The sequence below is a fragment of the Psychrobacter sp. AH5 genome (assembly GCF_040371085.1).
Classification (GTDB): Bacteria; Pseudomonadota; Gammaproteobacteria; order Pseudomonadales; family Moraxellaceae; genus Psychrobacter.
In genome coordinates this window covers 1,326,444-1,441,786 of sequence record NZ_JAMBMT010000001.1, presented here as the reverse complement: position 1 = coordinate 1,441,786, position 115,343 = coordinate 1,326,444, and the positions used below count along the sequence as shown (strand labels likewise).

At 43.9% G+C, this 115,343-nt stretch carries 101 protein-coding genes and 1 pseudogene (2 of these 102 cut by a window edge); 46 read left to right on the top strand and 56 right to left on the bottom strand.

Translation table 11 applies throughout. The annotated features are described in order from the left end of the window. The 3 genes from M0N77_RS06035 to M0N77_RS06025 form a co-directional block, all read right to left on the bottom strand. Positions 1-48: the start of a hypothetical protein gene (locus M0N77_RS06035; RefSeq protein ID WP_353104344.1), read on the bottom strand. Its footprint begins 117 nt before the window's first position; only the first 48 of its 165 coding nucleotides appear in the window; it begins with the start codon at positions 46-48; its stop codon lies beyond the left edge, outside the window. Between the two features lie 48 nt (positions 49-96). Continuing rightward, positions 97-1,116 carry an LLM class flavin-dependent oxidoreductase gene (locus M0N77_RS06030; protein WP_353104343.1) on the bottom strand — a complete coding sequence of 340 codons (1,020 nt, stop codon included), beginning with the start codon at positions 1,114-1,116 and terminating at the stop codon, positions 97-99. A 344-nt stretch (positions 1,117-1,460) separates the two neighbouring features. Continuing rightward, positions 1,461-2,390, bottom strand: coding sequence for a LysR substrate-binding domain-containing protein (locus M0N77_RS06025; protein ID WP_353104342.1), 930 nt, complete (start codon positions 2,388-2,390; stop codon positions 1,461-1,463). A gap of 308 nt (positions 2,391-2,698) precedes the next feature. Between M0N77_RS06025 and M0N77_RS06020 the strand changes: the two genes are divergently transcribed. From M0N77_RS06020 to M0N77_RS06000, 5 genes are all read left to right on the top strand, one after another. Then, entirely contained in the window at positions 2,699-4,366 is a 1,668-nt protein-coding gene (locus M0N77_RS06020) for an MFS transporter (RefSeq protein WP_353104341.1), read from the top strand. 51 nt (positions 4,367-4,417) lie between these two features. Continuing rightward, positions 4,418-5,293 (top strand): peptide chain release factor N(5)-glutamine methyltransferase, encoded by an 876-nt coding sequence (gene prmC, locus M0N77_RS06015; RefSeq protein ID WP_353104340.1) that lies wholly within the window; start codon positions 4,418-4,420, stop codon positions 5,291-5,293. A gap of 45 nt (positions 5,294-5,338) precedes the next feature. Beyond that, entirely contained in the window at positions 5,339-6,124 is a 786-nt protein-coding gene (locus M0N77_RS06010; RefSeq protein WP_353104339.1) for a HesA/MoeB/ThiF family protein, read from the top strand. A gap of 126 nt (positions 6,125-6,250) precedes the next feature. Then, the gene (locus M0N77_RS06005; protein ID WP_353104338.1) at positions 6,251-7,579 is read left to right on the top strand and encodes an AarF/ABC1/UbiB kinase family protein; all 1,329 of its coding nucleotides are present in this window, start codon (positions 6,251-6,253) and stop codon (positions 7,577-7,579) included. 90 nt (positions 7,580-7,669) lie between these two features. Continuing rightward, on the top strand, positions 7,670-8,920 hold the full coding sequence (locus tag M0N77_RS06000; protein ID WP_353104337.1) for a YbfB/YjiJ family MFS transporter: 1,251 nt from the start codon (positions 7,670-7,672) through the stop codon (positions 8,918-8,920). A 148-nt stretch (positions 8,921-9,068) separates the two neighbouring features. Here the strand turns inward: M0N77_RS06000 and M0N77_RS05995 are convergent, their stop codons facing one another. Then, positions 9,069-9,590, bottom strand: a complete 522-nt coding sequence (locus M0N77_RS05995) for an Lrp/AsnC family transcriptional regulator (protein ID WP_353104336.1) — start codon at positions 9,588-9,590, stop codon at positions 9,069-9,071. A gap of 243 nt (positions 9,591-9,833) precedes the next feature. Between M0N77_RS05995 and leuA the strand changes: the two genes are divergently transcribed. Both leuA and M0N77_RS05985 read left to right on the top strand, forming a co-directional pair. Next, positions 9,834-11,594 (top strand): 2-isopropylmalate synthase, encoded by a 1,761-nt coding sequence (gene leuA, locus M0N77_RS05990; RefSeq protein ID WP_353104335.1) that lies wholly within the window; start codon positions 9,834-9,836, stop codon positions 11,592-11,594. A gap of 252 nt (positions 11,595-11,846) precedes the next feature. Beyond that, positions 11,847-12,461: a hypothetical protein gene (locus M0N77_RS05985; RefSeq protein WP_353104334.1), complete on the top strand. Its 615-nt coding sequence runs from the start codon at positions 11,847-11,849 to the stop codon at positions 12,459-12,461. A 152-nt stretch (positions 12,462-12,613) separates the two neighbouring features. Here M0N77_RS05985 and accC read toward each other — a convergent pair whose 3' ends face one another. The 8 genes from accC to M0N77_RS05950 all read right to left on the bottom strand — a co-directional run bounded on the left by accC (position 12,614) and on the right by M0N77_RS05950 (position 18,578). Continuing rightward, positions 12,614-13,975: an acetyl-CoA carboxylase biotin carboxylase subunit gene (gene accC / locus M0N77_RS05980; RefSeq protein WP_353104333.1), complete on the bottom strand. Its 1,362-nt coding sequence runs from the start codon at positions 13,973-13,975 to the stop codon at positions 12,614-12,616. Between the two features lie 48 nt (positions 13,976-14,023). Next, positions 14,024-14,452, bottom strand: coding sequence for an acetyl-CoA carboxylase biotin carboxyl carrier protein (accB, locus tag M0N77_RS05975; RefSeq protein WP_353104332.1), 429 nt, complete (start codon positions 14,450-14,452; stop codon positions 14,024-14,026). Between the two features lie 339 nt (positions 14,453-14,791). Beyond that, on the bottom strand, positions 14,792-16,159 hold the full coding sequence (locus M0N77_RS05970) for an MATE family efflux transporter (protein WP_353104331.1): 1,368 nt from the start codon (positions 16,157-16,159) through the stop codon (positions 14,792-14,794). A gap of 103 nt (positions 16,160-16,262) precedes the next feature. After that, a complete protein-coding gene (locus M0N77_RS05965) occupies positions 16,263-16,964 on the bottom strand; it encodes an RNA-guided endonuclease TnpB family protein (RefSeq protein WP_353104330.1) in 702 nt (233 codons plus the stop codon). After that, positions 16,951-17,355: an RNA-guided endonuclease InsQ/TnpB family protein gene (locus M0N77_RS05960; protein WP_371834220.1), complete on the bottom strand. Its 405-nt coding sequence runs from the start codon at positions 17,353-17,355 to the stop codon at positions 16,951-16,953. The genes M0N77_RS05965 and M0N77_RS05960 overlap by 14 nt, the downstream gene beginning before the upstream one ends. Beyond that, positions 17,310-17,417 carry a helix-turn-helix domain-containing protein gene (locus M0N77_RS13195; RefSeq protein ID WP_371834190.1) on the bottom strand — a complete coding sequence of 36 codons (108 nt, stop codon included), beginning with the start codon at positions 17,415-17,417 and terminating at the stop codon, positions 17,310-17,312. Before M0N77_RS13195 ends, M0N77_RS05960 begins: the two co-directional genes overlap by 46 nt. Continuing rightward, complete coding sequence (gene tnpA, locus M0N77_RS05955) at positions 17,417-17,812, bottom strand: IS200/IS605 family transposase (protein WP_353104328.1); 396 nt, start codon at positions 17,810-17,812, stop codon at positions 17,417-17,419. The genes M0N77_RS13195 and tnpA overlap by 1 nt, the downstream gene beginning before the upstream one ends. 292 nt (positions 17,813-18,104) lie before the next feature. Continuing rightward, positions 18,105-18,578 (bottom strand): EVE domain-containing protein, encoded by a 474-nt coding sequence (locus M0N77_RS05950; RefSeq protein ID WP_353104327.1) that lies wholly within the window; start codon positions 18,576-18,578, stop codon positions 18,105-18,107. Between the two features lie 169 nt (positions 18,579-18,747). Between M0N77_RS05950 and hemW the strand changes: the two genes are divergently transcribed. After that, positions 18,748-20,091, top strand: coding sequence for a radical SAM family heme chaperone HemW (gene hemW, locus M0N77_RS05945; RefSeq protein ID WP_353104326.1), 1,344 nt, complete (start codon positions 18,748-18,750; stop codon positions 20,089-20,091). A gap of 91 nt (positions 20,092-20,182) precedes the next feature. Here the strand turns inward: hemW and M0N77_RS05940 are convergent, their stop codons facing one another. Further along, a complete protein-coding gene (locus M0N77_RS05940) occupies positions 20,183-20,323 on the bottom strand; it encodes an entericidin A/B family lipoprotein (protein WP_353104325.1) in 141 nt (46 codons plus the stop codon). 369 nt (positions 20,324-20,692) lie between these two features. Between M0N77_RS05940 and M0N77_RS05935 the strand changes: the two genes are divergently transcribed. Then, a complete protein-coding gene (locus M0N77_RS05935) occupies positions 20,693-21,241 on the top strand; it encodes a tRNA (cytidine(34)-2'-O)-methyltransferase (protein WP_353104324.1) in 549 nt (182 codons plus the stop codon). Between the two features lie 45 nt (positions 21,242-21,286). On the opposite strand, the gene M0N77_RS05930 is transcribed toward M0N77_RS05935, so the two are convergent. From M0N77_RS05930 to tusD, 5 genes are all read right to left on the bottom strand, one after another. Then, on the bottom strand, positions 21,287-21,628 hold the full coding sequence (locus tag M0N77_RS05930; RefSeq protein ID WP_353104323.1) for a TusE/DsrC/DsvC family sulfur relay protein: 342 nt from the start codon (positions 21,626-21,628) through the stop codon (positions 21,287-21,289). Next, the gene (locus M0N77_RS05925; protein ID WP_353104322.1) at positions 21,625-21,954 is read right to left on the bottom strand and encodes a hypothetical protein; all 330 of its coding nucleotides are present in this window, start codon (positions 21,952-21,954) and stop codon (positions 21,625-21,627) included. The genes M0N77_RS05930 and M0N77_RS05925 overlap by 4 nt, the downstream gene beginning before the upstream one ends. A 56-nt stretch (positions 21,955-22,010) precedes the next feature. Then, positions 22,011-22,712 (bottom strand): IS1 family transposase, encoded by a 702-nt coding sequence (locus tag M0N77_RS05920; protein ID WP_353104321.1) that lies wholly within the window; start codon positions 22,710-22,712, stop codon positions 22,011-22,013. A 168-nt stretch (positions 22,713-22,880) separates the two neighbouring features. Continuing rightward, a complete protein-coding gene (locus tag M0N77_RS05915) occupies positions 22,881-23,204 on the bottom strand; it encodes a hypothetical protein (RefSeq protein WP_353104320.1) in 324 nt (107 codons plus the stop codon). Between the two features lie 9 nt (positions 23,205-23,213). Then, the gene (gene tusD, locus M0N77_RS05910) at positions 23,214-23,633 is read right to left on the bottom strand and encodes a sulfurtransferase complex subunit TusD (RefSeq protein WP_353104319.1); all 420 of its coding nucleotides are present in this window, start codon (positions 23,631-23,633) and stop codon (positions 23,214-23,216) included. Positions 23,634-23,866: 233 nt separating this feature from the next. Between tusD and glnE the strand changes: the two genes are divergently transcribed. The 13 genes from glnE (at position 23,867) to M0N77_RS05845 (ending at position 37,274) form a co-directional block, all read left to right on the top strand. Further along, a complete protein-coding gene (glnE, locus tag M0N77_RS05905; protein WP_353104318.1) occupies positions 23,867-26,740 on the top strand; it encodes a bifunctional [glutamate--ammonia ligase]-adenylyl-L-tyrosine phosphorylase/[glutamate--ammonia-ligase] adenylyltransferase in 2,874 nt (957 codons plus the stop codon). Positions 26,741-26,945: 205 nt separating this feature from the next. Then, positions 26,946-27,875, top strand: coding sequence for a branched-chain amino acid transaminase (locus M0N77_RS05900; RefSeq protein ID WP_353104317.1), 930 nt, complete (start codon positions 26,946-26,948; stop codon positions 27,873-27,875). A 101-nt stretch (positions 27,876-27,976) separates the two neighbouring features. Further along, positions 27,977-29,035 carry a dTDP-glucose 4,6-dehydratase gene (rfbB, locus tag M0N77_RS05895; protein WP_353104316.1) on the top strand — a complete coding sequence of 353 codons (1,059 nt, stop codon included), beginning with the start codon at positions 27,977-27,979 and terminating at the stop codon, positions 29,033-29,035. Next, complete coding sequence (gene rfbA / locus M0N77_RS05890; RefSeq protein WP_353104315.1) at positions 29,036-29,908, top strand: glucose-1-phosphate thymidylyltransferase RfbA; 873 nt, start codon at positions 29,036-29,038, stop codon at positions 29,906-29,908. Positions 29,909-29,913: 5 nt separating this feature from the next. Beyond that, positions 29,914-30,993 carry a DegT/DnrJ/EryC1/StrS family aminotransferase gene (locus M0N77_RS05885; RefSeq protein WP_353104314.1) on the top strand — a complete coding sequence of 360 codons (1,080 nt, stop codon included), beginning with the start codon at positions 29,914-29,916 and terminating at the stop codon, positions 30,991-30,993. Continuing rightward, positions 30,990-31,694 carry a WbqC family protein gene (locus M0N77_RS05880; protein ID WP_353104313.1) on the top strand — a complete coding sequence of 235 codons (705 nt, stop codon included), beginning with the start codon at positions 30,990-30,992 and terminating at the stop codon, positions 31,692-31,694. The genes M0N77_RS05885 and M0N77_RS05880 overlap by 4 nt, the downstream gene beginning before the upstream one ends. A gap of 27 nt (positions 31,695-31,721) precedes the next feature. Further along, positions 31,722-32,714 (top strand): hypothetical protein, encoded by a 993-nt coding sequence (locus M0N77_RS05875; protein ID WP_353104312.1) that lies wholly within the window; start codon positions 31,722-31,724, stop codon positions 32,712-32,714. Then, complete coding sequence (locus tag M0N77_RS05870) at positions 32,698-33,261, top strand: GNAT family protein (protein WP_353104311.1); 564 nt, start codon at positions 32,698-32,700, stop codon at positions 33,259-33,261. The genes M0N77_RS05875 and M0N77_RS05870 overlap by 17 nt, the downstream gene beginning before the upstream one ends. 53 nt (positions 33,262-33,314) lie before the next feature. Then, entirely contained in the window at positions 33,315-33,716 is a 402-nt protein-coding gene (locus M0N77_RS05865; RefSeq protein ID WP_353104310.1) for an FdtA/QdtA family cupin domain-containing protein, read from the top strand. After that, positions 33,713-34,174 carry an acyltransferase gene (locus M0N77_RS05860; protein WP_353104309.1) on the top strand — a complete coding sequence of 154 codons (462 nt, stop codon included), beginning with the start codon at positions 33,713-33,715 and terminating at the stop codon, positions 34,172-34,174. Before M0N77_RS05865 ends, M0N77_RS05860 begins: the two co-directional genes overlap by 4 nt. Beyond that, positions 34,171-35,286 carry a DegT/DnrJ/EryC1/StrS family aminotransferase gene (locus tag M0N77_RS05855; protein ID WP_353104308.1) on the top strand — a complete coding sequence of 372 codons (1,116 nt, stop codon included), beginning with the start codon at positions 34,171-34,173 and terminating at the stop codon, positions 35,284-35,286. Before M0N77_RS05860 ends, M0N77_RS05855 begins: the two co-directional genes overlap by 4 nt. A gap of 6 nt (positions 35,287-35,292) precedes the next feature. Further along, entirely contained in the window at positions 35,293-36,324 is a 1,032-nt protein-coding gene (locus M0N77_RS05850; RefSeq protein ID WP_353104307.1) for a glycosyltransferase, read from the top strand. 68 nt (positions 36,325-36,392) lie between these two features. Beyond that, positions 36,393-37,274, top strand: a complete 882-nt coding sequence (locus M0N77_RS05845; RefSeq protein ID WP_353104306.1) for a glycosyltransferase — start codon at positions 36,393-36,395, stop codon at positions 37,272-37,274. A 90-nt stretch (positions 37,275-37,364) separates the two neighbouring features. Here M0N77_RS05845 and M0N77_RS05840 read toward each other — a convergent pair whose 3' ends face one another. The 7 genes from M0N77_RS05840 to aspS all read right to left on the bottom strand — a co-directional run bounded on the left by M0N77_RS05840 (position 37,365) and on the right by aspS (position 44,467). Further along, positions 37,365-38,006, bottom strand: coding sequence for a YrbL family protein (locus tag M0N77_RS05840; protein ID WP_353104305.1), 642 nt, complete (start codon positions 38,004-38,006; stop codon positions 37,365-37,367). Between the two features lie 48 nt (positions 38,007-38,054). Next, complete coding sequence (locus M0N77_RS05835) at positions 38,055-38,831, bottom strand: glycosyltransferase family 25 protein (protein WP_353104304.1); 777 nt, start codon at positions 38,829-38,831, stop codon at positions 38,055-38,057. Between the two features lie 7 nt (positions 38,832-38,838). Next, on the bottom strand, positions 38,839-39,603 hold the full coding sequence (locus M0N77_RS05830; protein WP_353104303.1) for a glycosyltransferase family 25 protein: 765 nt from the start codon (positions 39,601-39,603) through the stop codon (positions 38,839-38,841). A 90-nt stretch (positions 39,604-39,693) separates the two neighbouring features. Continuing rightward, positions 39,694-40,692, bottom strand: a complete 999-nt coding sequence (locus M0N77_RS05825; protein WP_353104302.1) for a Stealth CR1 domain-containing protein — start codon at positions 40,690-40,692, stop codon at positions 39,694-39,696. A 44-nt stretch (positions 40,693-40,736) separates the two neighbouring features. Further along, a complete protein-coding gene (locus tag M0N77_RS05820) occupies positions 40,737-41,531 on the bottom strand; it encodes a glycosyltransferase (RefSeq protein WP_353104301.1) in 795 nt (264 codons plus the stop codon). A gap of 115 nt (positions 41,532-41,646) precedes the next feature. Next, positions 41,647-42,567 carry a lysophospholipid acyltransferase family protein gene (locus tag M0N77_RS05815; protein ID WP_353104300.1) on the bottom strand — a complete coding sequence of 307 codons (921 nt, stop codon included), beginning with the start codon at positions 42,565-42,567 and terminating at the stop codon, positions 41,647-41,649. Between the two features lie 40 nt (positions 42,568-42,607). Continuing rightward, the gene (gene aspS / locus M0N77_RS05810; protein WP_353105584.1) at positions 42,608-44,467 is read right to left on the bottom strand and encodes an aspartate--tRNA ligase; all 1,860 of its coding nucleotides are present in this window, start codon (positions 44,465-44,467) and stop codon (positions 42,608-42,610) included. Between the two features lie 499 nt (positions 44,468-44,966). Here aspS and sohB point away from each other — a divergent pair, with 499 nt between their 5' ends. From sohB to M0N77_RS05785, 5 genes are all read left to right on the top strand, one after another. Further along, on the top strand, positions 44,967-45,944 hold the full coding sequence (gene sohB, locus M0N77_RS05805; RefSeq protein WP_353104299.1) for a protease SohB: 978 nt from the start codon (positions 44,967-44,969) through the stop codon (positions 45,942-45,944). 282 nt (positions 45,945-46,226) lie between these two features. Next, positions 46,227-47,471, top strand: coding sequence for an acyl-CoA dehydrogenase family protein (locus M0N77_RS05800; protein WP_353105583.1), 1,245 nt, complete (start codon positions 46,227-46,229; stop codon positions 47,469-47,471). 207 nt (positions 47,472-47,678) lie between these two features. Beyond that, positions 47,679-48,944, top strand: coding sequence for a phosphotransferase family protein (locus tag M0N77_RS05795; protein ID WP_353105582.1), 1,266 nt, complete (start codon positions 47,679-47,681; stop codon positions 48,942-48,944). A gap of 40 nt (positions 48,945-48,984) precedes the next feature. Continuing rightward, entirely contained in the window at positions 48,985-49,764 is a 780-nt protein-coding gene (locus tag M0N77_RS05790) for a histidine phosphatase family protein (protein WP_353104298.1), read from the top strand. A 270-nt stretch (positions 49,765-50,034) separates the two neighbouring features. Next, on the top strand, positions 50,035-50,904 hold the full coding sequence (locus tag M0N77_RS05785) for an SDR family oxidoreductase (protein ID WP_353104297.1): 870 nt from the start codon (positions 50,035-50,037) through the stop codon (positions 50,902-50,904). 82 nt (positions 50,905-50,986) lie between these two features. Here the strand turns inward: M0N77_RS05785 and M0N77_RS05780 are convergent, their stop codons facing one another. The 4 genes from M0N77_RS05780 to M0N77_RS05765 form a co-directional block, all read right to left on the bottom strand. Then, positions 50,987-52,675: an AMP-binding protein gene (locus M0N77_RS05780; protein WP_353104296.1), complete on the bottom strand. Its 1,689-nt coding sequence runs from the start codon at positions 52,673-52,675 to the stop codon at positions 50,987-50,989. 198 nt (positions 52,676-52,873) lie between these two features. Beyond that, the gene (locus tag M0N77_RS05775; protein ID WP_353104295.1) at positions 52,874-54,574 is read right to left on the bottom strand and encodes an AMP-binding protein; all 1,701 of its coding nucleotides are present in this window, start codon (positions 54,572-54,574) and stop codon (positions 52,874-52,876) included. A gap of 575 nt (positions 54,575-55,149) precedes the next feature. Continuing rightward, positions 55,150-56,847 (bottom strand): AMP-binding protein, encoded by a 1,698-nt coding sequence (locus M0N77_RS05770; RefSeq protein ID WP_353104294.1) that lies wholly within the window; start codon positions 56,845-56,847, stop codon positions 55,150-55,152. Between the two features lie 361 nt (positions 56,848-57,208). Further along, positions 57,209-57,757 carry a thioesterase family protein gene (locus M0N77_RS05765; protein WP_353104293.1) on the bottom strand — a complete coding sequence of 183 codons (549 nt, stop codon included), beginning with the start codon at positions 57,755-57,757 and terminating at the stop codon, positions 57,209-57,211. Positions 57,758-58,038: 281 nt separating this feature from the next. On the opposite strand from M0N77_RS05765, the gene xthA reads away from it, so the two are divergent. From xthA to M0N77_RS05750, 3 genes are all read left to right on the top strand, one after another. Further along, on the top strand, positions 58,039-58,860 hold the full coding sequence (gene xthA / locus M0N77_RS05760) for an exodeoxyribonuclease III (protein ID WP_353104292.1): 822 nt from the start codon (positions 58,039-58,041) through the stop codon (positions 58,858-58,860). A gap of 119 nt (positions 58,861-58,979) precedes the next feature. Then, positions 58,980-60,224 carry a bifunctional glutamate N-acetyltransferase/amino-acid acetyltransferase ArgJ gene (gene argJ / locus M0N77_RS05755; RefSeq protein ID WP_353104291.1) on the top strand — a complete coding sequence of 415 codons (1,245 nt, stop codon included), beginning with the start codon at positions 58,980-58,982 and terminating at the stop codon, positions 60,222-60,224. 252 nt (positions 60,225-60,476) lie between these two features. Further along, positions 60,477-60,875, top strand: coding sequence for a DUF4377 domain-containing protein (locus M0N77_RS05750; RefSeq protein ID WP_353104290.1), 399 nt, complete (start codon positions 60,477-60,479; stop codon positions 60,873-60,875). Between the two features lie 114 nt (positions 60,876-60,989). On the opposite strand, the gene M0N77_RS05745 is transcribed toward M0N77_RS05750, so the two are convergent. Next, entirely contained in the window at positions 60,990-62,423 is a 1,434-nt protein-coding gene (locus M0N77_RS05745) for an L-serine ammonia-lyase (RefSeq protein WP_353104289.1), read from the bottom strand. Between the two features lie 416 nt (positions 62,424-62,839). Between M0N77_RS05745 and M0N77_RS05740 the strand changes: the two genes are divergently transcribed. Next, the gene (locus tag M0N77_RS05740) at positions 62,840-64,234 is read left to right on the top strand and encodes a solute carrier family 23 protein (protein WP_353104288.1); all 1,395 of its coding nucleotides are present in this window, start codon (positions 62,840-62,842) and stop codon (positions 64,232-64,234) included. Positions 64,235-64,243: 9 nt separating this feature from the next. Here M0N77_RS05740 and M0N77_RS05735 read toward each other — a convergent pair. Then, a pseudogene (locus tag M0N77_RS05735) lies at positions 64,244-64,984 on the bottom strand (IS5 family transposase). A gap of 169 nt (positions 64,985-65,153) precedes the next feature. After that, positions 65,154-66,083, bottom strand: a complete 930-nt coding sequence (locus M0N77_RS05730) for a DMT family transporter (protein ID WP_353104287.1) — start codon at positions 66,081-66,083, stop codon at positions 65,154-65,156. A 327-nt stretch (positions 66,084-66,410) separates the two neighbouring features. Between M0N77_RS05730 and M0N77_RS05725 the strand changes: the two genes are divergently transcribed. Further along, positions 66,411-67,355, top strand: coding sequence for a WG repeat-containing protein (locus M0N77_RS05725; RefSeq protein WP_353104286.1), 945 nt, complete (start codon positions 66,411-66,413; stop codon positions 67,353-67,355). A 109-nt stretch (positions 67,356-67,464) separates the two neighbouring features. Here M0N77_RS05725 and M0N77_RS05720 read toward each other — a convergent pair whose 3' ends face one another. Beyond that, complete coding sequence (locus tag M0N77_RS05720) at positions 67,465-68,355, bottom strand: alpha/beta hydrolase (protein WP_353105581.1); 891 nt, start codon at positions 68,353-68,355, stop codon at positions 67,465-67,467. A 235-nt stretch (positions 68,356-68,590) separates the two neighbouring features. Beyond that, positions 68,591-68,755 carry a rubredoxin gene (locus tag M0N77_RS05715; protein ID WP_025646921.1) on the bottom strand — a complete coding sequence of 55 codons (165 nt, stop codon included), beginning with the start codon at positions 68,753-68,755 and terminating at the stop codon, positions 68,591-68,593. A 329-nt stretch (positions 68,756-69,084) separates the two neighbouring features. Between M0N77_RS05715 and M0N77_RS05710 the strand changes: the two genes are divergently transcribed. After that, on the top strand, positions 69,085-69,654 hold the full coding sequence (locus M0N77_RS05710) for an adenine phosphoribosyltransferase (RefSeq protein ID WP_353104285.1): 570 nt from the start codon (positions 69,085-69,087) through the stop codon (positions 69,652-69,654). Between the two features lie 126 nt (positions 69,655-69,780). Here the strand turns inward: M0N77_RS05710 and M0N77_RS05705 are convergent, their stop codons facing one another. Both M0N77_RS05705 and M0N77_RS05700 read right to left on the bottom strand, forming a co-directional pair. Continuing rightward, the gene (locus tag M0N77_RS05705) at positions 69,781-70,227 is read right to left on the bottom strand and encodes a hypothetical protein (RefSeq protein ID WP_353104284.1); all 447 of its coding nucleotides are present in this window, start codon (positions 70,225-70,227) and stop codon (positions 69,781-69,783) included. A gap of 139 nt (positions 70,228-70,366) precedes the next feature. Next, positions 70,367-71,305 carry a transaldolase gene (locus M0N77_RS05700; RefSeq protein WP_353104283.1) on the bottom strand — a complete coding sequence of 313 codons (939 nt, stop codon included), beginning with the start codon at positions 71,303-71,305 and terminating at the stop codon, positions 70,367-70,369. Positions 71,306-71,720: 415 nt separating this feature from the next. On the opposite strand from M0N77_RS05700, the gene pheA reads away from it, so the two are divergent. From pheA to M0N77_RS05670, 6 genes are all read left to right on the top strand, one after another. After that, positions 71,721-72,902 (top strand): prephenate dehydratase, encoded by a 1,182-nt coding sequence (gene pheA, locus M0N77_RS05695; RefSeq protein ID WP_353104282.1) that lies wholly within the window; start codon positions 71,721-71,723, stop codon positions 72,900-72,902. A gap of 56 nt (positions 72,903-72,958) precedes the next feature. Then, positions 72,959-74,086, top strand: coding sequence for a histidinol-phosphate transaminase (gene hisC / locus M0N77_RS05690; protein WP_353104281.1), 1,128 nt, complete (start codon positions 72,959-72,961; stop codon positions 74,084-74,086). A gap of 82 nt (positions 74,087-74,168) precedes the next feature. After that, on the top strand, positions 74,169-76,559 hold the full coding sequence (locus tag M0N77_RS05685) for a bifunctional prephenate dehydrogenase/3-phosphoshikimate 1-carboxyvinyltransferase (protein WP_353104280.1): 2,391 nt from the start codon (positions 74,169-74,171) through the stop codon (positions 76,557-76,559). Positions 76,560-76,728: 169 nt separating this feature from the next. Then, positions 76,729-77,685 (top strand): EamA family transporter RarD, encoded by a 957-nt coding sequence (rarD, locus tag M0N77_RS05680; RefSeq protein WP_353105580.1) that lies wholly within the window; start codon positions 76,729-76,731, stop codon positions 77,683-77,685. A gap of 161 nt (positions 77,686-77,846) precedes the next feature. After that, positions 77,847-78,254: a dihydroneopterin aldolase gene (gene folB / locus M0N77_RS05675; protein WP_353104279.1), complete on the top strand. Its 408-nt coding sequence runs from the start codon at positions 77,847-77,849 to the stop codon at positions 78,252-78,254. Then, complete coding sequence (locus tag M0N77_RS05670; protein WP_353104278.1) at positions 78,244-78,789, top strand: 2-amino-4-hydroxy-6-hydroxymethyldihydropteridine diphosphokinase; 546 nt, start codon at positions 78,244-78,246, stop codon at positions 78,787-78,789. The genes folB and M0N77_RS05670 overlap by 11 nt, the downstream gene beginning before the upstream one ends. 43 nt (positions 78,790-78,832) lie before the next feature. Here the strand turns inward: M0N77_RS05670 and M0N77_RS05665 are convergent, their stop codons facing one another. After that, on the bottom strand, positions 78,833-79,567 hold the full coding sequence (locus tag M0N77_RS05665; protein WP_353104277.1) for a glucose 1-dehydrogenase: 735 nt from the start codon (positions 79,565-79,567) through the stop codon (positions 78,833-78,835). A 210-nt stretch (positions 79,568-79,777) separates the two neighbouring features. Here M0N77_RS05665 and M0N77_RS05660 point away from each other — a divergent pair, with 210 nt between their 5' ends. Next, positions 79,778-80,335 (top strand): DUF924 family protein, encoded by a 558-nt coding sequence (locus M0N77_RS05660; protein ID WP_353104276.1) that lies wholly within the window; start codon positions 79,778-79,780, stop codon positions 80,333-80,335. 42 nt (positions 80,336-80,377) lie between these two features. On the opposite strand, the gene cysE is transcribed toward M0N77_RS05660, so the two are convergent. The 10 genes from cysE to M0N77_RS05610 all read right to left on the bottom strand — a co-directional run bounded on the left by cysE (position 80,378) and on the right by M0N77_RS05610 (position 93,938). Next, positions 80,378-81,337 carry a serine O-acetyltransferase gene (gene cysE / locus M0N77_RS05655; protein ID WP_353104275.1) on the bottom strand — a complete coding sequence of 320 codons (960 nt, stop codon included), beginning with the start codon at positions 81,335-81,337 and terminating at the stop codon, positions 80,378-80,380. A 207-nt stretch (positions 81,338-81,544) separates the two neighbouring features. Beyond that, positions 81,545-81,988: a YtoQ family protein gene (locus M0N77_RS05650; RefSeq protein ID WP_353104274.1), complete on the bottom strand. Its 444-nt coding sequence runs from the start codon at positions 81,986-81,988 to the stop codon at positions 81,545-81,547. Positions 81,989-82,118: 130 nt separating this feature from the next. Then, positions 82,119-82,967 (bottom strand): RNA methyltransferase, encoded by an 849-nt coding sequence (locus M0N77_RS05645; protein ID WP_371834219.1) that lies wholly within the window; start codon positions 82,965-82,967, stop codon positions 82,119-82,121. Between the two features lie 113 nt (positions 82,968-83,080). Further along, on the bottom strand, positions 83,081-83,500 hold the full coding sequence (locus M0N77_RS05640; RefSeq protein ID WP_353104273.1) for an Hpt domain-containing protein: 420 nt from the start codon (positions 83,498-83,500) through the stop codon (positions 83,081-83,083). 93 nt (positions 83,501-83,593) lie between these two features. Then, on the bottom strand, positions 83,594-87,283 hold the full coding sequence (gene dnaE, locus M0N77_RS05635) for a DNA polymerase III subunit alpha (protein WP_353104272.1): 3,690 nt from the start codon (positions 87,281-87,283) through the stop codon (positions 83,594-83,596). A 360-nt stretch (positions 87,284-87,643) separates the two neighbouring features. Beyond that, the gene (gene glcF / locus M0N77_RS05630) at positions 87,644-88,855 is read right to left on the bottom strand and encodes a glycolate oxidase subunit GlcF (RefSeq protein WP_353104271.1); all 1,212 of its coding nucleotides are present in this window, start codon (positions 88,853-88,855) and stop codon (positions 87,644-87,646) included. A 76-nt stretch (positions 88,856-88,931) separates the two neighbouring features. Beyond that, on the bottom strand, positions 88,932-89,990 hold the full coding sequence (glcE, locus tag M0N77_RS05625) for a glycolate oxidase subunit GlcE (protein WP_353104270.1): 1,059 nt from the start codon (positions 89,988-89,990) through the stop codon (positions 88,932-88,934). Continuing rightward, positions 89,987-91,468, bottom strand: a complete 1,482-nt coding sequence (locus M0N77_RS05620; protein ID WP_353104269.1) for an FAD-linked oxidase C-terminal domain-containing protein — start codon at positions 91,466-91,468, stop codon at positions 89,987-89,989. The genes glcE and M0N77_RS05620 overlap by 4 nt, the downstream gene beginning before the upstream one ends. Positions 91,469-91,521: 53 nt before the next feature. After that, the gene (gene ggt / locus M0N77_RS05615) at positions 91,522-93,504 is read right to left on the bottom strand and encodes a gamma-glutamyltransferase (RefSeq protein ID WP_353104268.1); all 1,983 of its coding nucleotides are present in this window, start codon (positions 93,502-93,504) and stop codon (positions 91,522-91,524) included. A gap of 143 nt (positions 93,505-93,647) precedes the next feature. Further along, positions 93,648-93,938, bottom strand: coding sequence for a hypothetical protein (locus M0N77_RS05610; protein ID WP_353104267.1), 291 nt, complete (start codon positions 93,936-93,938; stop codon positions 93,648-93,650). Positions 93,939-94,140: 202 nt separating this feature from the next. Here M0N77_RS05610 and M0N77_RS05605 point away from each other — a divergent pair, with 202 nt between their 5' ends. Both M0N77_RS05605 and M0N77_RS05600 read left to right on the top strand, forming a co-directional pair. Then, positions 94,141-96,324, top strand: a complete 2,184-nt coding sequence (locus tag M0N77_RS05605) for a hypothetical protein (protein WP_353104266.1) — start codon at positions 94,141-94,143, stop codon at positions 96,322-96,324. Positions 96,325-96,421: 97 nt separating this feature from the next. Beyond that, a complete protein-coding gene (locus M0N77_RS05600; protein WP_353104265.1) occupies positions 96,422-98,191 on the top strand; it encodes a hypothetical protein in 1,770 nt (589 codons plus the stop codon). Between the two features lie 114 nt (positions 98,192-98,305). Here the strand turns inward: M0N77_RS05600 and hutI are convergent, their stop codons facing one another. The 4 genes from hutI to hutU form a co-directional block, all read right to left on the bottom strand. Beyond that, the gene (gene hutI, locus M0N77_RS05595) at positions 98,306-99,610 is read right to left on the bottom strand and encodes an imidazolonepropionase (RefSeq protein ID WP_353104264.1); all 1,305 of its coding nucleotides are present in this window, start codon (positions 99,608-99,610) and stop codon (positions 98,306-98,308) included. A 355-nt stretch (positions 99,611-99,965) separates the two neighbouring features. Continuing rightward, positions 99,966-101,021: a formimidoylglutamase gene (hutG, locus tag M0N77_RS05590; RefSeq protein WP_353104263.1), complete on the bottom strand. Its 1,056-nt coding sequence runs from the start codon at positions 101,019-101,021 to the stop codon at positions 99,966-99,968. A gap of 22 nt (positions 101,022-101,043) precedes the next feature. Then, entirely contained in the window at positions 101,044-102,621 is a 1,578-nt protein-coding gene (gene hutH / locus M0N77_RS05585; RefSeq protein WP_353104262.1) for a histidine ammonia-lyase, read from the bottom strand. A 77-nt stretch (positions 102,622-102,698) separates the two neighbouring features. After that, positions 102,699-104,411 (bottom strand): urocanate hydratase, encoded by a 1,713-nt coding sequence (gene hutU / locus M0N77_RS05580; protein ID WP_353104261.1) that lies wholly within the window; start codon positions 104,409-104,411, stop codon positions 102,699-102,701. Positions 104,412-104,586: 175 nt separating this feature from the next. On the opposite strand from hutU, the gene M0N77_RS05575 reads away from it, so the two are divergent. From M0N77_RS05575 to M0N77_RS05565, 3 genes are all read left to right on the top strand, one after another. Continuing rightward, a complete protein-coding gene (locus tag M0N77_RS05575) occupies positions 104,587-105,396 on the top strand; it encodes a UTRA domain-containing protein (RefSeq protein WP_353104260.1) in 810 nt (269 codons plus the stop codon). Positions 105,397-105,521: 125 nt separating this feature from the next. Beyond that, complete coding sequence (locus tag M0N77_RS05570; RefSeq protein ID WP_353104259.1) at positions 105,522-106,046, top strand: heme-binding protein; 525 nt, start codon at positions 105,522-105,524, stop codon at positions 106,044-106,046. 346 nt (positions 106,047-106,392) lie between these two features. After that, complete coding sequence (locus tag M0N77_RS05565) at positions 106,393-108,180, top strand: potassium/proton antiporter (RefSeq protein ID WP_353104258.1); 1,788 nt, start codon at positions 106,393-106,395, stop codon at positions 108,178-108,180. 46 nt (positions 108,181-108,226) lie between these two features. Here the strand turns inward: M0N77_RS05565 and M0N77_RS05560 are convergent, their stop codons facing one another. From M0N77_RS05560 to M0N77_RS05540, 5 genes are all read right to left on the bottom strand, one after another. After that, positions 108,227-108,850, bottom strand: a complete 624-nt coding sequence (locus M0N77_RS05560; protein WP_353104257.1) for a CDP-alcohol phosphatidyltransferase family protein — start codon at positions 108,848-108,850, stop codon at positions 108,227-108,229. Positions 108,851-108,878: 28 nt separating this feature from the next. After that, the gene (locus M0N77_RS05555) at positions 108,879-109,568 is read right to left on the bottom strand and encodes an ATP-binding cassette domain-containing protein (RefSeq protein ID WP_353104256.1); all 690 of its coding nucleotides are present in this window, start codon (positions 109,566-109,568) and stop codon (positions 108,879-108,881) included. Positions 109,569-109,838: 270 nt separating this feature from the next. Next, on the bottom strand, positions 109,839-111,626 hold the full coding sequence (locus M0N77_RS05550; protein WP_353104255.1) for an ABC transporter permease subunit: 1,788 nt from the start codon (positions 111,624-111,626) through the stop codon (positions 109,839-109,841). Continuing rightward, complete coding sequence (locus M0N77_RS05545; protein WP_353104254.1) at positions 111,623-112,939, bottom strand: ABC transporter substrate-binding protein; 1,317 nt, start codon at positions 112,937-112,939, stop codon at positions 111,623-111,625. Before M0N77_RS05545 ends, M0N77_RS05550 begins: the two co-directional genes overlap by 4 nt. A gap of 136 nt (positions 112,940-113,075) precedes the next feature. Further along, positions 113,076-113,999: a LysR substrate-binding domain-containing protein gene (locus M0N77_RS05540; protein ID WP_353104253.1), complete on the bottom strand. Its 924-nt coding sequence runs from the start codon at positions 113,997-113,999 to the stop codon at positions 113,076-113,078. 347 nt (positions 114,000-114,346) lie between these two features. Here M0N77_RS05540 and M0N77_RS05535 point away from each other — a divergent pair, with 347 nt between their 5' ends. Continuing rightward, positions 114,347-115,343, top strand: the 5' portion of a protein-coding gene (locus M0N77_RS05535) for a zinc-binding dehydrogenase (RefSeq protein ID WP_353104252.1). It continues 131 nt past the right edge of the window; only the first 997 of its 1,128 coding nucleotides appear in the window; it begins with the start codon at positions 114,347-114,349; the stop codon falls past the right edge of the window.

The following is a 115,343-nucleotide window of genomic DNA, read 5'->3' as shown; positions in this document are numbered from 1 at the left end:
TGAAGTACCAATAAATAATGAGGCACCCATAACGTTAGTAACTTCCATACTCAATTCCCTTTTATTATTATCAAAGAATATCTTCTTATGTAATAATTATGCAGGGGCGCTAGTAGATTGTAAAGTAAACAAATTTAGATAAGCTGTTAATTCTAGTGAACGCAAGCGCGCTGCTTGATCATAAATGTTAGCAGTGACAATCAATTCATCGGGCTGGTATTTATCAATAAAGGCGGCAAGCTTTGGCTGAACCGTCTCGACAGACCCTACAAACGAGACTGATAACGCTGCATCAACCATCGCTTTTTCCGCAGGGCTCCAAATAGTATTCATATCGGCGACAGGCTTTGGCATTTGTCCCTTTTCACCGCGGCGCAGCCTTACAAAGCTCTGCTGAGCGGAGCTAAAGTGATAGTTTGCCGTTTCATCATCATCAGCAAGTAATAAATTCGCAGCTAACATCACGTAAGGCTTATCTAAATAAGCCGACGGTTTGAACTGCTCACGGTAAGCAGTGATGGCTTGACCAAGCATCTGCGGGGCAAAATGAGAAGCGAACACATAAGGTAGACCCAAATGTGCAGCTAGGGTCGCCCCAAATAATGATGAGCCTAATATCCAAATGGGAATGTTTGATTTGGCGCCTGGGAATGCCTGTACAGGACTATTATCAGTATCATTGCCCAAAAAATACATCAGTTCTTGTACATCTTGCGGAAAGCGCTCAGCATCTTTCATTTGCCGACGTAGCGCCTGAAAAGTCGCTCCATCTGTACCAGGGGCGCGGCCCAAGCCCAAATCAATACGGTCGCCATAGAGTGCTTGCAAGGTACCAAATTGCTCAGCGATGACCAGCGGAGCATGGTTAGGTAACATCACACCGCCTGCACCAATACGGATGCGCTTGGTTTGACTACCAATATGCGATAGTAGCACCGAGGTCGCTGCACTAGCGATACCGGGCATATTGTGGTGCTCTGCCATCCAATAACGGTTGAAGCCGGCTGCCTCTGCTTGTTGTGCGGTCTCAACAGTCTGGGCGATACCTTCAGCGATGGTGTTACCCTCAGGAACGGGCGCTAGGTCTAAAAATGACAAAGGGATTGTATTACTCATGATTCACCTATTGTTATGATGCCGTGTCTCAACGACATTATTATATTTGTATTCAATTATAGTTATAGAAGGCACTAGTTTGACGTGACTGCCTACTGATTGTTCAATAATTAGTATGATGGGGCAGTTATAGTGAATATCAAGGTCAGAGTATGAGGTAATAACAAATCTTAATAATGTGATGGTTGTACAGGAGTGAAATACAGTTTTTAGGAGAAATAATAGTATAAAAAGCAAGCGGCACCGCTATCTGCTGATAACGATGCCGTTGAATTTTTATAGATAAAAGTGCTCATTAGCTATGCGTAGAGTAGTTACTATTTAACAAGCTACTATTTAAAAAGCTACTCACTAAACTGCTTTTGACAGAGCTCCATAAAAGCACGACCATATTGGCGAATTTCTGCATCATCACGTACCGCCATCCAACTAGTAAAACGCCCGAAATGATCGACTGGAATAGCTGTCAAATTGTGATAATGACTCGGCTCAAAGGCCATCTCAGCGATAATACCGACGCCTAGACCGAGTCCAACATAGGTACTAATCACATCAGCATCGAGCGCTGATAGTACAATATCAGGCTCAAGCCCTGCCTCACTAAAGGCTTTGTCAATGGTACCGCGGCCAGTAAAGCCGCCATGGTAGGTGACGATAGGGTAGCTGGCAAGCGTCGGCAAATCGATAGTGTCTAAGCCTGCAAGCTCGTGGTCTTTGGGCACAATAATACGGTGCGTCCAATCATAATAGCGATAGCAGCGTAGATAGTCATTGTGTAATAAAGATTCGGTAGCAATACCAATATCTGCCTGACCACGAATGACCATCTGCGCAATAGTTTCAGGGTCCGCTTGCTGTAAGATTAGGTTGACCTTGGGAAAGCGATCTTTGAACTCCTTAACCACATGCGGTAGCACGTAACGCGCTTGGGTGTGGGTGGTGGCAATGGTCAAAGTACCTGTACTAGGATTATTAAAATCAAGGCTCAAATTCTCAATAGTACGAATCTCAGCAAAAATAGCTTCAATGTGCGGCAATAGGGCAGTACCCATCGCTGTTAGACCGGTTAAGCGCTTACCTTGGCGGACAAAAACCTCCGTCTTTAGCTGGTTTTCAAGCGCGGCAATGTGTTTAGATAAGCTTGATTGACTAGTATGTAGCACGGTTGCCGCTTGGCTTAAATTATAGCCATTGATAACGGTGTGCCACACAGTTTCTAGCTGCTTGAGCTGAATTTGCAGGTGTCGCTGATTCACCACTACATCGATTGCCATAACTTATTCCTCAAATAAAAAGCTTAACGGGCGTAAGCGCCTAGTGTAAAACAAAGCTATTATTCTTGTATATACTAGATAGCTATCTATTTATACTATTTTGGAATATGAAAGGTTTTGTGGGTGTAATTTTCACAGCTAGGGTTCAGTAAGCTTAAACTACATTGAGTTACGGCTGTGATAGATAAAAAACAGCTTGCGCTTAGACAAACAGATTAATGCAAATATATCACTATAAAGTCTAGTCATAGTAAGCGTTCTCAAGTACCATAATTCAATTTTATTTATCCTTGTTGTGGTGAGCTGTTATGTCCGCTGTCAAATCTATACCGCCTGAGCCTCCTGTCGCCAAAAAGTCATTGAGTGAAAGCCTTAAGGCTTATCTTGATCGCCGGGCGATTATTATGTTGTTTTTGGGTTTTGTAGCTGGGATACCTATCTTGCTTATTTTCTCAAGTCTTTCATTATGGCTACGAGAAGCAGGTATTGATCGTAGCGTGGTGACGATGTTTAGCTGGGCTGCTCTAGGGTACGCTTTTAAGTTTATTTGGGCGCCGCTTATCGATGCGGTACCGCTGCCGATATTGACTAAGTTATTGGGCCGTAGGCGTAGCTGGATACTGGTGTCGCAGCTGATGATTATTGCTGCTATTTGTATTATGGCAAGTGTCAATCCTGCTAATCAAGGTAGCCTAGTATTGATGGCAGTGGGAGCAGTGTTATTAGGCTTTTCATCAGCGACGCAAGATATTGTCATTGACGCTTATCGCATTGAGCTGGCACCGCCAAGCTTACAGGCGGTACTGTCCGCGATGTACGTCACCGGCTATCGACTAGGGATGATTGTTGCGGGTGCAGGCGCTCTGTACTTAGCGGATTATTTTGGCTCCACAGAAGCTTTTTATAGCTATGAGGCTTGGCGTAATACTTATTGGATTATGGCTGGAGTGATGAGCGTTGGCGTTATTACTACGCTAATTATCCATGAGCCTATCAGCCAGCAAGTGCTAGTTGAGCGTGAGACTTCTGATTATGCGCGTCTGGTTATGGTATTTGCCATCTCGGTGATAGGCTTTGTACTAGTCTTTGCCAATGCAGGCGCTGTGCTTCCTGAAACCGAAGGCGTGTTCTCAGGGTTTTTAGTTGAAGTGGTACGTATGACCGCGAGTTTGACGGCGGCTATCGCTATAGGTTACGGTTTGGTAAAAGCCAATTTAGTCGCGCCAGAGTTTGCTCGCACCACTTGGGTGGAGCCGATTGCTGATTTTTTTCGGCGCTATGGTATGAAGGCTTTATTATTACTAGCTTTGATCGGTCTTTACCGTATCTCTGATATTGTCGCTGGGGTCATCTCCAACGTCTTTTATCAAGATATGCAGTTTACCAAGGTCGATATCGCCAATGCGGTCAAGTTAGTTGGCGTTATTATGGCGATTGGGGGAGGCTTTTTAGGTGGTATACTCGCGCAAAAAATGCGTATTATGCGCGCGATGATGGTCGGCGCTATCCTTGCTTGCGTGACCAACCTGCTCTTTATACTCTTGACTTATCATCCGGGTAGTTTGCCTTATATGTATTTGGCTGTCATCTTGGATAATCTTGCGGCCGGTCTTGCCAGTGCCGTATTTATTGCTTTTTTATCCGCGCTGACCTCCATTCGCTTCACGGCAGTGCAGTACTCAATATTTTCATCGCTTATGACGTTATTACCCAAAGTAATAGGCGGTTATTCCGGCACCATCGTTGATAGTACCAGTTATCCGTTCTTCTTTATGTTCACCTTTGCCGCCGGTATTCCTATTTTAGCGCTCATTTATTTGGTCGATAAGCATATTGTTATTGGCGATAATGATGATATTTATGGGGGCGATGATGATAGCGGGGATAACAGCGATAATGGCAAAGAAGGTGTTGATTTGATAAAGGCCAATCCTAATCTAACTCAGACCAATGAGCCGCCACGCGCAGCAGAATAAAGCCGCTATCACAGTTAGTCAATGAGTATAAACAGTAAATAAGAGTAAACTATGAGCGCGCCGCAAGTAGAGAAAAAAACTATAAAGCAGATCAAAAATGACGCCTTGCAGCTATCTAAAGCGCTAGCTGTACCGACATTTTGGCTGACTGATTGGCTATTATACGTTATCGATAAGCCTGCGCTATCTTTATTGACTGAGGAGAATTATCCGCTTACCGATAGCGAGCTTGCGCAGTTTAACGCTGGTATTGAACAGATGCAGCAAGGGACGCCGCTTGCTTATTTGACCGGAAGCCAAGCATTCTGGTCGCTTGATTTTAGGGTTAATAAGCATACTTTAATACCCAGACCGGATACCGAGATTTTGGTTGAGCAAGCGCTTGATTGGATAAAGGCGCAAGCACCTGATAATTCACCAAAACGCCTCCTTGATTTGGGTACGGGTACAGGCTGTATTGCTATTAGTTTGGCTCATGAGCTAAAACCGTCAAACTGGCAAGTGGTCGCCGTTGATCTGTCTACCGAGGCGCTAAAGGTTGCGCGTCATAATGCTGCGGCTAATAACACTACCGTTGAATTTATAAAGAGTAGCTGGTACGAGCAGCTATCGCGCGAGGCAGATAAGCGCTTTGATATTATCGTCTCCAATCCGCCTTATATCGATGAAAGTGATAAGCACTTGCAAGGGTTAAAAGCTGAGCCTATCAGCGCTTTGAGTGCAGCTAATAAAGGCTTAGCCGATATTGAACATATCGTCGAGCAAGCGCCTAATTATTTGCAAGGGGCTGGATTATTAGCGATTGAGCATGGCTTTGAGCAAGGCGCAGCGGTTAGAGATTTGTTTAATAAAGCAGGCTTTGAGTCGGTGGCGACAGTGCAAGATTATGGCGGTAATGATAGGGTCACTCTTGGTCAGCTTAGCTAATTATTTTTTTATGCTTTTTATTAACATCTTACTTTGGTAATAAATATGACTCAGGCAACAGATAATCCGTTCTTAACCGATGATGAGTTGATGCGTTATGCCCGGCAAGTCTTGCTTGAGGGCTGGGATATCGAAGCTCAATTGCGGCTAAAGTCTTCGCGTATAGTGATGATTGGGGCGGGGGGTCTTGGTTGCCCGGCGTCTGAGACTTTGGTTCGAGCAGGACTTGGACAAGTACATCTGATTGATGATGATGAGATTGAAGCGAGTAATTTGCAGCGTCAAAGCTTATTCATGCCAAGTGATATTGGTAGAGCCAAAGCGCTAACGGCTGCAAAGATGCTTAACCAGATTAACCCTCTTATAAAAGCGAGAGGGTCAGTGGCACGGCTAACCTTAGACAATGCCTATGAGCTATTAGAGCTAGCCGCTGGCAAACCTGATTTATTATTAGACTGTACTGATAATTTTGCGACTCGTGATATTATTAATCGTATTAGCGTGCGTTATCAGATTCCACTGCTTAGCGCCTCAGCAATTGCTATGCAAGGGCAGCTTGCGCTGTTTGAACCGCAGTTGCACTCAGGCTGTTATCATTGTGTGTTCGGCGGTATGGACGCGGCAGTAGACGAGCGCACTTGTGCCAACTCAGGGGTGCTAGCCAGCACTACCGCTATCATGGGTAATTTGCAGGCTAACGCAGCGCTACAGTATTTAGGTGTTGGTAATAATCCGCTGACAGGCAAGCTATTATTGTGGGATGGCAGCCGTATGCAGCAGCGTTTGATGGGTTATCGTCAGGACGCGCAGTGCTCTGTGTGTGCCTTATAGCTTCATTACTTAATGGTTTAATTTTAAACTCCAAATTCGTTTAAATCGCTTATTATTTTTAGTGATTTATAATTAAGTCTAAAACCTACTCGCTATTTATACTTTTTATCAAAACAGTTGTCATTTATGAAATTACATCGTCCGCATTTATTAAAGCATAGTCTCAATGTCGCTAACCGCATTCGTCAAACCGCTAGTGTAGCAGGCTTGTCAGCGCTGAGGGTAGCAAAGGGTGAAAAGCCCGATGCTTATTTGTTAAAAGAAACCTTTGAGCAATTAGGCACCACTTATATCAAGATTGGGCAATTTATCGCCAGTACGCCGTCGTTATTTCCACGCGATTATGTCGAGGCTTTTCAAGGCTTTTTGGATCAAACTACGCCGATCTCTTATAGTTATATCGAGCAAGTACTACAAGAGGAGCTAGCGATTAATGGTCAGACGCTAACTGATATCTTTGCAGATATAGAACAGCAGCCGCTAGCCTCGGCTTCTATTGCTCAGGTACATGTAGCGCGTTTGCACAGCGGCGATGAGGTGGTGCTTAAGGTACAAAAGCCTGGCGTTGAGATTATTATGCAGACTGATTTGGGCGTGCTGCATGGCGTCACTAAGCTGCTTGAGCTACTGATGCCTTCGATGAAGTTTGCTAGCATCGCGCCTATTATTGATGAGATTCGTCTGCGGATGCTCGCTGAGACAGACTTTATCGCCGAGGCTAGCAATATCCGAGACTTTCAGCAGTTTTTAGCGGTATCCGGCAACACGCGAGTCGTTGCGCCTGAGGTTTATGATAAGCTGACCACCAAGCGGGTGCTGACTATGAGCCGTCTGCATGGAGTTTCGATGATTGATGAAACCGCTATGCGTCAGTACTGTAGTGACCCCGCGCAGGTGATGGCAGATACGCTAAATACTTGGTTTGCAAGCCTGATGCTATGCAACAGCTTCCATGCTGATTTGCACGCTGGTAATTTGATGCTATTGACCGATGGACGCATCGGCTTTTTGGACTTTGGTATCGTCGGTAAGCTAAAAGCTGAAAGCTGGCGCGCTTGTATGGGTATGATGCAGGCTTTGCAAGATAATGATTATCAGGCTATGGCGCGCCATATGATCGATATGGAGATGACTAAAGGCGAGAGTGATGTCGATGTGGCGACGCTTACAACTGACTTGCAGCGTATGATGCAGACTATTATGGCCGAAGATATGGCTTTTACTAGCGGCGTACCGTTCAATAGTAAAGAGCAAGCCGATGAGCTCAACAAGATGATGCTTGAGATCGTCGATGTCGGTAAGCGTCACGGTATTCATTTCCCGCGCGATTTTGCTTTACTCACTAAGCAGCTGTTATATTTTGATCGCTTTATGCGCGCGCTAGCGCCGGATATGGATATGTTTAGCGATCAGCGGGTAGCGATATTAGGACAGCCTGAAGCTATTAGCCAATAGTAAAATAAAACCAAGGATGGTGGATTGTGAGTATAAATTGGCGCAGAGAGGTGCTGCGGTGATAACAGCCGTTACGATAGGGAATTCGTTATGGCAAAGGTAGCGCCGCATTCCCTAATCCCTACTATTACCAATCAGACGCTTATTGCTTGGATAGGGCTGTATTGCCTAGCAGTAGTAATGGGCTATGGGCGTTTTTTATTTACCGCCACCTTGCCTGATATTATGAGTGAGCTGTCGCTGTCAACCACTATCGCCGGCTGGCTGGCATCTATCAATTATATGGGCTACTTTATCGGCTCATTGATAGCGATGTTTGTACCGCATCGTCTGACGTGGCGAGCTTTAATGCTTGGTACGCTGCTGAGTATCGTCACCACTTTATTGTTGTTTATACCTAATATGCCGCTGAGTTTGTGGTATATCATCCGTCTGTTAGCGGGTATCGCTAGTGGCATAGGGATGATACTAGGCTCCTCCTACGTTATTCAAAATTTTAGTATCAATAAGCGCTCCTTGCTATCGACTGTCCATTACGCTGGTATCGGGGTCGGTATTAGCGCCTCCGCTATCTTGACTTGGTGGCTGCTTAGCCTTGATCTACATTTTGATAGTATTTGGTTAGTAGCAGGGCTGAGTAGTCTGCCACTGTTATTATTGCTCTATGCTATTCGACCTAACTCCGAAATATCAGCAGCTGATAAGGCAAAAAAGCAGCCCTCTATCAAACAGACCTATGTCAATTTTAAGCACTCGCTGTATGAGGCGCTTATCGGCCAAACCAAAGCCATCTCACTATTGTCGCTGAGCTATGTATTGGCAGGATTTGGTTATATTACCTCAGCGACTTTTTTACCCGTGATGGCGGTGCAGCAGTTGCCTACCCAGACTCATGCCGGCTTGCTTATTTGGCTGGTGGTTGGGGTGTTTGCCATGCTATCGAATCCGTTATGGGGCGCGCTTGCCAAGCGTATTGGCGAGATAAAAACCTTGATGGGTCTGACCTTGCTGCAAGCGCTTGGAATGTTCGTGCCTTTATGGTTTGAGGGCGCGGTTGGCTTGTATGTCAATGCCGCTATTTTGGGCGCAACCTTTGTTGGTATTGTATCGATGACGTTAAATATCATCAAAAATATGAATCCTGCGTATTCTAATTTATTGATAGGACTTGCCACGTTAGCCTACGCGGTTGGGCAATTTTTAGGGCCATTAGTAACCGTGGCTTTAGCTGGCGCTAAGGACAACTTTGATGCCGGATTACTAGTCGCAGGAGTAGGCCTGATCCTTAGTCTTATATTGATAGTATTATTTAAACGGCAGCTTCTTGTCCGCTCAGGCTAGATACTTTATAAAGTAGATACACAGTATTATAGCGCGAGACTGGTACAAATATTTTTTGCGTGCTGTGTCTACGTTGGCTGTGTCTACGCTGACAGAGGCTGCAAAATATGAATACTAGCTTTACAACATCTCTCTTTTATTAAACGGACTAAACAATACTACGGCTAAATATCTCACGTAACTCAAAACTAGTATGGACTTGCGCCACGCCTTCGATGCGGTTGAGACGGTGCAATAAAAACTCTTCGTAATGCGCCATATCACGTACCCGTACCTTTATCAAATAATCCTCACTGCGACCAGTGACGATACTACAGCTAATCACCTCATTGAAACTTTGTACTTTTCGCTCAAACTGCTCGAAACGCTCAGCGGTATGACGATCCATACTTACCGCAATAAAAACAGCTAGGGGATAGCCTAATTTTTGTGCGTCCGTTTGCGTATGATATCCGGTGATGATACCGCTATCTTCTAAACGCTTAACCCTACGCGCACAAGGCGTCGCCGATAGATTGACGCGCTCAGCAAGCTCGGTAATACTGATACGCGCATCGGTTTGCAATAGCTGTAATAGTCGTCTGTCGGTCTCATCGAGAGTATAATCTAATGAGTTGCTTTGGAGCGGATTAGTAGAGGCTTGGTTGGTTTGTATAATAGTATTAGACATGCTTTGTCCAAAATTTAGGGAATTAATACAATTATAAAGACAAGAACGTGATTATTCACTAATAATCATAATAAAAACCTTAAAATAAGCGGCTTTTCACCTATCAAACTTTGTTATTATAATGACATCAACTTTAGTTTTCTTCTATGATAAGGCTAAGGTAATAATAAAGGTAGGTTTTATCTATTTTTTATATAAGCTACTCAAATTCATCAAAACCTTGTAGACCATTAAGGATTTATTATGTCTGAATCGATCACACGCACTGCCAAAATCACTCCTAAGCATGCTGCTTTTGACTTTCGCAAATATCGTCCTTTTGCTTTTGCGCCGCAATTAACGGATCGTACTTGGCCGAGTAAAACCATTGAAAAAGCACCGATGTGGGCAAGTGTCGATCTGCGTGATGGTAATCAGGCGCTGATTGATCCGATGACTATTGAACAAAAAATGCGCTTTTTTAAGACTTTAGTAGGCGTAGGGTTTAAAGATATTGAGATTGGCTTTCCTTCAGCGGCGCAAGTGGAGTTTGATTTTGCTCGCAAACTTATCGAAGAAAACCACGTACCAGAAGATGTGACCTTGCAAGTATTGGTACAGGCTCGTGAGCATCTAATTGCTCGTACCTTTGAGTCTTTAAAAGGTGCTAAACGCGCTATTGTCCATGTTTATAACTCAACTTGCCGTATTCAGCGCGAAAAAGTCTATGGTAAAAATAAAGACGAGATTAAAGCCATTGCTGTTGCTGGCGCACAATTATTAGTCGACTATGCGGCAAAATATCCAGAGACGGAATGGGTGTTTCAGTACTCACCCGAAAGCTTTAGTCAGACTGAAACTGACTACGCGGTAGAAGTTTGTGACGCGGTATGCGCGGTTTGGCAACCACAAAACGGCCAAGAGGTTATCTTTAACTTGCCAGCGACAGTTGAAGCGTCTATGCCCAATGTCTTTGCTGATCAAGTCGAGTACTTTTGCCGTAATCTCGCCCAGCGTGAGCATGTGATTGTCAGCCTCCATACCCATAATGATAGAGGCTGCGCAGTAGCGGCCGCTGAGCTTGGGGTATTGGCAGGCGCGGATCGTATTGAAGGCACGCTACTTGGTAATGGTGAGCGCACCGGTAATATGGATATCATGGTCATGGCGATGAATCTATTTAGCCAAGGCATCGATCCTGAGCTTGATTTTAGTAATATGAGCGAGATTGTACAAGTGGCAACCGAATGCACAAATCTGCCAGTGCATCCGCGTCATCCGTATGTCGGCGAGTTGGTCTTCACCGCCTTTAGTGGCTCGCATCAAGATGCCATTAAAAAGTCGCTTGATTATAACGAAAAGCATGTCGATGAGACCGAAAACTTCTGGGATGTGGCTTATCTGCCGATAGATCCGGCGCACATTGGTCGTAGCTATCAAGACGTGGTGCGTATCAATAGTCAGTCGGGTAAAGGCGGCGTGGCTTACATTTTACAGCGTAATTATGGCTTTAACTTGCCGCGCTGGATGCAAATTGACTTTAGCGGCGTGGTACAAAAACAAGCTGAAAATGCTGCTCGCGAGTTGCAAAACGATGAGATCTTACAGACCTTTGAGAAGACTTATTTGCAACAAGGCGATTTTGATTTGCTCGATTATACGGTAAATAATAAAGGCGGCGAGGTGTTCTTTGATGGGCAAGTGCAGATGAATGATGAAGTCATCACTATCAAAGGCAAAGGTAATGGACCGTTATCCTCCTTTATCGATGGTCTTGCACATCATACTGGCAAATCTTTACATATTATTAATTACGCAGAGCATGCCATTAGCGCTCAGCGTAGCGATGAAGAGGATGATAACGATAATAAGACTAATGCTAACGCTGCCGCTTATATTCAGCTCAATGTTGATGGCGAAGTTTACTCGGGTATTGGTACTTGTAGCAGTACCGTCTCAGCGATGCTAAAGGGTGCATTATCTGCTTTTGCTCAAGCTTCCGCACCAGTCACTACAGCGGCTTAGTGTTAGTAAAAAGCCACTAATAAAAACGTCATTACAAACTGTCTTAGCAGTGAGTGATGACGTTTTTTTAGTTAAAAAGGCTACCCGTTAGGGTATGAGTTTGCTTAACTGATAAAAATAAGGCCTAAGCTTGCCGTCATGCATCGTCGTGCAAAGCTTAGGGTAGGGGTGGAACGCATAATGTTACTTGTCTTTTGCCTGACAAAGATTTACGCTGGGATAGATAATAAACAAAATTAAAAAAGGTTGATTATGGAACCCCTCTCATTTGCGTCATTTACCTTAGCAGGTATTTTATCTACTTTTCCGGCTGCTGGCGAACAAGTTAGCCAAGCGGTTATTACCACTCACATTAGCCCTGCTATCGCTGGCCAATGGGAGATTGAGCTTGATAATAGCACTGATGCTACCTTTGAGCGTACTATATCCAATGTTCAGCGAAGCGAAGAGGCAGATATAAGTATAGATAATTTAGGCGGCATTGTTGCTCAAAGTGAGCAGCGTATTGTTAGAGCTAAACCTAGTGTAGATAAACCAGCGAGCGATGTAACTATGGATCTGTCCGCTGCTAATGCTAAGCAGTGCCGTGAGATTTATCACTTTGGCGCTGATAATGAGATGTGGTCTGTAAGTGATAAAGAATGGACCTATGGGCGTTATATCGTCACTCATCTAGAAGAAGGACTGCCTATTATTGCACTAAAAACTATTTATGATAATAATGAAAAAGATTGCTCAGGTAATCAAGTCGATCAAAGTGGCGAGTCTTTTATTGCCTTTCTGAATCATAAGGGTAATCAGATGCAGTGGTGCGCTGATCCCGAAGGTAAAGAGTGCTTTATGACTTTTAAAAAAGTGCTGCCCTAATAAGTTTTATTAATAAGTTTCATTGTTGATATCGTAGGGTGTCATCTATTTTTTCAAGGGCAAGTTATCTATTTGTTCAAAGACGATAAAGTAAAAAAGCCGCTGTCTCAGTAGACAGCGGCTTTTCATTGTTAAACTTTTGGCTTATACGGCTACGAGACTTTTTCTTTCTTATTAGCCTCTAATAACTCTCTTTCTAGGTAATGAATGTTTTGCGCTTCTTCCACAAAGCTCTCATCAGCTAAGATAACATCCCGATGTAGTGGAATATTGGTCTTGATGCCTTCAATGATCAATTCATCTAGAGCCTGCAAAGTCTTTGCAATGGCTTGCTTACGAGTTTGACCATGACAGATCAGCTTGCCAACCATAGAGTCATAGTAGCTTGGAATCTCATAACCAGGATACAGATGCGAGTCAAAGCGTATGCCTGCACCGCTTGGGCTATATAGCTGCGTGATCGTACCAGGAGAGGGCGCGAAGGTTCTAGGATCTTCAGCATTAATCCGGCATTCGATAGCATGCCCCTGAACTTCAATCTCGCTTTGGCGATAAGACAGACCGTAGCCTGCGGCAATTTTTAGCTGCTCAACCACGATGTCGATACCAGTGATCATCTCGGTAATGGTATGTTCAACCTGCACTCGCGTGTTCATCTCAATAAAGAAAAATTCATTATTTTCAAATAAGAACTCAAAAGTACCCGCACCGCGATATTTCACTAATTTGCAGGCTTTCACACAAGCTTCTAAGATAGGCTGGCGCACATCATCTGGGATATCTGGAGCAGGCGCTTCTTCTAGCACTTTTTGATGGCGGCGCTGTAGTGAGCAGTCACGATCAAACAGATGAATAGCATTACCATTGCCATCGCCTAGCACTTGTATCTCAACGTGACGAGGGTTTTGCAAAAAGCGTTCCATGTAGACGGTATCATCACCGAACCACAGCTCCGCTTCTTGTCTTGCCGCTTGCACTTGGCCTACTAATTCATCAAAGCGCTCAACGACTCGCATACCGCGGCCACCGCCACCGGAGGCCGCTTTGATGATAAGCGGGAAACCAATATTGCGAGCTTGCTCTTCAGCGTTGGTGATAGTTACCGCGCCAACAGAGCCAGGTACCGTTGGTACGCCTGCTTTTTTCATAGCATTAATGGCAGAGACTTTATTACCCATTAAGCGAATGTGATCGGCGTTAGGGCCTACAAAGGTCAGCCCTGCTTCTTCAATACGTTCAGCAAATTCAGCATTTTCGGCCAAAAAGCCATAACCAGGATGGATAGCATCCGCGCCCGAGATCTCAGCTGCCGTTAAGATGGTATCGATATTCAAATAGCTTTCAGTAGCACTTGGATTGCCGATACATATCGCTTCGTCAACGAAGCGTAAATGCATAAGATTAGCATCAGCGGTGGAGTAGACGCCTACTGTTTCTATGCCGAGCGCTTTACAGGCACGGACAATACGTAGGGCAATCTCACCTCTATTGGCGATAAGCAGTTTTTTTATCATGGGGTCATCCTTGTCAAAGTCGTTCTAAGAGTAGGGTACATGCCGTCTTTAAGCCTTATAGCGAATAACGGGCTGACCGAACTGCACAACTTCAGAGTTATTGACCAAGATCTCAGCGATAACCCCGCTTTGCGTGGCTTCTAGAGGATTCATGATTTTCATAGCTTCGATGATACCCAACGTATCACCCGCTTGTACTTGCTGACCGACTTTGACAAAAGGAGGATCATTAGGGCTAGCGGCAGCATAAAACACCCCAACCATAGGAGAGGTCTCAACGCTGCCCGCTTTGGCCGCAGGTTTAGCGCTAGCGGTAGCCGGAGCGACACCAGCAGCTGGTGCTGCCATCATGGTCGGAGCAGGAGCTTCATAGTGACGAGTCAAACTAATATGCTCATCATCAGAGCTGACTTCTAGATTGACTAGCTCGTTTTCTTCCATGAGGGCGATTAGCGTGCGAATTTTTTCGATATCCATTTTTATAAAGACCTTATGCTTAAGTTCAAAAAAGTTAAATTCAATAAAGTAGCATGCACAGAAGATGAAGCTGTGTTAACTCCAAATCCTATGATTAACAGTGTAACAAAGTATTCAATAATTAATGACTCATGATACCTATCTTCGCAGCAATGAGCAATCAATGTACAGTTGTTAACTGAATTTTTTTACATTTTATTGACTTAATAGACAGCGTTAGCAATAAATTGCTGATGATTTATCTTAATATAAGCTATTTAGTCGTACTGCTACGGTTTATTATGGCAAGGTCATTTTAAAGCTTTAAGACTTATTATGGCAAATAATGAATAAAGATGATTAGCTCCACTGCAGCGCCAAGCGTTTTTGTTGATAACGCAAACGTATAGTCAGCAAAATAGAGGCTAAAAATAAACCAGCAATTAGCGCCATCCAAAATCCTTGAGCGCCAGTATCAGTATAACGTACCAAATAAATCCCTAAAGGTAGCGCCACGATCCAATAACAAAACAGCGTCACCCACATCGGTATAGTGGTATCTTGCATGCCGCGTAGGATACCGGCGACATTGACCTGCCAGCCATCGAACAGCTGATAGGCAAGAGCAAAGATAAGCAGGTGCATAGCTTGCGCTCGTACCTCTAAATTATCAGTAAACGCGGCGGCCACTTGCGGGCGAAAAAACCATATGCCAAGCATACAAGTAATAGCAATCAATATAGTCCAAATAAGACCAGTCACTTGTACATGACGCAGCGCTAATAAGTTTCTCTCGCCATAGCGATTGGACACCATAATGGTCAGCGCCATAGCGACCGATATCGGTATCATAAATAGCTGGCCGGTGACCGAAAGCGCTACCTGATGCGAGGCGGTAGCGATCTCACCTAATGGGCTGATGACTAGTGCTCCTAAACTAAAAAGACTGGCCTCAAAAAAGATAGAGACACCAATAGGAATACCTAGCCTTAGCAGCTTAGTGATTTGTACCCGATTGGGCGCACTAAAACCAAGGAAAAAACGCGTACTGGCAAATTGCTGACGTTTAGTAAAAGCGGTATAAGCTGCCAATAACAGTACTGTAATCCATAGCACTATAGCAGTCGCTACCCCGCAGCCTGCACCGCCCATCTCCGGCATCCCAAACAGCCCATGAATAAAAATATAGTTCAATGGAATATCGGCGAGTAAACCAATAATACTGATGACAGTCACAGGCTCAGGTCGGCCTAAAGCCTCGCAATAACTACGCAGCACCGCATAAACAGCCATCGCCGGAAAGCCAAAAGACACGCCATGCAAATACTGCGCGGCGATAGGTTGGATATTTTCAGGGACGCCCATCACTGGCAATATACTGGGCATAAGATTGACAATTATAAAACCAATAATACCGATGACCCCAGCTGTCCAAAGCGATTGCTGAGTGATATGCGGTACTTGCTCGTTTTTATTTTGACCTACGGCTTCACCAATCAGCGGCGTAGTAGCGATCAAAATGCCAGTCGCTAATAAAAACAACGGCAGCCAAATGCCAGAGCCGACAGCGACAGCTGCCAAATCAAGTGCTGAGACGCGTCCGGCCATGATGGCATCAACTACACCTAAGGCAGCTTGGCAAAACTGAGTGATTAAGATAGGGAGCGCGAGTACACCTAAACGTAAGCTGTAACTCTTAAAATCTATAAACGATATTGGGGAAACCATAGTTAGCAACTGCATGAACTACCCGCTACCTAAAGAGGTAGGGGTTTCTTAGGTAATACCTTTACTTGATACGATGCTTTGTATCAGCGGTTAGGTAAATGGACTAAGCTAACCCCGCCGCACCGACGGTTTTGATTGATGCCAGCTTCAACCCCTCATTGAGGATGTTTATGCTAGCGTTGATGTCTCTATTGTTATTTTGTTGGCAACTAGGACAAGTCCAAGACCTTACTGACAGAGATAGCTTATCTTTTATCAGTAAGTGACCGCATCCTGAGCAGGTTTTAGAAGATGGATACCATCTATCTATTTTAATCAGCGCTTTGCCGTACCATTCTGCTTTATAAGCCAGCATCGTGGTAAAGGTTGACCATGAGCTATCTGATATGGCTTTGGCAAGCTTACGGTTCTTGACCATGCCCTTGACGTTCAAGTCCTCAATTGCAATCACATCGTGGTTTTTGATGAGATTGAATGAGAGTTTATGCAGAAAGTCTTTGCGGCAGTTAGTTATCCTCTCATAGACTTTGGCAACCTTGAGCTTTTGCTTTTGATAGTTCTTACTATCAGACAGCTTACGTTGTTCAGTATTGGCAATTTCTCGCCTTCTGGCTAGTGTTTTTTGCTCTCGCGCAAGCTTGTCTTGTAGCTTTGATAGAAACTTAGGGTTAGCAGCTTTACTACCATCTGATAAGACGATGAAGTCTGTTAATCCTAAATCAACACCAATGTTTGAGCCAGTTTTGGGTAGTTCATCAATTATTGTTTCTACCAATAAGCTGACATAGTATTTACCTGATGGCATCCGGCTTACGGCTTACTGTGGCGTTCTTTATCAACCCATTTATACTGCTTGGAAAACTAGCTTTAACACGACCAATCTTGGGTAGTTTAACGCTATTACTGGTTGTAGACACGCTGCCCTTTTGGTTGTTGGTGGTGTAGCTATCACGATGACCCTTTTTCTTGAATTTAGGGAAGCCCGCGCCTTTGAAAAACTTACTATAGGCGGCCCTTAGGTTTTGCTGAACATTGGCTAGTGCTAAGCTATCTACCTCTTTAAGCCATTCGAACTCTTTTTTGTATTGCGCAGGGGTGTTTTTAAGCTCGACCTTATGCTCGTTGTAATACTCAATCTTATCAGCAAGCATCATATTCCAGATAAAGCGCGTGCAGCCGGCGGCTTGGCAAAAAATTCTTTCTGCTCATCATTAGGATACAATCTTACTTTATAGGCTTTTAGGAGTTGCTTTGTCATTATTGACCCTGATCAATAACATACTGTTTGATAACATCTAAAGGCGCTCCGCCTGTAGTGATTAAGCAAAAAGATTGTGACCAAAACTTGGACTTCCAAAGTTTTTCTTTGATTTTGGGATAGTCTTTTTTAAGTAAGCGAGAACTAGCCGATTTATAAGCATTAATGAACTTGCTGATTTCCGTTTTAGGGTGAGCCTTGAATAAAACATGAATATGGTCTTTATCATGATTCCACTCTATTAGCTCAATCTTATAGCTATCACCAATGCGCTCAAATATTGACTTGGCGGCATCTGACACTTCATCGTCAAACACCTCACGACGATACTTGGTAACCATGACAAGGTGATAGTTTAGCAAAAAGACTGAATGGGAATTAGTGTCTAGTATCATAGCAATGTATAGCTTCAAGTGATTAAGACTGATTATGACTTAGTGCAACATCGAAATCAATAAGTATCGCATTCATCCCACCACCTATAGAGGTGGGGGAATTCTGCGGTAACTAGTTAAAATAAAAATAACCCATCAATCCAAGCGATGAATTGATGGGTCAAAAAAGAAGAATAAATAAGCGTCAAACTTACTATAACGCTCATACCGCCTCATTATAGCGCTAACTGGCTCAAATGATAAGGTTTTAGGAAAATCTAAAGTTATGATTTAACAATTGACTAAAGCAAAGCTATAGCAGCTCTAAAATCTCAGCCATCTCCATAATAGCTTGCCAATGCTTAGGTTGTAGTGGAATCACGGTTAATTGCTCGCAGCCTTTTTTGAGTAGTAGCGAATCCTCTAACGCCGGTATAAACTTAAGCTGAGACAAGGGCAAGATATCTTTAAAAGCCTGCTCAAAGCTTAAGTCAACCATATACCAACGAGGCGTCTCGATAGTTGCTAGCGGATCATAATGTTTGTGCTCTGGGTGAAATTGACTCGGATCAGGATAGCCGGCTTTTACCACCCTCATAATACCAGCGACGCCTGAGGGCTTAGCGCTTGAGTGATAAAAGATAACTTGATCACCAACGCGCATCTCATCACGCATAAAGTTACGAGCACGGTAATTACGTACCCCGTCCCAACACTCTACTCCTAAGCGCTGCAAATCGGTTATGCCAAAATATTTGGGGTTAGATTTCATTAGCCAATAAGCCATAAATGATCCTAATTTTCTGTTTTAATATATAGGAGTTAACTTTGCCTAAAATACTGAGTTATTAGTAGGCCTATTTATTAAAGGTTTTGTTATCAAGCCTCTTTTATTTACGCGCTATAGTGGTTATCCTAACGAGCTTTACAGTTGCCATTTAACCTTAAGTCTAATTATGTCAGAAATGAAAGCTAATGCTTGTTATAACCACCCTACAAATGGCTTGAGCAATGACTCAAATCATAGCCAAAGCCCTAAAATCGGTGAGCTTGAGGTTACCAGTATTCCGCTAGCGCTCTATATCCATATCCCTTGGTGTATAAAAAAGTGCCCTTATTGCGATTTTAACTCGCATGAGCTGCCAGAGCATAGCTCCATATCTATGTATGATGAGTATGTCGATGCGCTACTGGCTGATGCCAAGCTGCAGCAGCCTTTAGCGCAGGGGCGTAAACTCGTCTCGATATTCATCGGTGGCGGTACGCCATCCTTGTTGCCGATTATTCACTATCAACGCCTCTTTCACGGTCTGCGTCAGTGTTTTGACTTTTGCGATGATATTGAGATCACCATGGAGGCCAATCCAGGCACGCTTGAGCACGCGCCCTTTCGCGAGTATCTACAGGTAGGCATTAACCGCTTGTCTATTGGCGTGCAAAGCTTTAGTGCTGATAAGCTCAAAACCCTTGGGCGTATTCATGACCCAAAGCAAGCGCTAACGGCTATTCAGGCGGCGCGTGAAGCGGGTTTTAGTAGAGTCAATGTCGACTTAATGCACGGTCTGCCGCAGCAAAGCCTCGTCGAGGCGCTACACGATATTCAGTTAGCGCATGATACTGGCGCTACCCATATCTCTTGGTATCAGCTGACTATCGAGCCAAACACCGTATTTTATCGCGAACAGCCTATCTTGCCTGATGAGGATAATTTAGCTGACATTGAAGAGGCAGGGCAGGCTTTGCTACAAAGCTTGGGTTATCAAAATTATGAAGTATCGGCTTGGGTAGGCAGGCTGGATAAGCCTTGTCGGCATAACCTCAATTATTGGCAATTTGGCGATTATTTAGCGATTGGCGCCGGCGCTCATGGCAAAGTGAGTATTAACCCGGCTAAACTTGCTAAAAAACACGTAGATTTATTTGACCAATCATCGATCGAGTCCGGTATTTATCGCTTTAGTAAGTCGCGTCTACCTAGAGATTATATTAATTATAAAGATTACGTTGACTACAAAGGCTTGAGAGATAACACTGAGCGCGTTATAGCTCCTAAAATGGTAGGTTGGCAGCCGATTGCTGGTGATGAGATGGTCAGTGAGTTTATGCTTAATGCATTAAGGCTACATGACGGGGTTACTTGGCAGTTGTTTGAGACCCGCACTGGTCTAAACTACAGCGCTATTGCCAAGCCGATAGAAAAATTAATTACCCAAAAGTTGCTTGTGGCGAATGCAGAAAAACTACAGACTACTAAGCTTGGTCAGCGCTATCTAAATCAGATATTACGAGAGTTTCTATAACTTAGTACCTCAAAAATAAATAAGTAGATGCAACTAAAAAAGACTTACCAAATTAATGATAAGTCTTTGAATAAAAATCTAAAAATGCTGCTTAGATTTTTTGCTTTACGTCAGTAGCGGTGTTGCTAACAGCATCACCAGCACTTGAGACGTCTTGGCCAAGACCTTTAAAAGTGTTGCAACCAGTCAATACAAACATAGCAGTCAAAGATGCGATTACTAATTTTTTCATAATTATTTCCTCAAAATGGATGGGTTATTTAAAATAATTTAAATGGCTTTAGGCGTTAAAACCATATTAATGTTAATCAAGATAAATAATAACAAAAGGCTAAAACCACCTATCAACATCAGGAAAAACAATAATTAACTTAGCTACAAGTTATCGATATTGCCTTGCTATCCGATAAAGCCATCATAGTAAAAGTTAAAATCTATGCAAAGTATCAAAGTGTAATTATTAGCCATAAACTGTAACTTTTGATTACCAACGAGTTAAATGGCTTTACCTTATTGAGAGCTAATAAAGAGCTATTTTAGCGCTAATTACCCTCCATTAATATTTAAGTAAACTACAAAACTGCCTTTTTATGGACCTTCTATGACTATTCATATCGTACTCGTAGCTCCCAAAATGCCCAGCAACACAGGTAACATTATTCGTCTTTGTGCCAATAGTGGCGCGCAACTACATTTAGTCAGACCCTTAGGCTTTGAGCTTGATAATAAAAAACTGCGCCGAGCGGGTTTGGATTACCATGAATATGCGCATTTGCAAGTGCATGAAGACTGGGCGGCCGCTAAACAAGCTTTAGGCGCGGCTGATTGTCACATTATTACTGCTTTGACCACTAAGCTTAGCCGTCCCTTATACGATTATGATTTTGCTAAGCTGTCAAAACAGAAGGTTTTACCGAATGTCGCCTTGGTGTTTGGCTCAGAAACCTCAGGTTTAGCCGATAACATCCGCGCGGATATTGGCGCTGATAATTGGCTGAGATTACCGATGTTACCGGACTCGCGCAGCCTAAACCTAGCCAATAGTGTAGCGATATGTCTATATGAGGTATGGCGTCAGCAGGGCTTTTATGGTGATACAGGTCAAAGTATCGGTTATGATACTTTGAGTGTGTATAATCCAAAAGAATAATGGCGGTAGTTGAAAACGCAGCCTAAAGCTGCGCTTAACTAATCTTTATAAGCAATTAGGCGGCTTTGGTAAGCCTGCTAGCCGATTGACATGGCGCGCGACTAAACCGGTATTGAAGAGCTGCTGCAGTTTTTGATTACTTATATTCTGTTCAGGCAAAGTTTTTTGTAGCCATTTAATCAGCGGGCGGGTAGCCGGCGCATGATTGAATTTGTCAAAGAATTCTCGTACTTGCAGCAATACTTGTAAATGCTCATCAGTTAATTCGACTGCCAAAGTATCTGCTAGCTGCTGAGCAATAACCGGTGTCCAAAGACTGTGATCGCAAAGATGACCATCTTGATCTAAAGTGAGAGTCGCCAAAGTAACAAAATCATCATTATTCATAAGCTAATCGTCACTACTTTATCAAATTGACTGTCCTGCGTGAGCTTGACCCACTCAACGTCGCTCATGACTTTATCAATTTTGGTCTCAAGCTTGAGTTTTGCGGCAGTAGTCTCGCCAAGCTGTGAGATATCATCTGCTAAAGCATAAATAGCGCTTATCCCTACTATCTCGTTCTCATTTAAATAAGCTTTTAGCCAATCGATAAAAGCCACTGTGCTGCCTAATAACAATAGACTGTCTCCTCTACGCCAAGTGAGAGCAAGCTGATCGGTACTGCGTCGCAGGTTATCCATAGTGCTATGCAATTGATATAAAGTGGCCATAAAATTATCCGTAGAGCTTTAAAATGGTTGGTGGTGTTCTAAAAAGTATGCTGGCATCAGACGTAGCCATAATTGACATAAAAGAACACCAGATCGAATACTTTAAAGTGATTATCAAGCTTTTTTGAGAAGCAACAAGTCTTTCTAACCGCTCGACGCAATCGGTGTCTAAGACGGCAGTTATTGCCTTCAATCCCTATCGTATGCTGTTTGCCAATTCGTTTGTTATCACTTTTAAAGGCGGTTATAAAACTGTCCCAGTTGTCCATACTAATAGAGCCATAGCTGACTGTAAGCTGCTTTAAACGTATTCTTAACTTCTTAGCCGTTTTTAGGTCACGTTTGCCCCAGACATAAGCGACAATCTCATTAGTAGCACGGTCATAAGCGTAGATGAGCCAGACTTTACGCTTCTTGCGATACACGTAAGTCCAGAACTCATCAACCTCTAAGCGTTCATAATAGTGCTTCTTAGGTACAATCTTGTAAATGGATGAGCCTATGGTGCTAAGCACTTTTCCGATGCTAACCTTGGCTATAACGGCTATGTCTCTAACACCACAACCTCGGACAGTCATCAGTCGTATGAGATCTTCTATTCTAGAGTGACAGCCGTTATAGGTTACTGCATGATCGCCAATAAACTGACGTTTGCAGTCCTTACATTGGTAGTTCTGCTTGCCATAGCTTTTTATGCCATTTTTCTTTAGACTAAGACTGTGACAGTCGGGGCAATTGATCTGTATTTGTGTCTTCATAACCTCAAATATATCATCTTGCTTCGGCTGTCACCCTTCCTTTATTACCCCAGCATACTTTTTGATACACCACCAAATGGTTTATTAGAGTAATCAATTTTTATATAAAAGGGACTAAATAAAAGGTGTCAAATAAAAAAGCACCTTTAAAAGCACCTTAAAAGTACATTAAAAAGTCAGTATCTGCTCAAAATCATTAGCGTCAATAACCTCAGGAACTAGTGTTAATTGAGTAGCCAAATCATTGGGTAACATACCTGTGAGCCAGCCACTAAAGACATCATCTGGCAGCCAAGCGGCAGGCATATCATATAGCTCTAACGATTGAATCATGCCATGCAAACGTGATTTGGGCTGCATCAATAAGCCAAACACTGGCGCGTCCAGATACAGCTGCACTTCATGGCCAAAAGTTGCCAACGTCAAAGCTAAGGCGCAGCCTTCATAGCTTGCCATCTCAGTCGGAGTGCGCAGTTGAATCAACAGTTTCATGATAAATCCTTAAAATGAGATTAGGCGACTATGGGTTTGTAGCATCATAGCCAGCTCACTTAGTCCGACTAATTCAAAGCCACTGGCTAAGTTATCACCGCTTAACTGATGACGAGCACTGTTATCACTATCACTGACGCCGCGGCTAAGCGCGGTGCTGACGCATATAGGTAAAGTGATATTATGCTCAGCAGCTAGCGTTTGCCAGGCTTGGGTTAAGTCAAGCTGATCGGCTGATTGCCAGCGCAAGCGATTTGCCAAAGGCGCGGCATCTGCATAAAAGAACAGCTGCAAGTTTGGCTGATGACTATTATCAGCCTTAGTCTTATCAGCTTCATCATTGAGTAAAGCTTGCGCGTAACGCAGGGCCAAATGAGCTAGCGGATGGCTAGGATCTTTAGTGATTAGCAAAGTAGTCTTGGTAGTCATAAATTAAGTATCACAAAGTTAGGCAAGTTATAAAAGCGGCGTTATAAAAGTAAGATTGGCTTTGTTTCTAAGATTCTAAATAATGTCTTATTTACCGACTATATTATCATCGTTATTTATAAGCAGAAAAAGTATCAATAATATGGTTATGGCAGTTTCGCTGAGGTTTTCAAGCTTTATTGAAGTATGCGTTATGCTAACATAAAGCCAATCTATGCCAAGGGGTTTTTACTATGTTATCTGCGTCATCTGCCGTATCATCGGCAACGCCCAATACTACTGGCTATCAGCCTAGCGCTGAGCAGCTACAAGCTTTGCAAATGGCTAGTGAGTTTGCCTATCAGATATGGCAGAGTCGGACAATATCGTGTCAGACTTTTTTACGTAGTTATCCTTTGGATCAAACGTTGACGCGTCAACAAATCGACGATCTTATTCAAGATTATACGCTAGATGATAATTATCAAACTGCCGATGAGCCCAACGTTATGAGCGGCCTGCGCGCTTTGCGTAATTTACTAATGATGCGCTGGATTTGGCAAGATGCTCTTAGTGCTATTACGCTTGAGCAGCTAACTGATGAGCTGTCTGAGTTTGCCGACGGCTGCATCTTATTCGCTAAAGAGTATACTTATGAGCAGCTGATTGTTAAGTATGGCAAACCTACTTTCATGGATGAAAAAAGCGCGCTGCAAGTAGATGATATGGCGATTATGGCGATGGGAAAATTAGGCGCTCATGAGCTTAATTTATCTAGCGATATTGATTTAGTGTTTATTCATCAAGCTCGCGGTATGACCGATGGCGATAAGGCTAAAGGCACGCGTAGTATCGATAACAAGCGCTTTATGACGCGCCTTGGTCAAGGCATTATCAGGCTATTGGATAATAATACTGCCGATGGTTTTGTGTTTCGAGTTGATATGCGCTTGCGTCCTTGGGGCGATGGTAGCGATTTGGCTATTCATCTCTCAGCACTACAAAAGTACTTTGCCAATCATGGCCGTGCTTGGGAGCGATTTGCTTGGCTCAAAGCAAGGGTAGTAGGGCAAGTAGAGCTCCGTTTTTATAATCAGCTACAAGCGTTAGTTAAGCCTTTTGTGTTTCGCTATTATGTGGATTATAGCGCCTTTGCTGCGCTTAGAGAGATGAAGTCTTTGATCCAAAACCAAGTGGCTCAGCGTGAGGATTTGGATAATATTAAGCTTGGCGCAGGCGGTATTCGTGATATCGAATTCATCGTACAAGCCTTTCAGCTTATCTATGGCGGCCGTCATCCCCAGCTGCAAGTCAAATCTTGCTTGCAGGCTATGCAAGCATTATGCGAGCTTGAATATCTAGATCCGGCTACTTATCAGCAACTACAAGCCGCTTACCGGTTTTTACGTCGGCTTGAGCATGGCATTCAAGCCATTAATGATCAGCAAACTCAGCGATTACCTCAGGATAACTACTGGCGACACAACTTAGCAATTACTCTAGGCTTTGAGGATTGGGCAGGGTTATTAGCAACGCTAAATGCGCACCGCGATAACGTCAATGTACCCTTTGAGCGCATGGTCACTGAACGGCAAATGCCTACCAAAGATGATACGCTACCTGAGCCTGATAACCTTGATGAACAACTAGCGAAGCTTAATACCATATTGAGCGAGGACAATCGTGCTCATCTACAAGCTTTTTGGGAGTCTAAAATGATTGCCAATCTCAGTGCTGAGGCACGCGAGCGTTTAGATGATGCTTATCCGGTCATCGTTCATGCGCTACTTGCTCACCAAGAGCAGCTGCAACTAGCCAATACCGCTTTGCCGCGTCTGATTAATCTGCTAGAGGCGATTTGCCGCCGCTCCATCTATTTGGTAATGATCGCTGAAAACCCTAACGCCACCGTTGAGCTGATCCCTATGCTCTCGGCGAGCCCATGGATTGCTAATGAGCTGGCGCGTTATCCGGTACTGCTCGATACTTTTTTGCAGCAGCGCTATCGTCATCTGCCGGACAAGCTTGAGCTACGAGATATCCTGCGTCAGCGCTTGCTCCGCGTTGAGCCAAGCGATGAAGAAGAACTACTAAGCGTACTTAGATTATTCAAAAAAAATCAAGTATTAGCGGTAGCTGCTAGTGATGTGTTGGCAGAGCGGCCAATTATGAAAGTCTCAGACTCGCTGACTTACATTGCCGCGGTGGTACTAGAGGCGGCACTTGAGCGCGCTTTTGCAGAATTGGTCAAACGTTACGGTTATCCTATCGGCAAAGATGGTGATCCGGTGACAGAAGCGGACTGCGGGTTTGCTATTATCGGCTACGGTAAGCTTGGCGGTCTTGAGCTGTCTTATTCCTCCGATCTAGATCTAGTGTTTTTACATCAGATTAAAGAGCAGGGTATGACCACGGGCAGCAAGTCGGTGAGTGGTATGAAGTTTGCCGCGCGCTTGGCACAAAAGCTGATGACTTATCTCAACACCCAAACTCGTGATGGCCGCGCCTATGAAATTGATATGCGCCTGCGCCCCTCTGGTAATGCGGGCATGATGATTGTCTCTTGCCATGCGTTTGAGACTTATCAGCGTGATAAAGCTTGGGCATGGGAGCACCAAGCGCTAGTTCGGGCTAGAGCGATTTGCGGCGATAGGCGCGTAACCGCAAGATTTGTAGATATTCGCCGCGAAGTGTTGTCGCTACCCCGTACCCTTGATGAGGTGCGCTTGGAGGTGACCCGTATGCGCTTAAAGATGCAGCGGCATTTAGGCAGTAGTCGCACCGCGCAGCGCGAGGGCAAGTTTGATCTAAAACAAGACGCCGGCGGCATTGTCGATATTGAATTCTTAGCGCAGTTTGCCGTCTTAGCTTACGCGCATGATTATCCAAGCCTTACCAAATGGAGCGATAATGTACGCATCTTTGAGGAGATGGCCAAGCTTGGTATTTGGGAAGAAAAAGTCTGCCAAGACTTGACCGATGCGTATCTGCGCATACGTGCGGCGACTCATCAGCTTGCACTAGCTGAACAATCTGTCTTAGTGGATGAAACGCTATGGATTGAGACCCGTACGCTGGTACAAAATCAATGGCAGCATTTGATGGGCGTAGTCGATATCGATGAATGATAAATAAAAGCTAGATCATATTTATATAAAGACTTGGCTATACTCAGGAATAAAAGCTATCAGTAAGGAAAATAAAATAATTTATTTGCGGCGGCTGCCAGTGCTATAATCAGCTCAATTTGAACGATTAAATTTAGAATTTACTTGTTAACTCACTACCCAACTCAATAAAAAGTTAGACAATAGCTAACCTAAGGACAATTGCATGAATATGGCTACACAAGACGGCAAGCTTTGGATGAACGGCACCATAATTAACCAGCCTGATGCCAAAATCCATGTTTTAACTCACAGTTTGCACTATGGCATAGCGGTGTTCGAGGGAGTTCGAGCTTATCAAACCGATGATAAGCGTACCGCTGTTTTTCGTCTAAAAGAGCACACTGAGCGTCTGTTAGGATCAGCAAAAATATTCCAATTAGAAGTCCCGTTCGATCAGGCCACACTTGAGCAAGCGCATAAAGATGTAGTCAAACAAAACAATTTAGCTGAGGCTTATATTCGTCCGCTGATATGGGTAGGCGCTGAAAAACTAGGACTCTCGGCACATACCAATAGCGTTAATGCTATGGTTGCCGCTTGGCACTGGGGTGCTTATCTGGGCGAGGAAGGTATCCAAAACGGTATCCGCGTTAAGACCTCCTCTTACACTCATCATTTGCCGAACGTCACTATGTGTAAGGCCAAAGCCTCAAGCAATTATCCAGTATCAATTATGGCCAATCGTGAAGTGACGCGTAACGGCTACGATGAAGCGATTATGATGGACTCACAAGGCTACGTTTGCCAAGGCTCAGGCGAGAACTTATTTTTAGTCAAAAACGGCGAGCTGCACACACCAGATCTAGCGGGCGGCGCGCTTGACGGTATTACCCGTCGTACTATTATTCAGTTCGCAGCCGATCTTGGCATCAAAGTTACTGAGCGCCGTATCACTCGTGATGAGTTCTACCTTGCTGATGAGATCTTTATGACAGGGACTGCTGCTGAGGTCACGCCGATCCGTGAGTATGATGATCGCGTCATTGGTAACGGCGGGCGCGGTGAGATCACTGAAAAGCTGCAAACTTTATACTTTGATGTCGTGCACGGGCGCAATGAGCAGTATATGGATTGGTTAAGTTTTATTGATTAATTTTTGTCAAACAAAGTCCATACCTGTTATCATATTTAAGAAATACAGAAGCTAAGGCCTTTATAGGTTCTTAGCTTTTTATTAGGCAAGAGTATATTTATATGAGAATACTAGTTACCGGTGGCGCAGGATTTATTGGTTCTGCCTTAATACGGCATATTATAAAGAACACTACTGATAATGTTTTAAATATCGATAAGCTTACTTATGCGGGTAACTTAGAGTCGCTTAGCGAGGTTTCTGAAAGTTCTAGATATAGCTTTCGACAGATTGATATCTGCGATAAGGAGGCTCTAGAGCAGTCTTTTGCAGACTTCAATCCCGATATCGTCATGCATCTAGCAGCAGAATCGCATGTAGACCGATCCATTGATGGACCGGCTGAGTTCATTAGTACCAATATTGTTGGGACTTATAACCTGTTAGAAGTGGCTCGTCACTATTGGCAAGATTTAAATGACAAAGACAAAGGGAAATTCAAGTTTCACCATATCTCTACAGACGAAGTTTATGGTGATCTAGAGAATACAACAGATCTGTTTACTGAATCTACTGCCTATGCGCCAAGTTCTCCTTACTCAGCGTCTAAAGCTAGCTCTGACCATCTAGTAAGGGCGTGGCATCGTACTTATGGTTTGCCAATAGTTATTACCAATTGCTCAAATAACTATGGTCCTTATCATTTTCCAGAAAAGCTTATTCCTTTAGTCATTCTCAATGCTTTGGAGGGTAAACCGTTACCTATTTATGGTAAAGGGGATCAAATACGAGACTGGCTATTTGTAGAAGACCATGCAAGAGCGCTGTACAAAGTAGTGACAGTAGGTAAAATAGGCGAAACTTACAATATCGGTGGTCATAATGAAAAACAAAATATTGAAGTGGTAAAAACTATTTGTCAGATATTAGATGAACTAAAGCCACAAGCTAATAACGAACTCTACGACTCATTAATTACTTATGTAAAAGATCGTCCAGGTCATGACATGCGTTATGCTATAGACGCTAGTAAAATAAAAAATGAGTTAGGTTGGGTTCCAAAAGAGACATTTGAGAGTGGTATTCGTAAAACAGTTGAGTGGTATTTGTATAATTTAGAATGGTGCCGTCGAGTTCAAGATGGCAGCTATCAACGCGAAAGATTAGGAGTAGGACAATAAATGAATACCAAAGGCATTATATTAGCAGGTGGTTCTGGCACTCGGCTCTATCCTATCACTAAAGGCGTTTCCAAGCAGCTATTACCTATCTATGATAAACCAATGATTTATTATCCTTTATCAGTGCTAATGCTGGCAGGTATTCGTGAAGTGCTTATCATTAGTACGCCTGATGATATCGATGGTTTTAAACGTTTATTAGGTGATGGTACAGAGCTTGGTATTGATATTAGTTATGCCGTACAGCCTAGTCCTGATGGCCTTGCTCAAGCCTTTATCATCGGTGAAGACTTTATTGGCGATAGTAATGTCTGTCTAGTACTTGGCGATAATATATTTTACGGTCAAGGATTTACTCCATTATTACAGCAAGCGGTCAATCGTCAAAAAGGTGCCACGGTTTTTGGCTATCAAGTCAAAGATCCAGAGCGTTTTGGAGTGGTAGCATTTAATGAGAATAAACGTGCCATTTCTATAGAAGAAAAGCCTAATAAGCCCAAGTCTAATTATGCTGTCACTGGTCTTTATTTCTATGACAACGATGTGATTGAGATCGCTAAGCAAGTAAAACCTTCTGAGCGAGGCGAGCTTGAGATTACGACTGTCAATCAGCTGTATATGGAGCGTGGTGATCTAAGCGTAGAGTTGTTAGGTCGCGGTTTTGCTTGGCTTGACACAGGTACTCATGAAAGCTTGCTTGAAGCTGGGATGTTTGTAGAGACCATTGAAAAGCGTCAAGGTTATAAAATCGCTTGTTTGGAAGAGATTGCCTACAATAATGGCTGGCTGACGAAGCAGCAGCTGTTAGATATCGGGAAGTCCATGAGTAAGAATATTTATGGTCAGTATCTGATAGGTTTAATACAAGAGTAATACTCATGATTCCGGTTACTAAAGCTTATTTGCCTAATAAAGAAAAATATCAACTCTATGTTGAGCGTATATTCGAGAGTGGTTGGCTGACTAATAATGGCAGTCTGTTACAAGAGTTAGAGCGAAGGCTGGCAGAGTATTTAGGAGTAAAAAACATCATTCTAGTCGCTAATGGCTCGTTTGCTTTACAGGTGGCTTACAAGGCTTTAGAGTTAGATGGTGAGGTTATTACAACGCCATTTAGTTTCGCGGCAACGACTAGTACTTTAGCTTGGGAGGGATTGACCCCTGTTTTTGCCGATATAGATCCAAACAGCTTTAATATAGATCCAACTCAAATAGAAAGATGGATAACAGCAAAAACTTGTGCCATTGTGCCAGTTCATGTCTTTGGTAACCCTTGCGATGTTGAAAAAATTCAAAGTATCGCTGATAAACATAATTTGAAAGTAATCTATGATGCTGCTCACGCTTTTGGATCGGAGTATAAAGGCCAAAGTGTACTTAACTTTGGTGATATCAGTACCCTTAGTTTCCATGCGACCAAATTGTTTCACACCATTGAAGGTGGCGCTGTCATTACTAATGATGATGAACTGGCTAAGAAAATTAGATTGATGATTAATTTTGGTATCACTGGTCCTACAACTGTTGAATCACTAGGAACGAATGCTAAGATGAACGAATTTCAAGCAGCAATGGGATTGTGTGTACTAGATGAGATAGAGACAATTAGAAGACAACGTGAAGAGATATGGCAAGCTTATAAGAAGAGCCTCAATCACTTAGTGCAGATACAGCAGTGGAACGAATATGGTGAAAACAATGCAGCCTATGCACCAGTACTTTTTAGTAATGAAGAACAGCTGCTCATAATTGAAGCTAAACTTAAAGAAAGCGGTATAGTACCAAGACGATATTTCTATCCAAGTTTAGATACGTTAAGCTATTTGAATGGTGAGCAGTTTTGCAAACAATCAAGAGATATTGCTAGTCGTGTTTTATGTTTACCTATATATCCAAATCTAGATTTTAAGAGTATTGAAAAGATTTTAAGCATTATAAAAAGTGATGAAAAAAAATGAAACTTGCAATAATGCAGCCTTATTTCATGCCTTATATTGGCTACTTTCAGCTTGTTAATACTGTAGATAAGTTTATATTCTATGATGATGTGACCTTTATTAAACAGGGATGGATCAATAGGAACCAAATCCTCATTAATAATCAAGCAAAAATGTTTAGTATCCCATTAGCTAATGCGAGTTCTCATACTTTAATCAAAGATGTTTTGATAAGTGATAATAGATATGAGAAATGGAAAAAGTCTTTCCTAAGTTCAATTATGTTTAGCTATAAAAAGGCTAAGAATTACGAAGCTGTTCGAGAGTTAATTGAGAATATCTTATTAGATCCACCAAAAAATATTTCTGATCTAGCAATTAAAAGTGTGATTGAGGTGTCGAACTATCTAGATATTCAAACAAAATTTGAAATTTGTAGTAAATATTACAGCAATACTCATTTATCAGGACAAGATAGAGTACTAGATATCTGCCAACAAGAAAATGCAAGTACCTATATAAATCCGATAAATGGTAGAGCGCTTTATAATACAGCAGATTTTTCTGAAAAAGATATAGAGCTTTCTTTTATTAGCGCTAATAAAAAGGTGTATAAGCAATTTTCAAATGAGTTTATACCCTTTTTATCTATAATTGATGTACTTATGTTTAATAATAAGGATGAGGTATTAATTATGCTTAACAATTTTGAGCTAGTCTAACAGTAGAATAAAATATAGGTTTATAATATGTTAGATAATCAAATAGAAATTGGCGGATACTTCGAGTTTTGCTTACCAAATTACGAGCAGTTTCCTTACCCACAAGCATTAAACTATATTTCAGCACGTTCAGCTTTTTTTGATCTACTAAATCAGAATAATATCAAAAAAATATGGATGCCAAAGTTTATCTGCGATGCTATGATTGATCCATTGTTGATATTAGACATTGAAATTCAATACTATGATATAAATGAAGAGTTCTATCCAGTTTTACCAAATCATTTGAAAGAAGATGAATATCTTCTTTATGTCAATTATTTTGGACTATGCACCGCCATTCAGCAAAAATTAATAAATATTTATCCTAACGATCAGATAATTTTTGATCATTCCCAAGCCTTCTTTGTCAAACCCTTTGACTGTTTTGCCACTATTTATTCCCTTAGGAAGTTCTTACCTGTAGCTGAAGGAGGGTTATTAATTAGTAAAGCGTTAACTAAGCCTAACTATATAGCTAGAAACGTAGAAATGATGATTCAACAATATCATCATTGTTTTGTTAGACGTTTGTCAAGTGCATCTGAGGCTTATGATATATTCAAAAATAATGAAATGCTGTTAAATGATTGTATCCCTAAAAAAATTTCAGGAATGACTAAAGAGATAATGGAATGTCTCAATTACTCAAGTATCCAAATGCAACGATTAGATAATTTTAAGTTTCTACATTCACAGTTGGCCGATATAAATCATTTAAATATAGATATCGCAGATATAGAGTCGCCATTGACTTATCCACTACTATTGAAAAGTAGTATTTCTAAAGAGCTAATTGGAAATAATATATATACACCTACTTATTGGCTTGATAGTTTACAAAGATTAGACGTTGATAGTTTCGAATATAAGCTTGTTACAGGCATTACTCACATCGTCTGTGACCAACGATATTCTCAAAAACAGATGCAGTTTCAAGTAGATAAAATTAAGGAATACTTCAATGAACATAGAAGGTAAAGTAGTTACGCTACGTGCAATAGAGATGAAAGATTTAGATCTATTAGCAGAATGGTCAAACTCTCCTGAAATTTGGCATCATCTGGGTGGATGGCATTTTCCTTATTCTAAATTAAGCACTGAAACATATATTAGAAATATAGATAATAACAATAATGAGTACCAAAACTTTGCCATAGAAGCTAATGATATAGGACTAATTGGAACCATAAGCTTATCAGATATAGATTGGAAAAATAGAGATGCGTATCACGGTATTATGCTTGGTAATATTGAAACTAGAGGAAAGGGTTACGCTTTAGATGCTGCAATGACCATAATGAGATTTGCTTTTAAAGAACTAGGTTTGAATCGTTTGAGTGCTTATATTTTAGGCTATAATGATAGATCTATCGGACTTTATACTAAAAAATGTGGTTGGGAAATAGAAGGTAAAAAATTAGAATCGATCTATCGAAATGGTAAATTTCATGATCAGGTTTTAATAGGAATTACTCATAAGCAGTACGACAGCTTTATGGAAAAAACAAATTACTGGGATATTTAAAAAATTAGTATTTGAAATTATCTTATAAATTGATTTTTGATGGAAAAATAATAATGAGTTTAATTCAATGGGTTCACTTTCCGCCATTAGGTGATGCTCGTGGTTCTCTAGTAGCGTTAGAGGGAGAAAAGACTGTCCCTTTTGCTATCAAGCGTGTTTACTATATTTTTGGTACTCAACCAAAAGTTGCTCGTGGGTTCCACGCGCATCGTGATCTCAAGCAAGTAGCGGTGTGCGTGACAGGGAGCTGTCGTATGATCCTTGATGATGGCAGTACCCGTGAGGAGTTTTTATTAGATTCTCCTACCAAGGGTGTGTTGATAAAAGACTTAGTCTGGCGAGAGATGCATGATTTTAGTGAAGACTGTGTACTTCTAGTGTTGGCTAGTGAACATTATGATGAGACTGATTATATTCGCGATTATGAACAGTTTTTGAAGGAAACAAAATCATGAGTTTTATACATAGTCTATCTGATGTTGCTGCTTGTGAAATTGGGAAAGGAACAAGAGTTTGGCAGTTTGTGGTTATTCTAGAAGGCGCTATAATTGGTGAAAACTGTAATATCTGCGCTAATAGTTTGATTGAAGGCGATGTGATTATTGGTAATAATGTGATCGTAAAGTCAGGGGTTTATATTTGGAATGGTACTCGTATAGAAGACGACGTGTTTTTGGGCCCCAATGCTACTTTAACAAATGACTTAATGCCTCGTTCTAAAAACTTCCCAGAGGTTTTTTTAGGAATAACTTTAAAAAAAGGTGCAAGTATTGGGGCGAATGCAACTTTATTACCAGGAATCACAATTGGCAAAAGTGCCATGGTTGGTGCTGGTTCAGTAGTCACCAAAGATGTGCCAGATCATGCTGTAGTTATCGGTAATCCTGCAAAAATTATTAGGTATATAAAATGATTCCATTTTTAGATCTGAAAGCAATTAATGCTCAATATCGTGATGAGCTTGTCGTAGCTGCTACCCGAGTAATTGATTCAGGTTGGTACATTAATGGTGATGAGCTTGAAGCATTTGAAAAAGAGTTCACTAACTATTGTGGTGCCAAGCACGCTATAGGAGTTGCGAATGGTTTGGATGCATTGATACTAACGTTACGAGCTTGGAAAGAACTGGGGAAACTCCAAAAAGGTAACGAAGTCATTGTGCCCTCTAATACTTATATTGCTAGCATTTTAGCGATTAGCGCTAATGATCTAACACCTATATTAGTCGAACCTGATCTTGATACTTATAATATCGACCCTAAAAATATTGAATCAGCGATAACTAAAAAAACTAAGGTGATATTGCCAGTCCATCTTTATGGTCAGCTAGCAGATATGCCAGCTATTATGGACATTGCTCAGCGTCACAATTTGCTAGTGCTAGAAGATGCTGCACAGGCACACGGTGCTATACTAGAGGACAGAAAAGCAGGGAATTGGGGCGATGCCGCTGGGTTTAGCTTTTATCCTGGTAAAAATCTAGGCGCTCTTGGTGATGCTGGGGCCGTTACTACTAATGATACCGAACTGGCTGAGACACTACGCGCACTACGTAACTATGGTTCGTACGAAAAGTATAGAAATATCATGCAAGGTATAAATAGTCGTTTGGATGAAATCCAAGCCGCTATGCTTAGCGTAAAGCTTGGTCATTTAGAGACGGAAATAGCTCATCGCCGTGAAGTCGCTGACTTATATCTTAAAGGTATAAACCATCCAAGTATTATTTTGCCGACTTGTAAATCTAGGGACGCTCATGTTTGGCATGTATTTGTTATTCGCTGTGAAAAAAGAGAGGCACTACAAAAGCATTTGGCAAATCAAGGTGTTCAAACCTTGATTCATTATCCAATACCGCCGCATAAGCAGCAGGCTTATAAAGAGTGGAATGATCTAAGCTATCCCGTATCTGAAATGATTCATCAGCAAGCCCTAAGCTTGCCAATAGGACCAACTATCACTGAGCAAGAAATCGCTGATGTGATTAAGGCTTTAAATAATTTCGACAACAAAAATTTAGGTTAGTATTCAATGAGTAGGTCTTCAACTATAAATGTAACATCTGAATCAATAGAGTATGTAACTGCTCCTAAAGCATTAAAATCAGAAGCTGAAATTATGGCTTCTTGGGATAATAAAAATGAAATAGTAGTTAGTATCTGTTGTTTGACCTTCAACCATGCAAAGTTTATAGAAGATGCTATAAATGGATTCCTAATACAAGAAACTAATTTTGCTTTTGAAGTGTTAATCCATGACGATGCTTCAACTGATAACACTGCCCAGATTATCAAAAAATATGTAGAACAGTATCCCAATATAATACATCCGATTTACCAGTCGCAAAATACTTATAGCAAAGGTTATGGTACTTTTCTATTTAATGCTTTACGGGTACGAGGAAAGTATACAGCTCTGTGCGAAGGCGATGACTTTTGGTTTGATAAGAGCAAACTGCAGACCCAAGTCGATTTTTTGGAAGAAAACCCTGAAGTGGTAATGTGTGGTCATGATGTTATAAGAATCGATGCAAAAAATAAAGTTATTTTAGATTCAGAGCTAAGGCTTTCAAAGAATAAGAGATATTCTCAAAATAAAATAGCCATGGGTTTTAACCTACCTTCCAAATCAGCAGTATGGCGTTCAGATTTGCCCTGCCTAGGACCAAAAATGCCATTTAGTGATACTTTTTTATTTGGTTACTACGGCAATTTTGGTAAAGCTTATAACTTTAAGAAAGCAATGGCAGCTTACCGAATACACGATGGTGGTATCTGGTCAGGAATTTCTGAGGATAGGCAATTGGTACAGTCCTATGAAGTCCGCAAAAGCTTAGCCTGTTATTCAATTCCAAGATATAAGTCTATTGCTCAATTTAGTTTGCTATTATTTTTATTAGAGCATAAAGAAAGATTAAATATAACTAAATCTGAGATAAAGACTACCAAAGCTTCTATAGTTAAGCACATAAATTTATCTAGTTTTTTATATCTTTTTAACTATAGCACTAGCAAGTTTTTACGGACACTCAAAAGAAAAGTTGTTAGTAAAAAAATAGGTTAGTCTAAGTATTTAATTTATGACCATACTATAAAATATTATTTTCACATTAAATTAACAAACTAAATTATATGAAAAAAACAAGCCCATTAGTCTCAGTTGTTATTCCTTGCTATAACCATCAAGATTTTATTCAAGACTCCATTCAAAGTGTCATTGATCAAACGTACCAAAATATTGAGTTGATTATTATAGATGATGGTTCTAAAGATAACTCTGTTGAAAAGATACAAGAAATGATTAGTTCCTGTCAAAAAAGGTTTGTCAGGTTTGAGTTTAGAACGAGGCCCAATAAAGGTTTAAGTGCTACGCTTAACGAAGCTATAGAGTGGTGCGAAGGTGAGTATCTAGGTTTATTAGCCTCTGATGATATTATTTTTAAAGATAAAACTAGTATTCAAGTGGATTTTTTAGAAGAACGTCCAAAAATTACGGCTGTTTTTGGAGGTATAAAATTACTTAGTAAAGATAATAACGAGATAAGAACCGTTATGAAGAAGTCGGGATTTTATGATTTTAAAACCATCATTATGAATAAAATAGACTTTCCTACAGCGACACAAATGATAAGACTAAGTGCGATAAAAGAAGTAGGAGGATTTGATCCTACAATTATTCTAGAAGATTGGTACATGTGGTTAAAATTGAGTCAAATTGGTCAGCTATATTATATGGATGAAGTATTTGCTTGTTATAGACGTCATGATAATAATCTATCAAATAATTTTGAAAAAATGGCTCAAGGCCGTATAGACGTTTTAAATTGTTTCAAAGACTCTCCACTTTATGATAAAGCCATGAAAAATATATTATGGTCTAATGTACGTAGAGAGTATGAAAATAATAAGGAGGGTCGGATGAGTAAGCTTGCGGATATGTTTAGAATGCAGCCCTTTACAACAGCTAATATGCTATTAAATAATAGTATAAAAAAGCTAAGAAACAAAAATTGAATTAACGATGCTAATTAAGTGTCTTAAAAATAGCAATCGTAACTTATAGCTTAGATAGCTGCATAAGTTTCTGAATGGGTTTTTAAAAGATTAAGCTCTATGTTGATTATGAAAACCTATCTGCTCTTTAATCTTTCGCTCCACTTTTTTGACATTACGAGTGTTAATTGTTTTGCTCATAGCTCTAAAAGGAATGATCAGTTTTTCACCGATCCCATCTACTAACACAAATTCAGGATAGCCTTGACGTTGTTCAGTATACATGATTCCACCGACATTCACTTCACCGAATACCACGTGATGATAGCAACAATCATTAAAAAATTGATCTAAGGCCTTTTTCTGTTTTTTACCAAACATTTTATAAGCGACTAGATGATCCAAGGTGAGGGAGGAACCAGTAGGGCTAATTATCTTTTCAGTAACCAATCCTAAACCTTTGTCAGTTGCGACAAAACCATATACCGTTTCGATAGGAAAAATAAACTTTTTTGCGCTATAGCTGTTTTTACAAAGCTGTAAATATTGTAATAGCTCCCTGCGGAACTGACGATAGATGCCTTGTGAACGCTGTGAACGCCAACGATTCTGTGTAGCTCTTCCACCATCAGGAGTAGCGTTTTCAGGTCTCATCAGCTTAATCACTTTATCTAAACTATCCGGATGAGCATAGACGAGCTTTTGAGTACCCTGACCCAATAGCTCTAAATCTTCAGTTATAAGTATGCTCATATTACCTCTGTTAGCCCACAGTCATATTTTTAATGATTGAATTGATATTTAATTAAAAGGAATTTGCTTTGCGAATAGAGATTCCTTTGTTTGCGAAACCATTCTACGGGTTTCTCTACTTATTTTTGCTAAACCACCTTTTTTCTCTGAACGCATACGCTTTCTACGATCCTCCTCAAGTGAGCTAGGAAGGATAAGCGCTTCTTTATCAGCATTGATAATAATATCTTGGATACAAAGCGCAGGTACCATCTGGTAGACGGGTTCAGAGCTTTGAGTGATAAAGTTTTTAAAAACGATTTCATCGATAGGCAGTAACGGTTTGTTGAAGGTATAGTCTAATAATAGTTTGATACCTTTTAAAGATAATATGTAGCCTCCTGCTCCTAAATGCTTACCTTTGAGTTGAGTAATACAACGCTTGCTTGATAAGATATCTTGGCTTTTAGACGCCAAAAAGACTTTATTATATACCGTTTCAATCTTTATAATATTCCATTCAGGTTTTATCCATTCAGAACTATTAAGTAAATATTTAGCGTCTTGGCCTAAATAAACATCGTCCTCAAATATAGTTATGTAAGGTATGTTTTCGTTGATCATTTTTTGCCATATAGCGACATGACTCATCATACAAGCGAGCTCTATAGGAGATAAACCACTTGAATCAAAATTATATGGCAAGCCTTTGATGTAAGACGAGACAGTCTCAGGCGTCAAAGCATCAAAAAACTCAAAAGCCACATTGTGTTTACCAAACTCTTTTTTAATGTGCTCTCTACGCTCGGTCGCAGATGTTAGGCTAATAACTATATTTTTTATCATAATTGCACTACTTATTAAAGTATAAGTTTTTGATGGCGGCAGTTTTATCTTGCAACATTCTTTTTTGTTTTTTAGCTTTGTAAGTGAAATCCCTGTTTTCTTTATCCTTGCGCTTGATGTTTTGTGCCGCCTCTGTGCCTAATATGTCACTGTCTAAGCCTAACGGTTTGACCAAAGGCGGCCAGATTCCCAAACCTTTACCGTTACCACTTAGCCATCTTTGAAAAAAGATATCGACTGGCATAGTAATGGGTTTAGCCTGTTCCACGAAATCTTTGGCACCTTGACGCGACCATATTAAGCCCAATCCGCGAATAGGAAAATAATAGGCATGCCACAAACTGTGATCATTAAAAGTGGTGATCTCTTTGGCCAGCTTTTTTTTCTTAGCGGCGATATTGATGAGATACCAGTCTAGATTTTGCTTATTAGCCAAAAAGTCTAAAGTATCTTCCATAATAGCTTTAAAATCGGCAGATATTTTCATATCGTCTTCTAGTACAATTAAGAAGTCTGCATCTGTCTGTAGAAACTTCTGGGCGCATTTATAATGACTGAGATAGCAACCAATCTCAGAGCTTAATAGACTACGGCCTAAGTTTTTTCTGGTTTGCTGATCGTCATAACCCTCAAAGCTAGATAACGCTTTTCCTCGACCATCATAGGCTGAGACTCTCTCAAACTCCCAATTGATTTGCTGCAGCTGATGGGTAGCACTCTGCAAACGCTGATGACTGCCATCTAAATTGATTAAGTAAGTTATCGTTTTCATAGTTTATATCTTTTAATAACATCAAGGTGATTTAACAATAGTCTTTTAAACCAGATAGCTAAAGAGCTTTTTGAATTTTGTAAGTATTAGCTATTCTCTAACATTGACTAAAGAAGACGGCAAATGTGATGAGAGCTTCTCAGTCATGGCGCTTTGTACTTGCTTAAAGCTAGTAGCATCAAGCTGATCCATGCTTTGTATACAGCCATATTTCATTGAGGTATTATCTAGATTTTTAATAAAATCGCTAACGCTTTTCTCATTTTTTAGATAGTTTAGATTGAGATTAGGCTTTAAAATGGCTTCACCCTTTTTTATTTTTAAATGATTCATCAACGATACCGGATCAAATTGTGAGATGTCTCTAAACCGGTGCTTGATTTGATTGTTTAGATAATCGGGATGAGCTAAAAAATAACTTTTTATGACGCTTTTATCAATGATATGAGGATAGTGATGAATCTCAAAAAACTTACTAGACTTATAGACTTCAGCGCCTAACATCTGCGAAACGACATATTTAGGTTGCAAAGTGGTATTAAAAGCTTTATTCATAAGCTGTCGGTAGTGTAGCTTAGCTTTTAGGGGTGCACTTTTTCGCCAGTGACCACGAATTATGATGTTATTTTGATCCAAAAAGTCACTTATACTGGCAGGCTGGTTAAAGAAAAAATCATCGTCTAGGGTAATAAAATAGTCCGAAAGATCTGAGATATTCCATAGCATAGTCTCAATAGTCAGGCTATTAAAAGTAGGCAAAAACTGCTCATAACCCAAAAAAATCTCTTGATGATCGACAATACGGATTTTATCAGCGCTACAGACACCTTGATTGACAAATTCGTCAATGAATTTAGGTTTTTGTTGATCGGTTATGATATAGATATGCCGACAAAAGGGCACGTATTTGAGTATAGAGGCCACATTATAATATATCTCGTCGTTGCTAGCGAAGCGGGTAGCGCTAATAGCGCCCGAAGCAACGTCTTCTTGCGCTAGATAAGGCGCTCTTTTTTGTTTAAGAAGCGGATCATCGCCATCGACCCAAGTGATCACTAAGTCTATATTTTCTTTGTTAGGGTCGTGCATAAATTTGCCTATAATTTTTGGTTGACTACTTATAGATGACGTCTTTATCGCCAATACTCCTCAAGCCAAGGAGTAGGCTTGACATGGCGATACCATTTGCCGCCGCCACCTTTGATTGCTTCTGGCGGATTGATCTCACCATGAAAGATAACGATTTTTGCGCCATCGGGCAGCTTTGGCGCTAGCACAAAATTAAAGGGCGGCTTGGCCATACATTGATATTTAAAGCTGACGCACCACGATTTGTCCCAGTACTCTAAGTGATGATGCTCGCGCAGATAGTTGGATAAATAGGCTTGCTCATGCCGTACCTGGATGCGAATAGTCTCAAAGTTGCGCTCAAAGTTCGCTAGCAGATCAGGATAAGTATTTTGACCCACTTTAAAGCGATAGACAGAGCTATTGCCAATCATGCGCCATGGTTTTTTCCAGTCGCGGATAATGACTACGCTGTCTTCAAACTTAGCCTGATAAGTAAAAAAACCATCTATATTATCAACAATAACGATATCGATATCCAAAAATAAAGCTGTACCTTTGAGATCGTAGAGCTCAGGCTTGAAAGTGGTGAGTTTTTTCCAACCACGCTCAGGCCCAGCCGGCAAGTCCATCTCAGGGATAGGGTAGCACTGCACCGCAGCATTTATACCTTCACTATCGTCAGTCAAGCAGACCATCTGAAAATCTAGGGTTAGATGCCGTGTGACCATATTGTAGAGACGATTGACGTACTCGCTACCGTACTTTTTGCCCCATTTCATACAGATAATATAGCGCTGCTCATTGGTAGAGGTGTTCAGCTGCGTATTAGAAGTATTATTGCTAGTATCGGTGGTCATAAGTTACTCTTATTAATAGGATAAAACAACTCGCTGGTTAGTAACTATTTAGCCTGTCAGATAAGTGGTCTTATAGCAGAGTCTGTCTCATTAACACCAGCTTGTAGGGCCACGTTTAAGAATTAGTATCACACAGTCTGCTAATAAAGTCTTGCAAGTCAGAGTCACTGGCGCGATAAGGATTGCCTATGACAGGTAAGTGCTTAAAGCGGCGATAACCCCACATATAATGATTAAAGTGCGGTTCTATCATCATTTGCATCGCTTTGTTTAAAGCAGCAGCAGCGATGGAGGTATCCCGGTTATACAGCGCGGGGTCATCAAGCTTATAGCAATAAATATCAAAGCCTTTATTATCCTCACGGCGAATACAAGACACCCCAACCAGAGCACATTTTGTTTTGTTAGCTAGCTTAGAGGCTAAGGTGCTGGTCAAAGTCTCAACGCCAAAGAAGGGCACGACTACGCCGCCTGAAGTATCGGGAACATGATCGGGCAATATAATGCTAAAGCCGCCTTGCTTTAGTGTCTTAAATACCGCTTTGACACCGCTACCATCGGTAGGCACTAAAGTGGCGTTAAGACGCTGACGTCCTTGAAGTACAAACTCATCAATTCGTTTACCTTTGACGGGCTTATACATGATGGTAGGCGCGCCGAATTGATTGAGCCAGGCATTCATGATCTCCCAAGTACCAAGGTGGGGGACGATAGCGAGCATGCCATTGGGATTGGCTAAGCCTTCTAACAGGATCTGTTTATTGTGAACGTCACGTATCTGTTTGATGCTCCATTCAGGCGGCATTGCCCAGCTTTTTATAGACTCAACACTACTCAGACTTTGATTTCGTATAATTTGGCTTATGAGTTGTTGTTTGTGATTTTTGCTTATATTTGGTTCAATCAGACGCATGTTAATACGAATGGTACGCTTGATACTCAAGTTAGGTAGCCACATCATAATCCGCGCAACAAAACGTGCCAGCATCTGTAGCACAGACAGTGGCACGTATTTGAAAACCTGATAGGGATTCATTATGAATCACCGCACATAAAATAAGTCATCATCACATGAATTATTGAGCGGGTTTATTGGTATCAGCTTGAGCTTTTTCGCGTAGGCGAATACCTAAATCACGTAACTGTTTAGAGTCAACTGGAGCAGGCGCTTGCGTTAACGGATCTTCAGCGGTTTTGGTTTTTGGGAAAGCGATGACGTCACGGATAGAGCTTGCACCCACCATCAGCATAATCAGGCGATCCAAACCGAAGGCGAGACCACCATGCGGCGGCGCACCGAATTTTAGCGCGTCAAGCAAGAAGCTAAACTTGTCCTCAGCTTCTTGCTCATCGATACCTAATGCTTCAAAGACTGCTTGCTGCATCTCTAAAGTATTGATACGCAGGCTACCACCGCCGATCTCAGTGCCGTTTAGTACCATATCATAAGCGATAGACAGAGCATTGGCCGGATTGGTCTTTAGCTCATCGACCGAGCCTTTTGGCTTAGTGAATGGATGGTGCATAGAGGTCCACTTGCCATCGTCAGTCTCTTCAAACATCGGGAAGTCAGTGACCCAAAGCGGCGCCCACTGGCAAGTCGCCATATCCATATCAAGGCCGATCTTCTGACGTAACGCGCCCATCGCATCGTTGACGACACTGGCTTTGTCCGCGCCAAAGAAGATAATATCGCCATCTTTTGCTTCAGTGCGCTCGATTAGGCTAGCTAGCACCTCATCGCTCATGTTTTTGATGATAGGCGACTGTAAGCCTGATTCTTTATCCACGCCATTATTAATGTTGCTTGCGTCATTGACTTTGATGTAAGCCAAACCGCGTGCGCCATAAATACCGACAAACTTAGTATATTCATCGATTTGCTTACGGCTAAGAGAGCTACCATTAGGGATACGTAGCGCGGCGACGCGGCCTTTTGGATCGTTAGCAGGGCCGGCAAAGACTTTGAAGTCGACGTCTTTCATCAAGTCAGCAACGTCTTGTAGCTTTAATGGAATACGTAGATCAGGCTTGTCAGAAGCGTAATCACGCATAGCCTCTTCGTAAGTCATCCGCGGGAAGTCAGCCAACTCAATATCCATCATGGTTTTGAACAGATGCTTGATTAGACCTTCGTTGATAGTCATGATCTCTTCTTCGTTTAAAAAAGAAGTCTCGATATCAACTTGGGTAAATTCAGGCTGGCGATCAGCACGCAAGTCTTCATCACGAAAGCACTTAGCGATTTGATAATAGCGATCAAAGCCTGACACCATAAGTAGCTGCTTAAATAGCTGCGGCGACTGCGGTAGCGCAAAGAAGTTGCCCGGACGGGTACGTGAAGGCACTAGATAATCACGCGCACCTTCTGGCGTGGCACGAGTCAAGATAGGCGTTTCGACATCCAAAAAGCCATGGTCATCAAGATAGCGGCGAATAGCAGAAGTCGCTTTGGCACGGAACACCATGCGCTCTTGCATCTCTGGACGACGCATATCGAGATAGCGATACTTAAGGCGCAGATCCTCTGAGACGGTCATGTTTTCATCATTGAGCGGGAAAGGCGGCGTTTCAGACTTGGCCAATACTTCAATCTGTTTACCTAATAACTCAACTTGACCACTAGTCATGTTTTTATTTTCGGTGCCCTCATAACGACGACGCACACGGCCGGTGATTTTGAGCACATATTCAGGACGCGCCGCATCAGCAGTGGCAAAAGCTTCGGGGGTATCTGGATCAACGACCACCTGCAAAATACCAGCACGATCACGCATATCTAAAAAGATAACACCGCCATGGTCACGGCGACGATGCACCCAGCCGACAATAGTAATGGTTTGCTCTAATAGCTTCTCAGTCACAGCACCGCAGTATTCATCACGATAACCGCTGTGTACGGCTTGATCTTTTTGCGTTATAGTGCTCGGTTTCATAGCGTTGTCAGTCATCATACTGTCTGTCATAAGATTAGTTATCCAGTTATCTGCCCAATTCAAAGAATAATACTGCTTTTATCGCAATATTTAATGTCATCAATACAGTCATTCGCAAAAAAAACAGCCATTTGCCGCGATTGAGACTATTAGTCTTCACGTAGGCTGCATAAAATTCGATTCAAACGCATATTATGCCTAAAGTACTTTTGTTATACAACACTGCTTAGTAATAAGCGCTTTGATGAGCCGGCAATTTGAGACAGAGTTTAGAGTAACTAATGCATCTAATCTTTGATTCTAAAATCTGTACTGATAAATGTATCCGCAACATATAGCTATAATATTTTTATTATAGTCTCGCTATACGCTTGAAAATAAAGCTCAGCGCGCGCATATCAGCTAAACTCTAAAATTAATATCAAATTCTAATTTATCTTTACTCATGCAAAAATCATTGAGTTAACCTCTTTGCATTCAACCCTAAGGAATACCCTTTATGTTATTTCATCCGCCCAAAAACCCTGTCGAGCTCAAAGTTATGCACTTGAATAAAGTTCAAGAGCAGCGCCGTGAAGACTTGATGGAAGCAACACAAGGTAAAGCCGCGCTTAAGCAACTAAAAAAGAGTATGGCCAAAAAAGCTAAGAAGGCACTAAAAGTAAAATCGAAAAACAAGAATAAAGATAGCCATAACTCGCAAGTGTTTGTTTTAGATTTCGATGGTGATATAAAAGCCAGCGCGGTTAAGCATCTGCGTGAAGAGATTAGCACTATTGTCAGCACTGCTAATAAAGGCGATGAGGTCATCATTCGTTTAGAGTCTGGCGGCGGTATGGTGCACAGCTATGGCCTAGCTGCGGCGCAATTGGTACGTCTAAAAGAGGCAGGTCTCAAGCTTACGGTTTGTGTCGACAAAATAGCCGCAAGCGGTGGCTATATGATGGCCTGCGTCGCCGATAACATTATTGCTGCGCCCTTTGCGGTGATTGGCTCAATTGGTGTGGTCTCGCAATTGCCAAACTTTCATAAACTACTGAAAAAAAATGATGTCGATTACGAGATGTTTACCGCCGGCGACTACAAACGTACGGTGACCGTATTTGGCGAAAACGATGATGAAGATCGCGCTAAGTATCAAGAAGAGCTTGAGCAAACCCATGATTTGTTTAAGCATTTTGTTAATACTTACCGCTCGCAGCTTGATTTGGATAAAGTCGCTAACGGCGAGCACTGGTATGGCGAAGACGCGATCAAGCTAAAGCTAGTTGATAAATTGCAAACCTCGGACAGTTATATCTTAGCGCTAATGGAGGACAATGAAGTCTACGCTTTGCACTCTCGTCAAAAGCCTACGCTTGCCGAAAAACTTGGCTTATCACAAGCGGCTGAAGCGACATTGACTATGGCGGTGGATAAATTACCAGAGGCGCTAATGCGTTTTGATCTTAATAGTCGTTTAAATATTTTGAAATAAGGGGCTAAAGTAGCTTATTGAATTTAGTCTATTGGCTATCCAGAGCTTGCTAATTTGGCAGATTTTTAAACGTAGTCGTTATAAAACTCTTAGTGTATATATTTTGTAAAAGGCGTGTCCTAAACAGTCGCGCCTTTTTTGCTGTTTAATCCTAACAGCTATGTTATAAATAGGGCAGGATTAGAACAGTACACGAACGTACACCGTAAAACCCTATTAGCCCTTGAAAGCTAATAAACAATGATGAGAGGGAAGTCAATTATGTCTAGCGATAATAGCTTAATGTTTAGCGCCACTGAGCACGGTCAAGAGATGCACGCCAAGGTTAAAGAGTTTATAGCCACAAAAATTGAACCGATAGAGACTGAGTTTTGGCAGGAGTGTCATCGCTTAAACCCCGATGGTAATTGGGAGAATTGGCAGTGGCCTGCCGCTTATGACGAGCTGCGTCAGCAAGCGCGCGAGGCTGGACTTTGGAATTTATTTCTTCCTGATGACAAATTAGGTGCAGGCTTATCAGTCACGGACTACGCGCCGATTGCCGAATTGACTGGCCGTAGTATTCTAGCGCCGCATATCTTTAATTGTAACGCTCCTGATAGTGGCAATATGGAGCTGTTATGGCGTTATGGTTCTGAGGCGCAGCAAGGTAAATGGCTCACGCCGCTGCTTGAGGGCAAGACCCGTTCAGTATTTTGTATGACTGAGCCGGATGTCGCTTCAAGCGATGCGACCAATATGCAAGCGACTGCGGTTATCGATGGCGATGAGATCGTGATTAATGGCAGCAAATGGTGGTCATCAGGCCTAGGTGATCCGGCGGTTAACATTTTAATTGTCATGGCTTATACCCCTGATGAGAGCAAGGGTCGTCATCAGCAGCACTCTATGGTGTTAGTTCCTGCCGATACCAAAGGCGTAAAGATTGAGCGGATGCTCAAAGTGTTTGGTGATTATGACGCGCCGCATGGTCACGGTGAAGTCAGTTTTGATGAGGTACGCGTGCCAGTCGATAGCTTTATCGGCGGGCCAGGCATGGGCTTTGAGATTGCGCAGGGCCGTTTAGGGCCGGGGCGTATTCACCACTGTATGCGCTGTATTGGCGCCGCTGAGAAGTCACTTGAGCTGGCGATTCATCGCGGTATGGAGCGGGTCGCTTTTGGTAAGCCAATTTTGCAACTAGGCGGTAATTTAGAGCGTATTGCGGATGCTCGTATCAAGATCGATCAAGCGCGCCTATTAACGCTATACGCAGCGCAAAAGATGGACTCTCAAGGCACCAAAGCGGCATTGACGGAGATCTCAGCGATCAAAGTCGTTGCGCCAACCGTACTACAAGAAGTGGCTGATATGGCCATTCAGATTTATGGCGGTATGGGGGTATGCCAAGATACCATGTTGCCAGGATTTTATGCACAGGGCCGAGTACTGCGCCTAGCCGATGGTCCAGATGAGGTGCATAAAACTATGATTGCCAAATTAGAGCTAAAGCGCCAAGGTTATAGCCGTTCTAAATCTAACAAGTAATATTTATGAGTTTGAGTAGGGAGGTTTATTATTCACTATCAAGTAATTGGTAGTGAATTTTTACCTAATAGCCTAAGCATTTATTGTGTAATAAATAACTAAAAACTCATGACTTAAATAATCTTTTGTTCTGCAACTTAGGCTTATAAGCCATTAAACCTCAAGGAATTTAGTATGGAAACTAACACTCAAAATAGTGAAGACAAGATGGATAATAGCGCAAATAAACAGACTGTAACTGATGTGTTAGACAAAGGGATATTGGATAAAGGCGGAGAGGTGCGTGAAGGCGAGGAGCTTGACAGCGCTGCCGTCAGCGCTTGGCTCAAAGCGCAAGGCGTTGATGTTAAGGGCGAGCCCATAGTGACTCAATTCTCCGGTGGCGCGTCTAACTGGACTTATCGCTTACAGTATGACAATCAAGATCTTATTTTGCGCCGTCCGCCCAAGGGCACTAAAGCGAAGTCCGCTCACGATATGGTGCGCGAATATACGGTGCAAAAAGCGCTCAAAGACGCTTATCCGTATGTGCCAAAGATGATTGCGCTTTGTACCGATGAGGCGGTCATTGGCGCAGATTTTTATATTATGGAGCGTATGCAAGGGATTATTCCCCGTGCAAGCTTACCCAAAGCGCTTGATTTTGATGTTAAACAAACGCGCGCGTTATGCACTAATGTCATCGATGCTCTTATTGAGCTGCATCAAGTCGATTATACTCAGTATCCGGATTTGGTGGCGCTGGGTCGCGGTGAAGGTTACTGCGAGCGTCAAGTCACCGGTTGGGACAAGCGTTATGTCAAAGCAAAAACCCCAAATGTTCCAAGCTTTGGCATAGTGCGTCAATGGCTGGCTAAGCACACACCAAAAGATAGCAAAACTTGTCTTATTCATAACGACTGGCGTTTTGACAATGTCATTTTGGCTGCCAATAATCCTACTGAAGTCATCGGCGTGCTCGATTGGGAGATGGCGACGCTTGGTGATCCTTTAATGGATCTAGGCAGCGCGCTAGCTTATTGGATTGAGGAGGATGACAATATCATCATGCAGCAGTCGCGCCGTCAGCCGACTCATCTAAAAGGCATGATGACGCGCGACGAAGTGGTTCGTTATTATTTAGATAAGACTGGGCTTGAGATTGATAACTGGACTTTTTATGAAGTGTTTGGCTTATTTCGCTTAGCCGGTATCGTCCAGCAAATCTATTATCGCTATTATAATAAGCAAACTAAAAACCCAGCCTTCAAGAACTTTTGGCTGATCGTGCATGTGTTAAATGCCAAATGTCTAAAACTTATCGCTCAGTATGAAGGTGAGGCGTTATTTATGACGCACGTGCAGCCGCGCCTAAAAGAGCGAGGCATGGATAAAGCCGCTATAGAGCAGTTGCCAGAGCCGGTACAAAAGCTGGTCAAAAGTATTTTGCCCAAAGGCTATTTTGAGTCAAGCTCCAAGTCCGCTGATGACTAATTAATCTGCTCAAAACATGACAATAAACAGGCGATAATTAATGATTACTATTCTTTTGGCTCGGCATGGACAAGCCTCTTTTGGTAGAAAAAACTACGATCAATTATCAAAGTTAGGCGTCACACAAGCGCGAATGCTTGGTGAGCATTATGCCAATACTGAGCGCCGTATCGATGCGGTGTTTAGTGGGGGCTTAGTGCGTCAACAGGATTCTGCCCGTCATTTTATTGATAGCTATCAGGCGGCTTTAGAGAATAATAAAGCGACTAAGCTTGCCACGACTTTATCTGGTCTTAACGATGATAATTTGATCGCTGAATTTAATGAGTTTAACCACCAAGATGTCTTGACCAAATCCAACCCAGCCTTTGCTAGCCAAGCCGCTATCGCAGCTGAGATTGGCAAAGCTGAAGTACCTAAGCTGCGGTTGGCTCAGCTATTTGATGAGGCGATGCAGCGCTGGCATGGCGGCGACTATGATGATGATTATATCGAAAGCTGGACTGAGTTTAACGCGCGTACGCAGCAAGCACTCGCGCAAATACGTCATAAAGCCAGCTTATTAAATACCGCTGCTAAAGAGACGAGGTCTGATGACACTGACACGACGGTATTAGTGTTTACCTCAGGTGGCGTGATAGCGGCGATCACCGCGCAGTTATTTAAGCAAGATAGCCAAATGGCCTATCAGCTTAATAAACGCCTGATAAACACTGGAGTAACCGCTATTACCTTACAAAGACAAGATTTAAGGCTACTATCGTTAAATGAATATAGCCACTTATTCTCTGCAGGCGAGCGCTTTGTGACTTGGCGTTAAAAAAGCTATGATTAAAGACAATTTTTAGTACAAGCTATCTAAAATATCTTTGCTATATTATGATGTTAATTTTTAAACACTTAATTTTTAATTTTAACGATACATAGTCGATTCTAAATAAGATAGATACATTGTATTTCAGCGCGGAACTGGTATAAATTTTACTTGCGTGCTGTGTCTACGCTGACAGAGGCTGCGCAAAATTCATCCCAGTTCCGCTGTATCGTTTTTATACTAAATTCACTATAGTATTGATGAGACGAGAGTGCTATGCAGAATAAACTAATAAGCCTAGTAACCCAAACCGCTAAGCAAAGTCGCGCGCAAGCTATCAGCGCTGTACAACCCGCGCGCTATTTAAAGCGCTTAACCAAAGCGCAAGTAGGTCAAGGCAAAACCGTGCTAGTAACCGGCGCAAGCTCCGGTCTTGGTGAGGTTATGGCGCGATTATTTGCCAAGCTTGGTTATAATCTAGCGATTTGTGCGCGCCGTAGTGAGCGCTTAGCGCAGCTCAAAGCTGACCTTACTAAGAGCTATCCTGATATTCGAGTAGAGTATAAAGTCTTAGATGTCAGCGACTATGATGCTATCTTTAAGGTCTTTAATGAGTTTGCTGCCGACTTTGGGCATATCGACCGCGTAGTAGTCAATGCAGGCGTAGGCGACAGTCGCCGTATCGGCAAAGGCCGTTTTGAGACCAATCGCCGTACCGCCGAGATTAATTTTGTCTCAGCACTCGCGCAGTGTGAAGCGGCGATGAAGATCTTTCGCGAGCAAAACGACGGGCATTTGGTGGTGATCTCTAGCATGTCAGCGATGCGTGGCTTGCCTGGGCACATGACTACTTATGGCGCTGCCAAAGCGGGTATCGCTTATCTGGCTGAAGGCATTCGCGCTGATATGCTGCTGAGTAACCTGCCTATTAAAGTCAGCACTATTTATCCTGGTTACATCCGTACTGAGATCAATAAAGATGCCAAACCCTTACCGTTCGAGGTGGATGCAGATACCGGCACCAAAGCTATCGTCGCGGCTATAGAGGCGGGAGTTGATGAAGCTTGCGTCCCAAGTCTGCCTTGGTCGATAGTTGGTCAAGCGATGAAACGTCTACCTCTACAGCTCGTTAGTAAGATTAGTTAAAGCCAGCTTGTATAACAAAAGCCCTCAAAATATTGAGGGCTTTTTAGTAATGACGCTGTGTAGATATAGCATTAATGAGCGACTAGGCATGATCTGCTTTATGCTTTTCACGTAGCTGTTGACGTAACACTTTACCGACATTACTTTTTGGCAAGTCATCAACGAACTCAATCTGACTAGGGCATTTATAACGAGTTAGATTCTGCTGCGCAAAGTCTTTAACTCTCTGTTTTGTAAGTGTCTCATTGTCACGTATCACATATATTTTTACCGCTTCACCTTGACTATCGTCCGCCACCCCAATGACTGCACAGTCTGAGATACCTTCACAATCAAGCATGACGGACTCAACCTCATTAGGAAAAACGTTAAACCCTGAGACCAAAATCATATCTTTTTTTCGATCGAGTAGGGTGAAGTAGCCTTGCTCATTCATCTTGCCAATATCACCGGTACGAAAATAACCGTCGGCGGTAAAGTCCTTACTACTGTCTTTGTTAAGATAGCCGGGCGTTACATTGGGGCCTTTTATGCAGATCTCGCCGGCCTCATTAACTGCGGCGCGCTCGCCACTTTCATCGATAATGATGATATCAATACTAGGCAAAGGAATACCAATCGTACCATTAAACTCGGTATTGGTGAGAAGGTTACAGGTGCCGACCGCTACGCACTCAGTCATACCCCAGCCTTCAATCATCGGGCAGCCCGTCACTTGTAACCAACGCGCGGCGGTCTGTTCAGTCGCCGCCATGCCGCCAGCTTGCGACATATGTAAGTTGCTAAAATCAAGCTTACTAAAATCGGGGTGATCGAGTAAGCCTTTAAATAAAGTATTAACCGCTGGCAACACATGAAAAGGTTGTTTGGATAACGCTTTGATAAAGCCTGGAATATCACGCGGATTAGGTATCAGGATAAAGGCATTACCAGAGCGCACACCTACTAAGCTGAGCATAAAAGCAAAGATATGATAGAGCGGTAAGGCCAAAACCATATTTATTTGCTCATCACCCACTTGCGAGATAATAGGTTCTGACCAAGTCTCAGATTGAAGGCCGGCGGCAACGATATTACGTTGGGTGAGAATAGCGCCTTTTGATAGCCCAGTAGTACCACCGGTATATTGTAAGAATGCGGTTTGATCTAGAGCTGCATGAGCTTTTTTTACGGTGAGTTTTTTGCCTTTTTTAAGGACATCGGGGAAGTTAGTAACGCTATGCTTAGCACTATTAAGGTTATAATCAGGGATTAGTTTTTTGACATGCTGTATTAGCGTATTGACGATTATACCTTTAACACCCATCATATCGCCTATTTTTGAGATAACGATAGCTTCAACATCGGTATTATCAACCACTTCTTCAAGCGCTTTTGCAAAGTTATCGACTAAGAATATAGCTTTGGCACCCGAGTCATTGAGTTGATGGCGTAGCTCACGGCCAGTATAAAGTGGGTTGACTGGAGTACACACGTAACCGGCTCGTAAGATACCAAGCATCGTTGGCAGATACTGCGGAATGTTTGGCATCATCAGCGCAACTACGCTACCTTGTGCCAAATCTTGAGCTTGCAGCCAAGCAGCGATGGCTTTTGAGGCTTTATCGATATCATCATAGCTGTGTTTGACGCCCATACAGATACTAAAAGTTTGCTTAGCAAAACTTGCGAAACTCTCTTCATAGAGCTCTATCAAGCTTGAGTACTGCTCGGGGTCAATGGTTGCAGGAACCGTTGCAGGATACTGAGCGAGCCAAGGTTTATCTATCATTAGTAATGTCCTTATTATCTGATAAATGGTGGAGAGGAGTTGTTTTTGCTTTAGCTGTTTAGCATCGCCGATAAATCCTTATATCTTAAAATGTCAGCATGTGGCTAAAATTCTATACTATTTTTACTATTATAAAAATCCCTCTATATGACTATAGAGGGCTGTTTAAGTTACTGAAAATATAGATAATTAAAACAATTACAGCAGCTGCGGGTTATCGGACAAATGCTTTTCACGTAGTTTTTGGCGTAGAACTTTACCGACATTGGACTTTGGCAGCTCAGTCACAAATTCAACATAGCAAGGGCACTTATAACCGGTCAAATTATCCAAGGCAAACTCTTTGATATCCTCCTTGCTAACTGCATTGTTGGCAGGAACGACATAAATCTTGACCGCTTCGCCTTGACGCTCATCAGGAACGCCGATGACCGCACAATCAATGATAGCTGCACAGTCTAGCATTACTGATTCAATCTCGTTAGGAAACACATTAAAACCTGAGACTAAAACCATGTCTTTTTTGCGATCAAGTAGAGTAAAGTAGCCTTTTTCATCCATGCTAGCGATATCTCCTGTACGAAAATAGCCTTCAGTGGTGAAAACGTCTTTATTATCACTATTATGATAGCCCATAGTGACATTGGGCCCTTTAAAGCACATCTCGCCTGCTTGATGTACGCCCAAACGCTTGCCGCTATCATCAACGACAATGATATCAACGCTAGGCACAGGAATGCCAATAGTACCATTGAACTCACGATTGGTAATCACATTGGCCGTTCCTCCAGCAACGCCTTCGGTCATGCCCCAACCTTCAACCATTGGACAACCGGTCACCTCTAGCCATTTTTGCGCGGTTTGTTCAGTGGCCGCCATACCGCCAGCTTGAGTGATACGTAGTGAGCTAAAGTCCAAATCCTTAAAGTTTGGCTGAGCCAATAAGCCTTTGAATAAGGTGTTGACCGCAGGGAAGATATGAAACGGCTGCTTCGATAAAGTCTTGACAAAGCCTGGCATATCGCGAGGGTTTGGCACTAAGATGAAGGTATAGCCTGAGCGCATGCCTAATAAGCTGAGCATAAAGGCAAAAATATGATAGAGAGGCAAAGCCATCACCATATTGATATAGACCTCATTGATCTCTGAGGTAATAGGCGAATACCAAGCCTCCGACTGTAGTGCAGCGGCGACCACGTTACGCTGCGATAGGATGGCGCCTTTGGATAAACCTGTGGTGCCACCGGTGTACTGTAAGATAGCTTTTTGATCCAAGCTCATCTTGGGCTTGTTAAAAGGCAGCTCTTTGCCTTTTTTGAGCACATCAGGAAACTTTGTGACCTCGTGCTTGGGATCGTTAAGCTTGTACTTAGGAACTAGGCGTTTGACTTGGCGAATAATAGTATTTACCAAGATGCCTTTTAGCCCCATCATATCGCCCATCTTTGATAATACAATGCGATTGATAGCCGTCTCATCAACGACTTGCTCAAGCGCTTGCGCGAAATTATCGACGACAAAGATAATCTTGGCACCTGAGTCGTTAAGCTGATGACGCAGCTCACGGCCAGTGTATAGCGGGTTGATAGGAGTGCAAACGTAGCCTGCACGTAAAATACCTATCATGGTTGGCAGATATTGGGGCACATTAGGCATCATGAGCGCCACAATACTGCCTTTAGGCAAGCCTTGCGCTTGTAGCCAAGAGGCAATAGCTAGCGAGGTTTTGTCAATGTCATCATAAGTGTGAGTCACTCCCATACAAATACTCATAGGATGCATACGAAAGCGATCAAAACACTCCTCATATAAATCTACTATGTTGCCGTACTTATCTGGATTGATCGACTTAGGTACATTGGTGGGATACTGATCAAGCCAAGGTTTATTCACTGTCATATCTAGCGTCCTTAAATCCAATATAAGGGTTTATAAGCAAGTAGTCACATCCTTGTCAGCACAATTTATGATCTGGGCAAAATAATAACTATCGTCAAATCTGCCAAATCATACCATGCTGAGTGCTATCCTCAATATTAGCTGACTGCCAACCTATTGAAACCTTTGTAAAAAGCATGATTGCTAGCAAAAGCTGTCCAATTATTTCTCTATAAATAGCCACTAACCATTAATTAATAGCCACTAAAATTTATCTTAGTGTTTATAGAGTTAGGCTCAGAGTTTTATAGAAAGATAACTGACTTAGCTATTAGCAACCTGCCAAAATAATCTGCCGATACACTAACACAACCTTAACTTTTGGTAATAATTGCTTACGAGGACTTTAGAGTACAGATATAAATTTGATAAATAATTCATATTATGATGGAAGATCGACTAGATAAGCGGCAGTATGGACAGATAAGCTGATAAATAAAGCGAATAATGCAGTTAATAGGGGCAGGTTATACTCATAAAAAAAGCCCTTTACAACGATAAAGGGCCTTTATAGAGTCATCATTTTGTCAGTGATGTTACATAACAGGATTATCTTCTAAATGCTTCTCACGTAGTTTTTGGCGTAGTACTTTGCCAACATTGGATTTGGGTAGCTCATCTACAAACTCGATATAACGTGGACACTTATAACCGGTCAAATTATCCAAAGCAAACTCCTTGACAGTGTCTTTGGTGACATTATCATCTTTTCGGATAACGTACATCTTGATAGATTCGCCTTGATATTTATCAGGAACGCCAATCACCGCGCAATCAATAATGCCATCATAATCGAGCATAACCGCTTCAAGCTCATTGGGATAAACGTTGAAGCCTGAGACCAAAATCATATCTTTTTTGCGATCGAGTAGTCTGATATAGCCTTTCTCATCCATGCTGACGATATCGCCGGTCTTAAAATAGCCGTCGTCTGTGAACTCTTGCGTATTATCGCGATTAAAATATCCTGAGGTGATATTAGGCCCTTTGATACACATCTCGCCTGCTTGATTGAAAGCTACGCGCTGACCCTCTTCATCGATAATAATAATATCAATACCGGGTACTGGCAAACCTATAGTACCGTTAAACTTGCGATCAGTAACGACATTAGCCGTGCCAGCAGCCACCGATTCAGTCATGCCCCAACCTTCAATCATCGGACAGCCGGTTACCTCTAACCAGCGCTCGGCGGTTTGTTCAGTAGCTGCCATACCGCCTGCTTGAGATATCTTCAATGAGCTAAAATCCAAGTTTTTAAAATTAGGATTATCCAGCAAACCTTTAAATAAAGTATTTACCGCTGGGAAGATATGGAACGGCTGCTTGGATAGAGTTTTAATGAACCCTGGAATGTCACGCGGGTTTGGTACCAAAATAAAGGTATAGCCTGAGCGCATGCCTAATAAGTTGAGCATAAAAGCGAAGATATGATACAGCGGTAGCGCCATAACCATATTGATATAAACCTCGTCCATCTCAGCGGTGATAGGGCGAGTCCAAGCCTCAGACTGAAGAGCGGCAGCGACTACGTTGCGCTGAGATAAAATAGCGCCTTTGGATAAGCCTGTGGTACCACCGGTATACTGCAAAAAGGCTTTTTGTTCCAAATCCATTTTTGGCTTTTGCAAAGGCAGGTTTTTGCCTTGTTTAAGTACCTCTGGAAACTTAGTTACTGTACGCTTAGGATCGTTGAGTTTGTACTTGGGAACCAAGCGCTTGACCTGACGAATAATAGTATTGACCAAAATACCTTTTAGACCCATCATATCGCCCATTTTGGAGAGGACGATATGCTTGATAGCCGTCTCATCAACCACTTGCTCAAGCGCTTGAGCGAAATTATCTACCAAAAATATCGCTTTGGCACCCGAATCATTGAGCTGATGGCGTAGCTCACGGCCTGTATATAAAGGGTTGACTGGCGTGCAGATATAGCCTGCGCGCAAAATACCTATCATCGTTGGAAGATACTGAGGAACGTTTGGCATCATCAGCGCTATCACACTGCCTTTGGGCAAACCTTGAGCTTGTAACCAAGCTGCAACCGCTTGTGAGGCATTATCAACGTCGCCATAAGTATGAGTCACGCCCATACAAACGCTCATAGGATGCAGACGATAACGACTAAAGCTCTCTTCATAAAGCTCTATAATGCTTGAGTAATTATCAGGATAAATAGTCTTAGGTACACCAACGGGATAACTAGCATGCCAAGGTTTATCGGTAGTCATTTTCTGCGTCCTTGAGTTTTTGATAGTGGTAATCGAGCAATTCCATTTACACTTTATACAGCTAACCAGCTTAGCAGTGATTTAGTCATTTATCCGCTATTATTCGATGACGTAAGCGTTTATCTTTTTTTACTAAGCACTTTAACGAGCTGAGATTAGCTGATTTTTAGGCCAAGCTGGCAGGCAATAATTTTATAGATAGGGGTTAAATAATAGGTAAAAAAATATAAAAAGTATAGAGATAAATCTGCATTAAAAAATCTTATCCGTTCAAATACTTACCGCAATAATTCTTAATAAACTAGTGTTTATTTTTGAGATAAATATTTAGTATCAGTATTGATAAAAATCATTATTATTTTTATAAATCAGGACCCTGCTGATCAATAGCTTGCTTAATCACTTGATGTAGATCTTTGGGTACTCGTACCGGTTTCATAGGAGCTGTTGGTGTATTCTTGCTATTCTTGTCATTTTGAGTAGGATTAAGTTGATTTTGCACACAAGCGATGACGATCTTTGCACTACTTAATAAGGTGTCATTGTCGTTTGTGGCTTGCGGCGCGGACGGCTTACGATGAATGCTTTGATAAAAGATAATGCTGGCAGGCTTGAGCTCGACCTTATCGATGCGTACGTTTATCCTTTCATCTAATAAGATAGCTTTTCGGTACTGTAGCTGCGCTTGAGAGACTACAAAGTGCTGTATTTGCCCGTCATCTGTCTGCAAAAAATAACCACTAAGATTAAGCTTAGTAAACCAGTCACGGCGACAATTCTCAAAAAAAACCAAATGATTAGCATGATAAACAATACCGCCAGCGTCAGTATGATTGATATAAATAGCATAATCAGTAGTAAATAACGGGGTAGTCTGTAGGGTTGTCGAACTGGTAGATTGGGTAGTCATAACTTTACTCGATTATAGGTTATAGATAGATAGTATGGCTGCTAGATAAGTAGCACGGTGTGGCATTATTTTTATAGTGAGTTGTTTATAAAATCTCTTTATGCTTTAGTCCTACTAACGGCCATGAATGATGAAGGTTAAGCTTGACACTTTAGCGTAAGAATTGGCATCGAGCAACAGCTAGAGCGCGGTAACTCTGTTATTATTACCCTCTTAATAAAAAGTATGATTTTGTATTTATAAAGTCGTCAGGTTGATTCAATCTATTAACAGGATAGTGTATGTATCGTTTCGTAAGTTTTAATATCAATGGTATACGTGCTCGTCAGCATCAGTTAGAGGCGGTGCGTGATATTATTGATCCCGATGTCATGGGCCTACAAGAGACCAAAGTTCATGATGAGCAGTTTCCGCTAAAACAGGTCGAATCTCTAGGCTATCACGTCGAATATTTCGGTCAAAAAGCTCATTATGGCGTTGCGCTGCTCTCAAAAGTCGCTCCTATCTTTGTACAAAAAGGCTTTCCGGGTGAGGATGATGAGGCACAAAAGCGCTTTATACATGCCCGCTACCTTTTGGCAGATCGTGAGATTGATGTGCTCAATGGCTATTTTCCGCAGGGCGAGAGTCAAGATCATCCGACAAAATACCCGATGAAAAGAGCTTATTATGCCGATTTGATGACTTATATTGATGGATTAATAGCAGAGGGTCGCACGCTAGTAGTAATGGGTGATATGAATATCGCGCCAGAGGATATCGATGTCGGAATTGGTGAAGCCAATGCCAAACGCTGGCTGAAAAATAGAAAAACCTCTTTTTTACCTGAGGAGCGTGAATGGTATGCCGATCTTATGTCACGTGACTTGACCGATACTTATCGTTTGCATTATCCAGATAGTGAAGAGTTTTATAGCTGGTTTGACTACCGTAGTCGCGGTTTTAATGACGATCCTAAGCGCGGCCTGCGTATTGACCATATCTTATGTACGCCAGACTTGGTAGAGCACTGTGTCGATGCAGGCATTAGCTATGAGCTACGCGCAATGGAAAAACCATCCGATCATACGCCTATTTGGTCGGCTTTTAAATTAAGTGAATAGACTCAGAGCATTAAAATTAAAGCACTAAAATTAAGTCAGTAGAATTAACAAAAGTTTTGATAAAGATAATCAGTTAAAAATAAATAAGTCAATAAATCAAAGTAAATAAAGGAGCTATTATGGCGGTTGGAAATACAGCAATACCAGAGACAATATATGCAATCGATGGCATCACTCTTAGCGCAACAGCGGCTGGTGTACGCTATAAAGATCGCGATGATCTAGTCGTGATTGAGATTGCAGCAGAGGCGACAACCGCGATTGTCACGACCAAAAACGCCTTTTGTGCCGCGCCAGTACGAGTATTGCGCGAGCACTTTGCCAAGGCCAGTCCGCGCTACTTAGTCATCAACACCGGTAACGCTAATGCTGGAACGGGTAGCGATGGTATACGCCGTGCTAGCGATATTTGCGCCGCTCTAGCAGATAAGGCTCAGGTCGATGCCAACACAGTATTGCCTTTTTCTACCGGAGTGATTGGTGAGCCGTTAAATAGCGCCGCAATCATCAATGGTTTAGAGAACGCTTTGGCGCAGCTGAGTGCTGATAATTGGTTAGCGGCTGCCAATGGTATTCGCACAACCGATACTCTGCCTAAATTAGCTAGCCAAAAAGTAGAGATTGATAGTGCTAACCAACATCAACAGGCTACTAGCTATCATATTACTGGGATATCCAAAGGCTCAGGCATGATACGCCCGAATATGGCAACCATGCTTGGGTTTGTGGCCACTGATGCCAATATTAGCGCTGATTTATTGCAAGAGATGCTAGTGGCTATCAATGAGAAGTCCTTTAACCGTATTACCGTTGATGGTGACACCTCAACCAATGATTGCTGTACGTTAATCGCAACGGGCAAAGCTAGCTCGGAGATTATCGATAGCACCGAGCATCCTCATTATCAGCCGCTATTGACTGCTCTAACCCAAGTATTCGTGCGCTTAGCGCAATTGATCGTCCGTGATGGCGAAGGGGCAACTAAGTTTATGACCGTCAAAGTTAGCGGCGGCCTTAACACTGAAGAATGCTGCGATGTGGCCTACGTTGTAGCGCACTCACCGCTAGTTAAGACGGCGTTTTTTGCCAGCGATGCCAACTGGGGACGCATACTTGCCGCAGTCGGTTATGCTGGTGTACCTGATTTGGATACTGAACAAATCGATGTGTACTTGGATGAGGTGATGATCTGCCAAAACGGCGGTGTAGCAGCGGATTATACCGAGGCGGCAGGCAAGGAAGTTATGAGTCGTCCTGAGATTACTATTCATATTGATCTTGCTCGTGGCTCAGCTAGTGATACGGTTTATACTTGTGATCTATCCTATGATTACGTCAAGATAAATGCCGATTACCGTAGTTAACTCAACTACCTGTTAACTCAACTGGCTGTTAATTTGATTGGCTAGGCGGTTGACAAAAGTTGCAAAGCTTGACGTTAAGTTACAAAGCAGTCATAGTGCTAAAGCGCCTATCCGCTCTATAATTATTTTGATTTAAAAAAACTATAGTCAACCCAGTTAGTATTTAGAAACCATAACCGATCAAGCTATAAGCTTGATGATTAGTTTCCTAAAAATATTAATGTTTTACCGTTATTAATTGAGGATTTAATTATGAAAAAATTAGCAATAGCAGCTTTAGTAACCACTTTTGCCTTGGCAGGTTGTTCTACGATGAATCTTGATGACAAACGCACTATGGTCGTCGAAGGCCAAGCTCAAGACGTCAAAGTCGTTAATATCTCAAGCTTTGAGGTGGAGCTAGCACCGCGTAAAGCGGTTTGTGATGTGATGGCTTCTAACGGCACAATGATTCAGTCAGAGTGCATCCAATATCGTCAAACTTATCAGAAGAACTTCAATACACTCAATGGTAATATCCAAGGCTTTACTTATGAGCCAGGCTATCGCTATGTGCTAGATTTGCGTCAAGAAGCCGTTGCTGATGAAGCTTCAGGTATGGTTAAGCCAGTATGGTATTTGAATAAAGTCATCTCAAAAAATGCTGAATAGTGTGGTTAAATAAATAATACTACTTTAGCTTATAAGAGAGCCTCTAATTTATTAGAGGCTTTTTTTGGTTTTGTCATTAAGCTTTTAACAAAGGTATTAAAGTTGTTATAAACCTTAACACTGACTGTATTTTACGCTGACGCCTTGGCTGGCGGTAGGAATGCGATTGTCGGCAATGACGGCTAGACCGCCGCGGGAGGTCTCTTTATAGCTATCAAGCATATCAGCGCCCGTTTGTTTCATGGTTTCGACCACTTTATCAAAGGAGACAAAATGCTGTCCATCACCGCGGCAGGCAAGACGGGCAGCGTTGACAGCTTTTACCGCGCCCATAGCATTACGCTCGATACAAGGCACTTGAACGAGGCCGCCGATAGGATCGCAGGTCAAACCTAAGTTATGCTCAATACCAATCTCAGCGGCATTTAGGCATTTAGCAGGGTCGCCACCGATTATCTCTGCCAAAGCCGATGCCGCCATTGCGCAAGCGGAGCCCACTTCTCCTTGACAGCCGACCTCCGCGCCTGAGATCGAAGCATTTTCTTTAATTAAGCTACCAATAGCCGTGGCATTTAATAAAAACTTGCGCGCGCCGTCTATACTATAGTCCGCTAAAAAATCACGATAATAATGCATGACGGCTGGGATAATACCCGCCGCGCCATTGGTTGGTGCGGTGACCACATTACCGCCATTAGCGTTCTCCTCATTGACCGCTAAAGCATACAAGTCTATCCAGTCCATTGCCGCAAGCTTATCTGTTTTGGCAATTGGCCGATCTTTTTCAGCGCATAGCTGCAAGTAGAGAGCTTGAGCACGGCGTTTGACATCTAAGCCTCCAGGTAATATGCCGCTACTTTGACAGCCACGCGTCACGCAGTCTTGCATCGAGTCCCAAATAGCATCTAAGTAGGCAAAAACCTCTGCTTTATCACGGTAATGACATTCGTTCGCCAATACCAACTCGCTGATACTTAAGCCGTTTTTTTGGCAACGCTCAAGCAGCTCATCAGCACTATTAAACGGATAGGGGATAGCATCAATAGTTGGCGCAGCGTGATCATCATCAGGGTTGGTAGCGTCTTCTTCATTAATCACAAAGCCGCCGCCTACTGAATAGTAAGTTTGACGATAAATCACCTCATCGGCTAAGCACGCGCTAATTGTCATCGCATTAGGATGATAGGGTAGTACCGTATCGCTATACCAATGAATATCGTATTCAGTATTAAAATCAACGCTGTGCTCGCCTGCGATATTAAGGCGCTTATCTGAGAATATAGGTAGCAGATACTGGCTAGTTAGGCGGGTATCTATCGTGCTAGGCGCATGACCTAATAAGCCTAATAAGATAGCGGTATCAGTGGCATGACCTTTACCAGTGGCGGCAAGTGAACCAAAGAGCTCAATCTCTATCGCTTTAACAGCGCTTAGCTCAGTGTGCTTACGTAATGAGCGCAAAAATAAGTTAGCGGCTACCATCGGACCAACGGTATGTGAGCTTGAAGGGCCAATACCAATTTTGAATAAATCAAAAACACTAATCATAATAAGACCATCCATAGTTAAGATAAATGATGATATCAGTGGTCAGCTTGGCGCTATAACCTTATCATCATAAAAGTAAAAAATAATCGTTTAAATCTAGAATTGAGAGCTTTAATTGAACCTAAAGTTGAATGAGTGAGCTTTGGACACTACTGATGGGTAGCTCCAATTTTGTATGCACTTACATAAGTCGCCTAAGTCAATTTATAGACAGGTGAGTCTTTAGAACAAAAGAAGATTGGCTTTTTTTTGCCGTAAAATTCCGTTATGATGCTGAGCGAATATACCTATGTAACATTCTGTAAATGATAATTTTAGCTGATTATGGGGCTTTAGTACAAATTTAGTAGAACATATCTAGCAAAATACAGCCAGTACTATATAACCACACCGTTTAGACCAAACAGGAATCACGCATGTCACCGTCATCAGAGCACTCTTCATCCACTCCACCTAAGCTGAACGCCTTAGAGTCTGCGGGCATCGACGCTATCAGTCTGCCTCATAACCCAGACTTTGATAACGGTAAGTGGTTTCCTACATGGCGACCTTTTACCGGGGATTTGGATCGTAATCCGGTTGGTATTAATGAATACTTACCACCATCAAAGAGCATTTTATTAGGTATTCAACATACTTTTGCTATGTTTGGTGCGACGGTACTAGCGCCATTATTGATGGGCTTTGATCCCAATTTAGCTATTTTAATGTCGGGTATCTGCACGATTATGTTCTTCATAATTACCGGCGGACGTATGCCAAGTTATCTAGGTTCTAGCTTTGCCTTTATCGGCCCAGTTATTGCGGTGACCGCTTATGCCGGTACTGGTTTTAATGCCAGCTTAGATGTGGCTTTAGGCGGTATTATGGCTTGCGGTATCATCTACGCCTTGGTAGGGCTGTTAGTGATGAAGACCGGTACTGGCTGGATAGAGCGCTTGATGCCGCCTATTGTTACTGGTGCTATTGTGATGATTATCGGTCTAAATTTAGCGCCGGTGACCATTCAGGGCGTCTCTGCCAATCAGTTCGATGCTTGGATGGCCGCCTTTACCGTACTACTTATAAGCGCAGTCGCGGTATTTACCCGTGGTATGCTGCGCCGCTTATTGTTGTTGGTCGGTTTGATATTGTCTTATATCGTTTATTATATCGTCAGCAATATCATGGGCTACGGGGTTGCTATTGATTTTAGTAGTGTCGAGGCCGCTGCTTGGTTTGGTTTACCGAGCATCCACACGCCGCGTTTTGAGATGAGCGCTATTGTCCTTATTGCGCCTGTAGCCTTTATTTTGGTTGCCGAAAATTTAGGCCATTTTAAAGCGGTAGAGGGCATGACCAAAGCGCGAGTCACCCCTTATATGGGACGCGCCTTTTTTGCTGATGGTTTAGCTACCACTTTTTCAGCAGGTTTTGGCGGTACTGGGGTCACAACTTACGCTGAGAATATCGGCGTGATGGCCGTCACTAAAGTCTATAGCACCACCATCTTTGTGATTGCGGGGATAGTAGCGGTGCTATTAGGACTCTCGCCAAAATTTGGCGCGATTATCCAAACGATTCCAGTCGCTTTATTGGGCGGCGCATCCATCGTGGTCTTCGGTCTAATTGCTATTGCTGGCGCGAAGATTTGGATAGATAGTAAAGTTGATTTTAGTAAGAATAGCAACTTAATTATCGCAGCTGTTACCGTCATTATGGGGACGGGTAATTTTAGTTTGCATCTAGGCGGTTTTGATCTAGGCGGTATCGGTACGGCTACTTTGACCGCTATTGTCCTTAATGCCTTATTTAATCGTCAAAAAGACTAGGGCGTGTCTTCAATTCATCTTACAATGAACGATAGTACACGCCAGATAAAGCATTGACTTAAAATTACGCGCTAACTTCTCATAGCGAGTGGCGATACTACGAAAGTGTTTAAGCCTTGCAAACATATTTTCAACAAGATGACGCAGTTTGTACAAATAGCTATCAAACTCTGGATTAGGCTGTTTGGCATTTTTCCTTTTAGGAACGACAGGTATCATATTATGGCTTCGAGCTTTGTCTCTGATAGACTCTGAGTCATAGCCTTTATCAGCGATAAAGTAATCTGCCTGCCCAATCATTTCAATCAATTCACCTGCAACTTGACTGTCGTGGACTTCACCCCCAGTGATTTTAAAATGGAGCGGATATCCATCGGCATCACAGGATAGGTGTATCTTTGTAGTTGCTCCGCCACGGCTTTGTCCAATTGCTCGCTCTTCACCACGCCGAGCTCCACTTGCATGCTGATGACAGCGAACATAGCTTCCGTCTGTGAATACCCATTCCGTATCAACTTCTGCTCAAAGCCAAAAAAAAATCCGCCCATAAGCCAGTTTTCGACCAGCGGTTGAAACGACTATAGGCTGTTTTCCACGAACATAATTCTTCAGGTATGTCACGCCAAGGCGTAGTTTCCACAGTATGGCTTCCATGATCTCTCGGCTGTTTTGAGTTTGATAGCAGCCGTACTTTATCATCGTCGATTGCAATTGATCCCAAAGCGTATCTGTTAATGCTTTTCTTGCCATAACTTGTATTTCTCGCATCGTCTCAATAGATGCGGTATTGTAACTATTATTTAGGGCTTATCCAATTGAATACACGCCCTAGTAATATTAGCTAAGGTTTTATAGAGTGTTAGCATAAAAAAAGAGCGAGCTATATCTGATAGCTCGCCTCTTTTATGTTTGGTTTGCTCTAGTATTTATTTTTATAAAAGCGTGCAAAAAACCGATAACGGCGCAGTGCTCGCGGTTTTGGCTTTAAAGAGCCCAAATATATCGCTAGCATAGTCAAAATAGCGCCCATCCATTGCAAAGTATTAATAGGCTTATCAAGCCAAGTATAATCAATCACTAAAGCGGCAACCGGTTCGGTCAATAATAACAGACCGGTCAAAGCCAAGGAGAGCTTAGGAATAGAGTAGGCAATCAGGCCCCAAGCCAAGCACTGCATCACCGCACCATAAATCAATATCCAGACAATCTCTGACCAGCTGCTAGGCAGGATATGACCTTTATCTAGTATAAGCATCGGCACTATCATAGCCAATACGCCGCCGATACTGACCAGCTGCATGAGCACAAAAATAGGCGTCGGCTCCGTGTCATGGGTCTTACGAATAAAGGTCATCGACGCTGCGAGCATGCCGCCTGAGACGATACCGGTGACAAAGCCCCAGGTTGCGGCAGAGTTTTGGGCAAACTCAGGACTACCTATCATCGCCACCCCTAGCATCGCTAAGCATAAGCTAATCAGCTGCAAAATTGACTGGCGCTCACTAAAGTACAAAAAGCCAATCGCCGCCAAAAAGAAAATCTGCAAGCTATTGAGTAGCGTTGAGATACCAGGGCCGACAGCGTAGATACTCTCATGCCAAAGCGCTAAATCTAAGCCTAAAAACACTCCCGACAACAGGCCATAAACGATAGCCCGTTTGGAGCTAGGTAGACGCTGACCGGCCACTTTAGCCAAAAAGGTGAAGATAATACCGGAGATAGCCAGTCGCCAAAAAGACATAGCCCAGCCGCCGATATCGACATGCGCGACAATCAGGCTTCCTAAACCAAAAATGATACAGCCTATGACTAAGCCAATGGTAGCGGTACGAGTAGAGGTATTAGCCATAAATTATCTCTTTGACTTATCAATAAACAAGCTTAAATAACTGCTTACAAGATAGAGCTTTAAAAGCGGTTAAATATTAAAAAAAGTACCAGTCTAAACCTTTTAGCCATAAAGCTAAATGGCTATACTCGCTATTTGTACATTTGCCAGTCTATAATATGCCGTCCATCCCTCCCAAAACTACCGATATCCAAATTGCCTATGCTTGTTTTTAGCTTAAACTCTATTTTTTTATCAAATGACTCACCCGTAGGTCAGCTAATTTTAGCTAAAACGCCTTCCTCTAGCTATTCTGCTCTCAAGCGGCTGTTGCTAATAGGCATAGTTGTGGTCAGCTCGATGTTGATGGCCGCTACTGTACAAGCAGCAAGCTGTAAAGTACCTAAGAGCTATTATAAGCATGTTACTTGCACCTCGAGCAAAGCTTACTTTTTGGCGACTAAAGATTTTGGCGCGCCAGTGGCTTTAATTGACCAACAAGGCAAAAAAGTGGTTGATCTACTGCGCTATCAGCAGGTGGATGCTAATAAGATTGCAGGCGGGCTGATGCCAGTACAGCGCAATAGCAAAGTCGGTTATATCGATATGCAAGGCCGAGAAGTCGTGCCTATTCTTTATGATAGGCTAAATGAAGCCTCTGGTTGGGCGCGAGCCGCCATTGATGGGCGTATAGTAGTTAAAAGAGGGGGCAGCTATGGGGTTATCAGTACGGATAATAAGACCATTGTACCGTTCTCCTCTTCTATAACGACTATCGAGGATTATAAAGCTGGTAGGGCACGGGTTAGTAAAGGCAATTCTGTTAGCTGGTTTGATAAAAAAGGCAACGCTATCGCTGAGCCGAGTACAGCTAATAAAGCCACTAATAACGCTAATAAAGCTGTCAATAACAGCGCCGCTTTAGCAGCCAAATCGGATGAGCAGTCCTTAGCAGGTGCAGCATTTACGACTTTGCAAGCCGATAAGCGTGATGGTAAATGGGGCTTTGTTGATGATCGTAATGTCACTATGATTACTTACGCTTTTGATGAGGTGCGCCCCTTTTCTGAGGGTTTAGCTGGCGTGCTCATTGATGGTAAATGGGGCTTTATTACCTTAGGCGGCGAGCTGGTGATTCCTTTTAGTTTTGATAATGCTAGCGTAGCAAGCAGTGGTCTCTATCAAGGAGTCTCCTCTTTTGTGTTTAATCAAGGCAAAGCCTGGGTAGGTAGTTTAGAGAATGGAGCCAAAATGTGTATCGATACCCAAGGCAGCAGCGTCAGCTGTGAGTGATGCACGATGTTTGACGTTAAAAAGATAACTCTTTAGAAAATAAAAGCGCTGCATAATCAAGTTATGCAGCGCTTTTTTGTATGCGTTAGTTTAACCACTAAAAACACTATTATCCCAAAAGATGATTGCGAATCAAATCGACCATATAAGGCTGATAATAAGCCGGAATATCGTGACCCATACCTTCGATCAGATGAAACTTGGCATTAGGAATAGTCTTGGCAACCACCTTACCTTGAGAGGCTGGCAGTAGGCCGTCCTCGCTACCATGCATGACAATGGTTGGTGCTTTGACTTTTTTGCTAAAGCGGGCGATAGAGCCAGATGCCAAGATAGCATTGAGCTGCTGCAAGGTGCCTAACGGATGAAAGCTACGCTGATAACGCAGCTCTGCCACTTCACGCACCGCACGAATATCAATGTGCCCAGGCGTGCCAACGGTCTTAATAAACCAGACACTATGACGGACAATGTCACGCTCAGAGTGACTCTCTGGACGATTGATAAGGGTATAGAGCTGCTTAGGTTTTGGCGGCTTTAAAAAAGGACGATTGGTAGTAGTAAACATCAATGCCATACGCTTGACTAAGCTTGGATAGCGAGCGGCGACGATTTGCGCGATCATCCCGCCCATAGAAGCGCCGATCAAATGGGTGCTACCTAGACGCAAGGCTTTGATCAAACGCACCGTATCCTCTGCCATATCGGTAAGTTTATAAGCCACCTGTTCGCCTTTATTTGACAAGCCGGTTTGCAGACGGAACATCATCTTTAGCTGATTAACTCGCGGCAGACCTTCAATCTGCACCTTGGAGGAGAGACCGATATCCCTATTATCAAAACGAATGACAAAAAAGCCTGCTTCAATGAGCCTTTTGATAAAGCTGTTAGGCCAAAAAATCATCTGTGAGCCTAAACCCATTATCATCAGTAGCGGCGGATGGTTAGGATTGCCGCCCGCTTCTACGCACAGCTCAATACCATCACCAATATCGATCATCGCCTGAAAAAGATCCTTACTAAGATCTGAGGGTGACCAGTTGTGTTCACCGAATTTTTGCCATTCAGCCGTAGGGTAGTTGATAGTTTTTTTAGCTACATCAGCATTAGTATTATCAGCATGGTTATGGTTTGCATCGATATGATTAGTACTAATATCAGTATCAGGGTTAGAAGATTTTGAAGTCGTCATACGGTTTCCTATTTAGAGAGTCTCAGTTTAGAGCCTACTAGGCCTAAAACTCTGCCATCTCAAAGTCGAGCTTACCTACGCCGCATTCAGGACAAATCCAGTCATCAGGCACATCTTCCCAGCGGGTGCCAGGAGCGATGCCTTCTTCAGGGCAGCCAAGCTCTTCATCATAGATCCAGCCACAGACGATACATTCATAACGTTTCATATTTAATCCTATCTATTATTGCCAATATTATCATCATTACTAAGATGGTATTATCAAGAAAAAACGCGCGTAGTGTAGCATATATCGCATGCTCGCTAGTTTAAGTTTACACTTGTATATTGAGACAAGTATGCCTTTATCAAGAGTATATCGCTACGTTTAATCGTGAAGCACTCGTCATTTTAAGCAGCAACCGCCACCATAATAGCGATTGTGTTATTATAGCGCCCGATTATTAGTCACTTTTATAAGAGGTCAATACTTTTTATAAGAAGTGCTTTTTTGATGATAGTTACTATTGCTATAGACGCAACCCGTTAAGGATTATTATGAGCGCCACCAAAGCGACACCATCAGCTTGCCCTTTATCTGATACCGCTAACACTTTGAATACTGACCATCCGTTTTGGCAAATCATACGTACTGTCCCTAATTTTCCTAAAGCCGGTATCGATTTTTATGATATTACGCCGTTACTGCGTAGTCATGTCGATGAGGTTATCGATGCCTTGCTAGCCGCCTTACCGGCAGGGCTAATAGACGATGTAGACTGCTTAGGAGCGGTTGAGGCGCGCGGCTTTGTGTTTGCAAGCCTGCTAGCAGGTCGCCTAGGTAAAGGTATGATTTTGCTTCGTAAACCTGGTAAGCTGCCACCGCCCGTAGCCAATAAAGCTTATGCGCTGGAGTATGGTAAAGATACTTTGGAGATGCAAAATAATTTGCCTCCTGAGCGCGTACTGTTGGTCGATGATATCTTAGCCACAGGCGGTACTTTGACCACCGCCTATGAGCTATGTAAATCGGCTGAACATACGGTGGTAGGCGCTTTGGTGTTATTAGATTTAGTGGATTTACATGGCGAGTTTCCAGTGCCGGTTTATACCGTTTTAAAAGCCTAAACCGCTATCACTCTAGCTGCAAATACAAAAAAGCGCTCTATTTTGAGCGCTTTTCTTGGCGATAAGGCTGAGTAATAAAGCTTTATATCCTAAATTTTAGCATTTTATATTTTGTGCCTTATGGTATTACAAGTCCAAAGGTAGGGAGGATAAGCCTGCGTATTCTGTCCCTTTTGAGAGCACATAGCGCTTATTGGTTTCGCCGTCAGTCAAAAAGCCGCCAAAAGTCTGCGAGACGGCGCTAAATAAGATAATACTGACCGCGCTAAGCGCTTCTTCTGCCAACACTTCAGTGCGCAACAGCTCTTTGGCTTTGGCAACGCTGATAACCGCGCAGCTTTCATTCTCACTTAAGCGTGGATTGCTATCCTCATTATAGTTTTTGTAGCAAAAAGCAATGGAGATATACTCATCAGATCCCGCTAACTGTGCCAAATAAGCTTTATTTATGGATTCTACCGCCTCTATACATTGTACAGCAGGCTGTTTTTTTAGGGGCTTTAAGCGCTTACTATGCACAATACTAATAAAATTTTCTTGTTTCGGCTTTTTTGAGGTTCTAGACTTTAACATTAATGATCCTTTTTTTAGTCAAAGAGAGGTAACAGAAGATAGGGATTTTGGCTAATACTAAAAGCCCCTCACTAAAAATCCCTTTTGTATTAGATAAGTGGCTCTTATATTATAATACGCCACATAAAAATATTTTCAACTAACGCATGGCGGCCAAAGCCTGCGCTAACTCATCACGCGCACTGATAAAGCCATCGATACCTTTTGGCAATAAGTCTTGGGTGACTTTGTCTTGCTGGTAGGCGGCGCTGAACTGCTCTTGCGTCAAGCTGACTTTGCTCATAGTTTGCAAATCCATAGATAAAGTCGGCGAGAGCTGGCGCGTTACCTTTGTATCCATTGCTGCCAATTCATCAATCAGATTGGGGGCAATAGTCAATAAATCACAACCTGCCAAAGCTAATATCTGTTCGGTTGAGCGAAAGCTTGCGCCCATGACCTGAGTTTTATAACCGTTTTGTTTGTAATACTGATAAATGAGTTTAACCGATTGTACGCCCATATCATCGGTAGCTGGCACGTTTTGGCGGTTTTGTTGACGTTTTTGCCAATCTAAGATGCGCCCTACAAAAGGCGATATCAAGGTAACACCAGCATCAGCACAAGCAATGGCTTGATGCTGACCAAACAGCAGGGTCAAATTACAATGAATGTTTTGGGTTTCTAGATAACGCGCAGCTTCAATTCCTTGCCAAGTGGCTGCCATCTTAATCAGTACACGCTCCGAATCCACCCCCGCCTTTTGATAAGCTTCAATAAACTCTAAAGCCTTGTCAATAGTCGCCCCAGTATCATAAGATAAGCGGGCATCAACCTCAGTCGATACCCGCCCCTCAATCAGCTGTAAAATATCACAACCGATCTGAATAGTTAGCGCGTCGATGACCGCATCTACATTACCCTGATGTTGGCTCATGGTTTCCGCTAGCATCGATTGATTATCAGGATGGATCAACGCCTTGGTAATCAGGCTGGGATTGGTAGTGGCATCGATAGGTTTTAGGCGCTCAATAGCGGCCAAATCGCCGGTATCAGCGACTATAGTGGTCATGGTGCGAAGCTGTTGTAATGCGCTCATCAAATATCCTTATAACTATACTAATTTTGGCAATAGTGATTTTTATGACTAGTGGTTTTTGGGGTGATAATAACTATCGGTGAAGTTGTTGGGCTGTTTTTAGACAGCGATTAGCTTGATTTAGACTTTAACATAGATTTGCTTACAGATTTACCGCTAGTGGCCTTTATTGCTGGCATAACCCTATTATAGCGGGATAACTAAAAGATATAAGGCTATTTAATTTATTTCAGCCATTTATGCATGGGCACTGTCAGGAGTTTTTGTTATAGTAGGGGCGGTCAGCTAGTGGCTAGTTATTTTTGCTAATTGTATTTAGTATTAGCTATAAAAGATAATAGCAGAGCAGAATAATAGTTGTTCAATATAACCATTTTTAATAAAAAGTTCATAGCGCTAAAAAAGGATAAAGGGTATGAGTGAGCAATCAGCAGAGCAAAAACGACAAGATTCAAAATCAGCAAACCCTGATATTAGCGACAACTCTAACGATAAAGAGAGGTTGAATCAATTGCGTCAAGATATTGATAGCATTGATACGCAGATTCATACGCTAATTAATAATCGCGCTAAGCTGGCTCAACAAGTGGCGGTAGTCAAAAAACAGCATGTCGCTGATAGTGGCAATTCCTCTGATAGCAATCCTATTTTTTATCGTCCTGAGCGTGAAGCACAAGTACTAAAAGCGGTTATGGCACGTAACGAAGGGCCTATAAGCGATGAAAAAATGGCGCGGCTGTTTCGTGAGATTATGTCGGTTTGCTTGGATTTAGAAGCGCCGCAGCGTATTGCTTTTTTAGGCCCAGTCGGTACTTTTACTCATGCTGCTGCGCTCAAACACTTCGGTAAAGCCGCTGACACTGTGCCACTGACGACGATTACCGATGTGTTTCGAGAAGTCGAAGCAGGTACGGCGATGTATGGCGTGGTGCCAGTAGAGAACTCTTCTGAGGGCGTGGTCAACCATACTTTGGATGGTTTTTTATCGTCATCGCTAAAGATCATCGGCGAGGTTGAGCTGCCCATTCATCAAAACTTCTTGGTGGCTGAGCATACCAAAGTCGATAGTATTAGCCGTATTTATTCGCATCAGCAGTCACTAGCTCAGTGTCGTCATTGGCTCGATGTCAATTATCCTAACGTCGAGCGTGTGGCTGTCTCAAGCAATGGCGAGGCCGCTCGTCGCTTGAAGAATGAATGGCACTCAGCGGCTATCGCAGGCGACGTGGCCGTGGCTGAATACGACTTGCATAAGCTCTACTCAAACATCGAAGACAATCCTAGCAATACTACCCGTTTCCTGATTATCGGTCACGAGGCTATCGCGCCATCAGGCCAAGATAAGACCTCGATTGTAGTCTCTGCTCATGATAAAGCCGGAGCCTTGATCGAAATTCTCAAGCCATTATCGTATCATGGCGTTTCTATGACTAGTATTGAAACTCGCCCTGAGCGTCCAAATAAGTGGGCTTACGTGTTCTTTATTGATATGGATGGCCATATTGATAGCCCTAATGTCAGTGCCGCTATTGCTGATATTCGTCCATTGGTCAAAGATGTGCGTATTTTGGGGTCTTACCCAAAAGCGGTGCTTTAAGTTAAAAAATTACGGTTTAGATTTAAATAAATTTACTTCTCTGATAAGGATAAATCATGCCATCCTCTAAAGCTTCTCAAGCTAAAAGTCTTAATGCATTGACGCCAGCCTACGATAGTATATTAGAGCTAGCCCCTTATCAGACGGGCAAGCCTGTCGAAGAGTTGACCCGTGAATACGGGGTGTTTGATGTGGTGAAGCTGGCGAGTAATGAGAACCCTATGGGCTGCTCGCCCAAAGTCACTTTGGCCATTACCGAGCAGCTAGGGGAGTTGGCGCGATATCCTGATGGCAATGGCTATTATCTTAAGCAAGCCTTGTCTGACTTTACCAATATAAGCATCGACTGTATTACTTTGGGTAATGGCTCCAATGACTTACTCGATATCTTGGCGCGCAGCTTTGTCGGTAGTAAGGATGCTATTGTTTATAGCCAATATGGCTTTGTGGTGTATTCAATGTTAGCGAAGATGCAAGGCGCGACGGGTATTGAAGTGCCCGCCCAGCGCTTTGGCCACGATCTAAAAGCAATGCGCCAAGCGGTTGCAGATAATGCCAATACCAAGATAGTGTTTATTGCCAATCCCAATAATCCAACCGGCACTTTATTACAGAGCGCCGAGCTATATGATTTTGTCGCTAGTGTGCCAAGCTCAGTACTAGTGGTATTAGACGAAGCCTATATCGAGTACAGCCCTGAGAGCAATAATCGAGCGCTCTTAGATGAGTTTGATAATGTAGTCATCGTGCGCACCTTCTCCAAAGCTTATGGTCTAGCGGGGTTACGGGTGGGCTACGCGCTAAGCTCGCCTGCGGTAGCAGATCTACTTAATCGTATTCGCCAGCCGTTTAATGTTAGCCGCGTCGGACTAGCAGCAGCGGCGGCAGCGCTAGCGGATCAAAGCTTTATTAGCGAGGTGCGCCAAACCAATGCCGGACAGATGCGCTGGTTAGAGAAGCAGTTTGACGCGTTAGGACTGGCGTTTATCAAATCATCCGCCAACTTTATCATGGTACAGATAGAAGAGGCGGCTGTTATCAATCAGGCGTTATTAGAGCAGGGGGTGATTGTACGCCCGCTAATAGGCTATGGCTTAGAGGATTGGCTGCGAGTCACTGTAGGCGTAGCAGAAGAAAATACGCGCTTGATTGATACGCTAAAGTCAATCTTAAACGCTGAATAAATGTTATTGCTATTTAAGGCTAATAACTTTTATAGTGAATGAGCATTAATCGTAAAATTTTAGATAAAATAATAAGAAATAAATGAGCCCTTCAAATTATAAAAATCCTTTAACTTCTAAGCCGCTATTTGAGCAAGTCTGCATCATAGGGCTTGGGCTCATTGGTGCCAGTCTGGCGCAAGCGATAAAAAATAATAGCCTAAGCAAACGCTTGGTTGCTGTCGATAGACATCAGCCCAGTATCGAAGCCGCTATTGAACAAGGCTTGCTAGATGCAGGTGCTGACGCGCTTAGCCAAGTTGTCAGCGGCTCTGATTTGATCGTTATTGCTATTCCCGTGCAGGCGGCAGAAGCGGTATTTACTGACATCAAAGCCGCCATGCAAAATGGTCAAATCAGTAATGACTGTATTATCACCGATGTTTGTAGTACTAAAGTCAATATCATTGCCGCCGCCAAACAGGTCTTTACAGATTTGCCTAATGGCATTACTAATGGTCTGCCTAACGGATTAGTGCCGGCCCATCCCATTGCTGGCGGCGAGAATTCAGGCTATCATGCGCGCCGCAGTGATTTATTTATCAATCATAGGGTTATTATTTGTCCGCTTGCTAGCACAGAAGATAGAGCCCTTCGTAAGGTCCGAGCACTTTGGGAGTCAGTAGGGGCAAGCGTGATATCGATGGAGGCTCAGCATCATGACTCAGTGCTCGCGCACACTAGTCATTTGCCGCATCTGCTTGCTTATAATCTAGTTGATCAGCTGGCCAGTCATGATGATAATCTAAACATGTTTCGCTATGCTGCTGGCGGCTTTCGGGACTTTACCCGTATTGCTGCCAGCGACCCAAAGATGTGGCATGATATATTTTTTGCCAATCAAAGCGCGATAATTGATGCGCTGGATGAATACAGCGATTATCTACAAAATATACGTCAGCTTATCATTGATAAAGATTCAACCGCCCTAATGGGACTTTTGGGCCGAGCGCAAGCCGCGCGGCGACATTTTGGTCATATGCTAGCCAGCACCCCTTATACGGATACCTCTGCTATGTCAGCTTCTTATATTATCTCCCCTAATACCAATAACGCTATTAACGGCACCATTACTATCCCCGGTGATAAGTCAATCTCGCATCGTAGCATCATGTTCGGGAGTCTTGCCGAGGGCGTCACGCACGTGACAGGGTTTTTGGAAGGAGAGGACGCTTTAGCGACTTTGCAAGCCTTTAGAGACATGGGAGTCACCATTGAAGGGCCAGATAACGGTAAGCTGACCATTCATGGCGTCGGTATGCATGGGCTAAAACCTAGCAAAACCCCTATCTATATGGGTAACTCAGGTACTAGCATGCGCCTGCTGGCAGGTATCTTAGCGGCGCAAGAGTTTGATAGTGTATTGACCGGCGATACTAGCCTTAATAAGCGCCCGATGGAGCGTATCGCTGCACCGCTACGTGAGATGGGCGCAGTCATTCAAAGCACTGGCACTAGTGGCACCTCGCCACTTAGCATCACCGGTCGCGAAAAAGTCGGCAAACCGCTACAAGGCATCGATTATGATATGCCGGTGGCTTCAGCACAGATCAAATCCTGCTTATTATTAGCCGGTCTTTGGGCTGAGGGTACCACGAGCGTGACTCAGCCAGAGGTCAGCCGTGATCATACCGAACGCATGCTCTCCGCCTTTGGTTATGAGGTGAGCGTCGAGGGTAATCGCATTAGCGTTGAGGGCGGTGGTAAGCTGACTGCTGGTGATATAGCCGTACCTGCCGATATCTCCTCAGCGGCGTTTTTTATGGTGGCCGCAGCCATCAGCCAAGGCAGCGAGCTGACCTTAACCCAAGTAGGCATTAACCCGACGCGTACCGGTGTCATCGATATCCTTAAGCTGATGCAAGCAGATATTACCCTAACGAATAAGACTTACGTTGGCGAAGAGCCGGTTGCTGATATTACTATTCGCTCATCAAACTTAGTCGGTATCAAGATTCCAGAGTCGCTAGTGCCGCTAGCTATTGATGAGTTCCCTGTACTGTTTATTGCCGCGGCCTGCGCAAAAGGGCGTACGACGCTTACCGGGGCTAAAGAGCTACGCGTCAAAGAGTCTGATCGTATTGCGGTAATGGCAGATGGCTTACAAACCTTAGGTATCGATTGTACGGTGACCGAAGATGGTCTGATTATTGAAGGTCAAGGTACTCACAATCAGCCAACAAAGGTCATTGGCAGTCAGACTCATAATGATGAGCCGGTTTTTTCGGGCGGTCATATTACCTCGCATCATGATCATCGTATCGCGATGAGCTTTGCGGTCGCAAGTCTGCGCGCCTCAGAGCAGATCGTCATCGAAGGGGTAGAGACCGTCAATACTAGCTTCCCAGGCTTTGCAGAGCTGGCCAATGAGGTGGGCATGTCGATCGAAGTGGATAAAGGCGATGCTAATAATGAGGCAGGTGATAAAGCTTAACTTTTTTAGAGTTAATGAATTCATCAATTAATCAGCAAAAAAGCTTAACGAAATAATGAGCAAGCAATGGGTCGATGTGCTTTTGGCATCGACGCATTGCTTTTCTACTTTAGCCGTTACTGTTTTATATTCAAAAAATGTGTTTTATGCTAATAAGTTGTCTTGTATTATGACTACCCAAAATGTGCTAAAAAAACCAGTAGCCGCGGTGCAAACCACTCGGCGCGGTATCATCACCGCGCTGATAGCGTTCTGTATTTGGGGCGCTTTTCCGCTATACTTTAAGCAATTAAGTGAGTATAACGCCACCGAAATCATCGGCCACCGTATTATCTGGACGTTTGTATGCCTGCTAGTGGTATTAGTCGCTACTAAGCGCTGGCAGTGGATTGAGGTTCTCAAAAAAAACCCAAGATGGATAGCACTAACCTTTGTATCGGGTATTATCATTGCCACTAACTGGCTCACCTACGTTTGGGCGGTCAATAGCGATCAGATATTAGAGGCGAGCCTTGGCTACTTTATTGGGCCGCTAGTCGGGGTTGCGCTGTCGATGATTTTATTCAAAGAGCGTATGCGGCCACTACAATGGGTGGCGATTGGTTTTGCCTTGGTATCAGTGCTCATTCAGGTCGTTATGCTCGGCAGTCTGCCTTGGATATCGCTAATATTGGCTTTTAGCTTTAGCACTTATGGCACTATTCAACGACAAACGCCGCTAACTGCGGTCGATGCGATGTTTGTCGAGACGGCGATGTTAGTGCCAGTATGTGTCTGGTGGTTTTGGCAGGCAGACGTGGTGAGTTCCCAGATTAGCTTTTGGTTTACCTCCAATATTTGGCTATTAATGCTAGCAGGACCAATTACGTTGATACCGCTATTGCTATTTAATAAATCTACCAAATTGGTCGCTTATAGTATTCTAAGCTTTATGAATTACTTAACGCCGACCTTTATTTTCTTATTAGCAGTATTTTATTATAAAGAGCCTTTTGATCTACATCGTTTGGCAGTGTTTGGGCTGATTTGGCTCGGTCTGCTCTTATTTAGTATCGATCTATGGCGACATCGTCCTAGCAAGATGCTAAAAATGCAAGCGTTAAGAGAGCAACAGATAGCTAGTTAGCTCCCTTAAAAAACATAAATGAGCAACACTGTTATTTAATCATCTTAATGAGGACGAGCAGTCTGGTAGGTTGCCGCTTTAGTCTTTAGCACAGCAAATAGCAGTGGTTAAATGTAGTTAAAATCGACCTATTATGAAAAACGTCAATCAAGGATAACCGGATGTTCAATAGTGAAGCGGATGTAGTATTTGTAAAAGGCTTAACCGTTGAGGCGGTCATTGGCGTGTTTGACTGGGAGCGCGCCATCACTCAGCCTATATTAATCGATATCGCGCTAGAGACTGATATTAGTAAAGCGGCGCTGTCAGATGATGTCAAGGACGCTTTGAGCTACAAAGAAGTCTGCGACGATGTCAGTCATTTGTGTAAAGACATCAAAGCAAAACTGCTTGAGCATTTAGCCGAACAAATTGCCGAGAAATTATTAGCAAAATACCATTGTCAAAAAGTGATATTAAGCGTGGCTAAGCCGACAGCTATCAAAGAGGCAAACGCGGTTGGGGTACAAATTACCCGCTTGGCAAAAAATGATGATAAAACCACCGATAATGAAACTAATGAGCAATAAAAACTTGGCTGATTTGCAGCTAGAGAGCTTAGCAAGGCTACCTTTTGCTCAGCTGCAAGGGCAGACTATTAGTGCGGTATTATTAGCGTTAGGCAGTAATTATCAAGCGGACTACTATTTACCGCACGTACGTGAACGCTTGGCTGAGCTAGGGCAGATAGCCCTATCTAGCGCCTTAAAAAACCCTGATATCACCGCCACCGCTGAGCAGCCAAAGCCGGATTATATTAATCAAAGTGTTTATTTAGCTTTGAGTAAAGGGATGACTTTGGCTCAGTTACAGATGTTTTGTAAAAATTTAGAGGACGAATGTGCTAGAGAACGTGCGCAAAAGTCAAAAATCTCAAGCAAACCAGTAGCAATTGCCAGGGTGAGTATGGATATCGATATACTAATGGTAAAGTTAAAAGATCAAGCAAATAGCCTAAGCAATAATAAAAATAAATGGGTTATCGTAGCAGAGCGTTTACCTTTGGCAGAGCATGAAAGAGTTGGCTTAAAAGAGTTGCAAAAAAAAGCTAGCGTAAAAACCTAGCTCTTTTGTAGAGAGGAATAATAGAAATCAACTAATCCAGCAGTTACTGCGCCGTCAAGCCACCATCAACGATAAACTCTGAACCGGTTGAATAGCTCGAATCATCCGAGGCCAAAAACAATACCATGTTACTAACTTCTTGGGCCTCAGCCACGCGTTTCATTGGAATAGTCTTAGCAAAAGCTTCTACCGCATCTTTAGTATCGCCTTGCATAATCATCGGCGTGGCGATAACACCTGGATGAATAGAGTTGACGCGAATACCATGCGGGGCGCATTCAAGAGCGGCCGCTTTAGTCATGCCGCGTACCGCAAACTTGGAGTCGGTATAGCCAATAGCGCCGCCCACTAAACCGTTAATCGATGAGATATTGATAATCGAGCCTTGCTTGGCTTGTTTCATCAAAGGGATGACTGCTTTCATACCCAAAAATACTGACACTTGATTAATCTCAAGGATTCTGCGGTAATCCTCCAAAGAAGTCTCTAAGATAGACTTATGTGTGGTAATGCCAGCATTATTCACTAACACGTCAATTTGACCAAACTTAGCTTCGCTCTGTCTAATAACCTCGCTCCAATCGGCTTCGCTAGTGACATCTTGCTTGATAAATAAAGCATGATCACCAAGCTCTTTGGCTAGTGCTGCGCCTTTTTCGCTGTTGATATCGGTTAATACTACTTTTGCGCCCTCAGCAATACAAACTCGAGCATGAGTCTCACCCATACCTTGAGCGGCTCCAGTGATAATGATTACTTTGTTTTGTAAGCGTGCCATGATATCTCCTAATCGTTATAATTATGAGGTTTTGAATAAAAAAGGGTTATTGGATAAAAAGTAAAATATGAATCAACTACTATAGGCCATTATTAGCAGCCTTTCAGTAATGAAGCTTAAAGACTTGTAGTATAGGGATACAATACTACGCCCTTATCATAATAGTAGATAACATTACGCGCATCGATGGAATTTATTTAGAGGATAGTTATGTATAACACCGATACTACTTATAAACAGATATTAGAGTTTTGTTTTGATGAAGTCGGCAGTCAGCAGTTTTTTGAAAAAGACTTAGACTTTGATAAATTACTGCAAGAGCGTTTTGGCGAAGTACTAAAGCAAGCGGCCGCCGCTGAGCTATACAGTTGGCGCACTAGCACGAATGGACGTTTGGCTGAAATAATAGTGCTAGATCAGTTTTCGCGAAATATCTACCGTGATAGTCGAGCAGCTTTTGCTCAAGACGGCATGGCGTTAGTGTTAGCGCAACAGGCAGTAGCTGTTAATGATTTGCAGCAGCTAAAAACGGTGGAGGAGCGTAAGTTTTTATTGATGCCCTATATGCATAGCGAGTCTAAGCTTATCCACGAACAAGCCTTAGCGTTATTTAAAAGCTATACAAATTTAGAGACAGTAAATGCTGAGATAAAACATAAAGTGATTATAGATCGATTTGGACGTTATCCGCATCGCAATAAGATATTAGGACGAGTGTCTAGCACTGAGGAAGTAGAGTTTTTAAAAGAGCCCAACTCCTCTTTCTAATTTATCTTATAGAAAGAGGACTAGGAGGAGCTTAGATATTTATTATTTGTTTGTAGTATCCGCTTGATTGACATCGTTTTGATCAATAACGTCAATGTCTTCTAAGCACAGCTTGTCATACTCTTTTTGACAAAACTCAGGATCAAGCTTGCACATAGCGGCTTGTAGTTGATCTAAGCGAGTCTCGGACTGCTGAATGTGCTCTAGCATTTTGGCAAAAGCTTCGGCAACTGGATCTTGTGAAGAGGGGTCAATACCATAAGCTTGGAAGGCGGTATCGCGGGCTGAGCTGGCAGTAGTGTTATTAGCGCTATCTTGCTGAGCGGTTTTTGGTTGTTCTTTATCAGAGCCAGTACCAGAATCAGAGCTAGTAATAGTACCTTTGGCCGCTTTTTCTTGTTGCTTAGAGTCGTTAATTTTTGCGACGATAGGATTGCCTTTTTCGTCATGATACTCAGAGATCATGCGCGCGGCGCTGCCGACCATGGTGGCATTAGCAGGGACGGGCTTGACTACGACAGCATTTGAGCCGATCTTGGCGTTTTTACCGACGGCAAAGGGCCCTAATACTTTGGCTCCTGCGCCAACGGTGACGCCGTCCTCCAAGGTAGGATGGCGTTTGCCATTGTCTTGTGAGACGCCGCCTAGAGTCACGCCATGATATAAGGTGACATCATCGCCAATCTCAGCCGTCTCCCCAATCACTACGCCGACACCATGATCGATAAAAAAACGTCTACCGATTTTGGCTGCCGGATGAATCTCAATACCAGTAATAATACGCGAGCCGTAAGAAATCACCCGCGCCGCTAGTTTTTGCTCATGATTCCATAAGTAATGAGCACCGCGGTGCAGTATCAAAGCGTGAATACCAGGATAGGTAAGGATCACCTCTAGACTATTACGGGCGGCAGGATCGCGTTTGAACACCGCATCGATATCTTCTTTGAGGTCTTTTTTTATGGTATTAAGCGATTTTAGTAGGGTAGCTGGCGATGGCATAACGCGTCCTATCGTATTTGGTTTACAGTACTAAAGTTAAGTGCTGGGTGGTAGTTTTTAGTTATAGCAGCTTTGTAGCATAAAATATAGCTATGAGCTATAAATAACAGCAAACTCATAAATAGAGTTAGCTGCTTATCTGCAAAGGCAACTTATAAGCAGATGATAAAGCCATATAGGCTGCGCTTAACACTCACTCTTTAAAGTTTAGCTGCCGCTAGTGGTGTATTTTAGTAGCTCAACCACTTGTTCGGGGGTTTGCGCCCAAGCCATTGCGGCGGCATCGACTTCTTTTAGCGGATGAATAACATCATCACTGTGTAGAGTGATGTAGGGCTTACCTAAAGCTGAGCAGTAACCAGCATCAAAGGCTGCGTTCCACTGCTTGTATTTATCACCAAAGCGAATGATAGCGATATCGCATTTTTGGATTAGATTTTTGGTACGAATGGCATTTACTTTAGACGACTGATGATCACGCCAAAATTGATTGTCATTTTCGCCCAATAGATCACCGGCCGCATCGCTCGCTTCGTGATCAGTCACCGCAGAGGTGAACTCAATATCAAGGCCGTGCTGTTTAGCGCCTTGCATAATCTTTTCGCGCCAATCGGTGTGAATCTCGCCCGATAAATATACTGTCCATTTCATAAGTAACTCCATTTATAGGTTGTTGGTAGGTTATGGTAAGTCATAACTATAGTCTGCGGCAGTATATCAGCCGCCGTCGAGGGATACAAAAGTAGGGACGCTAAGATCGATTTATCTCTCTAACATTAAGCTAATCTTTTATTAGCTTGGCAATCAAGGCGCTGAGCAGCTGATACTCTTTTTGGTCGAGCTGTAGACGCGAGCCTAACCTAGATAGGCGTGTTGGCAGAGCGCGTAAATGCTCACTATCTGCCAGATTACGCGCCACCATCAAATCGGTGACTCGCTGAGTCAGCTGCTGCAACTGCTGCTGAGTAATGGCAGGCTCATCCCACTGCTGGCGAATATAAGTATTGAGCAGTGGCGCTGCTAATTTCTCATCATTATCATTATCATTATTGCTTTGCTCGATGCTATTTTTATCCATCTTGCTTTCATCTATCTTGCTTTTTTCAATAACGCTAGCTTGATGGGTTTGTGCATAAGCGAAAATAAAGCTGGCGATTACTTGCACTGCGGAGGCGACATTGAGTACCGGATAATCAGGATTGGCATCGATTTGAATATGGTAGTCGGCAAAAGCCAGCTCTTCATTAGTCAGGCCACGATCTTCACGGCCAAAAATGATAGCTATGTTAGGGGGAGTTGCGGCTGAGTGCTTAGATTCGGTGCTAAGGCTATTTTGAGTATCGATAAAATCGAGCATGATTTTCGCCGCTTGCGTAGGGTTCACGACAGGGCGCGGTAGATGACGACTACGGCTGCTGGCAGCAAATACCAACTGGCAATTGCTAACGGTTTCTGCCAAAGTCGCGGTAATTTTGGCAGCGGCTAAAATGTCATTGCCACCAGCGGCGTGTGAGACGCTAGTGTCATCAATGGGCAGCTTGGGATCAACGACCGTCAGATGCGATAGCCCCATCGTATGCATGGCCCTTGCCGCCGAACCGATATTGGCCGGCAAGGTGGTGTTGACCATGACGACTTGTAAACAATTTAGATAATCGCTGATGTTAAAGGGGGGCTTGGCGCTCAAAATACTTTTGGAGCGACTCGGCGTAGGATGATTATTCATACTATTCATTATCACTCTTATAGCTCTAGACGCTGGTTAATCTCTTTTTCAACCTTTTGTAGCGCTATTGATATCTGCTCAATAAGGTGGTTTTGTTCACCAACCTCTTGCATACGGCAAGCCTCCTCGAGCTGTTCACTAAGCACTACTAACTGCGTTGCTCCTAGAGTAGCGCTAGCGCCTTTTAGAGCATGAGAAAACTCAAAGCCATTAGCATTATCGTTATTAGCTTGCGCAGCTTTCATCATCACAATACGCTGCTTGCTATCGTCAATAAAAGTCTGCAATAAATCAGCAAAATCCTCTTCTAACAACTCGCGCATCTCTTCAAACTGTGCCTCGTCTATGATGGAGATATCGTCATTATTATCGGTAGTAAAACGACTAAGGTTGTCGCCAAGGTTATCAAAATTTTTATATTCAGCATTAGTCATCATAAAAAATCCAATAGGGGTAGGATGCTTGTTAAAGGCAAGCTGCCCAAGTATAAAGCATCGAAAGAGAGTTATATATAACCTATAAACACAATGCTAGCTGTAGTGAAAGTGCAAATCCTCTTCACTAATTATTGTTTTTAATTGCTGTAGATTATCATCATTAGGATAAACGCGCCAATGCTCTGACAGGGCAACATTGGCAATACCGTAATCGGCATAAATAGCTAAGCCAAGCGGGGTACAATTATCATTGAGCACGCTATCATTTTGAGTGAAATGATCCTCTTGACTCTCAAAACCATTATGACTCTCTAAAGCCATAAGATCATTGCCATCCTCATCATACAAGCTGCCGCCCATCGCACTATCATAATAGTTTTGCGCAGAGTCGTTTTGCTCGTCATCCTCGCTATAATGAGACAGTCTGGGCGCTGGAATGATATCGGCTTGTGCTGATTTTAATAAAGGTTGCAGACGCGCTAGTAGTTTAAGATCTTCATTATGAATCTTGATACTGATCTTTTTGAGCCAACGCAGACGCGCATCGATTATAGTCATGGCGTTATCTAGACGGGCAAAGAGGCGACCTTCGCGCTCACGAATACTACCTTTTATAATCACGACTTCATCGACCTTTAGCTGCTCTTTGACGCGGTTAAAGCGCTCCGCATAACAGCTAACCTCCAAGCGTGAAGTACCATCATCGAGCATAATGACATTACGATTACCAAAGTTAGCGATGTCGATAATGAGACCAGCAAAATAGCAGCTACCGTTATAGCCGGTATCAGTCAGCTTATTGAGTCTTGCCCCTGAAGTATAATGCTTTAATTCATCTAAATACTCATTGATAGGATGGCCGGTGAGATACAAACCTAAGGTGTTTTTTTCTGCTTTTAGGCGATGCTTATCTCCCCAAATCAGCTCAGAGGTCATTACCAGCGGCGGCGCGGCAACCACGCCATCCATCTCACCAAACAAGTCCATCATGCCAATCTCACGATTTTGGCGATCTTGCTCAGCCGCTTGTACCGCACTTGGTAATTGGCTCATCAATGCACCGCGTATCTCATAGGCCTCATCACTAGGCAAATCAGGACGCAAAGTGGCAGCAAAATCATCAAAGCAGCCAGCGCTAACTAAAGCTTCTAAGGTACGCTTATTGACTTTTTTGATATCGACGCGGCGACAAAAGTCGTATAAATCTTTAAATGGGCCACCCGTGCGGCGCGCCTCCACAATAGACTCAACCGCGCCTTCACCGACGCCTTTGATCGCGCCTAGGCCGTAAATGATATTGGTTGGAGTATCGGCAACAAAATGCCATTCGCTTTTATTAACCGAAGGGTTGACCACCGTTAAATTAAAATTCTCACGGCAATCATTGATAAAGAACACTACGTTGTCGGTGTTGTTCATATCTGAGGTTAAGACCGCTGCCATAAATTCGCTTGGATAATATTGCTTAAGATAAGCGGTCTGATAAGCCAAAACCCCGTAGGCGGCAGAATGCGAGCGGTTAAAACCGTAACCAGCAAACTTCTCCATCAAGTCAAATACCCCGCCTGAGGTGACTTCATCAATGCCTTGCGCAGTGGCTCCAGTGACAAAAATATCACGCTGCTTAGCCATCTCCTCCGGTTTCTTTTTACCCATAGCTCGGCGTAGCATATCCGCGCCGCCAAGGCTATAACCGGCCATCACCTGCGAGATTTGCATTACTTGTTCTTGATAGACGATAACGCCATTGGTGTTCTCAAGGATCGGCTCAAGGTTGGGATGATCGTAGATGACTTCCTCGCGGCCATGCTTACGGTCGATATACATCTCCACCATACCTGCATCGAGTGGGCCGGGGCGATAAAGCGCGCACATCGCGATGACGTCTTCGATGTTGGTGGGTTGCAGTTTGGCTAGGTATTTTTTCATACCCATACTCTCTAACTGAAACACCGCGGTGGTCTTGGCATCTTGCAGTAGTTTATAGGCTTTGCTGTCATCTAGCGGTAAGTCTTCTAAGACCAAGGCCTCTTTGCCTTCACGCGCGCGGCGCTCGTTAATGTTTTTGACCGCAGCATCGATGACCGTTAAGTTACGCAAACCCAAAAAGTCAAACTTCACCAGGCCCACATCTTCGACATCGTCCTTATCGAATTGACTGACGCGGTGACCTTCATCATCACAATAAATCGCGCTAAAATCAGTAATTTTATGGGGAGCGATTAACACTCCACCTGCGTGTTTGCCCACGTTACGACAAACGCCTTCTAATTTGATCGCCATCTCCCAGATCTCAATGGCGTCTTCATAATCCATATTATCAGGGTTGGAGATGAGGTCTTTGAGCTGCGGCTCTTGCTCTAGCGCTTGGCTAAGGGTAATGCCAGGCGTCTTTGGAATAAGCTTAGAGATTTTATTGGCTAAAAAGTAAGATTTGCTTTGTACTCGCGCCACATCGCGCACCACCGCCTTTGCTGCCATAGTACCAAAGGTGATGATTTGCGAGACCGCCTCACGGCCATAAGTTTGCGCGACATAATCAATCACTCTATCGCGGCCCTCGATACAAAAGTCAATATCAAAGTCAGGCATGGATACCCGCTCAGGGTTTAAGAAGCGCTCAAAAAGTAGATCATAATGAATAGGATCGAGATCGGTAATATTGAGCGCATAAGCGACCAAAGAGCCAGCACCAGAACCCCGACCAGGACCAACTGGTACGCCATTGGCCTTGGCCCAGCGGATAAAGTCCATAACGATCAAGAAGTAACCGGGGAAACCCATCGATAGGATAACTTCTAACTCGTACTCCAAGCGCTCATCATACTTTTGCTGAATAGTTGGCCAATTAGCGCCGCGTTTATCGACAGGAAACAGCTTGTCTAAACGCTGCGTCAGACCGCGCTGTGATTCTGCGCGAAAAAACGACTCAATGGTCTCGCCTTCAGGTACAGGAAACTCTGGCAGCACGTTAATGCCAAGCGTCAAAGTGACGTTACAGCGCGTTGCCAAGCGCATAGTGTTATCAACGACTTGTGGAATATCAGCAAATAGCGCTGCCATCTGTGCTTGGGTTTTTAGATATTGCTCCTCAGAGTAATGGCGCGGACGATTGGCATCAGCTAAGACATAAGAGCCAGCAATACAAACGCGAGCTTCGTGCGCATCAAAATCCTCTTGCTGCAAAAAGCGCACATCGTTATGAGCTACCAAAGGAATATGGTGCTTAGCGCCGGCATGAATAGCGGCGGCAATAAACGCGTCTTCACCGCTGCGATTGGTGCGCTTGACCGCGAAGTACAAGCGATCGGCAAACTTGTCTTGCCATTCAGTAATCAATTCATCAGCGCGCTCTGGCATAGAGCCGACTAGCGCTTGGCCAACGTCAGATTTTTCGGTAAATAGTACTAACACGCCAGCGGCATGCTCTAGGATATCGCTACGACTCACAATAGGGGTGCCATGATTGGCCGGATCTGCGCGGCCTTTGGTAAAGCCAAGCGAGACGATACGAGTGACATTTTGATAGCCCTCATTATTCATCGCTAGTAACACTAAGCGCGAGTCTTCATTATCCATGATAATCTCGCTACCGATAATCGGCTTGATGCCAGCATTTAGACAGGCACGATAAAACTTCACCGTGGCATAAAGGTTAGATAAGTCAGTCAAAGCAAGCGCGCGCTGATTATCCGCCGCCGCCGCTTTGATTAGCGGCTTGATACGCACGATAGAGTCAGTGATGGAATATTCGCTATGAATGCCGAGGTGTACAAATGCCATAGAGTGCTCTTGCTGATGACTGATAATAAATAATCCATATAAAATAAATCATTTATTATCAAGCGTTTAAGGTGAGAGGGTTAATCGCTAGAATTGTCCAAATACAGTCTTTGGCTGTATCAAATCTAGCCGTTAATGATAGCATTGTTTGGCGTTGACGGCTATGTTTTCAAGGAGGGCTTATAGATTAGTTATCAAGGAATAATAGAATAATAGACAGGTCAAAGGTGTTGATGTGTCACTAACCTAACGTCAGCCTTTATGTAATTACTATAAAGACTGACTGTTCATAGTAGAATAATTCTTTAAGCTAATAAGAGGTTACTTTGGGCTTATAAAAGCTTAAATAAGCTAGCTTGACTACTGCGGATCCAATAACTCAATCCAGTGTTTCACCGGTACACTTGATCGGCTACCTAAGTGTAGCTGGCAACCAATGTTAGCGGTCACTATTTGCTCAGGATTACCAATCGTCAAGTCCGCCAGCTTATTGGTTAATAGTTGCTGGCTAAGCTCAGGCTGTAGTAGGGAATAAGTTCCAGCCGAGCCGCAGCATAAATGCTTATCTTTAGTAGGCGTAAGCTCAACACCCGCTTGCTGCAAAATCTGCTCAACTAAACCGCTAAGCTTTTGCGCATGTTGTAATGAGCAGGGACAATGTACCGCTGTTTTGCGCTGTTTATCTTGTAATTGTAGCTGACTGAGATCCTCCTTAACCAATACCTCACCAAGATCACAGGCCAGCTCGCTGATGCGCTTGGCCTTGACGGCATAAGCAGGATCATGTTTTAGTTTTTCGCCGTACTCCTTGACCATTGAGCCACAGCCTGAGGCGCTAATGACAATAGCTTCTATGCCATCTTCGATATACGGCCACCAAGCATCAATGTTGCGGCGCATGAACATAAGCCCCTCTTCATGGGCGGGCATATGATAGCTGACAGCTCCGCAGCATCCGGCTTCAGGAGCAGCAAATAAGCTAACGCCTAGTTTATCCAGCACTCGAGCTGCTACGATATTAGTGTTTGGAGTAGCAGAGGGCTGCGCGCATCCGGCTAATACTAGCATACGCCGCGGGTGCTGCTGAGACGGCAAAGGACGCTTAACTTGTTTGAGTGGCACTTGCTGCTTTAAATCTCTAGGCAAAAACGCTCGAAACATCTGGCCTAAGCGTAACAAAGGTCCAAAGCGATTGGGATAGGGCAAGATATGGCGTAATAACCAGCGTAGCATCCTTTGCTGCAATGGTCTTGGTAATTGCTCCTCCATGATGCCGCGGCCTATTTCAGCTAAGCGGCCGTATTTTACACCAGAGGGACAAGTGGTTTCGCAGCTTCGACAGGTCAGGCACCGATCTAAATGAGTTTGGGATTTCTCGCTGATCTCTGCTGTCTCAAGTAGCTGCTTGACTAGATAAATACGTCCACGTGGGCCATCTCTTTCATCGCCTAATTGTTGATAAGTGGGACAGGTGGCATTACAAAAGCCGCAGTGTACGCAGCTGCGTAAGATAGAATCGGCTTCCTTAATCTCTGGATGATCCAGATACTTTACATTAATTTGGGTACGCATAAGGTTTTCCTATTGCTTTTAGCTGGCACGTGCAGGTATCACCTATCACGCGCAGATAGCGGTTATAAAGCTATTACTACATCCAGCTATAGAGGCGACCGGGGTTGAAGATATTTAGCGGATCAAAGGCATGTTTGAGCCGTTGATGCAATTGACGTAGCGGCTGAGGCTGAGTATGAAACACCTCTTGTGATCGATCGCCGCCGCGATAAAGGCTGACTTGACCACCCATGCGATTAGCGAGAGCTTCTAGCGATTTGGGTTCAAAATCGCCGCGCAGCCAGCGTTGACTGCCGCCCCAATCGATTAGCCAATTCTCATCTGGCAATAGGTGCTCTGCATTACTATTTACCGAGAAACGCCACAAAGGCGCTTGAGTAGCAAAGTAATCTAACTGCTGCTCGCGTAGCTGTGTCCATAGAGTCTCTGAGTCTTCTACGACCACACCTTGCCACTGTTTGGCGGTGCTATCAACGGCACTGCGCGCGCCGCTCAGACGCAGATAAAGCTGACCTTCAAACCAACAAGCGGCGGTCAAAGGATTGGGAAGCCCTGCCAAACGGTTCATCTCTTGGATAGCCTGCGCCGCCTCCATTTCATAGCTAAGAGTTAGGGTAGCCGCTGGTTTGGGCATGACTTTTAGGCTGACTTCGCTAATCACGCCTAAAGTCCCCATCGCTCCGGCCTGCATTCTTGAGACATCGTAGCCGGCGACGTTTTTCATTACCTGACCGCCAAAGCGTAGCTCTTCGCCGCGGCCATTAATTAGGCGTATACCCAAGACATGATCTCTTATCGAACCATGCCAAGGACGTCCTGGCCCTGACAAATGACAGGCTAAAGTACCGCCTAAGGTGGCTTGACCGTCAAATAACGGCGGCTCAAAAGCCAGCCTTTGATTATGCTCGCTCAAAGCAGCGTTAATCTGGGTTAGCGGCGTGCCAGCACGTGCGCTCAATACCAGCTCAATTGGCTCATAACTGACAATACCGCTATGCTCAGCCATATTAAGGGGAGTGCCTGTAGGTTTGCGGCCCATAAAATCTTTGCTACCACCGCCCACTATTTGTAATTTTCTGCCCTCAAGTCCTGCTTGTTTGACTTGTTCGATTAGCTCATGACTGATGTCCTTCATGCGGGTGCTCCCTGCTGTAGTGGCTGACGCACTGAATCGTCCATTATCTTGTCAAGCGAGCGGTATTCTTGACAGTTCTTTAACACAGGAATACCTTTACCCGGATTGAGCGTACCATTAGCATCAAAAGCGAACTTAATGGCATGAAATTGGCGTAACTCTTGCTCATTAAACTGTACTGTCATTTGACGGATTTTTTCGACACCAACGCCGTGCTCACCAGTGATACAGCCGCCCACTTTGACACAAAGCTCTAAAATACGAGCGCCAAATTCCTCAGTCTTTTCAAGCTGACCTGGCTTATTAGCATCAAACAAAATCAGGGGATGCAAATTACCGTCTCCGGCATGAAAGACATTAGCCACCCGCAGGTCATAATGCTCCGAGAGCTTTTGCATCTCAGTCAATACATGCGCTAGCTGGCCGCGAGGAATAGTGCCGTCCATGCAATAATAATCTGGCGATATTCGGCCTACTGCTGGAAAAGCCGACTTACGACCTTTCCATAATAAAGCGCGCTCGGCCTCGCTTTGCGAGACTCGAGTTGAAGTGGCGCCTAATTGGGCAAAAAGCCGTTCAACTTCGACGATTTGCTCTTGCACCTCAGCCGCCGTGCCATCTAATTCACAAAGTAGCAGCGCTTTGGCCTCAGTGGGATAACCGGCTTGCGCAAAGGCTTCGGCCGCTACAATGGCGTAGCTGTCCATCATCTCAAGCCCTGCTGGGATAATGCCTTTGGCAATGATGGCGCCTACAGCGTCCCCTGCGGTCTGAACGTTATCAAACCCTGCCATAATAACTTGCGCTTTTTCGGGACTAGGGAGTAATTTCACCATCACCTCAGTGACCACCCCTAACAATCCCTCAGACCCCGTTATCAAGGCCATCAGATCAATACCGTTACTATCAAGCCCCTCGCTACCAATACTGATCAGCTCTCCTTCGACGGTTACCATCTCGACTTTTAATAAGTTATGAGTGGTCAGCCCGTATTTGAGGCAGTGTACACCGCCGGAGTTTTCAGCGACGTTGCCGCCTATGGTACAAGCAATCTGCGAGGAGGGATCGGGGCCATAATACAAGCCATGTACAGCCGCCGCCTCGCTAATGGCTAAGTTACGCACGCCAGGCTGCAAACGCGCTGTACGCGCTAAAGGATTTATATCAAGGATATGTTTAAAGCGCGACAGGACTAATAACACGCCATCAGGATTGGGCATGGCTCCAGCGCAAAGGCCAGTGCCAGCGCCGCGAGCTACTACTGGAATCTGATAACGATGGCAGATACGCATGACTTCTTGTACCTGCTCAACGGTATTTGGCAACACCACTAGCAGCGGCATATCACAATACACAGACAAGCCATCACACTCAAAAGGTTTTTGGGTTTCTTCATCACTGATCACATATTCAGGCTCGATAAAGGCGCGAAACATAGTCACCAGCGCCGCCTTATCAAGTCTTTTGTTTTCAATCACACCGCTCTCCTTAGCTAAATGAATAGACTCTCATTGTTTATTCAATACATAACTTAATAGCCAACCACTGCCGCATCGACAATACGCGGATCGGACGCGCCATAAATGCCGTTTGGTGTGAGCATAATAGACTGCGTCGAGCCCATCGCCTCTTTTGGGCTGACTTTATGACCCATGGATTCAAGCTTTTTGACCGTATCGATATTGAGGGCTTTTTCAACGCGTATCTCATCGGGCAGCCATTGGTCATGGATACGCGGCGCATGAGTCGCCTCAGCGATATTCATATCGTGGTCAATGACGTTTGAGATAATTTGCGTCACCGTGGTAATAATACGGCTGCCGCCCGGGCTACCGGTGACGATATAAGGCTTACTGTCCTTGAACACCAAAGTTGGACTCATTGAAGACAGCGGGCGTTTATTAGCCTCAACGCTATTGGCATCACCGCCGATGAGGCCATAAGCATTGGGGGTGCCAGGTTTGGCTGAGAAATCATCCATCTCATTATTGAGCAGTATCCCCGTGCCTTCAGCGACCAGACCGGTGCCATAAGAGAAGTTTAGCGTATAAGTATTGGCTACTGCATTGCCAGCTTTATCAACGATAGAGAAGTGGGTGGTTTGATCGCTCTCAAAGGGCAGCGGATTATTGGCTTTGACGGTAGCGGCTGGTGTGGCCTTGTTAGGATCGATGAGATTGCGTAATTTATTGGCATAAGCTTGCGCGGTCAGTCCGCTAGTTGGCACATCGATAAAGTCGGCATCACCCAAATATTCGGCGCGATCGGCATAAGCCAATTGCATAGCCTCGCTCATTAAGTGAATGGTTTGCGCGCTATTTTGACCATAGTCTTTTAGCGGATAACCTTCTAAGATATTCAAAATTTGCACAATATGAATACCGCCCGAGGACGGCGGCGGCATAGAGACAATCTCGTAACCACGATAATTGCCTTTAACCGGCTGGCGTGCAATCGCTTCATAATTAGCCAAGTCTTGTAAGCTCATATTACCGCCAGCGTCATTGACCGCCTTGACCAATTTAGCTGCCGTCTCGCCTTTATAAAACCCATCAGCGCCTTTATCGGCTATCAGTTGTAAGGACTGCGCAAGCTCAGGCTGCCGTAAACGCTCACCGGGCTGATAGCTGCTACCATCGGCCTTAAAGAATATCTTTTTGGTACTTGGCCACTTTTGCATACGATCTTTTAAAGCATCTAACGATTCAGACAAACCTGCGGTAACCTCGATACCATCAGTGGCAAGCGAAATCGCGGGTGCCAGCACTTGCTCGCGCGTCATGGTGCCATGATCCTCCAACGCTTTGAGCAATCCTGCTACGGTGCCAGGTACGCCAACGGCGAGGCCATGATAGCGCGATAGGTCGCTCACCGCTTCGCCATCAGCACCTAAGTACATATCACGGGTGGCGCTACTCGGCGCTTTTTCGCGGTAGTCAAGCGCGATGGTTTTGTCTTGCTTGGCATCATAAATCATCATAAAACCGCCGCCGCCGATATTGCCGGCACGCGGCAAAGTCACCGCTAGAGCGAAGCCAACGGCAACCGCCGCATCAACGGCATTGCCGCCGTCTTTGAGGATTTGCAGACCAATATTCGATGCTAGCGCCTCTTGGCTTGCGACCATACCATTCTTGGCCCATAGCGGATGAACGATGGCATCGTTAGAATAAATAGCTTGCTCAGCTTTGGTGGTATCGGCATTGGTGAGGATAGGGGGTTTTGCTAAAGAGTTTAAGCGATTAGAATTAGCAACCGTAATGCGCTGGGTCTCAGATACTAGCGTTGGCGTCTGAGTCATAATCGCTAAATTAATAGCGCTCGTATTGATAGAGGTGTTATTGACAACAGCATTATTGACGGTAGTGTCATTAGCAGTTGGATTAGAAATGCTTAGCGGCGCGGCATGAGCGCAGATGGAGAGCAAGAAGCTGCTACTCATTAACAACATAGCCGCCTTTACAGTGGTTTTATTATTGTTTTTTTGCTCAGCAGCGAGGTTTGGTTTTAGCATCGTAAAGTCCTTTTTACGGTAGAGAATATTAGCAATGTAACGTACAGAAGTTTAGATAGTATGCAAAGATGGTAATGCTAAAAGCGCCGACTAGCAACCGCTCTTTTATTACACCCCCTAAGCTTTAGGATTAACTAAAGGTTCTAAAAGGTATTTTGTAATAAAACCATCATAAAAGCTCCGCCTTGAACTGCATAAGCAAACTGACAGCTGTTGAATTTAACCTCGTCAGACTCATCAATAGTGCCGCGAAAATAAATCACTCCATATTTGCGGCTGCGATAAAGCTGGTATTCGACAAAGAGCCACAAAACAAGTAAGCCTAAATAAACCGGAGCGGTGCCAGCAAACTCGGTTGGTATTAGCTTGATATCTTTGAAGATAAAGACGGGAATGATAATTCCCAAAAGGTGACCTGTGATAATAAATAACATAAACAGTAGCTCAAGCAAAATTATGCCTCAATAAGGCTTTAAAAGAAATGGTTAATCATTTTAAATAAAAAAATGTTTACCTTCTCAGTCGTTATCCTCTAAACTTGTCTATATATTACTGCCGTGTAATCTTTTGTGCTACCAATCAGTCAAACGCTAATACACTTAGCCTCGCTATTTTGAGAACGAAAAGGGAAACTTTATGTCATCTGCCCCTATTAATCACGCTAGCACTAATAAAAGCGTCGACCATACTCATAAGCCCTCATCTCTATCAGCTTTGACAGTGCGAAACCCTACTGCTAAAAGAGCTAATGCCAAAAGCACTATTGTCAAAAAACCTCTCATCACGCGCTACTGGCAGACCGTAGCTAGTTATAGCTTGATGTTAGGCGGGGTAATCGTGTTATCTGCTTGTCAGTCTAATAACGCTCTATCCAAACCGACCAATCGCTCCGCACTTATTGACTTCACTGTCGCCAATCCCGCTGCTATGCAAGCGCAAAGTGAGGCCTTTAATAAAAGCCTAAAAGCCAGTGATAAGCGTTATCAGCAATTATTTGATCAAAATAGCTATCCTAATAGTGATAGCCAAGCCAAACGCCATTTGCTGAGCGCTATTCGTCAGCATCTGGCCGCTGAGCATGTCGCGGTAGCAAAGGCTAATTATAACGCCGTGCCTTTTATTGACGCCGATAGTATTGACGCCGGCTCGACTGGCCTACTGAGAACTATCCTTGAGGTCTATGCTTACCGCGAAAATAAAGAAAATAGCGACACTGCAAGCGACTATGATTATGACGACGACTATGACGATTATGATGACAATGATTATAGTGATTATAGTGATAGGCAACAACAAGCCGATACGCTCTGGATTGAAGATGAAGATAATCCTGGTGTGCAGTATGCTGAGTACGCTGAGAGAACCCAGTGGGATGAGGAGGTAGATGCTGCCGAAGAAGTGGTAGTGGTTGAAGAGGAGGATAGCGCCTTTGAAGTTGCGTATAGCAAAGACGGTTATGACTATGATAGTGAGGGCTACGATAGTGATGGCTATGATGAACAAGGCTTTGATCGAAGCGGTTATGACTATGATGGCTTTGATAAAGAGGGGTATGACAGCGCCGGTTATGACTATTATGGTTATGATAGAGAGGGGGAGTATCTAGAGGATTATGACGAGGGTTATGAAAGCGACGGCAGCGATAATAGCATTCGTGAGCTTATAGCCGATAATAATCCCAAACAGCTACTTGCAGACTATGAAGCCATGCAAGCGGCCAAGCAAAGCAAGAAAAATTCAACTGAGCAATCTGCCAACCCATTTGCTAGACAGACACCCGGCGCTATAAGCCTAATTTTGGGTATGCTGCATAAGATCCCTGAGCAAGTCGCTGCTGCCAACGCTTATCAGTACCAATACTTAACCTTTAATAGTGTCAGTCACTATCTGCCAAAACAGCGCCAGTTCAACAGTGTCTATAGCTACGACTATGCTGCGCCTACTATTAGCTCATCAGTGCAGCTGCCGATAGCACTTGATTTTAGTAACAGTAAAGTGACCGTAGATCCGGCGGCTATTATGCCGATAGTGGCTTTAGCCAATCCTGAGAATACTCCGGTACAGATGACAGCGCATACTGTCGATTTTGGCTTGCCAGAAGCCATTACCGCGCAAATCCCCTCCACCGTTATCTGTGACGCCGCCATCAATGCTATGCAGGCAAGCCTAGCAGAATTAGCGCCTGAGCATTTTAGCGCGGTTGATATTAGGGAGGATAGCTTTGCTAAAGAAGTAGGCGCTTCTCGCGCGGTTAAAGTCTATTTTGGTAGTAAACAAACCGGCGAGATCATCGGTAAAATGCTCAAATATATGAGCCAATCGCTACAGCAATATGTCGATGCCAATCCTAGCCAATACCCAGATGAGGCGCTGCTAAAAAAAGCAATAGCTAAGGTTGAGATTTATAATAAAGGCTATCAAAGCGCGGATGTCGGCGCGTTATTACAGCTCATTGAAGCGGTAGTGCCTATCTCTTTTAATCAAGTCAATTACTATTATCTTGATAGCTCAGATGAGCTATTAGCCAAGCAGCAGCGCATCACTATCGGTGGCGATTTGATGGGCTCCAATACTACCGTGGTCAATGAGATACGTTATGATCGGCGCAGCTTTGCGAGCAGCGCTTTGACGCCATTATTAGAGCAATCCTTTGGCGCCAATGCCAAGCCCGCTATCGATGGCAATGCTTGGTTAAGCGAGCAGCGCAAACAAACCGAGCGCCTTGAGCAGGCTCGCTATGCGCGCTATGACTACGCTTATGATGGCTATAATAATGATGCTTATACCGAAGACGAAGCGGTTGAGTTTGACAAAAAATAATGCGATTGACCATAAGTAGCTGTTAAATACTGAGGCTAAATAAAAGCTGGCGCTTATGTCAAATCTCACCTCAAGATTTAGATTTTAAGGATAAAAAATGAACCGTAAATTCAAACTCAAGCTCTTGGCTTCACCGTTATCTTCAAGGGCTATAACGACCAAGCGCTCGCTTGTTGGTAGCTTGTTACTAGTCAGCAGTGCAGCGCTGGTTGGCTGTCAATCAACCACAGCAAGTTTAACCAGTAATGAGCGCTTAGCAGCCAATAGCAGTGCTAGCCAAAGTGCGGCAAAGTCTACCTTGAGCGCCGCGCTACAAAAGCAGCGCCGTAGCTCGTTTAGCTATCATAGCAATATTGAGATTAGTAACGAGCAACAATTTACCGCTATTGACAAGAGTCAACTGGTAGCTGCTGAGAGCGTCGAGAGCTACTGTGAAGACACTCATGATAACGCTTATGCTGAGATAATCGCGCAAGCACAAGCGCAGAGTTTAGACGTTTCTGCAGGACAGCTCGCAGCTGAGCGTGACTCATTAAAAAACGCTTACTTAAAATGTGCTGCCGCCTATCAAGCGTGGGACGCTAATCGATATGAAGAGGAACAACGCTACCACTATGATGAGTATGGTTATGAGGATAGCGAGAGTATAAGCCCTCCTCAAAACGTAAGCCCTTATTATCAGCAGCTGTTTGATGATTATGAAAACAAATCAACAGCGCTAGATATCAAAAAAGCGCAATTACTTGATGCGTATTTGCTCAAGCCGTTATCCATTAACGCCCAAGGCGTTTATCAGCCGTTAGCTGGCAGGTTTACGATGCTAATGAGCGCTCAGTATCAGGCCCGTAATAATCATACTAGCGTGAACCAGCCTATTTATGTCGATTTTAAGACTGGCAATATCTATCTTTGGGCAGATAACTTTGCGCTACTGACCTCTGAGTTTGCCGATGATAAGCTTGGCACCCAGTGGCAAAATAAATGGCTGCGCTTGGCTATTGATGATGGCAGCCTACCCAAAGGCTTTGGTAGCGCCGTGATTAAGGCGCACTTTGAGGCGTTAGATCGGACTTATGAAGCCGCGCCACTCACTCAGTTTGACTATATTGCGCCTACCCGTTTAGCAGCACTATCACCGAAACTGCCCGCATCGCAGCTCAATGCCATGACGATGCTACCCACCAAACAAATCGTTCGCCGTATCCAAAGCGCTGAGAGCTACGAGCAATTTTATAAAGATTACATCAGCATCTTTTATGAGCTTATAACCAATCAATATCCTGAGCTGATAAAAAACAACCCTCCTGATGAGCCAAGCGATCCGCGGCTAGATGCGACGAACCTCACTAGCAAAGTATTGGTGCAGCAAGCATTAGCGGTGATGAAGAAGATTACTGATCGTCAGGCGGATAATTTAGTCAGCGAGGTAATGAGCGCCTCGTCACGCCCTGATAGTGAAGAAGAGGTAGTAGCTAACCCGCCGCCGCCTACTATCCAGCTGCTATATGGCCTAAACCAACGCGGGCAAATACAGTGGCAGCATCAACGTAACCAATATGCAGATAGTCAGAAGGCTGCCAAAGGCATGACCATAGATGTGTTGCAGCAGTATATGCCAGTATCTTCGGCCGTCGCGTTTCCGAACTTGCCAGCGGATAAACAAATCCCTAATGCTAGCAATAGCGTCGATATACGGGAGTATGGACGCGAGCTGATGCAGTATTATAAAGAGGGTAATGGTACTGCGATTGGAAAGATGATCTACAGTGCACTGCCTAACAATAAGGCGGTATATCTCTCAATGATTGAGCAAGCGCAGTATCAACAGGCGAACCTAGAAGCTGTTGAGGAAGAGATTGCAGAGTAGTGGTTTTAGCTAAACTGCTAGGCATAAACTAAGCCCCTTAGCGCTATTTAACGATAGTATCAAAGGGTTTATTGTCTTTAATAGGACCTAAGCAATAAGTCAAATGTCTAACAACTAGCGCCATTGGCCATGATACATAGTCGCTAGGATAGGGTTAAGTCCGATCTGATAAGCCAGATCCGCAGGGCGGGCGATATCCCACAATACCAAATCAGCGTCACAGCCCACTGCTATTTTACCTTTTTGAGTGAGGCCCAATGCTTGCGCGGCATAAACCGTTGCTCCCGCTAGCACCTCTTCGGTGGTTAAATAAAATAAAGTACAGCCCATATTCATCGCTAGTAGCAGGGAGGTCATAGGTGAGGTACCGGGATTGCAATCGGTAGAGATCGCCATAGACACTTGATGCTGGCGAAGAGCCTCAATAGGGGGCAGCTTGGTATCACGTAAGGTATAGAAGGCTCCTGGCAGTAGTACCGCTACGGTGTTACTTGCTGCCATCTTCTTGATATCAGCTTCTGATAAGTGCTCTAAATGATCGCTCGATAAGCCTTTAAAGTCTGCAACCAAAGCGCTAGCGCCTATATTGGAGAGCTGCTCTGAGTGCAATTTGACGGGTAGATCAAGCGCGCGCGCTACCTCAAAGACGCGCTTGATTTGCTCGCTACTAAAGGCGATACCTTCACAAAAGCCATCGACGGCATCGACCAACCCTTCACTATGCAGTATCGGCAACCACGTACAAACCTGCTCGATATACTTATCAGCACGCTCTTTATACTCTGGTGGCAAGGCATGCGCGGCAAGATAACTGGTACTGACATGGATATTATGTTTTTTACCAAGCTGACGCGCGACCGTGAGCATTTTGCGCTCGCTCTCTAGATCAAGACCATACCCGGATTTGATCTCGATACTGGTTACGCCTTCGCGCATGAGCGCCAGTAGCCGCTTTTCACTTTGTACAAATAGCTCCTCCTCGCTAGCCTGACGAGTAGCATTGACTGACGCTACGATGCCGCCGCCTTGTTCGGCGATCTGTTGGTAGCTTGCCCCGTGCAGGCGCGCCTCAAACTCGTTGCTACGGTTGCCAGCATAGACTAGATGTGTATGACAATCGATTAGACCCGGCGTTATCCAACCGTTATTAGCGTCTTTGATTTGCTCCTCTTTATAGTTGGCAACATGCTCAGCCATCTCATTATTTGAGCCAATCCAAGCGATTTTGTCCGCTTTAATGCCGATAGCAGCGTTGTGCAATTGTCCATAAGGCGTTCTATCAGCATTCGTATCAGCATTAGCATAAATATCAAAGCCGTAATCCGCTGAAAAAGTAGCCAAATTAGCATTGATAATAATGCTATCAAAGTCGGTCATTGTTACCGATTTTGTAGAGCTTTGAGCGTTAGAAGTCGTCATGTTGTGCTCCTGATTATTTTACAGAAAATGAGCTTAAATTTATTTAAGTAGAAGTGATTTTGTTGGTAACAGGGTGAACTGTTGTATAGTCGATGCACTCTAAAACAAACACAGTGCTACTGGGATGAATTTTGCGCAGCCTCTGGGAACGCAGCACGCAAGGAAAATTTATACCAGTAGCACGCTGGCATAGCTGTATTCTTTTCATTTAGGATTAACTATAGACTGCATTCCATGCAGATTTAAACTAAAATTTTAATAATATGTTTTGCTCAAAACTACTCTATGTATTTCTCATGTCTTAAAAGGGCCTAAAAAGCATCCTACACCTAATGCTAATTTAAGTCTTTAGAGGTTATGATTGAAGTAGATGCCGCTCAATAATCGTCGCCAGTAGTAGCGCAGCAACTTTGCAACTACGCCCATCACTATCATAAGTCGGATTAATCTCAGCGATATCGGCCATTTTTACTTTAGCGGATGCCATTATTAATTTGACCGCGCGCTCTACAAAGCTAAGCTCAATACCGTAGGCCGCTGGCGCACTAACACCAGGTACTACGCTGGCTGGCAGACAGTCCATGTCAATGGTCAGATAAATAATATCGACTTGCTCGATAAAGCTCTCAATTTGCGCTGCCAGCTTTTTCCATTTTTTATGATGGCAGTCCTCATCACTTATAACCTGAACCCCTAATTGCTCAGCGCGATCGAATAGAGCAGCAGTGTTTGATAGACGGCTAACGCCAATACAGCAATAATGAAACGGATGGTTATGCTGCTGTAAGTGCTCAGCGATTTGGCGAAAAGGGGTGCCGGAAGTGGCGACATTGGATGCACGAATATCAAGGTGCGCATCAAAATTAATAATGCCAATCGTCGGCATTGGCGCATGAGCCGCGCTGTTAGGGCTTAGATTAAGCGCCTGCCATAAGCCCAAAAAACTACCATAGGCCATAGCGTGACCGCCGCCCAAACCAATAGCTAAGCTATCTTGCTTGATGACATCAGTGACTACATCAGCGTATTGCTGCTGCGCTTGCTCAAGTAGCTGATCGGCAAAATCATCATTATCGTGACAATGAATGTCGCCGGCGTCGCCTAACAAGGTTGGCAGCTCATCTGCAAAACGATCTTGAATCTCGCTAATGACTGGCAGCTTTGCAAAAGTGCTACGTAGCAGTGGCGGCGACATTCTAGCTCCAACGCGGCCTTGATTGCGGCGCACCCCTTGATCGCAAGCGAAGCCTACCAGTCCAATACGCTGGCCGATACGCTGAGCTGCTTTATCAAAAGCATAAGGCTGAGCAAGCTGATACCAATAGCGGGCACGCGCAGTCTCAAACGGCTCTACACGTCCTGTCCATAGGCTCATATCGGCTTTAGCGTGCTCTACAGTTGTGGCTGTCATGATGGCGCTCCTTGATGAGTTGCTACTGAGACAAATACCAATCGGCGCGCAAGTCCTGCCAATGATTGCTCAATGCCCGCGTTAATACTAGCTGTTTTGCCGCTTCGATATCAGGGGCAAGATAGCGATCTTTGTCATAAAAGCTTACCTTATCTCGCAAGGTATTATGAGCCGTTTGTAAGGGTTTGGAGGTTTGCAAGTCGCCACGAAAATCAATACCTTGACCAGCTGCTAGTAGCTCAATACCGATGATGGTGGCAGTGTTTTGTACCATCTCGTACAGTCGGCGCGCGCAATAAGTCGCCATTGACACGTGATCTTCTTGGTTAGCGGAGGTTGGGATACTATCGACACTGCCTGGATGCGCCATAGACTTATTTTCTGACGCCAAGGCCGCGGCGGTCACATGCGCAATCATAAAGCCAGAATTGACCCCAGCGTTCTCAACCAAAAATGGCGGCAAACCGGCTGATAAAGTGGCATCAATAAGCAGGGCCACGCGGCGCTCAGACATCGAACCAATCTCAGCAATTGCTAGAGCCAAGATGTCAGCGGCAAAAGCCACTGGCTCGGCATGGAAGTTGCCGCCAGAGATCGCCACCGGGCCGTCTTCATTATTGAAGATAAGCGGATTATCAGTGACCGCATTGGCTTCAATTAATAAAGTTTGACCAGCTTGATTGATGATATCAAGGCAAGCGCCCATCACTTGTGGCTGACAACGCAAGCAATACGGGTCTTGTACGCGATCGTCTTGCTCGCCATCATGTGAGGCGCGAATCTCGCTACCTCTGATTAGGCTTCTATGCGCTTGCGCGATCTGAATCTGGCCATGATGACCGCGTACTTCATGAATACGCGCATCAAAAGGCGCATCTGAGCCTTTGGCGGCATCGATAGACAACGAGCCGACGATAGTTGCGCTCTCCAGTAAGTCGCGCGCGTGGAAATAACCGCGTAGCGCTAAGGCGGTGGAGACTTGCGTACCATTGATGAGCGCTAGCCCTTCTTTGGCTGCCAAAGTAATAGGCTCAAGTCCGTGCTGAGCCAACGCATCGGCGGCGAGGATTTTTTCTCCCTGAACATACGCATGACCTTCTCCCATCATCGTCAGAGTCATATGCGATAAGGGCGCTAAATCCCCTGAGGCGCCAACTGAGCCTTTGGCTGGGATATGCGGGGTGATTTGGTTATTAATCAGCGCCAGTAAGCTATCGACAACAAGGCGGCGCACCCCTGAGACCCCTTGCGCAAGGCTTGCGACTTTCATTACCATAACCAAACGTACTACGTCGGCTGGCAAGGAGTCACCAGTACCAACCGAATGCGAAACGATTAGATTACGCTGCAATAATTCTAGCTGATCATCGCTAATGCGAGTTTTGGCCAGTAAACCAAAGCCGGTGTTAATGCCATAAGCGCTTTTATCGCGCGCAATGATAGTACGCACGTCTTCGTGTGAGGCGTCAATGGCGTCATAGGCGCTGTCAGGCAGGGTTAGGGTGACGGGATGATCATAAATATCACGAAGCATCGCCATACTTAGCTGGCGCGGGTTTAGGGTCATCTGTTTTATAGCTTTTGTGTTGGGGGTCGTCATGACGGTAGTCCTAATGATTTTTAGATATCTTTAATAAGCGTGAGAAAGTTTTGCAGTATAGTTTTACTAAACTAAAACTACTCAATCATTGGCAAATTCAAACCATAGTCTTGAGCAGTTTTTATCGCAAGCTCGTAGCCGGCGTCAGCGTGGCGCATCACCCCTGAGCCGCAATCATTGACCAGTACCCGCGCTAAACGTTTGGCTGCCGCGTCAGTGCCATCAGCGACGATAACCATGCCAGAATGCTGCGAGTAGCCCATACCGACGCCGCCGCCGTGATGCAAGGAGACCCAAGTGGCGCCGCCTGCCACGTTAAGCATAGCGTTCAATAGCGCCCAATCTGATACGGCATCGGTGCCATCTTTCATGCTTTCAGTCTCACGGTTAGGGCTAGCGACCGAACCAGTATCTAGATGATCACGGCCGATGACGATAGGACCTTTAAGCTCGCCGTTTTTGACCATCTCATTAAACGCCAGACCCGCTTTATCGCGCTCACCGAGCCCAAGCCAGCAAATACGGGCAGGCAAACCTTGGAACTGAATACGCTCTTTTGCCATATCTAGCCAGCGGTGGATATGCTTATTTTCAGGGAATAGCTCTTTGATCTTTTGATCGGTCTTATAGATGTCTTCTGGATCACCTGAGAGCGCCACCCAGCGAAACGGCCCTTTACCTTGGCAGAATAGCGGACGGATATAAGCGGGCACAAATCCTGGGAAATCAAAGGCGTTTTTGACCCCTTCATCAAAGGCGACTTGACGAATATTGTTACCATAATCGGTCGCTGGAATGCCCATCGCTTGCAAGTCCAAGATAGCTTGTACATGTCGCGCACACGACTTGGCAGCGGCTTTGGTCAAGGCTTCATGCTGGCGAGCATCCTCTTGCGCCGACCTCCACTCTTCAACCGTCCAGCCACTTGGTAGATAACCGTTGATTAAGTCGTGAGCCGAGGTTTGATCAGTAACTAAATCGGGCTTTATAGCGCCAGCTTTCGCGCGCTTGACCATCTCAGGCAAGATATCGGCGGCATTACCGAGTAGGGCAATTGATACCGCATCCCCTGCATCAGTATGCTGCTTGATCAGCTCATAAGCGTGATCGAGATCATCGGCTTGCTTATCGACATAGCCGGTACGCAACCGAAAATCAATACTGGACTGTTGGCATTCGATGTTTAAGGAGACCGCGCCAGCGAAAGTTGCCGCTAATGGCTGCGCGCCGCCCATACCGCCGAGACCTGCGGTCAAGATCCAGCGACCACTCCAATCACCATCATAATGCTGACGACCCGCCTCGACAAAGGTCTCATAAGTGCCTTGCACGATGCCTTGGGTGCCGATATAGATCCAGCTGCCCGCCGTCATTTGCCCGTACATCATTAAGTCTTTGCGATCGAGCTCATTAAAGTGCTCCCATGTGGCCCAGCGCGGCACTAGGTTGGAGTTAGCGATTAATACCCGCGGCGCATCTTCATGGGTTTTAAACACGCCGACTGGTTTGCCGGATTGCACCAGTAAAGTTTCATCATCCTCTAACTCTTTCAAAGATTCTAGAATTTGATCATAGCTCTCCCAATTACGCGCGGCGCGGCCAATACCGCCATAGACCACGAGGCTCTTTGGGTTTTCTGCAACATCGGGGTGCAAGTTGTTTTGTAGCATACGAAACGGCGCTTCGGTCAGCCAGCTTTTGCAATGTAGCTCGCTGCCAGTGGGCGCTGCGATCTCACGGCTGTCATCACGGCGGGTAAAGGTGGCGTGCGGTGCTGATTGATTAGTCATCATTAATCCTTATGATTATCTAAAAAGAGGTTTTGATAAGAGTCAAAATAATGGTATAAGTAAGTTGTATATACAAATTATCAAAGATGATTTTATCTTGCAAGCGATTTTTATAATTATTTCTAGGCTCATGATATTATGAGGCGGCTTTGCTAATAGGTAGCGATATCAGCTAATGGATAAAACTGAGGTAAAAATGGTAAAAGATAAAAAAATTCCAGCGTATCAGCTGATAAAAAACGCAATTTTGGATAATATTCATAGCGGTGAATGGCAAGCAGGCGAGGCCATCTCCACCGAAATGGCACTAGCTGAACAGTTTGGCGTATCGCGCATGACCGTCAATCGAGCGCTAAAAGAGCTGAGCGAGGAGCGGGTATTGGAGCGTCGTCAAGGCTCTGGCACCTTTGTGGCGCAGCAGCAGTTTAACCATACCTTTATCGAGGTGCGTAATATCGCTGAAGACCTAAAATCAGCCAATCGTGATTATCAAGCCAAAGTCATTAGCAAACGCCGTATTACTCTAGCCATGCTAAAGGGAGATAGCGATCAACAACAGCGCCAAGGGAGCTACACCGTAATTTATAAAGAGTTAGGCGTTAAGTTTGGGATCGCCTCAAAGCCGGTGCCAGCCGATCATGATATAGCGCTATTATATGAGGTAAAAATCATTCATCTTGCTGATGGTCTGCCTATACAGTTTGAGGAGCGCTGGGTAGATGCGCGGCAATTGCCTGAGTTTATTGAACAAGATTTTACTAGGGTCAATACTAGCGATTATCTGATTGAGCAGATACCGCTTGAGCGGGGTAGTTATACCATTCAAGCGCTAGCGGCTCCTAAGGACATCGCGGAGGGGTTGCAGATAGCCATAGATTCGCCCACTTTAATGCTACAGCGCCAGACTTATTCGGCTGGCAAAGTACTAACGGTGGTAAAAATGTGGCATGCAGGCGATCGCTATCAGTTCGCAGGGGAGCTGTAGTTTTTATACTATGAGCAAAAGTTTAGATAGAGCATAAAATTAATGAAGAATTAATTGTAAATTTAGCTGTAGAAAATAGTCAAATTACGATAGATTAACAATTCATCATTTATGGAAGAATGAATATGTCTAAAGTATTAAGCCCTGTCTGCAATCCTATCGCGCCTATCGATCACGATTTTATCGCTGATCCCAACTTAGCTGCTATGCAAGCTGCCAACCCTTTGGTAGTCAACATCCCTATACTCACGGGCGCGATGGCGCATAGCATTATCAATGCTGCCGTCATAGAAGCTAATAAAAACCAGTTTAAAGTATCGATAACCATAGTCGATCGCTCAGGACAAACTCTAGCTATGCTCAGAGACCATCAAGCCGGCGTCCATACTATTCGCTCCAGTTATAAAAAAGCCTACACGGCTAATTCACAAAAAAGAGAAACAGCAGTGATCGCCCAAGGCGTAAAAGACGGTAGTATCGGCGCTGATGTTAGATATTTAGATGAAAACATGCTAATACTAGCAGGCGGCGTGCAGATTTATATTGACGGTGTGGTGGTTGGCGGTATTGGAGTCGGCGGCGCGCATGGTAGTGAAGATGTGCAGATTGCCAAAGCTGGCCTCAAAGCGCTGTCCGTCTTGAAGTATTAAGATAAAGCGCGACTCTCTACCTAAGCATTAATGTTTGCTTCTAGCCCATATCCTAAATTTTCAGACTTTGTCATAAACCATAGTAAAAATCCTGTAGCGCTTTACCCTTAGAGCTATACTGCGTCTAAATTTTAGTGGTAATTTTTGTTTTGCGGTTTTTAAGTTTATGGTTAATTCCCAAACAGCTTTTGCACAAACTATTGTCATCAGAGGCGATAGGGTAGGTTATAATCCTAGGCATTTAGCGAAGTGCCAGCTACTACCAGCTACTACGAGTCAATAGGCGGCAAGTTGTCAGCTTTGATCAGCAAACACACTGCGATCAGCATTCATATAGGATTAAAAAATGGATACCCTAAATATCCTCTATTTAGTAGGGGCGTTATTGATATTTGCTAGCATTATGGCGAGTACCTTATCGGCACGTTTGGGCGTACCGTTATTACTATTGTTTTTGGTAGTGGGCATGCTGGCAGGCGAAGAAGGCCTTTTGGGCATTGAATTCTCACAATATGCGCTTGCTAACTTTGTCGGGCAAGCGGCATTGGCCTGTATCTTGCTTGATGGCGGTCTACGCACTTCCTTTAAATCCTTTCGAGTCGGACTCAAGCCAGCAGTCACTTTGGCCACTTGGGGCGTATTGGCGACAGTATTGGTATTGGGCGTGTTTGTCACTTGGCTACTCGATGTCGATTGGCGTATTGGCCTGTTGATGGCAGCTATCGTCGGCTCCACCGATGCTGCGGCGGTATTCTCCTTACTGCGTAATGGCGGCGTCAAGCTCAATGATCGGGTACAGGCCACGCTAGAATTGGAATCTGGGGCTAACGATCCGCTAGCGATACTTTTGGTCACAGGCTTGATTGCCCTAAATGTCGATCCTGCCGGTCAGACGCTGTTCGGATTTTTGGGATTGCTATTACAGCAGCTAGGCTTTGGTTTGGGCATGGGACTGCTGTTCGGTTATCTATTGGCTAGGCTGCTGCCAAAAGTGCATCTGGCAGAAGGCATGTACGCCATTTTGATACTGTCGGCAGGCTTGTCAGTGTTTGCTGCGACCAACTTGATAGGCGGTAGTGGTTTTTTGGCGGCGTATCTAACTGGGGTGCTAATCGGCAACTATAAAGTACGAGCCACAGAGCATGTAATGCGGGTGATGGATAGCTTTGCTTGGTTATCGCAAGCGGTGTTATTTGTGGTATTAGGACTGCTAGTGACGCCGTCGAACGTTATCGATGTCTGGCCTTATTCGGTAGCGATTACCGCCTTTATGATCCTTATTGCCCGTCCTCTTGCTGTCTATAGTAGCGTCAAACCTTTTAGGTTTAAGGATAGAGAAGTTGGCTTTATCTCTTGGGTAGGCTTGCGCGGCGCCGTACCGATTACCTTAGCGATTTTGCCAGTGATGGCCGGCGTCGATGGGGCATTTATGCTCTTTGATGTGGCTTTTGGGGTAGTGGTGCTATCATTAGTGTTGCAAGGAACAACCATTCCGTTTATGGCTAATTTATTTAAAGTGCGCATTCCTAATAATAAAGATCCAGAAGCAGAGCATGAGGTTTGGGTATCGGATAAAGCCAGCATTACCCTTTATGAGTTTGAGGTCAAGCCAGGAGCTTTTGCTATTGGCCGTCATCCCAAAGGTATCTCTATGCGCATAAGTCCCGATGAGATTAGTATTTTTGCTTTGATACGTAATCAAAAAATAGTCATCGTCGATGAAGAGACTAAGCTTAAATGCGGCGATAGGGTTTGGTACGCTATGCGCGGTAATCATGCGGCTCAAATTGCGCGGATTTTTAATGATATCACTATTGATCGCAAAACCATCGATGACTTTTATGGCGACTGGTTATTGTCGCCTAGCGCTAAGCTTGAAGATCTACCTTTTTCTAAGGATGTCATGAGCTCCACCTCACTGACCGCCAAGCTTCGATCCAAGCCTGATAACGCGCCAAGTTTATGGCAAAAAACAGTCGCCGAATATGTCAAAGCCAGCTTAGAGACCGCGCCAGTATCAGGCGACACTGTCGCTATCAATAACGAGTGGTCATTGGTGGTCAAAGAGGTCGATGATAAAGGCAAGCTGAGATCGGTCGGTTTAAAGCGCGATAAGCTGATAACTAGCGTTTAATAATTTGATATAAATGTTTTATTTTTAAGATAATCGTGCGCCTGTATTACTTAGCTTCAAAGCGTCTCAAAGTCTGATAACCGCCATAAATACGAGTCACGATAGTAATGGCGCAAGCCGCGGCAAAGATACTGGCTAGTAGCACAAAATGCTGAGGCCAAATACAAAAAGCGATAAAAAAAGCAATAGTTTCGGTGCCTTCGGTCAGCCCATTTAGATAATAAAAGCTCTTATACTTAAACTGCGGCTTATCTAATGCAAATTTTTCAGCCGCTATCGCAAAGGCCAAAAAGCTTGAGCCAGTACCGATAAAGGCGGCTAGTAACAGCGCTCCGGCAATAGTGTTTTGTGCTGGATCAGCGAAGATAAAGCCGAGCGGGATAGCGGCATAAAATAAAAAATCGAGGGTAATATCTAAGTAGCCGCCAGCACTCGAGCTTTGCTTGGCATAACGAGCAAGGGCGCCATCTAAGCCATCAAAAATCCGATTCAATATAATAGCAATCAGCGCGCCAAACCACAGCTGATAAGCTAATAATGGCAATGCCAATACGCCAATAACAAAACCTAATAGCGTCAACTGATCCGCCGTGATGCCGCGTTTATGCAGGCTAGCGGCTAGCGGCGTTAGTATCGGTTTTATAATAGGCGTTAGGTATTTATCCAGCACGTATTTGCCTTGTTTATTGTTTCGCTTTTTATTTTGGCTTGCTTAAATTTGGCTCTGTTGTGGTTTGATCGTTAAGCGTAATGATTTTACCGCCAGCGGCTTCTGCATCGCTATGGTCGTGCGTGACCATAATGGTAGGAAGTTTGCGGCTGCGTATTTGGGTGAACACTAACTGCTGCACCTCAGATCGTAGCTCGGTATCGAGCTTACTAAAAGGCTCATCGAGCAATATGGCTTTCGGCTCGCTCAGCAGTACTCGCAGCAAAGCCACGCGCGCTTGCTGACCACCAGAGAGATTGTCCGGATGCCGCTTTGCCATTCCTTTTAGACCTACTTGCTCAAGAGCTTGCTCTATTTTTTGTAGGCGCTGCTTTTTATTACTATTGTTATTGTTGCTATCTTTTTTAGGCATAGCAAAAGCGATATTACCGGCTACTGATAAGTGTGAGAACAGCAAAGCATCTTGATAAAGTACGCCAATATGACGCCGGTGCGTGGGCAGGTGACTGATATTTTTATCATTGAGCCAAACCTCGCCAGTAGCGCTAAAGTCACTGGCTAAAGTGCCAGTAATCCAGTTCAATAAGCTTGATTTGCCACTACCAGAGGGCCCCATAATAGTCAGAATCTCACCGCCATGGACTTGCTCATTTAAGCTTAATAATAGCTCGCCCTGACGATAAAGCTGTAAGTCTTTTATCTGTAAAGAAGATGGCATTTAAGACCCTTTATTTTAATTATGGAGCTGATCTTTAACTATTGAATTAACGTACTAGGCGAAAGTCGCAGCTTACGCACGATACAGCGAGGCTAGAATAAAGATTTTGCAGCCTCTGTCAGCGTAGACACAGCACGCCAAAAATATTTATCCCAGTCTCGCGTCTAATAACAGATATCTATTTTATTTTCTATTGAGCATAGTCAAGTCTTTGTAGGCTAGTGCTTTAGCCTAGCATTATATCTCTGCAGAATTTTATCATTCAAAATATTAACGATTAGCACTGCGAAAAAAATATTTTGGCAGTATCCATGCCAGTATAAAACCAAACAGCGGCAGTAGCATTTGCATAATCGCATAAACGGCACTGGTACGCCGACTTGCGCCATTCGCCAGCGTTACCGCTTCGGTGGTAATAGTAGCGATACGGCCGCCACCTGCCAGCAATGTTGGCAAATACTGACCAAAACTAATGGCCAACCCCAAAGCGATAGCGATCAAAATAGGGGCGAATAATTGCGGCAATTTCACTTGCAAAAACACTTTGCTAGGCGGCGCACCAAGGCTAGCGGCGACATTAGCGAAGCGCGTATCTAAGCGCCGATAACTACTAGCAAGCGACAAAAACACATAGGGCAGCACGAATAATAAATGGGTAAAAGCAACATTTAAAAACGCCACTTGATTATTAAATAATTGCTGTAGCCAAACCAGGCCGAATAAAAAAGCAATGCTGGGCACTAATAGCGGTAAATAGATAATCAAGCTAGTAAAGCTAGAGATTGATTTAGCCCTTAATTGTTCCGCCTCTAAGCATAGCAAGGTTAGGATTATCGCAACGAAGGTAGATACTACACCAAGCGCTAAGGTGTTAAATAATGGCGTACCTATTTGGGTAAAAGCGCTTTGAAAGTGCAGCAATACTAGCTGCTCAGGCAAGACGGCCGGAAAGCGCCAATAGCCTGCTACTGACCACAGCACTAGACCAATAAGCGCAAGCATAATAAAGCCGATAATCACCACAGTTAGGGCAACAGTGAATTTTTGCCAGATAGCATCGATATAGCGGCGCTTCCCATTTATCAAAGCAGGACGGCACAGCGCTTTAATCGCTTTTTCAGCAGCGAGCCATAAGGCGATTAAGCCGCCAGTGACTGCTAGCTGTAGTATGGCACCGGCTGAGGCCTTGATACGCAAATTCAAATCAACATCATTGAACCATTGCAGGATAGTCACCGCCAAAGTAGGCGGCGTATTGGGTCCTAGAATGAGCGGCATCTCGACACTGGCGCTAGCATAAGCCAATACTGCCAAGACAGGTAGGCGCAGTAGCGGATAGAGCACTGGAAATACCGCCTTAAAAAAGGCGGTAAAAGGATAGTAGCCTAGAGTTAGCGCGACTTTATAATTCAGGCGCAGGGTTTTACCAAGCTCCGGCTGTGCTAACACGCCGAGTGACATTAATAATAAAAAAGGCAGCTCTTTGAGCATCAGTCCTAAGATGATGCTGATGCCATAAGGATCGTGCGGAAATATCCCCGGCGGCGCTAGCTCCCAACCGCTAAGCCATGGCGAAAATAATCGCACAATAAGACCGGATGGCGCAATTAAAAAGCCAATCGCTATTGCCGCGGCGGCATGAGGAATGACCAAAATAGGGCTAAGCAAACGCTCGATACGCGTCAGCCAAACACTATTAAAAAACGCCGCTAATATCATCAGCATACTGACAAAAGCCAGCAGAGTGCTAATTAGTCCCGTGCCGACACTTAGAGCCACCATTTGGCTGAGACCGGGCGTTTGCGCTAGTGCTTGAAAGCCTTGTAGGCCAATGCTAGTTTGTCCGATAGCCGGTATCCAACCAAAGGCTGGCAGCAGTACACTGATTAGGCCGCCGAGTACTGGCAGTAGCAGTATTAGCAGTAAAAATTTCGGGCTAAGGCTGACTAGACGGGTAAATAGGTCAGTTTTAAAAAAGATAATATTGCCCGTATTTACTTTTTTAGTATTTGGGTCTTTATCGTTAGAGTGCTGCGGCTCGTCATTTAGTGGCCTCATTGGCTGACTCCGTAGCGCGTCTGCCAACCTTGCATAATGGCATCAACCCAGCTCGGATGCGGCTCACTAACCGTGCGTTTGATGGCATCAAAAGCTAGCGCGCTTGGATGCGGCTTAGTCGTTTTGAATAGTGCTTGCTGCTCTGGGCTTAGCATAGCCGGTACTAACACTGTTTTATCGCCCCAAACGCTAGGCTGCTGTTTATACGCTTGCGCCTCGGGGCTTAATAGAAAATTAGCGACCAATTGCGCTGCCTCAGGGTGGCTCGCGTTATAGGGAATAGCGACAAAATGGGTGTTACTTAAACTGCCATCACGCATAGCATAGCTACGGATGCTCGGCGGTAGGTCATAACGCTGCACCGCGGCTGGTACTTCAGGACCTGAGAAGGTAAAGGCGAGGCTCAGCTCAGTATCATCGACAAGCCTGCGCATCTGCGCGCCACTTTGTGGGAACTGTTGGCCGTCACGCCAAAGGCTTGGATGCAGCTTATCCAAAAACTGCCATAGCGGCTTGAGTACTACCTCTTTATTAGCTTCAGTGACTGGCTGATCGAGCTGCGCTCTGCTATTGCTGCCAGTCTCAGCATCGTTTTGCTCATGCAGTATTACCAAAGCATATTTCAAAAAGCTCATACCCAAAAAGTCAGGCGGCTTTGGATAACTGAAACGGCCAGGATTTTTCTGGGTCCAACTGGCGAGCTCGCTTAAAGTAGCTGGCGGCTTATCAAGCGCCAAACTATCATAATAAAAGGTCAGCGAAGCTTGTCCCCATGGCGCTTCCATCCCTTGGGTCGGCACCCCAAAATCAAGGGTCACCGCTGGATTATTCTTAGGATCAGTTAATTTAAAATTAGGTAAGTTACTGGCCCAATCTTTTAATAATAAGTCATTGTCACTCATGGTGGCAAAGTTAGCGCCATTGATCCAAATCAGATCAACGCTTCCTTGCTGATTATTATTAGCAGATTTTTCAGCCAGTACGCGGCTGACCGCTTCGCTAGTGTCGCTTAATTTGACATGGACTAAGTTAATATTGTATTTATCCTTGAGCGCGTCCGCTGCCCATTGAATATAGGCGTTAATTTGTGGATCGCCGCCCCAAGTGTGGAAATAAACGTCTTGGTTCTCACCGCTATTTTGCAACTGCTGCCATGGCGACTGAGCGCTATCGTTTGCGGCATGAATGCTAGAGGCGCTGCTAGCAGAAATCCCTAGACAAACGCTAAGTAGCACAGCAAAACCGCTATAGCGGCTTAGCTTATTAAGCGTTTTGAGCTTGGTTAAAGCTAGCAAAGAGTTGATAACGTGCATTTGCGGTTCTGTTTCTAAATCAATCACAGTGATTTATGCGCTAGGGTAGTAGTTTACTTTGAATGGCTGACTCATTATATAGCTGAGCTTAAATAAACGTATTGCCGCTATCCCAGTTATCCCAGCTACCCTGTATTTATTTTATAGCCAGTCCACTATAACTGTTTTTTATCCTATCCACCAAAAAGTCTACCGCCGCTTTAACTTTAGGCACTAAGTAGCGCTGTTTTTGATAGAGCAAATATACTGCCACATCCGCGTGTTGAGTGATAGCTAGCTCATGCTCAAAGGTGAGCTCCTGCAATTGCTCTGACTGAAGATAAGACGCCAACGCCCAGCGGGTCGACATCAAGATACCCTCGCCATTACAGGCTTTTTTTGCGAGCCAATCGCCGTTGTTGGAGATTGCGACCGCCGGCCCTGAGACGTCCTGCCATTGCCCGCTGATACGAGCTAGCCAAGGCGTTGCCCCAGTTGGCGCTTTAAAATAAAGACCGTTATGCTGCTTTAATTCCATTACTGTCTTAGGCACACCATACTTCTCTAAATAAGCTGGCGCGGCGACTGGAATAAAACCATTATCCATCAGCCTTATCGCGAGCACGCGCTCATTGGGCGCGTAACCACCGCGAATAGCAATATCGACATCATCACGTCCGAGGGTCGATAATTCATCACTGAGGCTGATATCTAATACAATCTCAGGATATAAAGCGCTGAATTCGTCTAGCAGCGGCAATAATATCTTTTCGCCAAAACCGACCATCGAGCTAATGCGTAGACGTCCCATGGGCGTGCTTTGATAACTGCGCACCGTTTCATGGCTTTGCTTGAGCTGGCTTAATACCTGCTGCATATCTTCATAATAAATCTGCCCGACTTCTGTTAGTTTCACCATACGGGTTGAGCGCTTGAGTAAGGTTGCGCCCAAGCTTTTTTCTAAGTCCGCCACTCGCCTTGAGAGCGATGACGGCGGTACATTGAAGCTCTTTGCCGCTTTAGTAAAACTGCCGGTTTCGGCAACTTTACAAAAATAGCGGATGGCACGTAATTGATCCAACTTATTTCTCCATTAACTGCATAGTTCATACTAAATAGAATAGGTGCAGTGGTGCAGTGGTGCAGTGCTACTGGGATGCTTTTTTTAAACATAGGTTTTGCAGCCTCTAGGAACGCAGCAAGCCAGGAAAATTTATACCAGTAGCACGTTTAAATCCAATAACAGTTTTACTTTCAAATGACTATAGTGAACTGACGGCATAACTAGCTATTTTCGCGCTATTATTGTCTTAAAAGCAATAGTGATTGGCAGCTTAAGACATATACAAGCTTATTAAAACCAGTAATAATAGCTTTGAGTTAAATACTAACCCTAAAATAAAATGAATACTTTGCAGGAGCAAACCTATGACCGATAAAAATATACAACTGACCTCAACCATTAGCTCAGATAATAAGCTCACTTTAGCGTTGCAAGAGATTGACATGCCGCAGCCTAAGGCGGATGAAGTAGTGGTTCGTATCGAAGCGGCACCATTAAACCCCTCTGATTTAGCGGTGATGTTCAGCGTCGCTGATATGTCAACCGCACAGCAGTCAGGCAACGAGCAAAACCCAGTGATTAGCGCTGAGGTGCCTAAGAAGTTTATGTCTGCGGTTAAAACTCGGGTCGATAAAGCTACGCCAGTCGGTAATGAAGGCGCTGGCACGGTAGTTGCCGCCGGCTCGTCAGCTGCCGCGCAAGCATTAATGGGTAAGATGGTAGCGGTGATTGGCGGTGGTACTTATCGTCAATATCACTGCGTCAATGTCAAAAGCTGCTTACCACTAAAAGAAGGCACCACGGCCAAAGAAGGCGCGTCCTCTTTTGTCAATCCGCTGACGTCGCTGGCAATGGTCGAAACCATGCGCGCTGAAGGTCATAAAGCTATCGTCCACGCGGCGGCGGCCTCTAGCTTGGGTCAAATGCTGAATCGTATCTGTCTGGCAGATGGCATTGATTTGGTCAATATCGTGCGTAGAGAGGAGCAAGAAACCTTGCTACGCGATATGGGCGCAAAGTATGTGGTCAACTCTAGCAAAGACTCATTCCTTGCAGATCTAACCGCGGCTATAGCTGAGACCGGCGCAACTATCGCCTTTGATCCGATCGGTGGCGGTCAACTGGCCAGCGATATCCTTAACTGTATGGAAGCGGCGATTACTCAAGACGTCACAGAATATAATGTCTATGGCTCTGACACTTACAAACAGGTTTATATCTATGGCGCCTTAAACCGTGGCCCTATTACTTTAAACCGTAACTTCGGTTTTGCTTGGGGCGTCAATGGTTTCTTATTATTCAATGCGCTAAGCAAATTAGGCACCGATACGGTCATGTCGATGCGTAAGCGGGTGGCGGATG

Bases quoted from the DNA above. Each gene is read 5' to 3' on its own strand.
- M0N77_RS06030 (WP_353104343.1), bottom strand. From the start codon at position 1,116: ATGAGTAATACAATCCCTTTGTCATTTTTAGACCTAGCGCCCGTTCCT.
- M0N77_RS06025 (WP_353104342.1), bottom strand. From the start codon at position 2,390: ATGGCAATCGATGTAGTGGTGAATCAGCGACACCTGCAAATTCAGCTC.
- M0N77_RS06020 (WP_353104341.1), top strand. From the start codon at position 2,699: ATGTCCGCTGTCAAATCTATACCGCCTGAGCCTCCTGTCGCCAAAAAG.
- prmC (WP_353104340.1), top strand. From the start codon at position 4,418: ATGAGCGCGCCGCAAGTAGAGAAAAAAACTATAAAGCAGATCAAAAAT.
- M0N77_RS06010 (WP_353104339.1), top strand. From the start codon at position 5,339: ATGACTCAGGCAACAGATAATCCGTTCTTAACCGATGATGAGTTGATG.
- M0N77_RS06005 (WP_353104338.1), top strand. From the start codon at position 6,251: ATGAAATTACATCGTCCGCATTTATTAAAGCATAGTCTCAATGTCGCT.
- M0N77_RS06000 (WP_353104337.1), top strand. From the start codon at position 7,670: ATGGCAAAGGTAGCGCCGCATTCCCTAATCCCTACTATTACCAATCAG.
- M0N77_RS05995 (WP_353104336.1), bottom strand. From the start codon at position 9,590: ATGTCTAATACTATTATACAAACCAACCAAGCCTCTACTAATCCGCTC.
- leuA (WP_353104335.1), top strand. From the start codon at position 9,834: ATGTCTGAATCGATCACACGCACTGCCAAAATCACTCCTAAGCATGCT.
- M0N77_RS05985 (WP_353104334.1), top strand. From the start codon at position 11,847: ATGGAACCCCTCTCATTTGCGTCATTTACCTTAGCAGGTATTTTATCT.
- accC (WP_353104333.1), bottom strand. From the start codon at position 13,975: ATGATAAAAAAACTGCTTATCGCCAATAGAGGTGAGATTGCCCTACGT.
- accB (WP_353104332.1), bottom strand. From the start codon at position 14,452: ATGGATATCGAAAAAATTCGCACGCTAATCGCCCTCATGGAAGAAAAC.
- M0N77_RS05970 (WP_353104331.1), bottom strand. From the start codon at position 16,159: ATGGTTTCCCCAATATCGTTTATAGATTTTAAGAGTTACAGCTTACGT.
- M0N77_RS05965 (WP_353104330.1), bottom strand. From the start codon at position 16,964: ATGCCATCAGGTAAATACTATGTCAGCTTATTGGTAGAAACAATAATT.
- M0N77_RS13195 (WP_371834190.1), bottom strand. From the start codon at position 17,417: ATGACAAAGCAACTCCTAAAAGCCTATAAAGTAAGATTGTATCCTAAT.
- tnpA (WP_353104328.1), bottom strand. From the start codon at position 17,812: ATGATACTAGACACTAATTCCCATTCAGTCTTTTTGCTAAACTATCAC.
- M0N77_RS05950 (WP_353104327.1), bottom strand. From the start codon at position 18,578: ATGGCTTATTGGCTAATGAAATCTAACCCCAAATATTTTGGCATAACC.
- hemW (WP_353104326.1), top strand. From the start codon at position 18,748: ATGTCAGAAATGAAAGCTAATGCTTGTTATAACCACCCTACAAATGGC.
- M0N77_RS05940 (WP_353104325.1), bottom strand. From the start codon at position 20,323: ATGAAAAAATTAGTAATCGCATCTTTGACTGCTATGTTTGTATTGACT.
- M0N77_RS05935 (WP_353104324.1), top strand. From the start codon at position 20,693: ATGACTATTCATATCGTACTCGTAGCTCCCAAAATGCCCAGCAACACA.
- M0N77_RS05930 (WP_353104323.1), bottom strand. From the start codon at position 21,628: ATGAATAATGATGATTTTGTTACTTTGGCGACTCTCACTTTAGATCAA.
- M0N77_RS05925 (WP_353104322.1), bottom strand. From the start codon at position 21,954: ATGGCCACTTTATATCAATTGCATAGCACTATGGATAACCTGCGACGC.
- M0N77_RS05920 (WP_353104321.1), bottom strand. From the start codon at position 22,712: ATGAAGACACAAATACAGATCAATTGCCCCGACTGTCACAGTCTTAGT.
- M0N77_RS05915 (WP_353104320.1), bottom strand. From the start codon at position 23,204: ATGAAACTGTTGATTCAACTGCGCACTCCGACTGAGATGGCAAGCTAT.
- tusD (WP_353104319.1), bottom strand. From the start codon at position 23,633: ATGACTACCAAGACTACTTTGCTAATCACTAAAGATCCTAGCCATCCG.
- glnE (WP_353104318.1), top strand. From the start codon at position 23,867: ATGTTATCTGCGTCATCTGCCGTATCATCGGCAACGCCCAATACTACT.
- M0N77_RS05900 (WP_353104317.1), top strand. From the start codon at position 26,946: ATGAATATGGCTACACAAGACGGCAAGCTTTGGATGAACGGCACCATA.
- rfbB (WP_353104316.1), top strand. From the start codon at position 27,977: ATGAGAATACTAGTTACCGGTGGCGCAGGATTTATTGGTTCTGCCTTA.
- rfbA (WP_353104315.1), top strand. From the start codon at position 29,036: ATGAATACCAAAGGCATTATATTAGCAGGTGGTTCTGGCACTCGGCTC.
- M0N77_RS05885 (WP_353104314.1), top strand. From the start codon at position 29,914: ATGATTCCGGTTACTAAAGCTTATTTGCCTAATAAAGAAAAATATCAA.
- M0N77_RS05880 (WP_353104313.1), top strand. From the start codon at position 30,990: ATGAAACTTGCAATAATGCAGCCTTATTTCATGCCTTATATTGGCTAC.
- M0N77_RS05875 (WP_353104312.1), top strand. From the start codon at position 31,722: ATGTTAGATAATCAAATAGAAATTGGCGGATACTTCGAGTTTTGCTTA.
- M0N77_RS05870 (WP_353104311.1), top strand. From the start codon at position 32,698: ATGAACATAGAAGGTAAAGTAGTTACGCTACGTGCAATAGAGATGAAA.
- M0N77_RS05865 (WP_353104310.1), top strand. From the start codon at position 33,315: ATGAGTTTAATTCAATGGGTTCACTTTCCGCCATTAGGTGATGCTCGT.
- M0N77_RS05860 (WP_353104309.1), top strand. From the start codon at position 33,713: ATGAGTTTTATACATAGTCTATCTGATGTTGCTGCTTGTGAAATTGGG.
- M0N77_RS05855 (WP_353104308.1), top strand. From the start codon at position 34,171: ATGATTCCATTTTTAGATCTGAAAGCAATTAATGCTCAATATCGTGAT.
- M0N77_RS05850 (WP_353104307.1), top strand. From the start codon at position 35,293: ATGAGTAGGTCTTCAACTATAAATGTAACATCTGAATCAATAGAGTAT.
- M0N77_RS05845 (WP_353104306.1), top strand. From the start codon at position 36,393: ATGAAAAAAACAAGCCCATTAGTCTCAGTTGTTATTCCTTGCTATAAC.
- M0N77_RS05840 (WP_353104305.1), bottom strand. From the start codon at position 38,006: ATGAGCATACTTATAACTGAAGATTTAGAGCTATTGGGTCAGGGTACT.
- M0N77_RS05835 (WP_353104304.1), bottom strand. From the start codon at position 38,831: ATGATAAAAAATATAGTTATTAGCCTAACATCTGCGACCGAGCGTAGA.
- M0N77_RS05830 (WP_353104303.1), bottom strand. From the start codon at position 39,603: ATGAAAACGATAACTTACTTAATCAATTTAGATGGCAGTCATCAGCGT.
- M0N77_RS05825 (WP_353104302.1), bottom strand. From the start codon at position 40,692: ATGCACGACCCTAACAAAGAAAATATAGACTTAGTGATCACTTGGGTC.
- M0N77_RS05820 (WP_353104301.1), bottom strand. From the start codon at position 41,531: ATGACCACCGATACTAGCAATAATACTTCTAATACGCAGCTGAACACC.
- M0N77_RS05815 (WP_353104300.1), bottom strand. From the start codon at position 42,567: ATGAATCCCTATCAGGTTTTCAAATACGTGCCACTGTCTGTGCTACAG.
- aspS (WP_353105584.1), bottom strand. From the start codon at position 44,467: ATGAAACCGAGCACTATAACGCAAAAAGATCAAGCCGTACACAGCGGT.
- sohB (WP_353104299.1), top strand. From the start codon at position 44,967: ATGTTATTTCATCCGCCCAAAAACCCTGTCGAGCTCAAAGTTATGCAC.
- M0N77_RS05800 (WP_353105583.1), top strand. From the start codon at position 46,227: ATGTTTAGCGCCACTGAGCACGGTCAAGAGATGCACGCCAAGGTTAAA.
- M0N77_RS05795 (WP_353105582.1), top strand. From the start codon at position 47,679: ATGGATAATAGCGCAAATAAACAGACTGTAACTGATGTGTTAGACAAA.
- M0N77_RS05790 (WP_353104298.1), top strand. From the start codon at position 48,985: ATGATTACTATTCTTTTGGCTCGGCATGGACAAGCCTCTTTTGGTAGA.
- M0N77_RS05785 (WP_353104297.1), top strand. From the start codon at position 50,035: ATGCAGAATAAACTAATAAGCCTAGTAACCCAAACCGCTAAGCAAAGT.
- M0N77_RS05780 (WP_353104296.1), bottom strand. From the start codon at position 52,675: ATGATAGATAAACCTTGGCTCGCTCAGTATCCTGCAACGGTTCCTGCA.
- M0N77_RS05775 (WP_353104295.1), bottom strand. From the start codon at position 54,574: ATGACAGTGAATAAACCTTGGCTTGATCAGTATCCCACCAATGTACCT.
- M0N77_RS05770 (WP_353104294.1), bottom strand. From the start codon at position 56,847: ATGACTACCGATAAACCTTGGCATGCTAGTTATCCCGTTGGTGTACCT.
- M0N77_RS05765 (WP_353104293.1), bottom strand. From the start codon at position 57,757: ATGACTACCCAATCTACCAGTTCGACAACCCTACAGACTACCCCGTTA.
- xthA (WP_353104292.1), top strand. From the start codon at position 58,039: ATGTATCGTTTCGTAAGTTTTAATATCAATGGTATACGTGCTCGTCAG.
- argJ (WP_353104291.1), top strand. From the start codon at position 58,980: ATGGCGGTTGGAAATACAGCAATACCAGAGACAATATATGCAATCGAT.
- M0N77_RS05750 (WP_353104290.1), top strand. From the start codon at position 60,477: ATGAAAAAATTAGCAATAGCAGCTTTAGTAACCACTTTTGCCTTGGCA.
- M0N77_RS05745 (WP_353104289.1), bottom strand. From the start codon at position 62,423: ATGATTAGTGTTTTTGATTTATTCAAAATTGGTATTGGCCCTTCAAGC.
- M0N77_RS05740 (WP_353104288.1), top strand. From the start codon at position 62,840: ATGTCACCGTCATCAGAGCACTCTTCATCCACTCCACCTAAGCTGAAC.
- M0N77_RS05730 (WP_353104287.1), bottom strand. From the start codon at position 66,083: ATGGCTAATACCTCTACTCGTACCGCTACCATTGGCTTAGTCATAGGC.
- M0N77_RS05720 (WP_353105581.1), bottom strand. From the start codon at position 68,355: ATGATCGATATTGGTGATGGTATTGAGCTGTGCGTAGAAGCGGGCGGC.
- M0N77_RS05715 (WP_025646921.1), bottom strand. From the start codon at position 68,755: ATGAAACGTTATGAATGTATCGTCTGTGGCTGGATCTATGATGAAGAG.
- M0N77_RS05710 (WP_353104285.1), top strand. From the start codon at position 69,085: ATGAGCGCCACCAAAGCGACACCATCAGCTTGCCCTTTATCTGATACC.
- M0N77_RS05705 (WP_353104284.1), bottom strand. From the start codon at position 70,227: ATGTTAAAGTCTAGAACCTCAAAAAAGCCGAAACAAGAAAATTTTATT.
- M0N77_RS05700 (WP_353104283.1), bottom strand. From the start codon at position 71,305: ATGAGCGCATTACAACAGCTTCGCACCATGACCACTATAGTCGCTGAT.
- pheA (WP_353104282.1), top strand. From the start codon at position 71,721: ATGAGTGAGCAATCAGCAGAGCAAAAACGACAAGATTCAAAATCAGCA.
- hisC (WP_353104281.1), top strand. From the start codon at position 72,959: ATGCCATCCTCTAAAGCTTCTCAAGCTAAAAGTCTTAATGCATTGACG.
- M0N77_RS05685 (WP_353104280.1), top strand. From the start codon at position 74,169: ATGAGCCCTTCAAATTATAAAAATCCTTTAACTTCTAAGCCGCTATTT.
- rarD (WP_353105580.1), top strand. From the start codon at position 76,729: ATGACTACCCAAAATGTGCTAAAAAAACCAGTAGCCGCGGTGCAAACC.
- folB (WP_353104279.1), top strand. From the start codon at position 77,847: ATGTTCAATAGTGAAGCGGATGTAGTATTTGTAAAAGGCTTAACCGTT.
- M0N77_RS05670 (WP_353104278.1), top strand. From the start codon at position 78,244: ATGAGCAATAAAAACTTGGCTGATTTGCAGCTAGAGAGCTTAGCAAGG.
- M0N77_RS05665 (WP_353104277.1), bottom strand. From the start codon at position 79,567: ATGGCACGCTTACAAAACAAAGTAATCATTATCACTGGAGCCGCTCAA.
- M0N77_RS05660 (WP_353104276.1), top strand. From the start codon at position 79,778: ATGTATAACACCGATACTACTTATAAACAGATATTAGAGTTTTGTTTT.
- cysE (WP_353104275.1), bottom strand. From the start codon at position 81,337: ATGCCATCGCCAGCTACCCTACTAAAATCGCTTAATACCATAAAAAAA.
- M0N77_RS05650 (WP_353104274.1), bottom strand. From the start codon at position 81,988: ATGAAATGGACAGTATATTTATCGGGCGAGATTCACACCGATTGGCGC.
- M0N77_RS05645 (WP_371834219.1), bottom strand. From the start codon at position 82,967: ATGGTCAACACCACCTTGCCGGCCAATATCGGTTCGGCGGCAAGGGCC.
- M0N77_RS05640 (WP_353104273.1), bottom strand. From the start codon at position 83,500: ATGATGACTAATGCTGAATATAAAAATTTTGATAACCTTGGCGACAAC.
- dnaE (WP_353104272.1), bottom strand. From the start codon at position 87,283: ATGGCATTTGTACACCTCGGCATTCATAGCGAATATTCCATCACTGAC.
- glcF (WP_353104271.1), bottom strand. From the start codon at position 88,855: ATGCGTACCCAAATTAATGTAAAGTATCTGGATCATCCAGAGATTAAG.
- glcE (WP_353104270.1), bottom strand. From the start codon at position 89,990: ATGAAGGACATCAGTCATGAGCTAATCGAACAAGTCAAACAAGCAGGA.
- ggt (WP_353104268.1), bottom strand. From the start codon at position 93,504: ATGCTAAAACCAAACCTCGCTGCTGAGCAAAAAAACAATAATAAAACC.
- M0N77_RS05610 (WP_353104267.1), bottom strand. From the start codon at position 93,938: ATGTTATTTATTATCACAGGTCACCTTTTGGGAATTATCATTCCCGTC.
- M0N77_RS05605 (WP_353104266.1), top strand. From the start codon at position 94,141: ATGTCATCTGCCCCTATTAATCACGCTAGCACTAATAAAAGCGTCGAC.
- M0N77_RS05600 (WP_353104265.1), top strand. From the start codon at position 96,422: ATGAACCGTAAATTCAAACTCAAGCTCTTGGCTTCACCGTTATCTTCA.
- hutI (WP_353104264.1), bottom strand. From the start codon at position 99,610: ATGACGACTTCTAACGCTCAAAGCTCTACAAAATCGGTAACAATGACC.
- hutG (WP_353104263.1), bottom strand. From the start codon at position 101,021: ATGACAGCCACAACTGTAGAGCACGCTAAAGCCGATATGAGCCTATGG.
- hutH (WP_353104262.1), bottom strand. From the start codon at position 102,621: ATGACGACCCCCAACACAAAAGCTATAAAACAGATGACCCTAAACCCG.
- hutU (WP_353104261.1), bottom strand. From the start codon at position 104,411: ATGACTAATCAATCAGCACCGCACGCCACCTTTACCCGCCGTGATGAC.
- M0N77_RS05575 (WP_353104260.1), top strand. From the start codon at position 104,587: ATGGATAAAACTGAGGTAAAAATGGTAAAAGATAAAAAAATTCCAGCG.
- M0N77_RS05570 (WP_353104259.1), top strand. From the start codon at position 105,522: ATGTCTAAAGTATTAAGCCCTGTCTGCAATCCTATCGCGCCTATCGAT.
- M0N77_RS05565 (WP_353104258.1), top strand. From the start codon at position 106,393: ATGGATACCCTAAATATCCTCTATTTAGTAGGGGCGTTATTGATATTT.
- M0N77_RS05555 (WP_353104256.1), bottom strand. From the start codon at position 109,568: ATGCCATCTTCTTTACAGATAAAAGACTTACAGCTTTATCGTCAGGGC.
- M0N77_RS05550 (WP_353104255.1), bottom strand. From the start codon at position 111,626: ATGAGGCCACTAAATGACGAGCCGCAGCACTCTAACGATAAAGACCCA.
- M0N77_RS05545 (WP_353104254.1), bottom strand. From the start codon at position 112,939: ATGCACGTTATCAACTCTTTGCTAGCTTTAACCAAGCTCAAAACGCTT.